This is a genomic window from Algoriphagus hitonicola (genome assembly GCF_900113375.1).
In the GTDB taxonomy this organism is placed as follows: Bacteria; Bacteroidota; Bacteroidia; order Cytophagales; family Cyclobacteriaceae; genus Algoriphagus; species Algoriphagus hitonicola.
Map to the genome: position 1 here is coordinate 64,201 of NZ_FOPC01000011.1, position 105,279 is coordinate 169,479.

Annotated in this window: 104 protein-coding genes and 2 tRNA genes (1 of these 106 only partly in view); 57 read left to right on the forward strand and 49 right to left on the reverse strand. The window is 41.7% G+C overall.

Annotated features, from left to right (window positions below):
- Together BM043_RS14640 and BM043_RS14645 are read right to left on the reverse strand one after the other, a co-directional pair.
- Positions 1-328 carry the 5' portion of an aldehyde dehydrogenase (NADP(+)) gene (locus BM043_RS14640; RefSeq protein WP_092792943.1) on the reverse strand. The gene continues 1,118 nt to the left of window position 1, outside the view, so the window shows 328 of its 1,446 coding nt (coding positions 1-328); its start codon is at positions 326-328; the stop codon falls past the left edge of the window.
- Between the two features lie 186 nt (positions 329-514).
- On the reverse strand, positions 515-1,405 hold the full coding sequence (locus tag BM043_RS14645) for a dihydrodipicolinate synthase family protein (RefSeq protein ID WP_092792945.1): 891 nt from the start codon (positions 1,403-1,405) through the stop codon (positions 515-517).
- 161 nt (positions 1,406-1,566) lie between these two features.
- Between BM043_RS14645 and BM043_RS14650 the strand changes: the two genes are divergently transcribed.
- The gene (locus tag BM043_RS14650) at positions 1,567-2,433 is read left to right on the forward strand and encodes a helix-turn-helix domain-containing protein (RefSeq protein WP_092792946.1); all 867 of its coding nucleotides are present in this window, start codon (positions 1,567-1,569) and stop codon (positions 2,431-2,433) included.
- Here the strand turns inward: BM043_RS14650 and BM043_RS19800 are convergent.
- The 3 genes from BM043_RS19800 to BM043_RS14665 form a co-directional block, all read right to left on the reverse strand.
- Positions 2,425-3,051 carry a nucleotidyl transferase AbiEii/AbiGii toxin family protein gene (locus tag BM043_RS19800; protein WP_092792948.1) on the reverse strand — a complete coding sequence of 209 codons (627 nt, stop codon included), beginning with the start codon at positions 3,049-3,051 and terminating at the stop codon, positions 2,425-2,427. The genes BM043_RS14650 and BM043_RS19800 overlap by 9 nt on opposite strands.
- Positions 3,006-3,308, reverse strand: coding sequence for a DUF6922 domain-containing protein (locus tag BM043_RS14660; protein WP_092792950.1), 303 nt, complete (start codon positions 3,306-3,308; stop codon positions 3,006-3,008). The genes BM043_RS19800 and BM043_RS14660 overlap by 46 nt, the downstream gene beginning before the upstream one ends.
- 226 nt (positions 3,309-3,534) lie before the next feature.
- Positions 3,535-4,272, reverse strand: coding sequence for a DUF5715 family protein (locus tag BM043_RS14665; RefSeq protein ID WP_092792952.1), 738 nt, complete (start codon positions 4,270-4,272; stop codon positions 3,535-3,537).
- A gap of 408 nt (positions 4,273-4,680) precedes the next feature.
- Here BM043_RS14665 and BM043_RS14670 point away from each other — a divergent pair, with 408 nt between their 5' ends.
- Positions 4,681-6,363: a DUF885 family protein gene (locus BM043_RS14670; RefSeq protein WP_092792954.1), complete on the forward strand. Its 1,683-nt coding sequence runs from the start codon at positions 4,681-4,683 to the stop codon at positions 6,361-6,363.
- A 103-nt stretch (positions 6,364-6,466) separates the two neighbouring features.
- On the opposite strand, the gene BM043_RS14675 is transcribed toward BM043_RS14670, so the two are convergent.
- From BM043_RS14675 to BM043_RS14730, 12 genes are all read right to left on the reverse strand, one after another.
- Positions 6,467-7,672, reverse strand: a complete 1,206-nt coding sequence (locus BM043_RS14675) for a 6-bladed beta-propeller (protein ID WP_092792956.1) — start codon at positions 7,670-7,672, stop codon at positions 6,467-6,469.
- Positions 7,673-8,147: 475 nt separating this feature from the next.
- Positions 8,148-8,888 (reverse strand): Spy/CpxP family protein refolding chaperone, encoded by a 741-nt coding sequence (locus BM043_RS14680; RefSeq protein ID WP_092792958.1) that lies wholly within the window; start codon positions 8,886-8,888, stop codon positions 8,148-8,150.
- Positions 8,889-8,900: 12 nt separating this feature from the next.
- Complete coding sequence (locus BM043_RS14685) at positions 8,901-9,212, reverse strand: hypothetical protein (RefSeq protein ID WP_092792960.1); 312 nt, start codon at positions 9,210-9,212, stop codon at positions 8,901-8,903.
- The gene (locus tag BM043_RS14690; RefSeq protein ID WP_245753042.1) at positions 9,205-9,702 is read right to left on the reverse strand and encodes an RNA polymerase sigma factor; all 498 of its coding nucleotides are present in this window, start codon (positions 9,700-9,702) and stop codon (positions 9,205-9,207) included. Before BM043_RS14690 ends, BM043_RS14685 begins: the two co-directional genes overlap by 8 nt.
- A gap of 66 nt (positions 9,703-9,768) precedes the next feature.
- Entirely contained in the window at positions 9,769-10,425 is a 657-nt protein-coding gene (locus tag BM043_RS14695; protein ID WP_092792964.1) for an outer membrane beta-barrel protein, read from the reverse strand.
- Between the two features lie 62 nt (positions 10,426-10,487).
- Entirely contained in the window at positions 10,488-10,697 is a 210-nt protein-coding gene (locus tag BM043_RS14700) for a hypothetical protein (protein ID WP_092792965.1), read from the reverse strand.
- Positions 10,698-10,709: 12 nt separating this feature from the next.
- Positions 10,710-12,248, reverse strand: a complete 1,539-nt coding sequence (gltX, locus tag BM043_RS14705; RefSeq protein WP_092792967.1) for a glutamate--tRNA ligase — start codon at positions 12,246-12,248, stop codon at positions 10,710-10,712.
- A gap of 127 nt (positions 12,249-12,375) precedes the next feature.
- Positions 12,376-12,666 carry a hypothetical protein gene (locus tag BM043_RS14710; protein WP_092792969.1) on the reverse strand — a complete coding sequence of 97 codons (291 nt, stop codon included), beginning with the start codon at positions 12,664-12,666 and terminating at the stop codon, positions 12,376-12,378.
- Between the two features lie 148 nt (positions 12,667-12,814).
- Entirely contained in the window at positions 12,815-13,180 is a 366-nt protein-coding gene (rplS, locus tag BM043_RS14715) for a 50S ribosomal protein L19 (protein WP_092792971.1), read from the reverse strand.
- Between the two features lie 51 nt (positions 13,181-13,231).
- On the reverse strand, positions 13,232-13,948 hold the full coding sequence (gene trmD, locus BM043_RS14720; RefSeq protein ID WP_092792973.1) for a tRNA (guanosine(37)-N1)-methyltransferase TrmD: 717 nt from the start codon (positions 13,946-13,948) through the stop codon (positions 13,232-13,234).
- Positions 13,949-13,950: 2 nt separating this feature from the next.
- A complete protein-coding gene (gene rimM / locus BM043_RS14725; RefSeq protein ID WP_092792976.1) occupies positions 13,951-14,481 on the reverse strand; it encodes a ribosome maturation factor RimM in 531 nt (176 codons plus the stop codon).
- A gap of 12 nt (positions 14,482-14,493) precedes the next feature.
- On the reverse strand, positions 14,494-15,060 hold the full coding sequence (locus BM043_RS14730; RefSeq protein ID WP_092792978.1) for a 30S ribosomal protein S16: 567 nt from the start codon (positions 15,058-15,060) through the stop codon (positions 14,494-14,496).
- A 185-nt stretch (positions 15,061-15,245) separates the two neighbouring features.
- Between BM043_RS14730 and BM043_RS14735 the strand changes: the two genes are divergently transcribed.
- Both BM043_RS14735 and BM043_RS14740 read left to right on the forward strand, forming a co-directional pair.
- Positions 15,246-15,317, forward strand: a tRNA-Arg gene (locus BM043_RS14735).
- Positions 15,318-15,334: 17 nt separating this feature from the next.
- The gene (locus tag BM043_RS14740) at positions 15,335-15,586 is read left to right on the forward strand and encodes a GIY-YIG nuclease family protein (protein WP_092792983.1); all 252 of its coding nucleotides are present in this window, start codon (positions 15,335-15,337) and stop codon (positions 15,584-15,586) included.
- Between the two features lie 269 nt (positions 15,587-15,855).
- On the opposite strand, the gene BM043_RS14745 is transcribed toward BM043_RS14740, so the two are convergent.
- On the reverse strand, positions 15,856-17,310 hold the full coding sequence (locus BM043_RS14745) for a peroxiredoxin family protein (RefSeq protein ID WP_092792985.1): 1,455 nt from the start codon (positions 17,308-17,310) through the stop codon (positions 15,856-15,858).
- A 155-nt stretch (positions 17,311-17,465) separates the two neighbouring features.
- Positions 17,466-18,593, reverse strand: a complete 1,128-nt coding sequence (locus tag BM043_RS14750; protein ID WP_092792987.1) for a fibrobacter succinogenes major paralogous domain-containing protein — start codon at positions 18,591-18,593, stop codon at positions 17,466-17,468.
- A 382-nt stretch (positions 18,594-18,975) separates the two neighbouring features.
- Here BM043_RS14750 and BM043_RS14755 point away from each other — a divergent pair, with 382 nt between their 5' ends.
- A complete protein-coding gene (locus BM043_RS14755; protein WP_092792989.1) occupies positions 18,976-19,326 on the forward strand; it encodes a hypothetical protein in 351 nt (116 codons plus the stop codon).
- A 746-nt stretch (positions 19,327-20,072) separates the two neighbouring features.
- Here BM043_RS14755 and BM043_RS14765 read toward each other — a convergent pair.
- The 6 genes from BM043_RS14765 to BM043_RS14790 all read right to left on the reverse strand — a co-directional run bounded on the left by BM043_RS14765 (position 20,073) and on the right by BM043_RS14790 (position 26,973).
- A complete protein-coding gene (locus tag BM043_RS14765; RefSeq protein WP_218144154.1) occupies positions 20,073-21,440 on the reverse strand; it encodes a hypothetical protein in 1,368 nt (455 codons plus the stop codon).
- Between the two features lie 785 nt (positions 21,441-22,225).
- Positions 22,226-23,569: a hypothetical protein gene (locus BM043_RS14770; RefSeq protein ID WP_092792994.1), complete on the reverse strand. Its 1,344-nt coding sequence runs from the start codon at positions 23,567-23,569 to the stop codon at positions 22,226-22,228.
- Between the two features lie 94 nt (positions 23,570-23,663).
- Positions 23,664-24,734 carry a dipeptidase gene (locus tag BM043_RS14775; protein ID WP_092792996.1) on the reverse strand — a complete coding sequence of 357 codons (1,071 nt, stop codon included), beginning with the start codon at positions 24,732-24,734 and terminating at the stop codon, positions 23,664-23,666.
- A 3-nt stretch (positions 24,735-24,737) separates the two neighbouring features.
- On the reverse strand, positions 24,738-25,448 hold the full coding sequence (locus tag BM043_RS14780; protein ID WP_092792998.1) for an SAM-dependent methyltransferase: 711 nt from the start codon (positions 25,446-25,448) through the stop codon (positions 24,738-24,740).
- A 17-nt stretch (positions 25,449-25,465) separates the two neighbouring features.
- Complete coding sequence (locus BM043_RS14785) at positions 25,466-26,224, reverse strand: alpha/beta fold hydrolase (protein ID WP_092793000.1); 759 nt, start codon at positions 26,222-26,224, stop codon at positions 25,466-25,468.
- Between the two features lie 26 nt (positions 26,225-26,250).
- Positions 26,251-26,973 carry a pyridoxine 5'-phosphate synthase gene (locus BM043_RS14790; protein WP_092793001.1) on the reverse strand — a complete coding sequence of 241 codons (723 nt, stop codon included), beginning with the start codon at positions 26,971-26,973 and terminating at the stop codon, positions 26,251-26,253.
- Positions 26,974-27,035: 62 nt separating this feature from the next.
- On the opposite strand from BM043_RS14790, the gene BM043_RS14795 reads away from it, so the two are divergent.
- The 4 genes from BM043_RS14795 to BM043_RS14810 all read left to right on the forward strand — a co-directional run bounded on the left by BM043_RS14795 (position 27,036) and on the right by BM043_RS14810 (position 29,963).
- A complete protein-coding gene (locus BM043_RS14795; RefSeq protein ID WP_092793003.1) occupies positions 27,036-27,488 on the forward strand; it encodes a GatB/YqeY domain-containing protein in 453 nt (150 codons plus the stop codon).
- Position 27,489: 1 nt separating this feature from the next.
- A complete protein-coding gene (locus BM043_RS14800; protein ID WP_177188488.1) occupies positions 27,490-28,047 on the forward strand; it encodes a CvpA family protein in 558 nt (185 codons plus the stop codon).
- Positions 28,028-28,630, forward strand: a complete 603-nt coding sequence (locus BM043_RS14805; RefSeq protein WP_092793007.1) for an anthranilate synthase component II — start codon at positions 28,028-28,030, stop codon at positions 28,628-28,630. The genes BM043_RS14800 and BM043_RS14805 overlap by 20 nt, the downstream gene beginning before the upstream one ends.
- A gap of 121 nt (positions 28,631-28,751) precedes the next feature.
- Positions 28,752-29,963 (forward strand): ATP-binding protein, encoded by a 1,212-nt coding sequence (locus BM043_RS14810; protein WP_092793009.1) that lies wholly within the window; start codon positions 28,752-28,754, stop codon positions 29,961-29,963.
- Here BM043_RS14810 and BM043_RS14815 read toward each other — a convergent pair whose 3' ends face one another.
- The 9 genes from BM043_RS14815 to ubiE all read right to left on the reverse strand — a co-directional run bounded on the left by BM043_RS14815 (position 29,964) and on the right by ubiE (position 38,578).
- Complete coding sequence (locus BM043_RS14815; RefSeq protein WP_092793011.1) at positions 29,964-30,617, reverse strand: outer membrane lipoprotein periplasmic chaperone LolA1; 654 nt, start codon at positions 30,615-30,617, stop codon at positions 29,964-29,966.
- A 33-nt stretch (positions 30,618-30,650) separates the two neighbouring features.
- The gene (locus tag BM043_RS14820; protein ID WP_092793013.1) at positions 30,651-33,143 is read right to left on the reverse strand and encodes an FtsK/SpoIIIE family DNA translocase; all 2,493 of its coding nucleotides are present in this window, start codon (positions 33,141-33,143) and stop codon (positions 30,651-30,653) included.
- A gap of 56 nt (positions 33,144-33,199) precedes the next feature.
- Positions 33,200-34,240: a quinone-dependent dihydroorotate dehydrogenase gene (locus BM043_RS14825; protein WP_092793173.1), complete on the reverse strand. Its 1,041-nt coding sequence runs from the start codon at positions 34,238-34,240 to the stop codon at positions 33,200-33,202.
- Positions 34,241-34,309: 69 nt separating this feature from the next.
- Entirely contained in the window at positions 34,310-34,831 is a 522-nt protein-coding gene (locus BM043_RS14830) for a hypothetical protein (RefSeq protein WP_218144155.1), read from the reverse strand.
- Positions 34,832-34,958: 127 nt separating this feature from the next.
- On the reverse strand, positions 34,959-35,519 hold the full coding sequence (locus BM043_RS14835; RefSeq protein WP_177188489.1) for a TlpA family protein disulfide reductase: 561 nt from the start codon (positions 35,517-35,519) through the stop codon (positions 34,959-34,961).
- 22 nt (positions 35,520-35,541) lie between these two features.
- Entirely contained in the window at positions 35,542-36,285 is a 744-nt protein-coding gene (locus tag BM043_RS14840; protein WP_394332996.1) for a M15 family metallopeptidase, read from the reverse strand.
- Positions 36,286-36,289: 4 nt separating this feature from the next.
- Complete coding sequence (locus BM043_RS14845; protein WP_092793018.1) at positions 36,290-37,048, reverse strand: SDR family NAD(P)-dependent oxidoreductase; 759 nt, start codon at positions 37,046-37,048, stop codon at positions 36,290-36,292.
- 46 nt (positions 37,049-37,094) lie between these two features.
- Positions 37,095-37,907: a type IX secretion/gliding motility protein PorT/SprT gene (gene porT, locus BM043_RS14850; RefSeq protein WP_092793019.1), complete on the reverse strand. Its 813-nt coding sequence runs from the start codon at positions 37,905-37,907 to the stop codon at positions 37,095-37,097.
- The gene (ubiE, locus tag BM043_RS14855; protein WP_092793021.1) at positions 37,856-38,578 is read right to left on the reverse strand and encodes a bifunctional demethylmenaquinone methyltransferase/2-methoxy-6-polyprenyl-1,4-benzoquinol methylase UbiE; all 723 of its coding nucleotides are present in this window, start codon (positions 38,576-38,578) and stop codon (positions 37,856-37,858) included. Before ubiE ends, porT begins: the two co-directional genes overlap by 52 nt.
- 123 nt (positions 38,579-38,701) lie before the next feature.
- Here ubiE and yihA point away from each other — a divergent pair, with 123 nt between their 5' ends.
- The 3 genes from yihA to BM043_RS14870 are packed head-to-tail and all read left to right on the forward strand — an operon-like array spanning position 38,702 to position 40,144.
- On the forward strand, positions 38,702-39,313 hold the full coding sequence (gene yihA / locus BM043_RS14860; RefSeq protein ID WP_092793022.1) for a ribosome biogenesis GTP-binding protein YihA/YsxC: 612 nt from the start codon (positions 38,702-38,704) through the stop codon (positions 39,311-39,313).
- A 37-nt stretch (positions 39,314-39,350) separates the two neighbouring features.
- Positions 39,351-39,797, forward strand: a complete 447-nt coding sequence (locus BM043_RS14865; RefSeq protein WP_092793024.1) for a DUF5606 family protein — start codon at positions 39,351-39,353, stop codon at positions 39,795-39,797.
- A 38-nt stretch (positions 39,798-39,835) separates the two neighbouring features.
- The gene (locus BM043_RS14870) at positions 39,836-40,144 is read left to right on the forward strand and encodes a hypothetical protein (RefSeq protein WP_092793026.1); all 309 of its coding nucleotides are present in this window, start codon (positions 39,836-39,838) and stop codon (positions 40,142-40,144) included.
- 305 nt (positions 40,145-40,449) lie between these two features.
- On the opposite strand, the gene BM043_RS14875 is transcribed toward BM043_RS14870, so the two are convergent.
- The 4 genes from BM043_RS14875 to BM043_RS14890 form a co-directional block, all read right to left on the reverse strand.
- Complete coding sequence (locus BM043_RS14875; RefSeq protein WP_092793028.1) at positions 40,450-42,381, reverse strand: CHU_0125 family OmpA-like outer membrane integrity protein; 1,932 nt, start codon at positions 42,379-42,381, stop codon at positions 40,450-40,452.
- Between the two features lie 38 nt (positions 42,382-42,419).
- On the reverse strand, positions 42,420-42,911 hold the full coding sequence (locus BM043_RS14880) for a hypothetical protein (RefSeq protein ID WP_092793029.1): 492 nt from the start codon (positions 42,909-42,911) through the stop codon (positions 42,420-42,422).
- Positions 42,912-42,987: 76 nt separating this feature from the next.
- The gene (locus BM043_RS14885) at positions 42,988-43,779 is read right to left on the reverse strand and encodes a (Fe-S)-binding protein (protein ID WP_092793031.1); all 792 of its coding nucleotides are present in this window, start codon (positions 43,777-43,779) and stop codon (positions 42,988-42,990) included.
- A 129-nt stretch (positions 43,780-43,908) separates the two neighbouring features.
- On the reverse strand, positions 43,909-45,243 hold the full coding sequence (locus tag BM043_RS14890; protein ID WP_092793034.1) for a 4Fe-4S dicluster domain-containing protein: 1,335 nt from the start codon (positions 45,241-45,243) through the stop codon (positions 43,909-43,911).
- A 103-nt stretch (positions 45,244-45,346) separates the two neighbouring features.
- Here BM043_RS14890 and BM043_RS14895 point away from each other — a divergent pair.
- The 11 genes from BM043_RS14895 (at position 45,347) to BM043_RS14950 (ending at position 54,393) form a co-directional block, all read left to right on the forward strand.
- Positions 45,347-45,422, forward strand: a tRNA-Phe gene (locus tag BM043_RS14895).
- A 274-nt stretch (positions 45,423-45,696) separates the two neighbouring features.
- Positions 45,697-46,179: an RNA polymerase sigma factor gene (locus tag BM043_RS14900; protein WP_092793036.1), complete on the forward strand. Its 483-nt coding sequence runs from the start codon at positions 45,697-45,699 to the stop codon at positions 46,177-46,179.
- On the forward strand, positions 46,179-46,607 hold the full coding sequence (locus BM043_RS14905) for a hypothetical protein (protein WP_092793040.1): 429 nt from the start codon (positions 46,179-46,181) through the stop codon (positions 46,605-46,607). Before BM043_RS14900 ends, BM043_RS14905 begins: the two co-directional genes overlap by 1 nt.
- A 3-nt stretch (positions 46,608-46,610) precedes the next feature.
- The gene (locus tag BM043_RS14910) at positions 46,611-47,156 is read left to right on the forward strand and encodes a DUF4252 domain-containing protein (RefSeq protein WP_092793044.1); all 546 of its coding nucleotides are present in this window, start codon (positions 46,611-46,613) and stop codon (positions 47,154-47,156) included.
- A 132-nt stretch (positions 47,157-47,288) separates the two neighbouring features.
- The gene (locus BM043_RS14915; RefSeq protein WP_143189548.1) at positions 47,289-47,810 is read left to right on the forward strand and encodes a hypothetical protein; all 522 of its coding nucleotides are present in this window, start codon (positions 47,289-47,291) and stop codon (positions 47,808-47,810) included.
- 120 nt (positions 47,811-47,930) lie between these two features.
- Entirely contained in the window at positions 47,931-48,410 is a 480-nt protein-coding gene (locus BM043_RS14920) for a DUF4252 domain-containing protein (protein WP_092793049.1), read from the forward strand.
- A gap of 494 nt (positions 48,411-48,904) precedes the next feature.
- A complete protein-coding gene (locus BM043_RS14925) occupies positions 48,905-49,468 on the forward strand; it encodes a hypothetical protein (protein ID WP_092793051.1) in 564 nt (187 codons plus the stop codon).
- 1,107 nt (positions 49,469-50,575) lie between these two features.
- On the forward strand, positions 50,576-50,794 hold the full coding sequence (locus tag BM043_RS14935) for a hypothetical protein (RefSeq protein ID WP_092793054.1): 219 nt from the start codon (positions 50,576-50,578) through the stop codon (positions 50,792-50,794).
- A 101-nt stretch (positions 50,795-50,895) separates the two neighbouring features.
- Positions 50,896-51,969 carry a DUF4221 family protein gene (locus BM043_RS14940; protein WP_177188490.1) on the forward strand — a complete coding sequence of 358 codons (1,074 nt, stop codon included), beginning with the start codon at positions 50,896-50,898 and terminating at the stop codon, positions 51,967-51,969.
- Positions 51,970-52,017: 48 nt separating this feature from the next.
- Complete coding sequence (locus tag BM043_RS14945; protein ID WP_092793058.1) at positions 52,018-53,181, forward strand: hypothetical protein; 1,164 nt, start codon at positions 52,018-52,020, stop codon at positions 53,179-53,181.
- Positions 53,182-53,256: 75 nt separating this feature from the next.
- A complete protein-coding gene (locus BM043_RS14950; protein ID WP_092793060.1) occupies positions 53,257-54,393 on the forward strand; it encodes a hypothetical protein in 1,137 nt (378 codons plus the stop codon).
- 170 nt (positions 54,394-54,563) lie between these two features.
- On the opposite strand, the gene BM043_RS19880 is transcribed toward BM043_RS14950, so the two are convergent.
- A complete protein-coding gene (locus tag BM043_RS19880; protein ID WP_092793062.1) occupies positions 54,564-54,839 on the reverse strand; it encodes a helix-turn-helix domain-containing protein in 276 nt (91 codons plus the stop codon).
- 812 nt (positions 54,840-55,651) lie between these two features.
- Here BM043_RS19880 and BM043_RS14965 point away from each other — a divergent pair.
- The 13 genes from BM043_RS14965 (at position 55,652) to BM043_RS15025 (ending at position 68,520) form a co-directional block, all read left to right on the forward strand.
- Positions 55,652-56,302: a DsbA family protein gene (locus BM043_RS14965; RefSeq protein ID WP_092793065.1), complete on the forward strand. Its 651-nt coding sequence runs from the start codon at positions 55,652-55,654 to the stop codon at positions 56,300-56,302.
- Positions 56,303-57,183: 881 nt separating this feature from the next.
- Positions 57,184-57,960 (forward strand): ISL3 family transposase, encoded by a 777-nt coding sequence (locus BM043_RS14975; RefSeq protein ID WP_092793069.1) that lies wholly within the window; start codon positions 57,184-57,186, stop codon positions 57,958-57,960.
- A 32-nt stretch (positions 57,961-57,992) separates the two neighbouring features.
- Positions 57,993-59,186, forward strand: a complete 1,194-nt coding sequence (locus BM043_RS14980; protein ID WP_143189549.1) for a hypothetical protein — start codon at positions 57,993-57,995, stop codon at positions 59,184-59,186.
- 64 nt (positions 59,187-59,250) lie between these two features.
- Complete coding sequence (locus BM043_RS14985; RefSeq protein ID WP_245753043.1) at positions 59,251-59,553, forward strand: cysteine peptidase family C39 domain-containing protein; 303 nt, start codon at positions 59,251-59,253, stop codon at positions 59,551-59,553.
- 418 nt (positions 59,554-59,971) lie between these two features.
- Positions 59,972-61,048: a 6-bladed beta-propeller gene (locus tag BM043_RS14990; protein ID WP_092793072.1), complete on the forward strand. Its 1,077-nt coding sequence runs from the start codon at positions 59,972-59,974 to the stop codon at positions 61,046-61,048.
- Positions 61,049-61,101: 53 nt separating this feature from the next.
- Complete coding sequence (locus tag BM043_RS19545) at positions 61,102-61,248, forward strand: hypothetical protein (RefSeq protein ID WP_177188491.1); 147 nt, start codon at positions 61,102-61,104, stop codon at positions 61,246-61,248.
- Between the two features lie 139 nt (positions 61,249-61,387).
- A complete protein-coding gene (locus tag BM043_RS14995; protein WP_092793074.1) occupies positions 61,388-62,542 on the forward strand; it encodes a hypothetical protein in 1,155 nt (384 codons plus the stop codon).
- A gap of 126 nt (positions 62,543-62,668) precedes the next feature.
- Entirely contained in the window at positions 62,669-62,782 is a 114-nt protein-coding gene (locus BM043_RS19725) for a cysteine peptidase family C39 domain-containing protein (protein WP_245753049.1), read from the forward strand.
- A gap of 266 nt (positions 62,783-63,048) precedes the next feature.
- Positions 63,049-64,002 carry a 6-bladed beta-propeller gene (locus tag BM043_RS15005; protein WP_245753044.1) on the forward strand — a complete coding sequence of 318 codons (954 nt, stop codon included), beginning with the start codon at positions 63,049-63,051 and terminating at the stop codon, positions 64,000-64,002.
- Positions 64,003-64,194: 192 nt separating this feature from the next.
- The gene (locus tag BM043_RS15010; RefSeq protein ID WP_092793078.1) at positions 64,195-64,473 is read left to right on the forward strand and encodes a hypothetical protein; all 279 of its coding nucleotides are present in this window, start codon (positions 64,195-64,197) and stop codon (positions 64,471-64,473) included.
- 111 nt (positions 64,474-64,584) lie between these two features.
- Complete coding sequence (locus tag BM043_RS15015; RefSeq protein WP_218144156.1) at positions 64,585-65,826, forward strand: carboxypeptidase-like regulatory domain-containing protein; 1,242 nt, start codon at positions 64,585-64,587, stop codon at positions 65,824-65,826.
- Positions 65,827-66,178: 352 nt separating this feature from the next.
- Positions 66,179-67,297, forward strand: a complete 1,119-nt coding sequence (locus tag BM043_RS15020) for a TlpA family protein disulfide reductase (RefSeq protein WP_177188492.1) — start codon at positions 66,179-66,181, stop codon at positions 67,295-67,297.
- 107 nt (positions 67,298-67,404) lie between these two features.
- Positions 67,405-68,520: a hypothetical protein gene (locus tag BM043_RS15025; protein WP_092793083.1), complete on the forward strand. Its 1,116-nt coding sequence runs from the start codon at positions 67,405-67,407 to the stop codon at positions 68,518-68,520.
- Between the two features lie 326 nt (positions 68,521-68,846).
- Here the strand turns inward: BM043_RS15025 and BM043_RS15030 are convergent, their stop codons facing one another.
- Positions 68,847-70,580 carry a M14 family metallopeptidase gene (locus tag BM043_RS15030; RefSeq protein WP_092793177.1) on the reverse strand — a complete coding sequence of 578 codons (1,734 nt, stop codon included), beginning with the start codon at positions 70,578-70,580 and terminating at the stop codon, positions 68,847-68,849.
- 12 nt (positions 70,581-70,592) lie between these two features.
- Positions 70,593-72,185 (reverse strand): M14 family metallopeptidase, encoded by a 1,593-nt coding sequence (locus BM043_RS15035; protein WP_092793085.1) that lies wholly within the window; start codon positions 72,183-72,185, stop codon positions 70,593-70,595.
- Positions 72,186-72,396: 211 nt separating this feature from the next.
- Here BM043_RS15035 and BM043_RS15040 point away from each other — a divergent pair, with 211 nt between their 5' ends.
- The 10 genes from BM043_RS15040 to BM043_RS15085 all read left to right on the forward strand — a co-directional run bounded on the left by BM043_RS15040 (position 72,397) and on the right by BM043_RS15085 (position 84,020).
- Positions 72,397-73,224, forward strand: a complete 828-nt coding sequence (locus tag BM043_RS15040) for a universal stress protein (protein ID WP_092793087.1) — start codon at positions 72,397-72,399, stop codon at positions 73,222-73,224.
- A gap of 5 nt (positions 73,225-73,229) precedes the next feature.
- Positions 73,230-74,468 carry a cation:proton antiporter gene (locus BM043_RS15045; RefSeq protein WP_092793088.1) on the forward strand — a complete coding sequence of 413 codons (1,239 nt, stop codon included), beginning with the start codon at positions 73,230-73,232 and terminating at the stop codon, positions 74,466-74,468.
- A 138-nt stretch (positions 74,469-74,606) separates the two neighbouring features.
- Positions 74,607-75,095 (forward strand): DUF4168 domain-containing protein, encoded by a 489-nt coding sequence (locus BM043_RS15050; protein ID WP_092793090.1) that lies wholly within the window; start codon positions 74,607-74,609, stop codon positions 75,093-75,095.
- Between the two features lie 170 nt (positions 75,096-75,265).
- Positions 75,266-76,297 (forward strand): ferrochelatase, encoded by a 1,032-nt coding sequence (gene hemH / locus BM043_RS15055; RefSeq protein WP_092793114.1) that lies wholly within the window; start codon positions 75,266-75,268, stop codon positions 76,295-76,297.
- 121 nt (positions 76,298-76,418) lie between these two features.
- A complete protein-coding gene (locus BM043_RS15060; RefSeq protein ID WP_177188493.1) occupies positions 76,419-77,585 on the forward strand; it encodes a CynX/NimT family MFS transporter in 1,167 nt (388 codons plus the stop codon).
- A gap of 75 nt (positions 77,586-77,660) precedes the next feature.
- Positions 77,661-78,263, forward strand: coding sequence for a DUF2179 domain-containing protein (locus tag BM043_RS15065; RefSeq protein WP_092793118.1), 603 nt, complete (start codon positions 77,661-77,663; stop codon positions 78,261-78,263).
- Positions 78,263-78,970, forward strand: coding sequence for a tRNA1(Val) (adenine(37)-N6)-methyltransferase (locus tag BM043_RS15070; protein ID WP_092793119.1), 708 nt, complete (start codon positions 78,263-78,265; stop codon positions 78,968-78,970). Before BM043_RS15065 ends, BM043_RS15070 begins: the two co-directional genes overlap by 1 nt.
- 115 nt (positions 78,971-79,085) lie before the next feature.
- On the forward strand, positions 79,086-80,543 hold the full coding sequence (locus tag BM043_RS15075; protein WP_092793121.1) for an IPT/TIG domain-containing protein: 1,458 nt from the start codon (positions 79,086-79,088) through the stop codon (positions 80,541-80,543).
- Positions 80,544-80,553: 10 nt separating this feature from the next.
- Entirely contained in the window at positions 80,554-82,953 is a 2,400-nt protein-coding gene (locus BM043_RS15080) for a TonB-dependent receptor (protein ID WP_092793123.1), read from the forward strand.
- Positions 82,953-84,020 carry a DUF4249 domain-containing protein gene (locus tag BM043_RS15085; RefSeq protein ID WP_092793125.1) on the forward strand — a complete coding sequence of 356 codons (1,068 nt, stop codon included), beginning with the start codon at positions 82,953-82,955 and terminating at the stop codon, positions 84,018-84,020. The genes BM043_RS15080 and BM043_RS15085 overlap by 1 nt, the downstream gene beginning before the upstream one ends.
- 2 nt (positions 84,021-84,022) lie before the next feature.
- Here the strand turns inward: BM043_RS15085 and BM043_RS15090 are convergent, their stop codons facing one another.
- The gene (locus BM043_RS15090) at positions 84,023-85,366 is read right to left on the reverse strand and encodes a saccharopine dehydrogenase C-terminal domain-containing protein (protein ID WP_092793127.1); all 1,344 of its coding nucleotides are present in this window, start codon (positions 85,364-85,366) and stop codon (positions 84,023-84,025) included.
- A gap of 120 nt (positions 85,367-85,486) precedes the next feature.
- Here BM043_RS15090 and BM043_RS15095 point away from each other — a divergent pair, with 120 nt between their 5' ends.
- The 7 genes from BM043_RS15095 (at position 85,487) to BM043_RS15125 (ending at position 91,291) form a co-directional block, all read left to right on the forward strand.
- Positions 85,487-85,966, forward strand: a complete 480-nt coding sequence (locus BM043_RS15095; RefSeq protein WP_092793129.1) for a cytidine deaminase — start codon at positions 85,487-85,489, stop codon at positions 85,964-85,966.
- Between the two features lie 3 nt (positions 85,967-85,969).
- Complete coding sequence (locus BM043_RS15100) at positions 85,970-86,611, forward strand: alpha/beta hydrolase (RefSeq protein ID WP_092793132.1); 642 nt, start codon at positions 85,970-85,972, stop codon at positions 86,609-86,611.
- Positions 86,612-86,709: 98 nt separating this feature from the next.
- Positions 86,710-87,147: a UPF0158 family protein gene (locus tag BM043_RS15105; protein WP_092793134.1), complete on the forward strand. Its 438-nt coding sequence runs from the start codon at positions 86,710-86,712 to the stop codon at positions 87,145-87,147.
- 293 nt (positions 87,148-87,440) lie between these two features.
- Positions 87,441-87,665, forward strand: a complete 225-nt coding sequence (locus BM043_RS19410) for a hypothetical protein (protein WP_143189550.1) — start codon at positions 87,441-87,443, stop codon at positions 87,663-87,665.
- Entirely contained in the window at positions 87,666-88,829 is a 1,164-nt protein-coding gene (locus BM043_RS15115; RefSeq protein WP_092793138.1) for a BF3164 family lipoprotein, read from the forward strand.
- 355 nt (positions 88,830-89,184) lie between these two features.
- Entirely contained in the window at positions 89,185-89,682 is a 498-nt protein-coding gene (locus BM043_RS15120) for a GNAT family N-acetyltransferase (RefSeq protein WP_092793139.1), read from the forward strand.
- 28 nt (positions 89,683-89,710) lie between these two features.
- A complete protein-coding gene (locus tag BM043_RS15125) occupies positions 89,711-91,291 on the forward strand; it encodes a M1 family metallopeptidase (protein WP_092793143.1) in 1,581 nt (526 codons plus the stop codon).
- A gap of 54 nt (positions 91,292-91,345) precedes the next feature.
- Here BM043_RS15125 and BM043_RS15130 read toward each other — a convergent pair whose 3' ends face one another.
- From BM043_RS15130 to BM043_RS15140, 3 genes are all read right to left on the reverse strand, one after another.
- Entirely contained in the window at positions 91,346-93,679 is a 2,334-nt protein-coding gene (locus BM043_RS15130) for a TonB-dependent receptor (protein WP_092793145.1), read from the reverse strand.
- Between the two features lie 75 nt (positions 93,680-93,754).
- Positions 93,755-95,008 carry a sensor histidine kinase gene (locus tag BM043_RS15135; protein ID WP_092793146.1) on the reverse strand — a complete coding sequence of 418 codons (1,254 nt, stop codon included), beginning with the start codon at positions 95,006-95,008 and terminating at the stop codon, positions 93,755-93,757.
- Entirely contained in the window at positions 95,005-95,688 is a 684-nt protein-coding gene (locus tag BM043_RS15140) for a response regulator transcription factor (RefSeq protein ID WP_092793148.1), read from the reverse strand. The genes BM043_RS15135 and BM043_RS15140 overlap by 4 nt, the downstream gene beginning before the upstream one ends.
- Before the next feature lie 191 nt (positions 95,689-95,879).
- On the opposite strand from BM043_RS15140, the gene carB reads away from it, so the two are divergent.
- Together carB and BM043_RS15150 are read left to right on the forward strand one after the other, a co-directional pair.
- Positions 95,880-98,699 (forward strand): carbamoyl-phosphate synthase large subunit, encoded by a 2,820-nt coding sequence (gene carB / locus BM043_RS15145; protein WP_092793150.1) that lies wholly within the window; start codon positions 95,880-95,882, stop codon positions 98,697-98,699.
- A 118-nt stretch (positions 98,700-98,817) separates the two neighbouring features.
- Positions 98,818-99,084, forward strand: coding sequence for a DUF4834 family protein (locus BM043_RS15150; protein ID WP_092793152.1), 267 nt, complete (start codon positions 98,818-98,820; stop codon positions 99,082-99,084).
- Positions 99,085-99,133: 49 nt separating this feature from the next.
- On the opposite strand, the gene BM043_RS15155 is transcribed toward BM043_RS15150, so the two are convergent.
- The 4 genes from BM043_RS15155 to BM043_RS15170 are packed head-to-tail and all read right to left on the reverse strand — an operon-like array spanning position 99,134 to position 102,123.
- On the reverse strand, positions 99,134-99,325 hold the full coding sequence (locus BM043_RS15155; protein ID WP_092793154.1) for a hypothetical protein: 192 nt from the start codon (positions 99,323-99,325) through the stop codon (positions 99,134-99,136).
- Positions 99,322-99,897, reverse strand: coding sequence for an ATPase (locus BM043_RS15160; RefSeq protein ID WP_218144157.1), 576 nt, complete (start codon positions 99,895-99,897; stop codon positions 99,322-99,324). The genes BM043_RS15155 and BM043_RS15160 overlap by 4 nt, the downstream gene beginning before the upstream one ends.
- 28 nt (positions 99,898-99,925) lie before the next feature.
- The gene (locus BM043_RS15165; RefSeq protein ID WP_092793156.1) at positions 99,926-101,131 is read right to left on the reverse strand and encodes a THUMP-like domain-containing protein; all 1,206 of its coding nucleotides are present in this window, start codon (positions 101,129-101,131) and stop codon (positions 99,926-99,928) included.
- Positions 101,131-102,123, reverse strand: coding sequence for an aspartate-semialdehyde dehydrogenase (locus BM043_RS15170; RefSeq protein ID WP_092793181.1), 993 nt, complete (start codon positions 102,121-102,123; stop codon positions 101,131-101,133). The genes BM043_RS15165 and BM043_RS15170 overlap by 1 nt, the downstream gene beginning before the upstream one ends.
- Before the next feature lie 165 nt (positions 102,124-102,288).
- On the opposite strand from BM043_RS15170, the gene BM043_RS15175 reads away from it, so the two are divergent.
- The gene (locus BM043_RS15175) at positions 102,289-104,805 is read left to right on the forward strand and encodes a lamin tail domain-containing protein (RefSeq protein ID WP_092793157.1); all 2,517 of its coding nucleotides are present in this window, start codon (positions 102,289-102,291) and stop codon (positions 104,803-104,805) included.
- Between the two features lie 69 nt (positions 104,806-104,874).
- Complete coding sequence (locus tag BM043_RS19550) at positions 104,875-105,045, forward strand: hypothetical protein (protein ID WP_177188494.1); 171 nt, start codon at positions 104,875-104,877, stop codon at positions 105,043-105,045.
- Positions 105,046-105,279 lie beyond the last annotated feature (234 nt).

The window sequence follows — 105,279 nt, forward strand, 5'->3', positions numbered from 1 at the left end:
GACCCAAAGGCGTCAAAAATCGTCTGATGTCTGCCCGAGGTAGTGGTGTGCGGTTGGGCAAGGCTGGATCAATGGTTGCTTCTACCCAAGATCCTTCTTTGATCAGGTTGGCAAAAAGGCGAACCTGGCCGATGGTACGACCCAATTCCCCATTGATTCGACCATCCGGAAGGTTGGATTCTTCTACAGCAAGAGGAACGATCTCCGCCCGGTTTTCTTCAAGGATTTCTGCCAAACCTTCCAAGAATTCACCTTTTTCTTTTCCCGGAAGGTTTTTGTAAAAAAGAAAGGCTTCTTGGGCTGCGTTGAAAATTTGGTCTAGGTTCATGGTATTGGAAATTGAAAGATTATAAAATTAGAATATGATGGAAGACTGGAGACCGGAGTTTGCTTAAATTGACCTTTAAAGCTGATTTTAAGCCGTTTATTTCCTTACTGGCAAAGAAGCGAGTAATCAGAAATTAGAATATGACGGAATTCTGGAGACCGGAGACCGAACCGTCTTCCCACATTCTTACAATTTCGGTCTTTTTGCTAAGCCTTCCACGATAATTTGCTCAATTCTTTCCCGCTCTTCTCCGATTAGGGTTAATCTTGGAGCTCTGACATGTTCAGAACCGATTCCACAGTGTTGCTCGGCCAGTTTGATGTATTGGACCAATTTGGGATGAATGTCCAATTCGAGCAAAGGCAAAAACCAACGGTAGATTTCCCGGGCTTTTTCTATTTTGCCCTCCTGCACTAAATTGTAAATGGTGACAGTTTCCTTAGGAAAAGCACAGACTAGGCCCGCTACCCAACCGACTGCACCCATGAGTAATTCCTCCAAGGCCAGGGTATCTACGCCGCAGAGAATCTGGAATCGATCCCCAAAGCGGTTGATCATGCGAGTCACGTTGGATATGTCACGCGTCGATTCTTTGATGGCCTGAATGTTTTCGCATTCGGCCAGTTCGGCAAACATATCCACGGTCACCAGGGTCTTGTAGTCCACCGGATTATTATAAATCATGATGGGGAGTGGGGTAGAATTAGCCACCGTTTTGAAGTAGGTGACCACCTCCCGTGCATCGGCAGCATAGCGCATCGGAGGCAGGATCATCAGCCCGGAGGCACCGAGTTCTTCGGCTTTCTGTGCCCAAAAAAGTGCATCCTTAGTTGCTCCTTCGGCAATATTCAAGATCACGGGTACTTTACCGTCAAGGTAGTTGACCGCCTCCCGGGTCAAGGTGATTTTTTCTTCTTGGGAAAGTACGGAGCTTTCGCCCAAAGTACCTCCGAGAATGATTCCGTGAACCCCAGATTCCAGTTGAAAGTCCAGATTTTTAAAAAACAGGTCCATATTCAAACTTCCGTCCGCGTGAAATTTCGTGGTAACTGCCGGGAATACGCCTTTCCAATTCATAGTTTTTGAGTTTATCGGCTTGAGTCAGCCGGTTGATAATCATTCAAAAGTAGGCCTATGACCGTTGGATTTCTATCACAGGATTAATTCATTTTGATACAATATTGATCAGTTTGAGTGGCCGGGAATTTATTTCGGTGAATTTTATATTAATTTAGAGCATGGCAAAGATTATTTCCTTTCAAGTTCCCAAATCCCAAAAGGAATTTGTCCGGTATCAGGAGGACAGGGGGCGATACTTTTATGACAAACTGCATCAGCATCCGCAGCTGCAATTGACCGTGATCGTGGAGGGAAGAGGGCAGTTTTTAAGTGGGGATTATGTTGGGCGTTTTTCAGCGGGAGATGTGTTTTTTCTAGGAGCCAATGTACCTCATGTATTCCGAAGTGATCCGGAATATTTTGAGGAAACTACTTCCCTCAATTCCGCGGGAAATACGGTTTTTTTCGACTTTGCTGCTTTGGAGCGGGCTATTGAAGAGCTGGATGAGTTGTTCTCCTTACAGAAGTTTCATGAATATGCAGGGCTTTGCTTTCAGGTATCAGGATTGACTCAGGAGAGAATTTTGGAACTCATGGAGGAGTTTGGGGAGTCGGAGGGCTTGCATCGTTTTCAGCTGGCGATTCAGTTTTTGAATTTTTTGGAAAAGGCCGGTGATGACCTCAAGCAGCTCAATCATGCAGGAGTGATGCAGGGACTGTCGGAAAAAGACGGGAGTAGGATGAATCAGGTGATGCAGTATTTATTGGCGCATCGATTTGAGAAGATTAGCTTGGAGGAAACTGCCGCTGGGGCCAATCTTTCGAAAGAGGCATTTTGCCGGTTTTTTAAAATGCGTACGCGCAAGACCTTCACTCAATACCTTGTGCAGCTTCGGATCAATGAAGCCCAGAAATTGCTACAGGAAACGGATTTGGGGATTTCTGAGATTGCTTACCGGGTGGGGTTTGAAAATCTTTCCTATTTCAACCGAACTTTTAAAAACCTCACGGGTTTGACGCCAAGGGATTTTAAGCAACTAGCGTAAATATTCGGAGACTTTTTCTCGAATTGTCTTTTTGATGCCATCCCAAGTTTGGTCTTTGAGACTTACCGGATCCTCATCTTCTTCAGCATCTTGGAAATAAATCATCACCTGAGGTATTGAGATCAGGAGATTTTGCGTGCTGTACTTTTCTTTATGATTCTGGATAAAATCAACTACAGAATAGTACTGAAGCAATTCGGCGATGTCCCAAAAATCTTTCTTTTTTCCCCTGCCCAAAATCGCCTGGATTTTCATCGCCATGATGTCTTGATCTGAAAAAAAGCGAATATCCTCAATGTTCTCCAGAGGCTTGATTAACGGGTGAGGATGTTTAACAAGGTCTACCTTGATTTTATCAATAAAGCAAAAAATCCCGATTGGAGGTGGGTTAGTTCTTATTAGAAGCCTATTTCCAAAATGATCAGTTAATTTTTTGATTAATAAACTATTTTCAAATTTTTTAGGGGAAAATAATTCAAGGTCAACTGAAAGTCGATGGCCTAATTTTAATGATAAAGCAGTCCCCCCAACCAATCCGAAATCTTCAAGAGCAGGAAGTGAAAAGAGTTCATTTAATAAGGAAAGAGTTCCGGGTTCGACTGTCTGAGTTTGTAACATCTGAAATCTTCAATGGGTTGATCAATTACTGCAGCAGCTAGGTAGAGTGTCATATTTGATAAATATTTAGCGTTTAGCAGTGCCTCGGCTACCAAATCATCTCCATAGTACCTTCGGCAGTTGCGGATATCAGGCACGTCTCCGCGCTCAAAAACCCGTTCGATGACAAATTTGTATTTCTTGTCATAGTCCAGATTTTCAAAATCCACATCCCAAAATATCCGCTTATCAAAGACGGGTTTTTCTTTCGCTTTCATCACGTCTAAGTTAAACAAATTCAGTCAAGCTTACTGCATGGCGTAAATGAGATGGTAAGTGAAGGCAATAGTCTCCTTGTAATTTTCCTTGCCGATTTTTTCGTCAATTCAATGAAATCGTGATAGGCTGGCAGAGTCCATTCGAAGGGATAAAAGCGATAGACTTCATCGGAAATCACGTAAAAATACAGGGCATCTCTAACTTTAATTTAAATGAAGGGAGTTTTTAGCGAACCGTGATGTGAAAGCAGTTTTGCTTTCGTTCCTTTATCACAAAAATTTTATTTTCCTTTTGGAAGTGACTCAGTACTTTTTCCAATTGCTTCTGTTTCTTGTAATCCCAAGACTTCACCCCATTAAATCGGATGTAAGAAATATCAAAGGAGCGTCCATGGGAGTGGGAAGATATTCCTTTGGTTGCATTTCGGTTTCTGCGGCTCAGTTTCTTTTGCTGATCCATGGTTCGTGTGCCGGAGGTTACGGTGAAAAAGGCTTCGTCTCCGACCAAAGCCTGGAAAGTTTGCCCAAGCTCTTCTAAGACCTTTTTTGATTCTGAAGTGAGATAGGGGTGGCTATGGGTCAATTTTTCCACCTCATAGCCTATGCCTGAGTTGACTTCTTCCAGTAATCCATCTTCCACCAATTGAAAAAGTTGATTTTCATCCAGAATAGGACCCACACTATTTTCTTCAGCAGCAGAAAGGTGATTGGCATAGTGATCTCTGCGAAGTCGGACCTTGAACTCTTTTAGGTCGGGGACGACAAAGATTTCCTCCGGTTCGGGTACAGGTTCGGGAACTTCGATGGGCTGTTCTGCTATTCTAGGCATTGGTTCACCAAGGAGAATAGCATAGGCATCGGAGAGTTGCTTTTTGAGCGTCGGTCGATAGGTGACCGTGGCTAGGGTGCCAAGAGAGAAAAGTGTTAAAAATGAAAATACAAAGAAGAGGGTGGTTTTCTTCATGTAGTTAGGAATTAGCTGTTTAAGGGTGATTTTGGAAGGTAGGCAATCGGGTAACTTTTGCCAAAGCTTACTTTTTTAACGGTTTTAATTCCTGATTTATTGCAGATCGTGTTTTTTTAGTCTTTTTGAGGTCTTATAAAGGGCCTGTTTAGATTTTCTAAATCAGGAATCATAAATTCCGATCGGAGAACACTCCCTACATTTCTTTTAATTGCGGATTGTGCAGATTTTCAACTAGATTCTTCTGTTCGGTTTTGTTTCCCACGCCATTCATCTGTGCGATATGATCAAGTACGGTCTCGGTTGAAAGTAGAAATCCATGGATAATCGCAGATTTTTTTTAAGCGGTATTCAGGTTTTAGGATATTTTTTCTAATTAAGTTTTTGAACACCAAGCTCAACCTTTCGATGAAAAAAGCCATCTTCTTCCTTCTTTTCTGTGGTTTTGCCTCCTTGGCACAAGCCACCGAACTCGCCCAAATGATCCAAACCTATCAAGCGGATCGGGGTGCACTGAGCCGATTGTACACCAATTCGCTTTCCGAAGAATATTTCGAACGGATGGAGAGGCTTAATCAAGAATATTTGCAAACACTGCAGAGCTTTAATTATGATTCCTTCTCTGAAGATGGGAAAATCGATTATGTTCTTTTTCGGAATTACCTGGAAACTCAACTCGCCGAGTTGGCTTTGGAAAGAAAAGCCTTTGATGAGGTGAAATCCGTGTTGGCTTTTTCGGAGCCTCTTCATGATTTTGTGGTGGCCCGCCGCCGAGCCAAAGAACCGGACTCCAAGTCATTGGCGGCAAGTTGGAATGATGTGGCCAAGCAAATTGACAAACAAAAGGAAGCGATATCGGCCACTCCCAAATACAATTCTTGGCAGAAGGCGGATTTGGCTGCTTCTACGGTGGAAAGCCTGCATCAAACGGTCAAGGAAGCCTATGATTTTTACCTTGACTATGATCCGGAATTTACCTGGTGGATGCCTGAGCCATGGAAAAACTTGGATGCCAGCCTGAATTCATATGCTTCAGCTTTGCGTGAGCACTACACCAATTCGGTGAAGGATGACGGTAGTGGCATCATCGGTAAACCCATCGGAAGGGAAGCACTGCTAAATCAGCTGGCCTTTGAGATGATCGCTTATTCTCCCGAGGAGTTGATCGCAGAGGCCGAGCGTCAATTTGAATGGTGTGAAAAGGAAATGCTCAAAGCTTCCGCTGAACTCGGCTACAGGGATGACTGGAAAGCCGCACTGGAAATGGTCAAGGAAACTTACCTACCCGCGGGAGCCTGGCCTGAGGAAGTGGCCCGTCTTGGAGAAGAGGCTATCGGGATCATGGAGGAAAACGACTGGATTACTGTGCCTGAACTGGCGAAAGAAACTTGGCGAACGCGGATGATTTCGGCCGCGAGACAACGAGTCAGTCCTTTCTTTCTGGGTGGAGAAGTGATTCAGATTTCTTACCCAACTTCCGAGATGACACATGAGGAAAAAATGATGTCCATGCGGGGAAATAATCCCCATTTTTCACGGGCCACGGTTCAGCATGAATTGATTCCCGGACATCATTTGCAGCAGTTTATGAATCAGCGCTACATGACACACCGTCGGCTTTTCCGTACGCCATTCTGGACCGAAGGTTGGGCCTTGTACTGGGAATTTGTGCTTTGGGATCGGGACTTTCCACGGGATGCCAAGGACAAAGTGGGCATGTTGTTTTGGCGAATGCACCGCTGCGCCCGGATCATCTTTTCGCTCAATTATCACCTGGGTAAAATGACACCACAGGAATGCATCGATCTTTTAGTGGATCGGGTGGGGCACGAATATGCCAATGCGGAAGCGGAAGTCCGGCGATCCTTTGAGGGGAGCTATGGACCGCTGTACCAGATTGCCTATATGATTGGGGCTTTGGAGTTTTATGCGCTTCGGGCGGAAATGGTGGACTCAGGGAAAATGCAGGAAAAAGCCTTTCATGACTTGATTATGCAGCAAAATACCATGCCGGTGGAAATCCTGAGAGCCAAAGTCACAGGACAGCCGTTGGACAAAAACCACAAAGCGAGTTGGCGGTTTTTGGATTGATTTTTCTTGGTAACCCTCCAAGGGTTTCGAATCCCTTGGAGGGTTGAGGAAAAAAAAGAGGCCAATTAGCCTCCTTTTTTCTGGACTTAAATCAACTTTTATTTTATATATCCAAAATGCTTAATTTAAGGATATAAGGGTTTTCATAGGTTTCGAAATCTTCAAAAATTTGATTGATATAAGGGTTTTGTTCCAAGAAATCTGGTAACGATGGATTATCTGTAAGTTTGTCTATTTCGGATTTAATTGCATAAGGATCTATAGCGAAATAAAGAGATTCATCATCACTTCCAATTGGGGCATAGGTTAAGTAGGAACTCAGTTTGGAAAATTCATCTCCAAAATCTGTAGACCAATTATCAATAATTTTCACTTTACCTGATGATCGATCAAAAATAGTGGGAAAGAATTTAGCTCCTTGGGTTAGGAACAAAAATATATGTTGATCAGTAGATTGTGTTGCAAAAATTGAAATATAATTATTAGCTGAAGCTTCGTTTCTGAACTCCATGATGTTTTCGAAATCTCGATCAAAAAATTCTTTGGGTGTTTTAAATTCTCCGAAATCAAAAATGTATTTAGCTTTTGTATCTTCTTGATTCAGCGTGTAGATCGTATCATTATCTGAAAAGGAGAACTCAATTTCACCGCCGAATTCATAAAATGTATCGTTATTAACGACGTTTAGGTAATTTCTTTCTTTCCCTAGCTTGCTGTATCCAGCTATTTTTTCACCGGATTTTCCAGATACCAATACAGCACGATCTCCATCTCCATTAAAGAATGTACCTCCGTAAATAAAATATTGATCACCCTTTGGATAAAATGAGGTAGCCAAGTTCAGGTACGGGTTTTTCCACTCGTCCTGAAATTCTCCGCTCGTGGTATACCTGATTAATTTTCCACTGCTTTTATCTAAAACTTCAATGGTTTTGGAAAAATCATTCCATCGAATATCATCCAATGATTGAAATTCCCCGGGACCATTCCCTTCCGAGGAAACCGATTGAAGCATATTGCCTCTCAGGTCCAGCAATAAAATTTGATTGGATGTCAAAATCCAGTAATTTTCTTGATTCTTTAGAATTCGTTTAATCGGTTTAATTGGAAGATTCTCTGAATTTTGGAAAGCAATTAAATCTGTAATTTTAAAGACAGATTCAAAACTTTGTGATTCAGAATTATTAATATCAACAGCTATTGCATCAGTATTGGTAGTTTCATCTTTATTAGAATCAGTACAGGATACAAAAAGGGCTGAAAGAAATAAAATGATAAATAAGAAAGATTGAGTTTTCATTATAAGCATTTAAGTAAATAAATAGAGGAGGTCAAGCCTCCCCTATCCGTTTTGATTTTTAATTAATCAATATCATCGCAATTCTCTCCTGCTGAGCAAGTACTCAATTCATTTGTGGTTTCCACACAGCAGTAAGTGGTAGGTCCGATTTGTGCTTAAGCATAATACGTCTCATCTTCACACTGTTCACTGCAGGGGTCTTCTAATACTTGCGCATTTGCGATTCCAACCCCTGACATTGCTAGAATTGCGAAAATCATGATAAGATTTTTCATGGTTATAATTGTTTAGTGAGTCAACAATAACCTTAATTATTCTTTTCAATAAAGGTAAAAATTTAGTCAGTGGTTTTTTTTTTTTTTGTAAATGGGTTTATTATATGATATTCGGTTCTTTTTTTATCAAAAACTAAATCTTTGTGATAAATACTAAAACAAGGAAAAAGCCAATCAGCCACCTTTTTACATCTAATTTAAACCATCACCTATTTTTTATATTTTACCTTGACCCCATCTTTGAGGGTAATGATGATGACCCCATTTTTGCCTTTTTCCCCATAAACTTCCGCAGCGGATTTGTCCTTGAGCACAGAAATACTTTCGATGTCATTGGGGTCGATATCCAGGTTGGTCATGGATGATTTTTCTATGGTCTCTTCCGAAGATTTGATTACGTAAAGGGGTTGATTCTCTTGGTTTTCTCCCGCCACCGCAATCGAAATTCCCGGTCTGGGATATCCGAACCGAAATTTAGATCCTGATGTAACTAGTGCTGTACCGGAAGTTTCGCTTTTTCCAATTCCTTGGACTCTCCCAGAAAGTGTTTGGCTAATTCCCAATGATTGGCGATCCAAAGCCAGTATTTGACTCTCGCTGAGTTCATTTTTGATTGCGACCAAGGTAGCAAGCTGCTTTTTTTTGAGTTGATTTTCCAATTGCAACACCTTCTCCAGCTGCTTTGTGGCTGCTAAGGGATCAACTTTGGGTTCCTTCAGCATCATTTCCAGCTTGGTATTGGCTTCATCCAAATCCCATTTGAGGGTAGAAAATTCCCCCGCATTTTCAGCGTGAAGTTTTTTGATTTTGTCTGCTTGACTCTCGCTTAGATTGATTTTTTCTCTTGCAGCCATAATTTGATCTGCAGAGTAAAGATTCTTCTTGAAGATGTCCTGAGCCAGGCTTAGATTTGAGAGCAGGAGAAATCCGATTACAACTAGGTTTTTCATGGTAATGTTGGTTTAGAAATCAGTCAAAAGGGAGGAGGTAGTCGATTCCCAGGTATCGAGGTAGGCTTTTTCTTCGATGATCAATTGTTGTTCTTGATTTTCGTTTTCTTGCAGAGAGATGATAATCAGGTCTGCCGGTGGTTCAGCGACAGGTTCTTGCTTTATCAGGAAAAATCCGCCTAAAAGCAAGGTAGCTGCAATGCCCATAGGAATCCACCAATTAAATCCACCGGCTTTTACCTCGGGGAATTCCGGAATCGGTATCCGCTGATCTTCGGCTTTCATTTTCTGGAAGAAATCCCGGATTAGTTCGTCATTAGCCATGCTGTTTCAGGGTTTCGGTTTTTAGGATCAATTCTTTCAATTTCTTTTTACCTCGGTCATAATGGGTACGTGCAGTTCCCAAGGTGATTTGTAGGGTTTCGGCAGCTTCCTCGATGGTCAGATTATGATAAAAGACCGCTAAAATCACTTCTCGCTGACGCAGGGGAAGAAGCTGTATGATTCCCTCATAACTTCGTTCCTCTAATTCTTCCTCAGGAATAATCGGATCGTAATTTTCTTCCAATGATTCGGTTTTTCCCAGCTTTCGAAGCTCATCGATTGCCGTAAAGCGAATGATGGAGAATAGCCAGGACTTGATTTTCTCCGGATGCTGAAGTTTGGCTTTTCCTTCGAGAATTTTGAGGTAGGACTGCTGCAGCACATCCTTTGCAAGTTCGTCCTCAAATCTACAGCACTGTCGCGCCCACAGGAAGGCATCACGGTGGTGACTTTTGAGTAGATTTTCGAGCTTGCTATGCTGCATATTCATTCCTTAGTCGTGAAAAAGTGGATTTGTATGACAAGGAAGAAAAAAACATCCGATTATTTTTAGTGACTAGTTTCGCTCCCGAATCCGAAAGAGATATGCCAGCGTAAATTCCAAATTCGTAGAATTCATATCAAATATTCGATCCTGTCCTTCGGGATTGGTAAAATCGTAGGCAAACCGAACTTCTCCTGCAAGCGTACTCTTCCCGAAAAGCTTAGAAATACCCGCTCCTCCGGTCAGTCCATACATAAGCTTTTTGGGACGATCATCAGCTCCGCCATAGGTTGGGATTTCCGGACTGGCCGAATTGGTGAAGTCTCGCTGTATATCTCGCGCATCCATTAGATAACCCAGGTGGGGTCCAACTTTGATCTGAAATCTTCCGGAGCGTCCTGCAAAGAAACTGGCAAGAAGGGGCATTTTCAGGTAATCCAATTCGGTAATATTTCGCTGCACGGGATCTGTGTCGGGATTGGGAAGATTCATCCCAAGTGTTATGAGCTGGAGATTGAGTTCAATGCCTGCATTTTTGGAATTGAAATGCTCGATGACAAAAGCGAAAGTAGGCTTGCCCACAGCTTCAGTGCTGATTGCCCGGAAATTGGCTGCCGGGCGATAGGAATAGGTAGAGGTGGTGTAGCCGGCTCGAATTCCGACACTGGTTTGGGCTAGCGCAGGTAGCGAAGTGAAGGCTGTCAAAAGAAGAAAAAGAAGGAAGCGCATGTGTAAAATTAGGAATTTGGTAGTTCAAAAAAAGCTCCCAAAATCAGGAGCTTTTTGATGGATCAGTCTTCTTTGGTTTTTTTGATTTCGTCCAAATCATCCCGGTCTTTGAGTTTTTTATCTTCTACATTTTTATTGAGAAAATCATTGATTTTATCAATCGGAAAGGAGGAAGAAATTTCTCCAAAGGAATCAATTTCCATTTTGAAGCCCTTTAGATCACCGTGGACCTTTGGGTCTTCTTGTTGTTTTTTCTTCTTTTTTTTGCTCATGACTTGCTAAGGTTAGCTATTGACCTGAAGCGTATTTAGTGCATATCGGATTCGATTTGCCACCTCTTTTGGCCCTAAGATAGCAAATATCTCCATCAAATCCGGTCCTGCACCAGCTCCGGTTACTGCAAGACGAACGGCCTGCATGACTTTGCCGAGCTTCACCTCTACCGCCTCAGCAGATTCACCAAGCAATGTTTTAGCCGATTCGGCATCAAAATCACCCAAGAAAGATGCTAAGGTTTCGGCATAATGAGTCAGAACTTTCACCGCTTCCTCATTCCACTTTTTGGAAGCCACCTGATCATCAAAATCAGTAGGAGCTATAATGAGGAACTTACTTTCTTGCCAAAGTTCGGCCGGGAATGTCACTCGGTCCTTGGTCAATCTGACCATTGCAGCAGCTTTTTCTTTGCTCACTTCAAACCCCTCTTTTTGGGCATCTTCCAGCACAAATTGTTGGAGTTCTTCTACTGGTTTTGAACGTAGGTAATGCTCGTTATACCATTTGGCTTTGGCCACATCAAATTTAGCGCCTGCTTTTCCGATTCGGTCTATGCTAAACGCTTCCACCAATTCCTCTTTAGTGAACAACTCCCGCTCGTCACCGGGATTCCAACCCAGAAAGGCTAAGAAATTGAGTAAAGCTTCGGGCAGATATCCCTGCTCACGGAAACCAATGGCCGTTTCACCAGTACCTTGATTGTTCCAATCAATTGGGAAAACCGGAAAACCCAAGCGGTCGCCATCACGCTTGGAAAGTTTGCCATTTCCGTCAGGCTTGAGCAAAAGTGGCAAATGGGCAAATTCAGGCATGGTCTCTTCCCAGCCAAAAAATTTGTATAGCAACACATGCAATGGTGCTGATGGAAGCCATTCTTCACCACGAATGACATGGGTGATTTTCATCAAATGATCATCAACGATATTGGCCAAATGATAGGTTGGCATGCCGTCTGATTTCATGAGGACTTTATCATCCAATGTAGAAGAGTGTACCATCACCCAACCACGGATTAGATCATTCAGTCGGACTTCTTCCTTTCTCGGGATCTTGACACGGATCACATAGGGTTCGCCAGAATCCAATCGCGCTTTCACCTCTTCTTCGGATAGGGTCAGCGAGTTATTCATCTGAGTACGTGTGATGCTGTTGTACTGAGGTTGGACTACGCGGGCAGCAGTGAGTCGCTCGCGCATGGCTTCCAATTCCTCTGCAGTATCAAAAGCATAGTAAGCGTGGCCTTTTTCCACCAAATCCAAAGCATACTGCATGTAATCGGGCTTTCGCTCAGACTGTCTGTAAGGGCCAAAAGCTCCGGGATTCCAAGGACTTTCCTCCGGTGTAATTCCCAACCAATCCAGTGATTCTTTGATGTATTCTTCTGCGCCGGGGACATAGCGGGACTGATCGGTATCTTCGATACGAAGGATGAAAGTGCCTTGATGTTTTTTGGCAAAAAGGTAATTATATAGAGCGGTTCTCACTCCACCGATATGCAGAGGTCCTGTGGGAGATGGGGCAAAACGAACGCGAACTTCTCGACTCATGGTTTAGTATTTCTATCTTGAAAACTGATGCTTGGATTAATGGTTTGACCATTAAGCCTGCAAAGATAGGAATTTGTGAGCGAAGGGGGATTTTTGACTGAGATAATTCTGAGGAATCTCTCGGCCCTTACTCTTTTCGGATTACTTTTTTCAAATAGTCCAAAACAAAAAAACTAATCAGCGCCCCAATCGCCGGAACGGCAAAAAAGGCCATGCCCCAAAATTGGGAATTTTCTTCCGGGGTAAAGTGAAAAAATACACTTTTGATGGACAATGTCCAATCGCTGAGTAAATCCAAAGAAGCCAGGTAAACCATATAAATCGAACCACAAAAGGCTAATCCGCAGAGGACTTGAAACACCGTGACCAAGACTAAGGCTAGGTCTTTTGCTGGGTCTGATTGTTGGAAAGCATTCATATCTATAAAGCTAAAGGAATATTCATGCAAAATCAATAGTGAGAATTAAAACGAAATTAGTCGAATTAACTTGTAGGGAATCGTTGAAAAGGAATAAAAAAAGGAACTCATTGCTGAGTTCCTTTTTCTATGTTTAGGATGATAATCCTTAGTGTTTCACCTGGATTTTTTCCTTGATACGGGCAGCTTTACCCTGACGTCCTCTCAAGTAGAACAATCTTGCTCTTCTCACTCTACCTTGTCTCAACAGATCGATTTGCTCGATAGATGGAGAAAGGATAGGGAAAATACGCTCCACACCGATACCGTTGGAGATTTTTCGCACGGTGAAAGTTTCGCCGTTTGAATTCGGGTTTTTACGCTGGATCACAGTTCCTTGGAACTGCTGGATACGCTCCTTGTTACCTTCTTTGATTCGTACGTGTACGTTGATGGTATCACCAGCTTTGAAAGAAGGGAATTTGGCTCTCGCCTCGTTGTATTCCGCTTCTACGATTTTCATTAGTTCGCTCATAGCTTCTATATTTTATGCTTTCGCTGTTTGGCCAACGCGTGGCTTATTCAATTACTTTTTATTCGATTTCAATTCGCCTTTTTCCAATCCTGATTTGGCCCATAAATCCGGCCTTCGTTCTTGGGTTCGGCGCACCGATGCTTCAAATCTCCATTCATTGATCTTGGCTTCATGACCCGATAGCAGTACTTCCGGTACTTCCATTCCTTGCCATTCGGCAGGTCTAGTGTACACCGGAGGAGCCAATAAATGATCCTGAAAAGAATCAGTCAAGGCTGAGGTTTCGTCATTGAGCACTCCCGGGATTAGTCGAATCACGGCATCCGCTATGACAGCGGCGGCGAGTTCTCCTCCCGAAAGGACAAAGTCCCCGATACTGATTTCCTGAGTAATGTATCTCTCCCGAATTCGCTCATCCACTCCTTTGTAATGACCACAAAGGATCAGGAGGTTTTGCTTCATCGAAAGGGAATTGGCCATGGGCTGATCAAAGGTCTTACCGTCTGGAGTGACGTAGATGATTTCATCGTAAGTTCGCTCCTGTTGTAAAGCTTCGATGCAGCGGGCAATAGGTTCGATCATCATGACCATTCCTGCTCCGCCGCCAAAGGCATAATCATCGATATGCTTTTGCTTGCCGGTGGCATAATCACGCAGGTTGTGAACACGGACCGAAGCGATTCCTTTTTCTTCGGCTCTTTTGAGAATCGAATGGGAAAAGGGACCTTCCAGCAATCCGGGCACTACGCTGATGATGTCGATATGCATACTCAGTCTTCGAGATAAATGTCAAGTAAGCCTTCGGGCAAATGACAGTAAACTTTTTTAGCTGTCTTGTCCACCTTTTGGATAATGCCATCCTGAATCGGGATGAGCACTTCTTTTTCTTGGTGTTTTACGCCGAGGAGATCTTGGGTTTCCAGATCGTAGATGGTTTCCACTGGTCCGAGGACTCCGTGGGTATCGTCTATGACTTCAAACCCTATTAATTCGTGGAAGTAATATTGATCCTCATCTAGCTCAGGAAGGGCTGTGAGCGGGAGATAAACTGCCGAACCCACGAGTTCTTCTACTTGCTCTATTCGATCAAGATCCTCAAATTTTGCCAAAACCCGATTTCCGGGCTGGAGGACGAAATGTTCCAAAAAGAAGGGAACCAATCGGCCTTTTTGTTCGAGGAAAAGATGCTTGAGGTCTTCATAATCTTCTGGATAATCGACATCGAGCATCACCACTACTTCACCACGAAGACCATGAACTTTGGCTACATAGCCTAATTGAAAGCATTGCTCCTTGTTCATGGGGAGATGATATTAAGCTTGTGCTTCGTCGCCTTCTGCGGAAGCCTCGGGAGCATCAGCAGCAGCTTCTTCGCTTGCTTCTTCAGCAGGAGCTTCTGCGGCTGCAGCAGCTGCTTTAGCCTCGTCTTCTCTTGCTTTGATCGCATCAAGACGAGCTTGGTTTTTAGCGGTCTCAGCGTCCAAAGCCTTCTTACGAGCTTCTTCTTTAGCTTTACCGATAGAGTCCATTTTGCCTGCAATCTTGGTTTCTTTGTCTTGAAGCCAAGCGTCAAATTTTGCGTCGGCCTGATCTTGAGTAATCGCACCTTTGATTACACCGATTTGAAGGTGTTTTTTCAGCATGACACCACGGTATGAAAGCATGGCTTTTACAGTGTCGGTAGGCTGAGCTCCATTCAACAACCACTGTAGAGCGCGCTCATTGTTGATGTTGATGGATGCGGGATTGGTGTTCGGATTGTAGGTTCCGATTTTTTCGATGAAGCGTCCATCTCGTGGAGCTCTTGCATCTGCGATAACCACGTCATAGATAGCCATTTTCTTTCTACCTCTTCGTGCTAATCTGATTTTTACTGCCATAATTTTTTATGTGTTTGTTAAGCGGATGGAACCCGTCCATCCTAAATTTGGAGTGCAAAGATAGGGTAATTCCCTGTAATGCCATAAGTTGGATAAGAAATATTTGACTAAAAGTGGGCTTTTCTTTTAACTTGCGGGCTCTTGAAGGGTGGAGGTCGCTAGACTTGATCAAAAACCTACTTCTTGGCCCCGTAGTTCAATGGATAGAATAGAAGTTTCCTAAACTTTAGATATGGGTTCGATTCCCGTCGGGGCTACTTTTAATTTCTTCGCAATGAAACAAGTTTACTATGCTTATGTACTGAAAAGCAAACTCCATGATTATTTTTATAAAGGGCACTGCAAGGATCTCACCAAGAGGCTGGAGCAGCATAATTCTGGAATGACTACTTCCATCCGGCCTTATCTTCCATTTGAGTTGGTTTATTTTGAGGAGTTTGAAAGCTTATCAGAAGCAATCAAACGTGAAAAATATTTTAAAACATCCAGAGGTAGGAAGTTTCTTAAGGAAAAGTTAATGAAGTAGTTCAACGCCCGCCCGGCTGACGCCAGTCGGACGGGGATAGAACAAGCGTTTCCTAAACGCTAGATCTAGGTTCGATTCCTAGCGGGGCTACTATTTTGATTTTCAATTATTTAAGGGGTGTAGTTCATCCCCTTTTTTGTGGAAAAACCCCAACATTGCAGTAAACCTTGCAGTGATTTGATTCATTTTTTGGATTATTACCTCGAAATACAACCTTTATTTCAGTGAACTGGTGTCTACCTCGAATAGCGGTTCGTTGGTTCTTTTTTTTAATTTTTCCCCTGCACTAAATACCAATCTACCCAGCCGTCCATTTGTTTAAGAGAACTAGGTCGAAGAAGTATTTCTCTTTTGTCGTTTAGTAAAAACATCGTTGGGGTACCAAAAACATAATAATCCTTTACAGCTGTGCTGTTCCATTTTTGATAATCACAAAATGAGATAAAAGGGAATGTTTTCGCAAAAATATCAAACTGCGTTTGATCTTCATCGAGGGAAACAAGTACTACTTCTACATCATTAGCCTTCCATTTTGGATATTGTTTTGCTATTTCGGGGAGCTCTTCAGTACACTGAGGGCACCAGCTGGCACCAAAAACTACAACAGTATATTTACTTTTAAGGTCAGAGAGTTTATTAGGGGAATTGTTTGGTTCATAACCCGGAGCGTAATAATCGCCTTCGAAAATGATGTCAGGAGCTGTATTTCCTTTTTTCATTGCTCGATAGCTTTCTAGTTTCTTCGCAAGGTCACTATCTATGGTAGAGCTTGTTTCGTTTAATACTTTGAGAGCTAAATACTCGGATGCTTGAAACAAGCTATGACGCTCTAATAGATCGAACAGATAATTGGTAATTTCATTGAGTTTTTGCTCGTCATTTACCAAGTTAACCATCATTGCATCAATTGAGTGTTGCATTTCGATAAATGAAGAATCTAATGAGTGACCACTATTTTCCAGTAGCCAAAAATGGCTCTCGATGGCTTCTTTGAACAATCCACTTTTGTACAAACGTTGATCCGTATAATCCAATGCTCTGAAGGCAGCAATGGTGGTAGGAATTTCTTCTGGACGGTATTGCGCTACCGTTGATACAGAACTCACCAATTTACGTGTGGGCAAAAACCAACTTACGTAAGTGCCTTTAGGAAGCTTTGCTAAAAATGCAGCATCCTCTGATTTGATACGTTGCTTTTCAGCTTGTATGTTCTTGACAGGTTGTTCTTGAACTGCAAACAAAGAATCCAAGGTGTAAATTTTCTCCAGATAAATCCAGGCACTTAAAGCCTGTTCTCTTCTGGGGTGTTCTTGTGCATACTGCTCAAACCATTGGTTTTCTTTTCCTTTGGTAATTTTGATTGTTTCTGTGTGGCTTAATACTTCTCCAACAATTTCAATATCTTCTCCATTAAGAATAACAAACAAGGGTTTTTCATCTGTTGACATTAGATAACCCACACCATAATCGGCATTGGAATAAGTTAATTTGAAATTGCCTTTATCATCGATGGTTACGTTTGAAATAGGGTAGGTTTTTAGTCCGTTGAATCCTTCGAGACGGATGGATTGGCTAGCGAGTTGGGAAAGGTTACCTGTAACTACTGCATCACCGATAAATTGCGGCCCACCTTCATCTAATTTTACCTTTACATCGTCTGCACATCCCATAAAAAACAAAGAAGCTAATACGAATACCAAGCTATATAAATATTTCTTTTTCATAAATTTATAATTGTCCTTTGATGGTCATGACTTGCCTCGAATATCGAGGTAGCCTGTTCCGATTCTCGTGAGAATCTCGTAAACAAACTATGCCACCCTAAAGGGATGGCATAGTAAAGTGTCAAATCAATCAAACTGCTTCGCTAATCAAAGTATCAATCCTTAAGGCAGCGCACGGATTGACCGTTTACGCGGAACCTTCCGGTCATCGAGGCAGATTCCGGGCCGAATATCAGTGCGCGAGCGCTGGTGGACGACACCGTGCTGGTCCAATATAAGCCTGTCAAACCGACATTTAAGAGCCCGCCGGTGCCGCTGCGGAATCCTGCTGCGGGCAACTTAAGTGGTGAGGCAAAGGCACCTTCACTTGTGTTGGCACTCCAAGTTGTTCGTTCACTATCTAGTTCTGCATCAGTAGGTAAGCGGTATCCGCTCGGGCATGGGTTGTTTATTCCATTTACTCCCTGCCATAAGTCGTTATTTTGTGGACTACGCCAATCAAATGGTAATGTGCTGGAGGTTATAAAGTCACCATGACCGGGATTGTCGCTGCTGCTCAATGTAGCAGTTGTACCTGAGGTTCTTAATTGATGCCCATCTGTGCCACGTCCCCACTGGTATAAATCGCCATAAGAAGCCAAATCCTTGCTGCTTGTTGCTACCTGAGAAGCACCGAGGTTGCGATCCATCCAAGTTTTTCCCGTTGATGGGTTGATTACATCCTCATCTAGGCAAACAGGGATTAAGGAATAGCTTTCGCTAAATGCGATTGGCGTACCTAATTCCTCTTGAACAACGCTAAAGGCAACCTGATCGCATCCGGCCCAGCCCCCAGCAAGTGGCACTGTATGGCTGACTGTGCTGCCTGAGCTCACCTCGGTATATTCCATTTCATCACCTTCAATGTCAATAATAATAATGGCATTTGCATCTGTTGGACCTGAAGTGATGGCATAGGTTACTTCTACTACAAAATCAGTTTCTGTGTTGTAAGCGGAGTAGCTTACCGATTTTGTGTTTATGCCCGAGCTTGCTGTAGCCATGTCAGAAACAGGATAGAAAGTTGAACTTCCCGGTTCAATACAATCATTCTCGCAGGATGCAGTTGATGCAATCCTCATGTTTGCGGTTTGGATATCTGTGCTTTCCAGAATTTTTTCGGTTTGAAAATCTACCTTCGATAAATCGTCTGTTAATGTATCCAAGCTACATGAACACATAACACCTGCAATTACGAATAGCACCGTGCAGGCTTTGAGTTTACTCCATTGAAAATTTTTCATTTTTAAAATTTAGATTTTCCCTACTCTGTTGAAAAAGGCTTTTCGGGTTTCGCCCAAAAAAATAATGGTTTTTTTTGCTGGGTTTTAATTTTGAACGCCAATATCTATCTACTGTAATTGTGGAGTTTAATTCTCAATTATCAGTATTTGATTTTCTAAGCATCGCTTTTCTCTAAAAAGCACCTGTTGGTTTGTATTCATTTAAAAGTCAGGTTAATAGAGTTCAATATTTCCAAACGATTCCGAAAAAATTTACCCGATTTGGGAAATCAGTTGATCAGATTAGGGATTGAAGTAAGCAAGCATGTCTTTTCTTTTTAATTTTTTTTAACTATTTTGAGAAACAATGTAACAGGACTTATTTCAATTAAAACTAATTTTTATGGCAAGTGATCTTAATGAAGTACATCTCAAGTCTTATTCTGGATGGGAAAAAATAAATATTGTCCACAGATACTTCGACAGTACAAGTGGGGGAACCATTACCCCTTTATTCATAAAAAATGGCGATTTTTATGAAACCAAATGGGATAATTCTTCCCGTTCCTATGACACTAAAGTAGAAATTGAACTAGAATGGGCAGGTGGGAAAAAGGTTTTAGAAATTGTGGATCATACAGAGGCAGTGTACATGGGTACTTGGTTTCCTGCTTTTAGCGATATTAAATATAATCTCATTGAAAGAGTTTTAATAATTACTACAACTATTGGAAAGCCTGCAGAAAATCCATAATAATTATAATTATTCTCAACTTTGAAGTTCAATTTTAAAAAGTCCAGTTTCCCAAGCAGGGTAGCTAAATTAGGGAGACTATGAAATTTAAGAAAATTAGAAATCGTATTTTTCCGATTTGTTGGATCGATCAAAACCTCTTCACGATTTTTACTAAGTAGGTGGTACCTCAGAGGATGATGAAAAAACTCAGGAATAGTAAATCACGAAAAAATCGGTTGAAACCAATCGGTTATAAACTCACTTTTTCCCTTCATGAAACCTCTTCATGATGTCAAATGACCCAGAAAATCCATGTTTTTCTCTAAGATAGATCTTAGTGGTTCTAAAATTGGAGTGACCCAGTACCTGTCTATTATCTTCTTCCGAGTTACCCATGTATTCCATATGGTTCGCCAGTGTATGTCTGGATACCTGACCCGTCCATGCAGGTATTCTTCTGATTGTTACGTCGGGTTCGCGCTCGATGAATATTATGCTCCTGTACCTGAGTGAAGTCTTTTTCCATTTTTGGCACAATGCGCCTGCACCTGTCGACAAGCGTCGAGCCGTTTGCAACAATTTAAAATTAATATAGATGACCTATCCCAAACAGAAGTATTGGTGGCTTCATAGTCCTTTACTATAATAAAAACATTGAGTTGCTAAAAGCACTGCTTTGCAAACGGATTCGAAATGAATATTTTCCAATTATAATTCGTGTAGTACTTCAATTTATTTAATTCTATGATCCTAAAAATGATATATTAATCATTCCCAACAAAATTGGCTCGCCCAAAAAATCGTTGATTAACGAAGTTATTAAGATTGGAACCAAACCGGTAATTAAACCCAAATCTGGTATCGATGGTATATGCTGAGGGTAGGGTTACTCTCCCGCTCAAAATATCCTGTTCGGAGAAATCTCCTGATGCCAGGTAAATCTGATCCTTTACGTAATTACCCTCAGCCCTTACATAAAAAGAAAAATTCCCGGTTACGCGGACTTCTGCACTGACACTCAAACCTGTGGTCCAAAAGCTAAAATCATCTAGATAATTTCTCAGACGGTATCCAACTTGTAGGTTGCCCCATTGTTGATTTAGTCCTAGACTCGCTCTCAGACTTTGGAGAGCCCTGGTTTCTTGAGCTGCACCGTAAATGGTTTCCTCGACATATCTATTGTTTCTGACTTCAATCCCATAGTTCACTCTTAGAAACCTGGAATTTTGCTCTGATTCCGGAAAAAAATTGAACTCTAAAGCTGGTCTGAAGCCGACCTGAAACTTGTAATTAAAGCGAGTGTTCTGACGACCATCAAAATCATATCCATAAGACCAGTTGGGTGAAATGGACTTTACCAACTGATGACCAAATCCAAATTCTGAAACATCAAAATTGTTCTCAATTTCATCGATGATAGGGTTGCCGTTTTCATCAAGAACCGGAGCGCCATTCTCATCAACTCTTGGTTCCTTTTGAATCGTTGTTCTTAACCTTTCATTTATTCTCCCGGATATGGAGATTTTCCATTCATCCGTGATGCGGTTAATATTGATGTCTCCACCAAAATTGATTTGCCTGCTCAATTCCTCTATTTCAAAGTTCGCATCACTACCAACATTGAAAACCCAGTAATTCCAAGAATCAACGCTTTCCTGTCCAGTATCTTCCAGATTGCTAAATTCGGTCTTCATATTGATATCAACTCCCTCTCCTGCTTTGGTCTTCGCAACAAACGGAGCTAAACCTAATTTGATATACCGAGTAAGTTTTTCACGCACCTCAAAGTCGGTATCCGTCTGTTTGTTGTTTACATAGAGGGTATCTGCTCTTCCTGCATAAATATTTTGTTGACCTATAAAAATCAGTTGATATTGTCGTCCCCCGCCACCAGATCTGTTATTGTTAATGAGCAAAAAGATATCAGCCATTTCATTATCCCTGTAGAAGTCAACCGCCGTAATTTCCGTTCTGATAAAATCCATATCGCAGCCACCATCTCTTCTTTCACAGCCGTCGATAAACACCCGGAGTTTATTGGGAGGACTGGAATTATCAATTAATGCTTGACTAATTGCAGGAGGATTAAAGGAAAAGAATGTAAGAATCAATAAAAGTGGTATTATTTTCATTCGATTAGGGGTAATTCAAGTGAATCGTATTCTTAAGATCGAGGTTGAATACAAATTATCCTCGAATAATACCATTATCTATTGATAATAAGTGGACATTTTACACGAAACAGCAAAGAAAATGATTCTCGGTCCTTCGCCTACAATAAATACAGGAAATAACGGCTTCAATTTTGGCTTGTGAAAAGAAGTGGAAATTAAATGGCCCTTATTATTCCAAGAGGATTCTTTTTAAGAATAATAAAAATGCTAAAATTACATTTGAAGTAAATAGAAGTCTTTCTATGAATGAAGAGACTGGTAAAAGTCAAAATCCTTTCAAATAATCAAAAAGTTAGCGAATGGATTTTTGAAACTTTTGGAAGGGTCGAAAATTGAATAGACAATTAAGGGATAAATGATTGAAGGCAATTAGGAAGACAAGATTATAGAATTCTCGCGTACCTACTATTCACAATGAGTCATTTTTGATTTTTCTAATCTCCTTAAGATCTGTACCAAGTAGGTGGTACCTGAGAGGATGAAGAAAATTAACAAAACAATTTTCCTTGAGTTAAAAATTGTGCTTGGAGGCCATAAGGGACTTATTTTACTGGAATTAGAAATTATAGATAATTGAATTACAATTATTTGAAAAAATTCCTGATGATACGCGTTTCCTAAACGTTAGATCCAAGTTCCTCTCCCGGCTGACACCAGTCGGACGGGGATTCCTAGCGGGGCTACCCAAACAAAAAACCTCGAAGATCCAATCCTCGAGGTTTTTTGTTTTGATAGGCATTGATTTACTGCAATCGTGCCTGAATCTCTTCGACAAGACCCTGATATTTGATCATGATTCGTGACCAATCCCGGAAGAGTTCATCATCCTTCACCGTGATGACTTCCTTAGTCCGGTTAGGATCATTGAGCTCGGCAGCCTGACTGACCAATTTGACGGAATAAGCCAATTCATCGGAATTTCCTCCGGAACTGACAATCACCCGAGTTCGGATCACGGCAGAATTGAAATTCTCCACTTGCCATGAAGTGGTCAGATATCCGGTATTGTAATCCACCGTTTCTAAAATATCAAAATAACGGGTAACAATAGAAGACAAAATTCTCCAAGCTTCTTCGCCGGAATAGGCAGTGTCCACAGGAACGGTTATCCGCACATTGGCAAGGTCGGATGAAACTGAATTGTCATAGGCCTGATCCCGCGCCATTTCGATTGTTTCAGTTACTGGAGGAGTATTTCGATCTGCCTGATTGCAGTAATCTTTGTAATACTTGACGAATCCATCTTTGGATACGACCACGGAAATACATCGTCCATTCGGAACTTTCAAATCGTATGCCCCGATTCCCACACGTTGTCCAGCGATTTCAATAGCCGCATCATTAGGAACAGTATTTAACTTGACCAATCGCTCATCCAAAACAGCGGATTCACGAATGGGGGGTTCAGGGTCAATTCCCGGCTTGTTGCAAAATACCCGGGTATATTCTACAAAACCTTCCTTATTTACCGTGACCGTGACACAATCTCCATTGGGTACAGAAACATCCTGATTCCCTTTTCCCATGAGTACGCCGTTTAAGCTGACTTCTCCATCAGCAGGCTGAACCTCCAGTCGAACTTGTCGATCTTTCAATTCGAAGAACTCACGAATCGGAGGAGTTTCTCGCTCGGGAGAATTGTAATAGGTTTTGGTGACAGGGGCAAAGCCTGATTTTTTGATTTCTAAAGTCGCCGATCGATCTTTGGGGATATTCATGAAAATGGCTTTGCTGCCGATTTTTCGTCCATCGACAAAAATCTCCGCATCAAAGGGTTCCACGCTGATATCGACCCGACGAGTGTCCAAAGCCACCCGCTGATCTTTGTCCCACTTCAGATCTTTGTTGTATTCTTTGATTACGGGATCGAATCCAGGCTTGGTGATCTTAATCCGATTTCTGGAATTTTTATCCAGCTTGTACTCGATGCTTCCCGTACCCAATTCTTGCTTTTCGGAATTGTCATAGTCATTGAGAAGAATAAATTTGGCATCGGTGTGGTTGGCAGTAATTTGGAGTTTTTGGGCTTGGGCATGGAAAATAAACAGTCCCAGCACCAAGAAGGTGAGTAAATGTCTGTAATTCATATTTTAAGGGTTGGCAATTTCTCTTGCAAGAAATTGAATCTAACCAACTTTTGCAACTCCTAATAAAAATTGATATAACTAAATCGATTCAGATTTATCTCCAAGTATTCTTCAAAAAGTTCAACCAATTCCCAGACATGACATTTTGGACATCTTCTGCCGAATACCCCCTTTGCTGAAGTAAATCCGGGATTTTCTGCAAATCGGCGATCGTCTCCAAATCCCAAGGGCATTGCTCAGAGCCAAAAGCGCCATCCAAATCCGAACCAATTCCAATGTGATTTGCATTGCCCGCAATCTGACAAATGTGATCCAAATGGTCTAAAACGGTAGAAATTGTAACGTTTCGCTCTTTTGGTGTACTTTTTCCCCTAATCCAATCCGGACTGAGCATCCAGGCATCAAAAGCTCCTCCAATCACCGCGCCTCTGTCAATCAGGGCCTTGATCATCTCGTCGGAAAACTGCCGATTGTGGTCCACCAAAGCCCGACAATTGTTATGACTGGCCCAGATAGGCCCCTGAAAAATCTCTAAAGCATCCCAAAAGGCTAAATCGCAAAGGTGCGTTGCATCTAAAATAATCCCCAACTCATCCATTTTGCGAAGGAGTTCTTTTCCTTTCGCATTCAAAGGAGCTGAGGCATCGGTTCCATGAGCATAGCGTCCCGGACCATAATGGGCAGGACCTAATGCACGCAAGCCATACTCGTATGCTTTTTCCAAGTAATCGAGGTTGACAATTGAGTCGGCTCCCTCCAGGGAGAGGATAAAACCTACAGCCTCTTTACTCTTATCTTCTGCTTTATCCCAAAGGGCTAAATGGGTCTGAAGTTCTTCCCAATTGCAGATCTGCCGCATTTCTCCCTTTTCGACCATGGCTTGGTACCAAGCTAACTGCCCTTGAGTTTGGGCCCAAGCTTGCTCGGGGGAATGCCAGCCGGGAAGAGAATTACCCGGGGCGACATAGCGGGCAATTTGAGTGGCGACAACGAGGCCGATATTTCCTTTCCGGAGTTCAGGAAGGGAAACCACTGCATTGCCTCGATCAGGTTTGTCTTTGAGCCCATTTTCCCGAGCATTGATCTCTGCGACGGGTCGGGTAAGGTCCCGATTCCATTCGAGGGCATTCATACTCAGGTCCAAGTGGGCGTCGAGGGTCAGCATGGCTTAGAAACTTTGAAGGATAAAAACGGTGGGAATTTTATGCAGATCGATTGGACTTTTCTTCCAGTCTAGAATGGTTTTCGTTTGGATGAGTTCGTCCGATGCGGTTAGATTTTTTGCTATACAAAGCTTGGTTTGGGAAGAAAGGATTTGGATCAAATCTTCCAGAAGTTGATTGTTACGAAAGGGCGTTTCCATAAAAATCTGAGCCCGTTTTTCCCGCAGGGACTCTGCTTCCAGTTTTTTCAAAGCAGTAGCCCGCTCTTTTTTATCAATGGGCAAATAGCCGTGAAAGGCAAAAGACTGACCCGAAAAACCCGAGCCCATCAAGGCCAAAAACATGGAACTGGGACCGGAAAGCGGAACTACCTGAATTCCCCGGGTGTGTGCATGGGCTACGGCCAGAGCTCCCGGATCAGCGATTCCCGGACAACCTGCTTCGGATAGGATTCCCACATCGGCACCTTTAAACAGCGGCTGAAGGAGTCTGTTGATGGATTCTGGCGGAGTGTTTTTGTCGAGGATTTCCATATGGACTTCCTCCAAGTTCACTCCCAGCTTAAGGCTGGAGATATAGCGACGGGCGGTTCTGAGATTTTCGACCAGGAAAACTTTTGTATGGGCGATCACCTCCTTGACCTGGGGTGTAATCACCTGTTCGGCGGTATTTTCTGCCAGGACATTGGGGATTAAGAAAAGCTTTCCTTGGGGCATGGGTTAATTAGGGTAAATTAATTCAAAAATCTCCTTACCTGCTGAATTACCACCTCTGGTTTTTCGGCATGCAGCCAATGTCCGGCATCGGAAATAAATTCAATCTCATAATTGGGAAAGTGATTTAAAATATCCGGCAAGTCACTTTGTTGGATATAGTTGGAATTGGCACCAGCCAAAAATAAAGTAGGCCCTTTATATTTTCCATCTTCGGGTAGGGCTTTACCCACCTCTTCGATGTTTTCCGTGATAACCGGAAGGTTGATTTTCCATACAAATCCATTCTCATCTCTTCCCAAGCTTTTGAGTAAAAACTGTCGGATTCCGGGTTCGTGGATATACTTGGAAAGTTGCTCATCGGCTTCTTTCCGGGATTTGATTTCCGCAAGGGCAATGGAATTCAGCCCTTCTAAAATCGTCTGATGATGAACCGAATAATAGCGTGGAGCAATATCGGCTACGATCAGCTTTTCTACCCGATCCGGGTAGCGAATGGCAAAATTCATGGCGGTTTTTCCTCCCATGGAATGGCCCATCAGAAACACATCACTTAATCCCTCTTGATCGAGTAATTCTTTTAAATCCTCAACCATGACTCGATAATTCCATTCTTCTGCATGCGGAGAATCCCCATGGTTTCTTTGATCCACTAGGTAAAGTGTGAAGTCTTTTTCTAGCTCACGAGCGATGGAAAACCAATTGTCTGCCGAACCAAAAAGTCCATGTAGGATAATAAGCGGTTGGCCGGAGCCGGTTTTTCTAAAATTCAGTTTCAAACCTATTAACTTTTAACGTTTAATAATTAACTATTCTCTTCTAGCCTCCTCCTGTACATCTGAATGGTATTTTCCAGACCATAATAAAGCGCATCGCAGACGAGCGCATGGCCAATGGAAACCTCATCCAAAAATGGAATTTTATGCTTCAAAAAAGCCAGATTCTGCAAATCCAAATCGTGTCCAGCATTCAATCCTAGCCCAAGTTCTTTTGCGATTTGGGCCACTTCCACATAGGGAGCTACAGCTTTTTCTCGGTCTATCAGATAGTGAGAAGCATAAGGTTCTGTATAAAGCTCTACGCGGTCCGTACCGGTGAGTTGGGCTGGTTCGAAATATTTTGCCTGCGGATTGATGAAAATAGAAACCCGACAGCCGGATTCTTTAAGTTCGGCCACGATGTCTTTCAGCATACTCTGATGAGTGATGGTGTCCCAGCCAGTATTGGAAGTGATGGCATCTGGCGGATCAGGGACCAGGGTCGCTTGTGCGGGTTTTACCTTTTTCACCAATTCCATGTAGCGCTTGTCCGGATAGCCTTCGATATTGAATTCAGTGGTTACCACCTCAGCCAAATCCAGCACATCCTGATAGCGAATATGCCGCTCATCGGGTCGGGGATGGACAGTGATTCCTTCTGCGCCAAAGCGTTCGGCATCTTGTGCCACGAGAACTACATTGGGGTTATTTGCTCCCCGGGCATTGCGCAGGGTCGCAATCTTATTGATATTTACACTCAGCTTGGTCATATCGCGTTCTAAAAAGGGTATTTTTGCAGTGAAAACAAAGTTACAACATAATCTAACTAGCAATGAGTTTAAAACAAACCATAGAATCTGAAATTAAATCGGCGATGATCGCCAAAGACAAGACTCGTTTGACAGCCTTGCGAGCGGTTAAATCCCTGATTTTGTTAGAAGAAACCAAAGGAGGAGTAAAAGGGGAAATTTCTGCTGATGACGAGATGAAGCTGCTCACCAAAGCTGCAAAACAGCGTAAAGACTCCGCGGATATCTATGAACAGCAAGGAAGATTTGATTTGCACGAAGTGGAAATGGCAGAGTTGAAAGTGATTCAGGAGTTTTTGCCCAAAGCGCTGACAGAAGAAGAACTGACGGAAGCCGTAAAAGAAATCATTGCTAAGACCGGCGCAAGCGGACCCAAAGATATGGGAAAGGTGATGGGAGTGGCCTCCAAAGAATTGGCTGGTAAGGCGGATGGCAAGGCCATTGCGGATAAGGTTAAATCTTTATTGAATAACTAAGTTGGAAACCCAGTCCTTCGTCGATATTATCATCGTTTTGCTGTTGGCCCTAGGAGCCTATGAAGGATACCGTCAAGGATTTCTTCTGGGAATCTTGGGGCTTATTGGCTTTGTGGTTGCTCTTATTTTGGGCTTTTATTTTATGGAGCCTGCCGCCACCTGGCTGGGAGACAATGTAGATAACGTCAATCTCTCTTATCCACTGATGGGGTTTTTATTGATTTTTTTCATCAGTCTGATTTTGATCCGTGTAGTCGGCTGGACTTTGAAAAAACTGATGGATCTGACGATTCTGGGCACTTTTGATTCGATTGCAGGGATAGCTCTGGGGGTGGTGAAAGCCGGATTTTTTCTGAGTTTGTTTTATTGGTTTGTAAAAGAGTTTGACTTGGATTTTCCAAAAAAATGGGAGCGTCAGTCCGAGTTGATTTCCTACATCGAACCGATGGCGCCTTTTGTGATCGATGCGGTAGCGCCGTTTTTTCCTCCGGTTGATTCGACTAAGGGAATCGTGGAGGAATGGGTCGAAAAAGTAAAGGATGCTACTATTAATCGATAATTTTGATTCTTTCAGCCATATTTTGGCGGATTTGATTCGGCAGACTGGAGAAGAATTAAAGTTGCTGAGAAATGATTGCTCTTGGGAGGAAATCCAAGCGCTCGATTTTAAAGGCTTGATCCTTTCTCCGGGACCCGAGACTCCCTCAAAAGCTGGAAATCTGATGAAAATTTTGAAGGAATTTCATCAGCAGGTACCAATACTTGGCGTTTGTCTTGGTCATCAAGCAATTGGAGAATTTTTTGGTGCACGCCTAGTCAAAAATCAAAAGCCCACCCATGGTAAAGTTTATACCGTATATCAATCGAAAAATCATCCTGTTTTAAAGGAAATCCCTGAACATTTTTCTGTGACTCGCTATCATTCCCTGCAGTTGACTGATTTGCCCGATTGTTTGGAGCCGGTTTTGAAAACTCAGTCAGGTGAAATCATGGCTTTGGTCCATCGGAATTTGCCGATTTTGGGGATTCAATACCATCCCGAAGCTTTGCTCACCGAGCATGGATTACAATTGATTCAAAACTGGCTGCATTGGTCAGCTATTTCCAGTATAAAGCCTATATCAACTAAAGAATTTTACTGAAACCGATAAATTAACCGGATAATTTCACTAGTGCAATAGAAAAAATATCCGATAATTTTACTAGTACACTAGGAAAAATATCCGATATTTGATTTCTTGTCCTAAATCTACCTAAGGAATCATGAGAAGAAAGCTATATCAATCTCTAGATAAGCACCTCACAAAGAAGGAATTTACGGTGCTAACTGGTGCAAGACAAACGGGGAAATCCACCCTACTCCATCAATTAAATCAAAAGTGTAAAGAGGAATCGATACCAAGTGTTTTTTTAAACTTAGAAAACAAAGACATTTTGAGGAGTTTGGACGCAAGTCCATTAAATCTTTTATCTTTTTTTGTACCCTCAGATCAACGAACAATTGTATTTATCGATGAAGTCCAATATTTGACTGACCCGTCAAATTTTCTAAAGTTACTATATGATGAATACAGGGATCAAATTAAAATTGTGGCTAGTGGGAGTAGTGCCTTCTATTTGGATGAGAAATTTAAAGATTCTTTAGCGGGTAGGAAAAGAGTATTCCGATTAAACACTTGTGACTTTGAAGATTACCTTTTAATCCAAGGACTTGATGACTTATGGCAGGAAGTATTAAATATTCGTAGTGTTTCAAACTATAGAACCACATTTTTGGATAGGCTTTGGGTAGAATGGGAAAGATTTATGATTTATGGAGGCTACCCAAGAGTCGTAATGGAGCCTGATTTATCCGAAAAGAAAGAGATATTAAAGGAAATCAGAGACTCATTTATCAAAAGGGACATTTTAGAATCTGGGATTAAAAATGAACTTGTTTTTTACCAACTTTTTAAAATTTTGGCCCAACAGTCTGGACAATTATTGAATATAAATGAACTTTCAAATACCCTGAGGACTCGGTCCGAAACTATTCAAAATTACCTTCAGGTATTAACTGTATGTTTTCATATTTCATTAGTTCGACCATTTTTTTCTAATCTTCGAAAAGAATTAGTGAAAATGCCAAAAGTTTATCTTTTAGACAATGGACTACGAAATAGTCTTATAAACAACTTTCAACCGCTAAAGTCTAGATCGGATCGTGGAGAGCTTTGGGAGCAAACGTTTTTTAAGATACTGGCAGATAAGAATGATTTGGATGAAATTAGATTTTGGAGAACTGCGGATGGGAAAGAAATTGATTTTGTCCTCCCTGAGTTAGCATCTCCCACAGCACATGAAGTAAAACTGGATACCAAACAAATAAAAAAGTCCAAATACAAACAGTTTGAGTTAACCTATCCGCAGTTTGAAGTAAAGTATCAAAATTTATTCCCCTGGTCAGAGGACTTTTTTCGATCAATTGTTGCTTGATCACCTCAAATCAATCACCTCAATACCCGGGTATTTTTTGGCATCGAAAGCAAAATAAGTAGCCGGAAGATTGGCATTTTGTTTTAGATTTTTAAAAGTATAGGAAAATATTCCCCCTTGGCCATCGAACATTTCCCAACCGAGTAGATCTTTGCTGCTTTTGTCAATCATTAATTTAACTTGCTCAAAAGGGGCGCTTGTACTCGTTGCATTGAGCTCCACGACTTGCACGTTTTTGCCCTGATAGACCTTATCTTTTAGAAGTTTGTAGTCAAACCCGGATTCGTACATCCTGTAGATATTGGAAGGTGTCAATTCCCCTTCCATCTGACTCACATCATTAATGGTGACTTCTTTGTATCCATCCGCTTGAATGTAAGTCCAGACTGTTTTTCCATCATTGAAGATTTCTTGGTCAGGAAGTTTGAGTCGGTATTGTTCACCTTTAACCGCGATTTCTCCGCTTTGTCGCTCAGAGCCTCCACTGGCATCCTGAAATGTAAAATCAAATTCAGCGGTAAAGCCATTGAGGCTTCTGAATTTTTGGCTCATTTCGTCCAGGACTTTTTTGGCCTCAGGCTGCTTTTGAGCTTCTACCGTATGGGCAAAGAAGAAAAAGTGAAATATGCTGATAAATAGCGCAAATTTTTTCATGAATCTGTAGCCGCTTGATATTCTACTCGGCTGCTACAAGCTATTCAATAACTGTTCCAAACTAGCATCGTCTTGAATCAATACTTCCCGTGCCTTGGAGCCCTCAAATGAACCTACAATCCCGGCTGCTTCGAGCTGATCGATAATCCGGCCTGCTCGGTTATAGCCGAGTTTGAGTTTGCGCTGTATCAATGAGGTGCTGCCCTGCTGATGGAGTACAATGAGACGGGCGGCATCGTCAAAAAGTGGGTCTCTGTCGGACAAGTCCACCTCACCGATGGAGTTGTCACTATCTTCTCCCTCAAATTCCGGTAACAGGTATGCGTCGGAATAACCCTTCTGCTCCCCGATCCAATCACAAATAGCTTCCACTTCGGGGGTGTCAAGAAATGCACATTGCAAGCGGATCATTTCAGAACCTTGGGAAAGTAGCATATCCCCCATTCCGATCAACTGATCAGCACCTCCAGCGTCCAATATAGTGCGAGAGTCGATTTTCGAAGTCACACGGAAGGATAATCTAGCGGGGAAGTTGGCTTTGATAATTCCGGTAATTACATTGACAGATGGGCGCTGCGTGGCGACGACCAGGTGGATTCCAATAGCCCGTGCGAGCTGCGCCAGTCGGGCGATAGGACCTTCGATTTCTTTTCCTGCAGTCATCATCAAGTCGGCCAACTCATCGATCACCAAAACGATGTAAGGCATGAATCGATGGCCGTTTTCTGGATTGAGTTTTCGTGCTACAAACTTGGCATTGTATTCTTTGAGATTACGCGCACCGGCATCTTTGAGTAGGTTGTACCGGTTGTCCATCTCGATACACAGGGAATTTAAGGTATAAATCACCTTTTTGGTATCGGTGATAATGGCTTCTTCGGAGCCTGGAAGTTTCGCCAAAAAATGTCTCTCAATCTTGTTGAACAAAGTCAATTCCACCTTCTTGGGATCGACTAGGACAAATTTCAGTTGGGAAGGATGCTTCTTGTAGATCAGCGAGGCTAGAATCATATTGAGCCCGACAGACTTTCCCTGTCCAGTAGCACCCGCCATCAGTAAGTGAGGCATTTTTGCCAAATCGACCACAAATACCTCATTCGAAATGGTTTTACCCAGGGCTATCGGGAGGTCTTTGTCCGAGCGCATAAATTTCTCAGTACCCAAGACGGCACGGGCAGGAACGAGCTCCCGGTTTTTATTTGGTACCTCGATACCGATGGTGCCTTTCCCGGGAATCGGCGCGATGATACGGATGCCCAAAGCGGCTAAACTCAAGGCAATATCGTCTTCGAGATTTTTGATTTTGGAGATTTTCACTCCCGGTTCAGGAACAATTTCATAGAGCGTCACGGTCGGTCCGATAGTCGCTTTGATTTCCTGAATTCCGATTTTGAAATTTTCCAGTGTCTCGACAATCTTATTTTTATTATCCTCAAGTTCTTGGCGTGTTACCGTGACTTTTTGAAGGTCATATTCATTGAGCAAATCCAAGGTGGGATATTGATATCGAGGCAAATCCAAGGTGGGATCATATGGGTCTAGGTTTTCGACCTCCTCGGCAGTTTTTTCTTCATTTACGGCTTTGGTGACAGAAAATTGCTTTTCTTCAGGTTTTTTGATTTCCGCTTTTTTATCGGATTCATCCAAAAGATTGACCTGATTGATTTCAAAAGGGTCATCTTCTTCAATGGGGTCAGGACTGACTCCAAACGGTTTTTCTTCCCCTCCTTTGATGATCCAATCCGTACCGTCATCCTCAAATTCCTCCTCCTCGTCGAGATTGAAAGGATCCTCATTTTTGGCCGAAGGCTTAATACTCAAATCTTTTTTTTCAGCATCGACTAAATCCAATTCATCTTCCAGTTCATCCTCATTTGACCTGCTGCTAAACCAGTCCAATTTGTCAATGTCAAAGAAGAAAATCACAAAAATCAAAAGTGCCCCACCGATGAGAATAAAGGTCCCCCAACCGAGAAAATCTGAGGATAACTTGGCCAATTCATAACCAAATCCTCCTGAGAGAAAGCTCCAATAGGAATAGCCTTGGACCAAGATGACTACATAACCAGTCAATAATCCCAGCCAAAAAGTAAAGAAAAGGGCAAATATCGAATATCGAGTCAAGGAGATCAGCGAAAACCGAAAGGTCCAGCGAAAACCGAGTAGGAAAAGAAATGGTGGAAAGAGAAATGCAGCTAGTCCAAACCAGCGGTAAATCATCCAATGGCCCGCTTGTGCACCCAAGTAGCCAAGCCAATTTTGGGTTTCACGGGCAGATTCTCGGATAGCTTCTGAATCTGAACTCATGACTACACTTTGATCGGCAGGTCCATTGAGAAAGTAACTGATGAAAGCAATAAATAGGAATATTCCCGCAGACATCAAGGTGATTCCCAATGCCAGAACTAGTTTAGAAGCCTTGAACGATCCAAAAGAAAACTTGAACCCTCCTGAACTGGAAGTTGGCTTTTTGGATTTTTCTCCTTTTTTACGAAAAGTGTTGGTCCTGGGTGAATTAGTGGCCATGAATATCGATCGCGTCCTGGGTTTGAAAACCGAATTTAAGGGTTAAGATGTACAAATTACTTCGAAAAATAAGCGGTTAAGCCTTTTTTGATTTCTTTGATCAATCCAGGTCCCTCATAAATCATGCCTGAGTACACCTGAACCAGGCTGGCTCCAGCCTCCAGTTTTTCGATTGCGTCTTCGGCGGAGAAGATACCACCCACCCCAATAATGGGAAAAGCCCCTCCTGATTTTTGGTGGAGGTATCGAATCACTTCAGTACTTCGGGATTTGAGTACTTTACCGCTGACTCCCCCTGCACCGATTTCCTCGACCTCCTGCATAGAAGTGTTCAATTGGGTCCGATCAATCGTCGTATTGGTGGCAATTACCCCTTCAATTTGCGTTTCTTGGACGATTTCGATGATGTCATCCAATTGCCCATCGTTCAAATCCGGGGCAATTTTCAGCAAAATGGGTTTGGGTTTTTCCTTTTCGTCATTCGCTTTTTTCACTGCCAAAAGCAAAGCTTTGAGCGGTTCCTTTTCCTGCAAATCCCGAAGATTGGGCGTGTTGGGCGAACTGACATTGACCACAAAATAATCCACATAATCGTGCAAAGCCTCCAAACAATACAAGTAATCATCTACTGCATGTTCATTGGGAGTCACCTTGTTTTTTCCAATATTCCCACCGATGATCACATCAGATTTTCTTTTTTTCAGCCGTTCCACTGCTGCCAAAACCCCTCCATTGTTAAATCCCATTCGGTTGATCAGCGCTTGATCTTTGGGCAGTCGAAAAAGCCGGGGAAGGGGATTTCCGCTTTGAGGCTTTGGGGTCAAGGTGCCGATTTCGATAAATCCGAAACCCAATTGCGCCATTTCATCGATGAGTTTGGCGTCCTTGTCAAAGCCCGCCGCAAGTCCCACTGGGTTTTTGAAGGTTAAGCCAAAAACCTCTCGCTCTAGGCTTGGATCTTCGAAGGAATAATTTCGACTTAGAATTGCCTTGGCTCCAGGAAGATTAAAGGAGAATTTGGTCAGGTCAAAAGTCAAATGATGAGCTGCTTCAGGCGGTAGTTGAAAGAATAGGGGCTTGAGTAGTTTTTTATACACGGCAAAAGGAATTTGTAACCAGAACAAATGTACAGAATCCCTTCAAAAATGTTGGTGCTTTTATCAGGTTCAGCAACTACAATCGGTGACTAGGTTTTTGATGCCTTTTCGGGTGGCTATACTGACTGCCCTGATGACAGAACCGAAATTCAAGGTGAGCGATTCTCCATCTCCAATCGGGATAGGCATTCCGTTGATCGTAGCTTCCACAGCGTAGTCAGAGACGATGTCCCCAGCGGCGGTTTCAAAAAGTGCGATTCGGAGCATGCTGCTCACTTGAGTATCTTCCTCCCAATAAGTACCCGCTTCGGGAAAGTCAGGATCGATGGCTTCCCAATTTCCCGACCAGTCGCTTTCTCCCAAACTCAGACCCAGTAGATACGGGATTCCCAGTTCCAAATTGATCTTGGCCCGCTGTACCGGATCATTGACATCTCGGATGCCAGCATTGAGGAGCTCATACTCCATCCGATCATAAAGCTCCACCTGCGTAAAACCCTCCTCTCTGAAAATTTCCAAAATCATTCGCTCCAACTCATTAATCTGTGCAGTGCTGAGCTGACGAAAGCTCGGATCCCATTGCAACGGCATCAGGAGAATTCCGTCTGATTTGCTAACGCAAGTTTGACATTTGATTCTGGGGTAAATTTTGGTCGTAGCGCAGGAAAATTGGAGAAAAATCAGGAAGAGTAAAGGGATAATCTTTTTCAAAAGGGATTTAATTTAAAAGTGAAAGGATTCTTGATTTGAACCAATTAAGGGTTTCTGGTTGAGCTAAGGGTAAAGATATTTTCTCTTCGAGAACGCCATTTTTGATAATGAAGTGTGTGGGAGATAGTGTGATATTTAGTTTTTCTTTGACCCAACTCCTTTCTACACTGGCTGTTGGATAGCCAAAGTCTCCTCTTTTGGAGAAATAGCGTTCAATTTTTTTTGGAGATGACATGGCAAAACTCAAAAAAATCACGTTCTCATTTGTGGATAATTCATCTGTAAGCATTTTAAGAAATGGTTCTTCTTGCTTGCATCCCGTGCAGCCAACGTACCAAATATTTACTACGATAAGTTTTTCTTGGAGATCCTCATAACTTAGTTTTTTACCATCAAACTCGAAAGCTGTAAAGTCAGGAAACCTCGAGCCAATTTCTGGACCTTCTGTAGATTTTTTGACGACTTCAATGTATTCTTTGAGCTCTGATGGATTGGCAAGATTGTACCCTTGGCTGTAGGAAATCGAGAAGGAAATGATCCAAAAGAAAAATAGTAAGCTTATCTTCATGAATGAGTACGAGTAAAAAGAATTATTCAACGATCTTAAATTTTTCCCCAGCTTCTTTTCTATTGTAGGCATTGAAGTGCCACCATTCCGAGCCGATTCCCGTAAAACCGGCTTGATTCATCACTGTTCGGAGTATCTCCCGATTTGCGATTTGAGTTTGGGTGATGACCCCTTCTTCTAGCATTTGATCTTCCCGGTCGGGATAGGCCGCATAGCCAAAGAAATCATAGCCCGTTCCCATATCCAACACCGAATCGGTCTTGGTGTCGAATATAGTCAGATCGACGGCAACTCCAAAATTATGGAGGCTGCCTACCTTCGGATCGGCCACATAGAGGGGTTTGACACTGTCGGGCTTATCCAGATTATCCCAAAGAATCTGCTGAACGGACCTGGGCCTGACGCCATCGTAAACATGAAGGGTAAAGTGGGGATAGTCAGTTTGAAGCAATTCTTGGGCTTTTTTAAGACGCGCTATCGCCTCAGGTTGTAAATAAGCTCGGGTCAGGTCTCCATAGACATCTTCTCCGAAGAAATTATCTGTAGTCGAATATTTTAATTCCACGCGAATACCTAGAATTTCCTTTTCAATATTCTCCAGCCCTTGATCGATCAGTTTTTGCTCAAGTTCAGGAAGTGGAGCCGGGTTTAATTCTGCTATCGGTCGGGCATTTCTGACTTGATTTTCGGAAAATTTCTCTTGCTCACTTTTAGGAGTAGAACAGGAAATGACCAGCAGAGAAAGGATGAAACCAATGTATTTCAAAAGCTTACTTGTTTTTGATGACTAAAGTAGCGGAGGCTTGGGCAGTAGGTAGCACGACAATATCAGCCAAAACCACGTGAGGAGGACGATTGACACAGAATTCTACGATCTCGGCAATATCCTGCGCCAAAAGCGGTTCGTATCCCTCGTAGATTTTTTCGGCCCGGTCTTGATCTCCCTTGAATCGGACCAAAGAGAATTCTGTTTCGACCAAACCCGGATGAATTCCGATCACTTTGATACCGAATGGATTCAGGTCTATTCGCATGCCTTTGGTGATTGCATCCACAGCATGCTTGGAACCACAATACACATTTCCGTTGGGATAAACTTCTTTTCCGGCGATCGAACCGATGTTAATGATGGTGCCTGATTTTCGCTCGCACATCCCCGGAATAACGGCTTTGGATACATAGAGCAGTCCCTTGACGTTGATGTCCATCATGGCGTCCCAATCATCCGTATTCCCGGTTTGAATTGGGTCAAGACCATGTGCATTTCCAGCATTATTGATAAGAATATCGATGTTTTTCCAAGGTTCGGGAAGATTTTCCAATAGATTAAAAACGGCTTCCTTGTCTCTGACATCAAAAGTCAAAGGCAAAACCTCAATGCCCTCGGGCACTTCCTTTTTGAGCTGCTCCAAGCGATCGGTTCTGCGACCCGTTACGATCAGATGATAGGCGTTCTTTGCCAAAATTAAGGCGCAAGCTTTTCCGATTCCGGAAGTGGCTCCGGTGACTAAAGCAATTTTTCGTTCCATGCTTAAATGTAGGATTATTCGCTAAAAATTTAAAGGATTTCCAGCGCTACTGAAAATTCAGATAGATGGTGATGTTTTTTCGCTTGATCGAAGAAATCGCATCCCGAATATCCCCCTGTGTATTTTCTGCCTGATAGAGGTTGTTTAAACCATGAGAGAATCGGATTTCCGGAGCAAACTTAAAGTATTTGAAATAGATCTCGAAGCCCATTCCCAGTTCGATGGTGTAATCTTGCCCGGTAGTCACCAACTCCTCCAAGTTGGCCTCCTCTTGGGTTTTGGTGCGGAACTGATAGCTGGCACCACCCAGGAAATACATCCGGGTATTGTTAAATCGCTGGGATCGATATTTGAAAAGTACCGGAAGCTCTACCATCGTGGCTTCCGAATTCACGGTCACGATATCACTATTGATAATCACATCTTCGCTGCTGTTAGGTGAACCGGGCGTGGGTTGGAAATCCGGGGGAAAGTAGTGAATCTCAGTTTTATATTCATAAAAGCCCACTTTTGGGGTAAAGAGCATTTGCACTTGATCGTGGAAACGGAGCATTCCGATAAATCCGAGTGAAAAACCAGGAGAGTATCGGGGAAAAATCGCCCGTACATTGGGTGCGACATTGGCATTGGGATCGACAAAAGCATCAGAATAGTTGACCCGAAAGGTGCTATTGTGTCCGGCGAGGAAAAACCCGTAGGAAATCAGTTTTTCATCAGAACCCGAAGAACTCGTCAGTCCAAACATCCCCTGTGCCTGTGCGGGTAGCTGGTAAAGAAGAATCAAAAGAATAAGGATGGAACCGGAGGTTATTTTTCTCCGATGTAAATCGAGCTTATTCCAAAAGTGAGTGGTTTGCATACGGTGCTGTGAAATCCAACTTTTTTGAGTACAGCCAGAAAATCCTGTCCATCCGGGAAAGCCTGTACCGACTCGGGAAGATAAGTATAAGCAGAATTGTCCTTGGATACAATCTTTCCTATCTGAGGAAGCACAGCATTGGAATAAAAGGCATAGGCTTGCTTCATGGGGAAAGCACGCGGTTTACTAAATTCCAGAATAACCGTTTTGCCTCCCGGTTTCAAAACCCGATACATGTCAGCAAGTCCCTTTTCCAGATTTTCGAAGTTCCTAACTCCAAATGAAACGATGACCGCATCAAACTTATTATCTTCGAAAAGCAAACCTTCCGAATCGCCGAGCTGCATTTCGATCTTGTCCTCCAGTCCGCGCTTTTTCATTTTTTTGCGACCTTCGGAAAGCATCCCTTCCGAAATATCCACCCCGATGATTTTATCCGGATTGAGCGCTAGGGCTTCGATAGCAAAATCCCCCGTGCCCGTAGCAATATCCAAGATCAACTTAGGCTGATCTTTTTTGAGCATTTTGATGGCCTTTTTTCTCCAAATGATGTCAATACCCAAACTCAGGACATGATTGAGCAGATCATATTTGGGACTGATATTGTTAAACATCTCAGCTACCTGTGCTTTTTTGGGGTCTTCTTTATCTTTGTAAGGGACTACGGACATTTCGTATCGAGCTAATGGATTGCAATATTACAGAAGAAACCCGAGGATTGGAAAAATGTTGAAATTGGGAAGTATTCTCTTCCAAAATAATAATCCCCTATTTTTACAGCGAAATTTAAAGCCATGATCAAGAAAGCTGAGTTTGTCATTTCTAATTCCGATCCCGGAAAATGTCCCAATCCTGACCGGGCCGAGATCGCCTTTATCGGCAGGTCCAATGTGGGTAAAAGTTCCCTGATCAATGCCTTGACCGGGAAAAAGGATCTAGCCAAAACCTCTCAAAAACCCGGTAAAACCCAGTTGATCAATCATTTTATGATCAATGATCGCTGGTATATGGTGGATTTGCCTGGCTATGGCTTTGCCAAAGTCAACGTGAAAGTGAAGCAAGGATGGGAGAATATGATTCAAACCTATCTGCTGAAGCGGGAAAATCTCTGCGGCGTATTTGTCTTGATCGACAGTCGGCTCGAACCTCAGAAGATTGACCTGGAATTTTTGCTTTGGTGCGGGACAGAAGGTGTGCCCGCAGCCATCGTGTTTACCAAATCAGACAAGCAGTCCAAAAGCAAAACGGCTCTTAATGTCCACAAATTCCTCAAAAAGATGGAAGAGATTTTCGAAGAAGCTCCAGACTACTTTGTCACGAGTGCCGAAACAGGCCAAGGTTCTGAGGAATTGCTCAATTTTATCGATGATTTGGTCAAAGAGTACGAAAGTGGTATTAACAATTGATGTCATTTCTATATTTGCAAGCTCAAAATGATAACTGATGAATTTTAAAGACATTGCTACCGTTGCCGGCAAGCCCGGCTTGTATAAAGTATTGAAGCCTTCCCGAACGGGGGTGATTTTGGAGAGTATGGACGAGAAGAAGGCCAAATTGGTGGCAGGTATGTCCCAGCGGGTTTCCATTCTTTCGGATATTTCCATTTATACCTTGACCGAGGAAGGCGCTGAACCGCTGCAGTCGGTGATGCAAAAAATCGAAGCGGAATTTGAAGGGGATTTGGGATTGGATACCAATCCGGATGATGCCGAACTGAGGGCGTTTATGAAGCATATCCTTCCGGATGTGGATGAATCCCGTGTCTATACTTCCGATATCAAAAAATTGATCTCTTGGTATAATATCATCCGTGTACAAGCTCCTGAGGTATTGGAGCCTGCCAAAGAGGATGAGGCTGCCAGTTCAGGCGAACAAGAATCTGAATCTTAATCTAATACAGCCCGGTATTTCCGGGCTTTTTTGATGCCATGACAGCTCCGCTCAATGAGATAGAAAAAATTGCCTTGGATTTGGTTAAGTCAGATTGGGACTTGCCCAATACAGCGGAGTCCATTTCTGAAGCTGAAGTGGTGATTTTGCTTTCCCAAGCGATTAGCCAACTCCTCGATCGGGATTTTGAGCGCTTGCTTCAGATTTGCTATCGGATTGATCTGGGGGAGGAAAAGCTGCGGAGAATACTTCATGAATCCGAACCGGACCAGATTTCCATGGATTTAGCCAATGCCCTTTGGGAGCGGCAAAAGCAAAAAGCCGAAATCAGGAAAAGGTATTCTTGATTTTTTATGCTTAGCCTCACCTCACTGCGACGACGTAGGAGGAAGCAGTCTCAAATGTATGAAATACGCTTCGGCGAAATAGGCTTCGTTTCACTTCGCGAAATACATCCCACTTCGTTCGATGAAATAAGGTCGGCTTCGCCTCCCGAAATACGCCTTCGGCGAAACATATCCTCATTCTTAGGCTGAAATAGGGGGGAGATATTTCAATATATTTCAGCTCGCTTGCGAGCTTTATTTCTATCGTATTCTACCGTATCTCACAAGAGAAACATCCATCTTCCTACTCCCTTCTTCCCACTAAATCATTCCTGAATCTCAATCACTTTAAACTCCGTCCGTCGGTTGACTTGATGCTCTTCCTCGGTTTGCGCGTTTTCGATGATGAGTTGGGTTTCTCCATAGCCTTTGGCCACCAAACGATCTTCATCAATTCCCTGAGAGACGATGTAATCTACGGCTGATTGGGCCCTACGCTGCGATAAGTCTAGGTTGTATTGATCCGAAGAGCGAGAGTCGGTATGCGAACTTAACTCAATTCGGATCGTCGGATTGTCTTTGAGAATTTGTACCAGTTTGTCCAATTCTGCCGCCGCATCCGGTCGGATTTCGGCTTTATCCAAGTCATAGTAGATGTTTTCTAAAATGATGGATTTATCCAAAATCAATTGATCCAAAACTACCGTGGTGTCTAAACTCACATTGGTCACGTCCTGCACCAAGGTACTTGGATCCGGGGTTTTGCCTCGGGTAGAGTAGGCGATGGATTTGGAGAAATAACCGTTTTTGGAGGTAATGATCGTGTAGTCAGATTCTGGTTCCATGGTAAAGCGAACCTGACCTCGGGAGTTGGAAAAGTCTCCTCCGATTTGCTTATTTTCCTCATTATAGAGTACGACTCGGGCCTGTTCCAGAATTTGATCTTCCTCACCGGCTACCCGCTCTTTGGTCGTGACATTCAGCAGGACATTGACGATTTTTGGAGTAGGGGTTTTATCCTCAAAATAGTAAATATCATCGTCTCCTACTCCACCTTCACGGTTGGAAGAAAGGAAGCCTTCTTTGGGATAATCCGTAAAGAAAATGGCGAAATCATCTGCCGAACTATTGATGTTTTCTCCAAGGTTTTTGATGACTTGTTCGCCATCTTCATTGGATTCGGCTACGAAAAGATCAAGCTTTCCAAACCCGGGATGCCCGTCAGAAGCAAAGAAAAATTTACCGTCGGGAGCCATTCTTGGGAATAGCTCATTTCCGGCGGTATTGATATTGGGGCCGAGATTCACTGCATTTCCAAAATCTCCATTAGCCAGTTTTGTGGCTTTGTATAGGTCAATTCCCCCAAAACCCCCGGGACGATTGGAAGCAAAATAAAGTTCCTCTCCATCGGGACTAAAAGAAGGGGTGGAGTTCCACCAAAATTCATCTTCATTTACCGGCATCCAAATAGGCTGAGAAAATCCGGATCCACGAAAATAAGAAGCAAAAAGGGCGGTCTCAGGAAGGTCGCGTGGGGAAGTTGAATTACCTCGGGCATAAATAATGGTATTTCCATCTGGACTGATTGCCGCTGCGGCTTGATTCAATCCTTCCTCGTTTTGGAATTCGGGAAGCGGTTGAATCCCACTGACATCCACTCGGAGGTCTTCGGCTCGCGTACGGAAGAGCTTGGTATAAGGTGTTCCCGTAGCCGGATAAATGCCAGAAGCCTGTCTAGCACTGGTAAAGTATAAAAACTGCTCGCTGACAATCGGGGCATAATCCGGACCGGAGGTATTCAATTCTCGATAGTTGACCAATTCATGGTAAGGCCAGTAGTTTTCGATTCCTTTGGCGAATTCTATCCCGGATAGCTCTTGGTTTACTCGGGCCAAAAGGCTTTCATCCTGAGTGTATTCCCGGGCTTTTTCAAAGGCTTCTTTTGCCTTTTCGTCTTCTTGCTGGGCTTTTAAACTTTGTCCAAGAAAAAAGTAATTCTCAAAGGTCGGATCTTCCTCTACCAGTTTTTCATAGTAGGGAGCCGCTCGCTCAACCCGATTGGATAAGCGGTAACTTTCAGCAACGATTTGATTGGCTTCTTGATTTTCAGGATCCTCTTCCAGAATCTGACTGAAGGTGTTGATCGCATACTGATATTCCCCGGAAAGGTACTGTTCGGTACCTTTTTCCTGAAGGCTTTTGCAGGCATTGAGTAAAATCAAGCCTAGGAAGAGTGTCCACAAAAAATGGTTTTTCATCGGAGGGTTCTTTGATGATCTGAGCTGAATATTACTAATTAATTTGGAAAGTATTTGTTTAACCAGCTATTCTCTGCCGAAATCCAAACCTTTTCGAGGTCCATTTTAGAATTTACCTGAGGATTAATGACCAAGGTCTCGGCTTGGATTTCACCGGCTTGGATTTTTGATTTGATTCCCAAGGCCTTGGTAACTTGTATTTTGCCTCCTTCAGCAGGCTTAAAGCTGACTTTTCCACTATCTGTCAAATTAACTTGGAGTTGGCTTTCCAGCTCCTTCAATGTTCTAACCGAGCTATCGATCGAGCATCCGCTTGCGCCGGGACCGCTTTCATCCACAGCCAAAACAATGAGTTGCTGGTCAAGTATCGTGTAGGAAGTGGGAAGGGGATTTCCGTGCACATTCCATCCCTCACAGAACTGACTGAGCCGCTGATGAATTTGCTGTAATTCCTTGTCTGAAAACTCCCGCTCGGCTTGATAAACCCACACTCGGGAATTTTCTGGCATCTGTGCAAATGGGATAAACATTTTTTCTTTTCGTTTAAATTGAAAAACCCTTCCTACCTAACGGTAAAAAGGGTGGAATTGATTCAATTCTACTTCGTCAAATCCCCATATCTTTCGCGATCATTTCGGCGAGGTCATAGACTTTGACCTTTTCTTCCTGCTCTTTGTTTTTAACCCCATCGCTCATCATGGTCAAGCAGAAAGGGCAACCCACGGCAATGGTACTTGCTCCAGTCGCTAAGGCTTCTTCAGTCCGCTCGATATTGATGTCTTTTTTGCCCGGTTCAGGTTCTTTAAACATTTGTCCGCCTCCTGCACCACAACAAAGCCCTTTGGTGCGGCAGCGCTTCATTTCGACCAACTCCACGTCCAAGGCTTTGATGACTTCCCGAGGAGCTTCATAGACATTGTTGGCGCGGCCAAGGAAGCAGGAGTCGTGAAAGGTGATTTTCTTTCCTTTGAATTCACCACCGCCTTTCAGAGCGACTTTACCGGCATTGATCAATTGCTGGAGAAACTGGGAATGATGAATCACTTCGTATTCGCCACCTAGTGCAGGGTATTCATTTTTGATCGTGTTAAAGCAATGCGGGCAAGCCGTGACTACCTTTTTGATGTTGTAGCCGTTGAGTACTTGTATATTGGCTACGGCCTGCATTTGGAACAAAAATTCATTGCCCGCACGTCGGGCAGGATCTCCGGTACAGGCTTCTTCAGGTCCTAAAACGGCAAACGAAACTCCTACCTTATTCAATATTTTCACAAAAGCCTGGGTTACGGCTTTGTATCGGTCATCAAATGAACCGGCACAGCCTACCCAAAAAAGGACTTCAGGCTCCTGGCCATTTGCGGCCATTTCGGCCATGGTGGGTACTTTATAGGTTGACATAATTCTGATTTACGATTTAAGATTTTGGATTTACGAGTGGCTGAGAAGTTTGTCACCAATAATTCAATGATTAGATGCAAACTATTCAGAATGGTCAGACATCGGACATCGGTCATCCCACATCGGACTTTATTTTACTTCCTCATTTTTTACAGAATCAGCCCAATTGAATCGATCCTGAGGGCTGAATTTCCAAGGGGAAAAGCTCGTCTCCATATTTTGAAACATAGCATTCCACTGTGCTGGTGTACCGGATTCTTCCATGGCGACATAGCGCCGCATTTCCAGAATGATGGCCAGTGGATCGATATTGACCGGACAGGCTTCTACGCAGGCATTGCAGGAGGTGCAGGCGTTAAGTTCTTCTTTGGTGATGTAGTCGCCCAAAAGGGATTTTCCGTCCTCCAAACCCGGACCACCTGCATCCAAACTTTTTCCAACCTCCTCCGCACGGTCACGGACATCCATCATGATTTTTCGGGGGGAAAGTTTTTTCCCAGTCAGGTTAGCAGGACATTCTGCTGAGCAGCGCCCGCATTCGGTGCAAGAATAGGCGTTGAGAATATTGATCCAGGAAAGGTCATTGACGTCTTTGGCTCCGAATCGGGCGATTTCGGCAGGAAGCTCGGAAACATTTTCGCTTGGAATTCCCAACATCATATTGACCTCATTGGTCACCTCAGGCATGTTGATCATTTCTCCCTTGGGCTTGAGATTGGTGTACCAAGTATTGGGAAAAGCCAAGAAAATATGCAGATGCTTGGAATAGGTGACATAAATCGCAAAAGCTAAAATCCCTGCGATATGAAACCACCAGGCAAAACGCTCTATGAACACCAGCGTCCCATTGGAAAATCCTTCGAATAGAGGCTGGATTAAACTACTGAAAAACAGGGGACCCAAGGCGATGTAATGCTCATCTCCCCGCTGGGCCAAAATCTGATCCGTAGCATTCATGGTCAAAATCGCAACCATCAAAACGATCTCTATGACCAAAATCAAATTGGCGTCTAGAGCCGGCCAACCTTTTAATTCGGGTTTTTGGAGTCGCTCTACTTGGGTGACATTTCTTCGAATCAGAAATACCACACAGGAAAACAGCACCGCCACGGCCAGAAACTCAAAGATATTCATGGCCACCGTGTAGGCACTGCCCAAGACGGGGGCAAAAAGCCGGTGGGTGCCTAAGATCCCGTCAAGGATAAATTCCAAAACTTCCAGATTGATGACAACAAAACCCACATAGATCAAAAGGTGGAGGAATGCGGGAATGAAACGTTTGAACATCTTTTGCTGTCCAAATGCTACCAAGAGCATGGTTTTCCAGCGTGCATCGGTTTGGTCATTTCGGGTTTCGGCTTTGCCGAGCAGGATATTTCTTTTCAGAAATTTGATCCGCTTACTCAGAATATAGCCTGCCACGCCCAAAATGATCAAAAATGCGAGTTGAGGTAAAAAGCTCATAGTGATTATTTTAGCGTTTTATTTGGGTTTGTATTAATAATTTTTTCTTCAAATGATTTGTATCGAAATACCAAATACCTACCTTTGCATCACTTTACGAAACGGTGATGTAGCTCAGTTGGTAGAGCATCGGACTGAAAATCCGTGAGTCGGTGGTTCGAGTCCACTCATCACCACCAGCCCCGAAGCAATTCGGGGCTTTTTTTATGCCTTTATGGTTTTTCGATCCAGTCATTTGTTTTTCTTTACTGCTCGCAAAATATAAAATAGTCTGCATGCATACCATTTTTTACCTAATTTAAATTAAATCTAAAATTGGAGCATTTTCAATTATGAAATTAACAGTTTGTATCGGAAACTGTTGGGAGGTATTGATTTTTCAAGTGGATAAAAAATTGAAAAAATTTCTGACAAAGCTGTAACTTTTTAGAAACCCATGCATCATCTACCTGAATGAAGTCATTTTTTGAAGCACATATTTGGCCTTTGCGAAGTCGCCTATACCGTCTCGTCTATTTATGGGTCCGGGATAGGAGCTTGGCTGAGGATCTGCTTCAAAATGTCTTCGAGCGTTCTTTTCAAAAACAGGATCAACTCGAAAAGCATCCCAATCTAAACGGTTGGCTGGTTCGTTCGCTTAAAAATGAAGCCTTGATGCACTTCCGAAAAGAATCCAAAATCACGGGCTTAGAAGAGCTCGAAGATTTGCCTAGCGAAGGAAAATCGGAGAATGCGACCGCCGAAAAGTTGGAAAAAGTTTATGTGATGCTCAAATCTCTTCCGAAAAAACAAAGGGAGGTTTTTCAGCTCCGGGAAATTGAAGGCTTGACTTATGAAGAGATCGCAGAATACTTGGAAATCAGCTTGGAACAGGTTAAAGTCAACCTTTTCCGTGCCCGCCAAGCCATTAGGAACCAACTAATCAAACCAAATTAATGAATTCGAGAATCGAAGAATTGCTTGAAAAATATTGGCAAGCCAAAACCACCCTGCAGGAGGAGGAGGAACTGAAAGATTTGCTTAAAAGTGCGGATGGGTTTGATGAGCTCAACTTGCTTTTTGAGGGATTGGATCAAGCCAAAGACGAAGAGCCTGAGAGGTTAATCTTACCTCAAAGTAAGTCTTCCAAGACGATCCGAATCCAATGGATCGGCTGGGCAGCGGTGATTTTGGTGAGTTTGGCGGGGACTTGGATTTATCAGGAAAATGCCCAAAGCCGTGCCGAGGAGGCCGCGTATCTGGAAGTCATGCAGGCCTTGGCCTTAGTTCAGGGAAACCTGGAAAAAGGGAAAGATCAATTAGAACCATTGAAAGAATTACAGCACCTGAATAAACCTCAGGAGCTATTTGATTTAGACAATTAAAAAATGAAAAAGACATTAGTATTACTGATTTTCTTCTTGGGAATACTTTCCCAGAGTTTTGCCCAAGACGATGCAATCCAACGATTTTTCTCCAAATACATGGAGGATGACCGCTTCAGCCGGGTGTACATTTCGCCCAAAATGATGCAGATGGCCGGTGGCTTTCTGAAAAATAACGCAGGAGAGGATGAAGATGCGGAGGAGATGGGCAGCCTGATTTCCAAGATAAAGGGGATTCGGATTTTGTCTTCCGAGGAAGTGGACGGGATGACACTGTATAAAGAGGCGATGGGTACCCTGACCAAAAACCAGTACGAAGAGTTGATGGATGTGCAGGACAAGGGGAGTAGTTTGAAATTTATGATTCGGGAGCGAAATGGCCTGATTCAGGAATTGATGATGGTATCGGGCAGCGGGAAGGAATTCTCCCTGATATCTCTTCTCGGGAGCTTCACCTACGAGGATCTAAATCTCCTGGCCGAAAAAACCTCCCTGCCGGGAATGGATCAATATGGAAAAGGATCAAAGGGCCCTAAAGGAATAAAGTAAGACGAAAGGTGGGAGACGGGAGACGGGAGACCGAAGGCGGGAGAACCATTAAGCTTACCCGATTTTGGGAAGTTGGGTTTTACAGGGTAAAATGAGGATATACAATTATTAGTGATTAAAATGAATAAACAAATGAGAAATACTTTCTTTTTGGCATTGGGCTTTTTGGCTTTGGCGTTTACAGCCTCTGCTCAAAATGATCCCTACACCTCCATCAATCAAAAACTGGCTAACCAAGCCCAAGAACCAAGCCTACTTTGGCCCATGGATTTGGAAGGAATACCGGTCAAGGATGAAGCCTTGAAATTGAAATATACCTTCCCTTTTCTAACTGAGGGTTCTGAGCTAGCCTTTAATTTCAGCCAATTCGAAAAGCTCGAGAGCAGCGTGTACGATTTATCAAAGTTGAACGCCAAGGACTTGGTCGAAGGATTTACGGCAGGAATTCCTTCGGGATTTAAGGAAGATTTCTCCAAAGTCGGATCAGAAGACTTTTGCTTGATGTATTCCAAGGCAGAAAAAAATCAGCCAAAGGAAGTCTATTTGCTTGTCGGAAACCGCAAACAGGCAGAATTGCTTCATTTTACCTACTCCCCAGATGCCGGCAAAAATCACCAAAATCTCAAAGTTGAATTAAATAACGTATTAAACTAAACCTACACATGAAATCGAGCACGACGCAAGCGACACACACTGGGATGATTGTAAATTGTGCGAGATTCCACCCCGATACTCGGGACAAGTTATGACCTCTAAAAAACAAATTATAAACAGATGAAAAAGCTATTATTCACCTTGGCCTTCTTAGGTCTTGTACTCCAAGTTTCTGCTCAAAGCAAATCTGTGGCCCACCTCAAAGAAAAATACCAAGGCCATGAGGATTTCTTCAATATGGAATTGGGAGGGAATTTCCTCAACTTTGCCGAAGGCTTTAAAATTGATCTGGATGAGGATGATATGGCCACCGTGGCTAAATCCCTCGAAAAAATGAATTTCTTCAAGCTACCCGAAGGATCAGATGCCGATCATGCGGAATTTAGAGCCCTTCAAAAAGGCCTCCAAAAGGAGCGATACGACTTGCTGATGGAAGCAGCCGAAGGCAAAACCGGCGTCATGGTATATTCCAAAGGAGCCCGGACGATTTCTGATTTGGTGGTCCTGGTCGGTGGTGATGAGGGAGACTTGATGGTTGTCGAACTCAAGGGAAGTTTTGCCCAGGAAATGGTGGAAAAAGCCATGGCTCAGCGGAAGTAATCCCTGTAATTTTATTCAAGCAGAGACCCGGTTAGATTTACTCTTTCCGGGTTTTTTCGCCTATATGAGGATTGATTTCTGATGAATTTTGAATTTCTTTTAAAATGTGAGAATTTTTTTTAATCCATACAAACGATTGCGAAGCAGTATATTTTTAATTCGATGTAATGACAATATTCTGTAAAAATTAAAAAAACGGCATATAATTTTGGTATCTCTTAAATTTGCCTAATTAGAGGGCTTTCGCTATCGATTGCGGGATAATTTTATGATATTTTTAATAAAAGATTAATATTATTGAGGATTATTAAAAAAATATATATTTTTATTGAAACATTTTCAATTTCACTTCCGTTTGGTATCTTTGTAGAGTCAAAAGACAATTTCGAATACCATCAGACTCGATGGACCCTGTAGCCCAAAATACCTCCGAGGACGGATCAGCCGTTCCGGGTTGCAAATTTTAAGAAGAACCTATTAAACCAATTATTAGAATGAAAAAATTATTCACGATGCTTTTTGTTGCCGGGATGGCAACAGGAGCTTTTGCCGCAGGCACTGAGAAAACAGTAGAAATCAGAAAAAGTGAGGCTTCCAAAGTAGTCGTAGCGATTAGCGAGGCTCCTGAGGGAACAGTGATCGTCAAGATCAAGGATGCTGACAACCACTTGGTGCTTAGAGATCGGATCGTTAAAGACGACGCTTTTGCTAAGCGCTACGATTTGGAAGCCCTTCCCAAAGGGACTTATTCAGTAGAAGTGATGGATCAATCCGGGGTATTGCGAACAGCAACCTTTGAAAACTTCATCGCCGAAACCCCTTCTGTATATTCCAGAGTGGCCAAAATAGATGATAACAAATATCGTTTGTTAGTCAGTAACTTGGAGGCAAGCGAAATCACCGTTTCTATCTATGATGGGGATGAGTTGATTCACACTGAACGAGTATCAGATGAGCAGGGATTGCACAAGATTTATTCCATCAAAAGACCGTCCTCCGAGATCAGTTTCCGAGTTTCGACCGCAGGTGGATTCAACAAATACTTGACAGCCCTTTAATTGGACAAACCAACTAGAATTAAACCCGGATTATGTATTAGACTACGTCATGAGAGTTTAAAATGCAAGAAAATCAAACATTTAGCGAATAAAGCATAGCACCGCTACGGTGATTGAGCTAAATGCAGCGAAGCGATTGATTTTGTCCGCCGCGGCGGATAAGCTCGGAATAGAAGCTCTAATGCATATTTCGGGTTATACCCCGCTTTAGTCTGAGGCGGGGTTGTTTTTTTGCTTTTTAATTCAGTCTCAGGATTATAATGTAGCAGAAATCCTGGTATTGGGATTGGTCAATTGCTGTCTGACCAAAGGCTCATCTCCATCCAGAAACAAAAATGCTCGACTTTTAAGAATCTCGCGAATCAAAGTTGTTTTGCCGACCTACCTAGCTCCAATCAGTAGGATGGTCTTCCTTTTAAAAAGCTTCGCAGAAATCCTACTTTGAAGTATCCTAAGGATCCTAGATTCATTCATTCACCAAAAGCAATGCTTTTTGGTGAATCAAATAAAAATAATCTTGGGAAGTAAGGGGAGTGGCCTGTTTTGTAATTGTCTGTTTTAACTCCTACATGGGGCATATTTTAGATTAGATACCGGGTAGGGCCGGAACTCTTTATGCATTTGAATTGAAATAGGCGAAAAAGATAAGGTTCCTGGCCCTGACTTTTTTCAATCCAGATCCTAATTCCGTACTAAAAACAAGTAAAAATTTACTAAAAATTAGAAATATCTTACTAGGTGTAAATCAAAAGATATCTCAAATTAGTCTCAAGAAAATAAAATCTTCAGCCGTATTTCTGAGGTTTGTCTCAATTTTCAAGAGATGCAATGGGGTTTTTGGACGAAAAGGGAAAGCTAAAAAACCAAAGGAAGAAAGGATTTGACTCTATCAACTGATCTGGGGGATAGTAGGTATAATAAAGCTTTTGCAGCATATAGACTGAATGGAGCACAGGCAAAGCAGGAATCTATATTCAAAGCCATGCAGGACTCTACAGAAAAATATTCAATCGCGATGAATGGTCATAGACTCCGGTGACACAAAAGGTCGGAGGATTAGCGTACAAACTCAAAATCAATTTATTAACCATTTAAATCGTAAAAATCATGAAGAAACTAAGTTTAGAAATGCTTAGACTTACTTCCGAGGATGTACTAGGGAGCAGTCAGATGAAATCAATCGTAGGTGGTGGAAGTTTTCGATGTGTTTGCTACAACAGTAAAGGTAGCTGGACAGGAACTTATTCTGATCAAGCTACAGCAGAAGCGGCTGGAGGGGGACATTGTGAATCAGGTATAGCTCAATGTACAGAAATCAATCAATAACTTCTTTAAAAAGATCCTATGCTAATTCTCAAATTACGATAGGGTCTTTTTTTCCTGTCCTTAGGAAAGAATTCTTAGTTGTTAAGCTGCTTTGTATTAGTTTGTTTTTCTCTTGTAGTGAGAGTTCGACAAATATTTCATCAAAAGATTCAATTAAAATTGATACACTTATTTTTGAGTCCAAAAATGAAGTCATCGAGTTGGGAGATGAAGGAGAATTCTTGACTTCTTCCGCGATGTCTGATGATGCCTCGACCTATTATATTTTTAACCTTGAAAAGAGATATTTATACACGTTGGACATAAAATCTAAGGAACTTCTGTCCGCCTTAAAAATGCCTTCTGAAGGCCCGGATGGAATTGGAGACTGGTTGATTGATTTTCAGATGATCAATGATAGTAGTTTTATTGCCCAAGGTGACAATGTTTTTTATTTTTTTAATCTGGAAGGGAAAATAAGGGATAAAATAAGAGTGGATCATCTTTTTTATTTGAATCCTGGATTGGCTAGAAAATTTTCTAATATAGGATTTCTGTATAAAGATGAGCTATTCCACTTCACGACAGGAGAAATAGGTACTATAGAATCTCAAGTGCTTAGCTATGATCCAAAAAGCGACTCTTTTTTTCTGAGAGAAATTCCTTCAATCGATTTGATAAAAAATTGGGCTGTGGTTTCCATGGTCAAATCCTTTACTTTTTATTCTTCTCCGGCCTATGTCATAAATGACTTTCCTAATGGAATCCTTGTAGTAAACAGAGGCTTGCCCAATATGACTGCATATCTCAGAAATGGAGATACCATAAATACTAAATTCAATAATTCAAAGTTTTTCGAAGAAGTAATACCTATTGAGGAAATTTTCCGTGCAAAAAATGAAACAGAAGAAAAAGAATTCAAAAGAGAGCTAGAAAAACGGATAAACTTTCTCCGACCGGTAGTTGATGACAAAAAACAAAAAGTCTATAGACTTGGCTATCAACTGGCTTCGGACGGAGTTACTTATGATAATTACTTGTTTGAATACGACCTGAAATTAAATTTGACTAGGGAGGAGTTTTTGGATGGAATAAAAATCAGACCAAAGAAAATGTTTCTTAGCGAGTCAACCTTTTACCTGGCTGCATCCTTTGAAGATGAACCGGCCTTCTTGATTTTTGAAAATCCATTTTAAAGAATACGCATTTCCGCTTTTCTGCCAGTAAAAAACAGTAATTAATTTATGATTCTATTAAAAAAATATAAATTTCATTTTATCGTTTTCTTCCTGATTTCATGCGGAGTCAAAAGGAAAGATAGCAGTGATTTGAGATTAACTAGTTCATTTGATTTAGTGAAAATTGATTCAGTTAAAGTTCCTATTTTAGGGAATCCAACAGTTCATGATATCAGCCCGAGTCAAGAAATTATTTTATTTGTAGATTATAAAGAATCATCGGAAATAATACATATCGTTGATTTTGAGGGAAATGAAATAAGTTCTTTTTCAAAAATAGGAGACATTCCTGATTCTTATGGTTCACTTCGGACCACGCTTTTAATACAAGAGGACTCTACTTTTCTTGCTTTTGGGACCAATGGATTTATCTCCTATAATTTTTCAGGACAAACTGTTTCAAAACAAGAATTAAAAAATTTTCAACCCCCAAATTCTTTTATAATCGGAATGGGAAATGGGTTGAAAAAATTCAAGGATAAATTTTTATTTGCCAATCTAGGCGAAGGAATAGAGTCAATCCCGGACATTAAGCCATTTGCTTGGCTGGATCCAACGTCAGGTGAAAAAGTATCATTTTCAAAAATTCCAACTTCAACCCTATTTCATAATGGGAAAAATTTTTTTAAAAATGCTTGGAATCCTGTATTTGACATCCATCAAGAATATATCTATGTGGTATTTGGAATAGAGCCTACTCTATTTATTCTTTCCGCTGTGAATCCTGATAAAATTTTAAATTCTTTTCCTCTTTCCCTACCAGATTACCACTATTTTAAAGGCTCAGATCGAAATCGTTCTGATCCAAGATTATTTGGTCAGGTACAAACGTCAGGGAAGATCACAAATATAGAATTCTACAAAGGGTACTTTTTGATTTCGTATTTTCCGGGTTATGATTTGGCAGACACTGAAGAGCGATTTGAAAATAAAAGCACCACAGAATCGATTGAATTTAGGAAAAGGATGGAGAATAAATATCCCAATAGGTTAGCGGTTTTTGATTCACTAGGAAATTTTGTTAAAGATTTTACTCCTGAGAAAAATGGTTTACTAGGTGGAAGTATGATAGTTCGAGATAATCAGTTATGGATGGTAGAAAAGCCCAATGATCAGATTGAACAAGATTATTTTAGATTATTTCGGGTTGATTTCCAAGTTGAGAAATGACCTAAAAATCACTAGTTTCATCCAATGCCTCCTCTTTAATTTAATTGGGATTGGTAAAAAGATAAACTTAAAAATATGATCAGAATTCTAAGTAAAGGGCTAAAAATTCTACTGCTGGCGATATTTCTTCTTTTTGGAAATGTGGTTAATGCGCAAACCACCTTTTCGAAAATTGCTGAATTCAAAATTGATCTTTTAAATCCAATTCAACTAATTGATTACTATCCTGCTAAAGAACTATTTCTGGGATATATCAGTCAAGGCAGCAAAGGGAATAAAATAACTTTGTTTTCAAAAACCGGAAAAGTCCTTGTTTCTGAATTTTTACAAGGGGAAGGACCCAATCAGATCGTAGAATCTATTAACCAAATAGGCTTTTCCGAAGAAGGAACTATTTGGATTCATTCCAGCCAAAACCTGTACGTATACGATCAAAATCTGAGGAAATTAAAAAAAATGCCTTTTAACTCTCAGTATAACGTCACATTATACAGTCCTAAAAAGCTAAATTTCTTCTATGAAGCAGGTGTTAAAGGAGATTACTCGTTTATCAGTCAACCCTCGGGGCATTCTACTTTTTTTGGATTCTCGGATTTTTTGAAAGAAAACCTTATAGAAATATTTAATCCAAAAAGCAATAGTCTATACAAAATGGCTCCTGTCTCTGAGAGGTCTAATTTTTCAAAGCTTGATCCTTCTATTGAGTCTATTTATTCGCCTGTCTATTCGTTAGACAAAAGCCGAAGAAAATTGTACTTGACCACTACATTGGATGATGAAATCTCCATTATTGATTTAAAATCTCAAGATGTACCTAGAAGTATCAAGGTTGACCATGGAGATTTTTCTGTGCTGAAATCCTCTAAAATTTCCTTGAGCAATATTCCATCAACCGGTCCAATTACCCTAGGAGCGAAAAACAAAAATATTTATGTGCTATCGGATGGAAGTATAGTTTTGGAATATATAAAAGCTATCTCTCCTGGGGTTTATGAACAAAAGCTTGCTGAGGACAAGAATTACCATCATTATGGAGACCCAAATTATCATCGGTTAATTTTCATTGAAGGAGGGAGGCAAATAGGAGGAGATATTGAAATACCCTATGGAGAGATTTCCATGCTTTTGCCTGATGATACGTTTTTGATCAAGTTGTTAAATCCAGCTGAAGAGGAGGACTTTACTCGATATGGGATTTTTGAACTAAGATAAAATTTGATGTTATCACTTCCCGGAAAATCTGTTTCATTAATTACAAACTTTTCAAAGACTCCGCTTTTAATTAATTTTTAGCCGTTGGATTCATGACTCACATGAACTTCATGCAAAGACCTCTTAACTCTTACCTTTTAAAATTTCCACGAGTAAAGTTTCTATCCGCCTTAATTCAGTTTCGTCAGTCTCAAGGTTAAGTGATTGGATTGCTTTTTGAGTATGGGGGGGGATTTAGTTAAAAGAATATTTTCTTTTTCAAGAAATTTGACCATATCCAAATTATAAATAGATGCAAATTTGGCTATTTGAAGGATGTTGGGAATTGTTTTTCCACTTTCGATATTGGAAAGGGTTTTTTGAGAAACTTCCAAAAGATGGGCAACTTCCTGCTGCGAAAGCTTTTTTTCTTCCCTGATTTTTTTTAGTCGAGATCCTAATTCCATACTAAAAACAAGTAAAAATTTACTAAAAATTAGAAATATCTTACTAGGTCTAAACCTTAAGATGCCTCAAATTAGCATTCAACAATTAAAATCAAAAAGAAATTAAGATTTTTTAGTTTTTTGCTTATGGAAAATAGTCTGATTTGCATTAAAAATTTATTTGAACTAATTAATGTACCTTTTACTACAGGGTATTTAAAGAAAAAATTGCTCACTCATCCAGAACCGGAGTCCTTGTTGGCTATCTCGGACATTTTGGCTGAGTATAATCTAGAGAGTCTTGCAATCCAACTCACCGAAGATAAACTGGATCAACTGCCCTTGCCCTGTGTGGTTAGTAAGCTTTTGAGTTGGAGGAACGGTCTCGAGTTTATTGGAAATGGGATAATTGGATTTTCTGAATCAAAAATGAATCCATTGGCAAATACAGTTCAATGAAATGGACTAATAATCTTCGGTGGACTGGGCCTTACGGGATTTTCGGTTTTGGGATGCTTTGCAAACCCGTGAAGAAAATGACTTAGTCCCGAACTTGTTTCGGGAATCCAGTCATTTTTAGGGTGGCAAAGCAGGACAAAATGCCGCTGTGCATTAGTTTTAAAGATACTGCAAGCACTATCAGCGGCAAGAAAATAACGAGGCCCAAGACTTTTGGATACTTTTGGTCTTCAAAAGTATCGAAGGCGGAAAGAATCGATGAGGTCTAAATTAGAGAGAAGAGGATCGGACTATATTTAAATCTCAGAGGTAACACCGATTAAATAGGTATTTATTCTTTTAAATTAGTTAATAGCCTTATAAGGTGATCACCAATGAAGTTTTGGAAAGTTTCAGATGAAGAAGATTACTGGGTGAGGGGTATTTACCTAACCTGGATCAGCCTAAAACCCTACTTGACTGCTCAAAAAGATTTATATGCTACCAAAAGCAAGTTGGCTAAGGTCATGTCCAACAAGGAGCTTTTCGACTATTTCCTAGCCAACTCCAGGGAGATTACTTCCAGTCCCGAAGGACTGGGGGTATTCCTAAAGGGGACAAAGGCTAAATATCACGTACTAAAAGTATGCAATCCCTACTGCGGACCCTGTGCACGTACGCATCCTCTCTTAGAGCAGCTCTATGAGACCGGGAATATTGATTTGCAGATCGTATTTATTCCCGGAGGTGGAGATGAGGTCAGAATCAAGACTATCCGGCACCTCTTGGGTATTGCTTCTCAAGGTGATTTAGAAAAAACCCGCCAAGCCTTGGATGACTGGTATAGTCAGGACAAGAAAGATTATGAAGCCTTTGCAACAAACTATCCACTAAACGGAGAACTGACAAAGCAGGAATCCAACATCAAAGCCATGCAGGACTGGGCAGAGAAGGAGCAGATTACCCATACGCCGACGATTTTCATCAATGGCTATGAGTTGCCATCCACCTATGCGGTAGATGACTTGAAATATGTATTACACTAAGAAAATAAAATCTGCTGGTGCAGAAACGATATTCAGTCGCGATGAATGGTCGCAGTCTCTGAGTGACCAAAATGTTCAGAGAATATCATACAATCATAAACAATAAAACTATGATTATTTTTGAAAAATTGGGTTTTTCTCCGGAGGATTTCCTCCAGAGAAGTCAAATGTCCACTATTTTAGGAGGTGGAGGAAGTGGATCCGGAACTTGTGGATATCTGGATACTACAGGTTATCCAGTATGCAATCTTACGAGAGAACAAGCGGAAGGATACGCTAATCAATACGGAGGACATTGGTGTTGTGATAGTTGTTCAACAGCAAGTTATTGCAACGAAGAATCAAATGCTCCAGAGTAATAATTGAAATATCGGCTGGCTATTATTTAGCCAGCCTTTATTAACCATTCACCACGAATTTAATGAAAATGCTAACTTGAGGGAAAAAATGTTCACCTAGAATTTATTCACCAAGCTGCTTAATCTAGAGGACCGTTGGATAGTTGAATAAGTTGACACCAACTTAAACAAGGGTGAGATTTACATTCATGTAGTATGCCTTTTGGATGAGATTATTGATGTTGATACTGATGAGCTTTGTAAGGTTTACGACTTTGCCCCAGAGCGCTCTTGGAGGCATCTAAACACGATGCAATACAGGACTTATATCAAGAGTCGGCTTCCCAGGATCAAGTCATCCAACGGCAAGATTAAGACGGTTCAGCCTAATTGGGCTTACGGATATAAGGGGCAACACTCTTGTTTGAGCACGCTGTCTTAGACCTTTTGAAAGCCAGTAAAAACCAGACAAAAACAGCTGCACTCATGCGCTGTGGATTTAACGTAATTAACCGGATTTAACACCTGAGTACCCAAAGAGGCATGGAGAGACGGAACTTTTCCCAGATCATTTTTGAGCACCTGAGCATTGACGAGAAGTCGTTCAAGAAAGGCCACCGCTATGTCACCATACTCAGTCACCCCACGTCTCGCTGTGTACTTGACGTGGGAGAACGCCGGGCCAAGGAGTCCTGCAAGGCTCTGTTTGATAAAGCCTTGACTCCAGACCAGCAGAGCCGGGTAAACGCAATCAGCATGGACATGTGGAAACCCTACATGTATACCGCTAAAGAGTCTCTGGGCAATGCTTTGATTGTACACGACTGGTTTCACCTGGTCAAATATCTCAATGAGGTCATCGACAAAATTCGAAGGATAGAGGTCAAACAGCACCACGAATTGAAGAATAGCAGATATGCTCTGCTCAAGAGCCCTGACAACCAAACCGAGAAACAAAGGATCCATTTTGAGGCAATCGCCGGAGCCAGCTATGAAGTCAGTAGAGCCTGGCAGGTGCGGGAAAATTTCAAGCAACTGTTTCACAAATCAAAGGTGCAAGCATGGCACCTGTTCAACCGTTGGGTCTCAGATGCACTAAAGCGGAAAATCAAGGAAGTAGATAAAGTTGTAACCATATTTCAAAACCATGTTTCCGGTGTTGTCGCTGCATTGATCAACAACCTAAACAATGGGATGGCAGAACGATTAAACTTTAAATTACAAGAACTCAAAACTGTGGGGAGAGGATATCGTACTTTTGATAATTTTAGAAGTGCTATATTATTTTTTCACGGAGGCTTAAACTTATATCCTCACTAACTTGGGGGTAAAACCCTATTAATTAAAAAGTTATGAAAATAAAACAACTAATTCTTTTATCGATTACATTAATTTCATTCTATTGTTGCAATTCTAAAGATAAATTAGATTTATTGAATGGAAGCTCCATTACCAAATCAATTTCCTTGAATATTATGGATAGTGTAAAAATACCCTATCTTGGAAATCCTATTGTTCATGATATTAATCCTAAGACCAACTCAATATTATTTATGGAATTTGATCAATTTTCTAATGATATAAATCTTGTGGATTTTGATGGAGATAAAATAAATTCATTTTCTAAATTCGGAGATATACCTGATGGTTATGGAAAATTATTAGCCTCACCAATATTATTAGATAATAATGAGGTTTTAGTGTATGGGACAAATGGTTTTATTCGGTATGATTATCAAGGTAATTTAATTTCAAAAGTCAAAATTAGTGAATTGAAATTTCCAAATTTTAAAAATAGATTGGCTATGGGATTTGGGATGGAAAAATTGGGAGACAAATATCTTAATATAGAAGGAGGCTCACGTGAAACTGTAAATTATGACAAAATTAATCTTCATCCTGAATATTTTTTGTTCAATCTTTTAGATCCAAAGACAGGGAAATCTAAACCTATTATTCAATTCCCTAATTCAAGTATTTACAGGAGTGGAAAGTATTTCTTCAGGTATGCTTGGCAACCAGTTTTTTCAGTAAATAAAAATTTGATTTTTATTGTGTTTGGTGGCGAACCAGCAATATATATATACAGTTCTAATGAACCATTTCAGTTATTATCAAAAATTAATCTGGATTTAGAAGATTATCGATATTTTGAGGGTTCAGAAAATGAAAATTTAGAACATGATTTTTTGGGGATGTTCCTATCATCTGGAAGGATTGAAAATATAAAAAAAATCGAGGATAAATTTTTGGTTGCATATTTTGAAGGATATAAGGATTCCGACAAAGAAATATTCTTTGCACAGAAAAAAGATCGAAACGAAGCAATTGAGGTCAGAGAGAGACTGAAGGAAAAGTACCCTACAAGGCTGGCAGTTTTTGATAGTTTAGGAAATCTATTGACAATTTTAAATCCAGAAGGACTTGAACCAAACAGCATGCTTTTGCGAGATGGGCAACTCTGGATGATGGAAAAGCCTGATGAGGAAGTGGAACGGGATTACTTTAGGCTGTTTAGGGTAGGGTTAAAAGTGGAAAATAATTAGCTGATCCTTATCTAAGCCTTTTTCCATCTTTCGATTAAAATTTAGATTCAATTAATAAGCTAATTTGAGAACTTCTTTTCCCCATTACAAACAGCCCGATTCCAAAGACTGTGGACCTACTTGCCTGCGAATCATTGCCAAGTACTATGGTAAACTGATCTCCCTCAAGGAAATCCGGGAAATATCGGAGACGACTCGGGAAGGAAGCAGCCTATTGAAGCTAAGTGATGCAGCGGAGGGGATGGGATTTAAGACGATTGGTGCTAAGTTAAGCTTTAAAAAACAAGTTCACGGCTATTTTGAGGAAGAAATATGGTTTTTAGCCTATAGTGGAGTGATAATTCTGAGGGAAATCGTGGATAGATAATTCAGTAAAATTTTACTGGAATTTAATAAAATTGGTATAGGATTAGGAAATCCATTAATGGAACTTGTTTTCGAAAAGAAACAGAAAAACTGTTTTAAAAATCCTAACTTAAAAGAAATGAAAGGTTTAACCTTGGAAAAAATGAAGGCCTTCTCAAAAGAAGTGCTTGACAGAAATCAAATGGCCAATATTTAAGGCGGTTCAAGTGGTGACTCTGGAAATAATGGAGTATGGCGTTGTACTTGCCCCGACGGAACAGTTGCAATGGTTTTTATCTACGATGATACTTCTCCTGGTGAACACGACGCAATGTTTGATTGTTCTGGCGTTATACTTTGTGACCCTCCCGGGACTTGGTAGCTAATCAATAGCAGAACATCCAAATTGGGTGTTCTGCTTTAATTATGAAATAATAGAAATGACGAATGGATTTTATATTTACTTTTTTTTGTGCTTTCAATGTATTGTTGTTATTTCTTCGTGCTCATCCCCACTTCAAAATAAAGATTTTCCTACGGTTATAATTCCAGATAGGGTAGATCAAAATGTATACTTAAGTGATATAGCTGATTCCATAATTCAAATTCACTTAGAGACTAATGAGCAATCATTATTAAGTGTAATAAAAGATGTGGTGTTCTATAAAAATAAAATTTATATTAATGATGGAATTAAGATCCTAGGTTTTGACAATAAGGGGAATTTTCTTTTTAAATTAGGTCAAGAAGGCGATGGGCCTGGAGAATATGGCGTCATTAATTCTTTTGAAATTGATCGGAATTCGGGTTTAATTTATGTCTCCTCTTTGAGAAAATTGATTGTTTTTTCTTCAGATCATAAATTTATTCGAGAAAGAAGACTGCCAAGCGTATTAAATTATTTATCTTTTATAGATGGGAGTTTGGTGGCTATATCAGAAGAGGTTGAGAGCAATTCAGAAAATAAATTAACGAGAAAGACAAAATTATATCAACTTAATTCAAAACTTACAATCACGGATAGCACAACTTTTAGAAATGAAAAAATAGACACTAGGGCTGAATCCTATTATAGGTATAAATTTTATATTTCTGTAAATGACTCAGAAAATTATTTATATAAACCTTCATTCTATAAGAAACATTTACAACCCGACACCTTATATCGATTGAATGGATTGGATTTCTCTCCCTTTAAAGGGTTTGATTTTGAAAGAGCTAAAGAATTTAATCCAAATGGAAGAATCAACCCAGTAATTTTGAATATATCTCATTCAGAATCTTATATTATTTGCGAATATCAATTGGATGCGGACTTAATGTTTTATATGGAGGAAAGGGGTGTATCTAAATCCTATAATTTAAAAACTGGCTTTCAAGACAATGACGGAACTTTGGTTGTTTTAAGACCAATAAAATTAAGTAATGATACTTTTTATTATATCAAAAAACCTGAATATGAAAAAGGATCAAAAATAGAACTAAACCCTATTATCGGCATAGTAAAGCTTAAATAGTTCTAAAATTATAATTGTCGAATTTAAAGTACATTCTCCTCAATAAATCTGCCATGATGAAAATAATAAGCTTAGAAATGCTCAGACCCAGCACCAATGAGATTTTGGAAAGAAGTAAGATGAAGAAGATTAAGGGGGGTATTGGGCTTCCTGCTATCTACAATGTGATAATTGGCAAAGCCATAGACCTATGCAAGTAACTAATTCCCATTTTTCTGCTGTAACTGTTTTTTGTGACTGCGGTGGAGTGGGTACAAGCAGATACTTACAAAATACAAGTTTAAAATTTTTTCTAATTCTGATTTTTATTATTTTAACAAATATTCCAAAAGTTACTTTATGGTTAATATAAATAGTTATCGGCTCATAATTTACATCCTTTTTTTTGCCTTTCTTAATTGGCCTTCATTTTCCAATGCTCAATATAAACTGGAAGAAGTCAAGAGTTTTACTGTTGAATCTTTCTATCCTGTGGAAATAGTCGATTATTTCCCAAAGGATGGGCTTTATCTTGGTTATATTAATTCTATAGAAGGAAAAAGGATTGTACTCATTAATGAAGAGGGGGATTTTATCAGCAACAAGATTTTGGAAGGCGATGGACCAAATAAATCCTCGGCCCCATTCAATGCGATGTCCTTTGCAGAGGATGGTACTATCTATCTTCAATCCTTTTCGTTTATCTATCGCTATGATCAAAATTTGAACCTCCTTGACAAATTCAGCTATCCCTCTAGCACATCTATTCGAATTTTTGGGCGAATGGAGTTTTTTTCTTATTTCAAATTACCTGGTTCAAATTCCAATATTTCATTTATTACCAATCCTTCTGACACGAATTCATTTCGTCCTGGAAATGATTCTGAGACCGAGTTAATAGAGGTTTTCCAGAAAGGAACAGAAGAATCTTTTAAATTAGCTCCAGTAACGGATCGGATTATGTATTCAAGGTTTGATAAATCTTTGTTAGCAGACCTCTTTTTCATCATTTATAAACTTGATCCAAAAAGTCGAAAGCTTTATTTAACAACCAAGACAGATAGTGAGATACTTGTTTATGATTTGATAAATAAAAGTTTGGATTCTAGAATTGAAATAAACCATGGAGAGTTTCCAATACTTCAAAAGAGTAAAATTTCAAGAAATGACTTTAAAACCAATGGGAGAATCGCCTTGGGGGCTAAAAATCATAAACTATTTTCTCTAGGAGGAGAGAAAATAGTTTTGGATTATATCCAAGAAATCCCCTACGGCATCTATGAACAGAAGATTGCTGAGGACCCAACCTACCATCATTTCCAAGACCCAAACTATCACCGGTTGATAATATTTGAAGGGACTACCCAGGTATCAGGTGACATCAAACTTCCAGTCAACGGTAAATTAATGACTGCCTTGCCAGAGAATAGACTTCTATTTCAGTTGATTGACCCAACTATTGAAGAGGATTTTATCCGCTTTGGCGTATATGAATTGATTAAATCAGGCAATTAAGGAGATATTTGTTTTTGTTTTGAAAACCGGCTTCACCCTCTACAAACAACCCGATTCCAAAGACTGTGGCCCACTTGCCTGCGTATAATTGCCAAGCACTATGGAAAGCTGATCTCCCTCAAGGAAATCCGTGAAATATCGGAGACGACTCGGGAAGGAAGCAGCTTATTAAAACTCAATGATGCCGCGGATGGGATGGGGTTTAAGACCATCGGTGCGAAGCTGAGTTTTGAAAAATAAGAGCACTCCTAATTTGAGGAAGAAACAAGGTTTTTAGCCTACAGTGAGGGGTGAGGGAAATAATGAACACCTATTTCAGTAAATTCTTACTGGAATTTAGTAAAATTGGTATAGATTATAGGTTAAAGTGAAAATTGTAAATTCTCATCTCGATCATGAAATATATTACTCGGATAGTGTTTATCATATTTATTTTCCAATTTCAGAATTGTGGAAATAAAGATTACCCAGATTCACTTAAATCTACTAAAACAATAGAAATCAAGATGGATTTATTGAGGGGTGATTCACCGGAATTTATCATTGAAATATTAGACACTATAAACCTTGAGGTTCCTGGAAACCCTCCGCTTACATCCATTCAAGATTTGGCCTTTTCCGAGGATTTTATTCTTCTTTTAGATAGAAAACAGGGGCTTTTAAAATTTGACATCAATGGGAAACTTCTCCAGAAGATAGGAAAAATAGGAGAAGGGCCCGATGAATATGCTATGCCCTATGCCATTCACTTAGATGAAAAGGAAAATGTTGTTTTAGTGGCAGATTGGCAAAAAATGACCGTAATTTCCTATGACCTCGGGGGAAAATTTTATTCAACTAGCAGTAAATTTTCCGGGTATCCGATCTCCTTTTATGAAGACAAAGATAACCTATTGGTAGTTCAAGAGACGATTAATGGTACCAAAGAAAAACCCCGTCAGGTATTAGTGAGCTCAATTGAACCCAAAACCTTTGAAGTTAAAAACTGGGAAAGGCCACTTTACGGCTATCATTCTGATTTTACCACTATCCATCAAATCCCAAGGTTACTAAGTCGGGTAAACAACGCAAGCTTGTTTTACATGCCAATCATTCGGGGAGAGATTTCTTCTCATAGCAAAAGAGATACGATTTTTAGAAAAGTGAATGATCATCTGCTGCCTGAGTATCAAATTAATTTTGAGGGGTTTGATCCCATACTTCAATTGAGGATAAGCCAAATAGTGATGTCTGATAAATATGTCTTTCTCCGGCTCATTTATGACAACCGACCCTATTTTTTAGTAATTGATTTAGAAAGAAATCGTCCCCTAATTCATTTAAAAAAATTATTTGATCAAGAGATGACAGATGAAATGATTCCAAGGCCTTTTAAAGGGGATAGGTATTATTCCATTCTTAGGAATAAGGAGAATGGCTTAGAGAAAAATCCACAAATAGTGTTTTACCGGCTGCAATAGTCACGATTGGAGGAAGAGATTCGCTTTTTAGCCTACAGTGGGGTGATAATTCTGAGGGAAATCGTGGATAGATAGTTCAGTAAAATTTTACTGGAATTTAGTAAAATTGGTATAGGATTATGAAATCCATTTGTGGAAATTGTTTTCGAAAAGAAACAGAAAAACTGTTTTAGAAACCTAACTAAAAGAAAAATGAAAAGCTTAATTTTAGAAAAACTGAAGCTCACCTCAGAGGAACTTCTTAACAGAAATGAAATGAAAGATATTTTAGGAGGATCTGGAATGTCTTATTGTGCCGAAATGTACATGATCAGATCATGCAATGAACTAGACGATGCTCAGATGGCAGGTTTTCAATATGGATGGACCAGTAACGGATGTAATTCTTCAGGAGGCGCTAATTATTGGGAGGAAGTCTCCTTGGAAGGAATCAGCATGGATGATTGTGACACCAGTTGGTATAGTTATTGACTTCTCCTTTTTAGTATTTGGGGATATCAAACCACTATCCCCAAATCTTCATGAAACAACTCATCGATGAAGTATTTATTTGCCATACTTTTTACGTTCGGAGTCCCCCTTTTGCTTTTTTCTCAGAATTTTTCAGAACAAAATAAAATATCAGGAATTGTAAGAAATGATTCCTCGCCGGTCTTAAACGCATACATTTTTTTAAAAAATTATCCGGATTTCAATACCTTATCTGATTCAGAAGGACGGTATACCCTACTATTTCCTGAGAATTTAAGAAATGATACGCTGGTCATTTCACATATCGGATATGAACAAATTGAAGTCTCACTAGCCAATCTAAATAGATCGCCAAACACCCAAATTTTGAAAGAGCGAACGATTGGTTTGGAGGAAATTTTGGTAGTACCTGAAGATAAGGCGCTAAAAGAAATGTTGCAGAAAGCGGTTTTGAAAATCCCTGAGAATTATCCCAGCAAAAGACATCAATTGAATGGGCTATTTAGGCAGGTTTCTACAAACTACGATGAATTTACCCAACTAATAGAAGCAAAGGTGAAGATTGAGGATGTGGGATATACCAAGGCTATTGGGAGCGCTAAAATCAAGATTGAAGAATTGCGAAAAAGTGATGACCTAGCAGAAAAAGATTCAACTTACATCATGTTTCTAAGGAAATTTCAAAATTCGCAACAAGCAGAAAATCAAAATTCGGTAGCTGAAAATCAACCTATTCAATTGTATGAAAGCAATCTTATTCGAAAAAATTACCTAGAAAGGAGTCCTTTAAATATCAATGGATTTATGAATGAATTCTTTGGTATTATTGAAAGACCAGTCTATCAAGAATTAATGGGGTTTGAGCTCGTAGACCAAGATACGATTTACCAGATTGCCTATGGTTCTACCGATCCTCCAATAGGAACTTCCTATATTAAGATCAATAGCCGGGATTTTGCGATAGTAGAATTTCAAGTAACTAGATATATGGATCCTGAAAGAGAATCCTATGAACAGTTTTTTATGAAATACAAAAAAGTTAATCAAAAATACTACCCTGAAAAACTCATCCACAAAGTTATTCGGTTTATTAATCGTAACATAGGTAGCCATCAAATGGATATACAGACTTTTTATTTTGACGAAGTCCAAACAGGAAAATTGAAAAAAATAAGAAATTGGGAAAAAGAATTACGAGATTCTAGGATAGATTTAAATCCTTCTGTGTATGATTCAGTGAGTTGGAAAAATTCTCAGTATTTAAAAAATCATCCATTGGATTCAGCCATAATCAAAAGTTTGGAAAGATTTAGAAGCCTAGATGAGCAATTTGGAAGTAATGGGAAAAATTAAAACATTCCTAACGATAAAATTTCTTTTTTGGGGAGTTTTTGTAATTATTTTCAATAGTTGCACAGATCGATCATCTAATGATTTATTTCTTGAAAAAGGTGTCACCTTAGTTTTCGAAAATGAATCTGTATCTGATTTTCTTGACCAAAGAAAAGTTCAATTGAGGTATTTAAGTGAAATTGGAATAGCCGAGAAAATCCAATTTCCAAATGATAGTATTCTAGATTCTCTTGTTTTTACGACTAAGAAAAAGAATTTTGAACTTATTAGTGAATATAGCGGAGGGCAAAATTATTCTTTTCTTTTTCAAAATGGTGACAGGGTAAAGATTTCAATTCGGGATAATAATCTAATGTTGGATGTGGTAAATCGAAAAGTCTTGACATACGATGACAACTTCGAATTTTTGCGGAACAAACAGCTTTTTAAAGCTACCTATGCCCCAATTGATGATTTTTATTTTCTCTGGCAGTCCTCCAAAAGTAAGGTAGGAAAAATAGACCTGAATGAAGAGCTATTCTTGAAAAAGAAGCTCGCCAAGCAAAGTTTAGAGCAGGAAGCGAAATGGTTGGATTCCCTTAAAAAAGCTGGTCAAATTTCAAAAGAAATGGCAGCTTTTTATCTGGCAAAGAATCAATTCCAAATCGAAAAATTAAAATATTTCGATAGTGATCAAGGATCATTTAATGCTCTCTCAGCTTTCGATTTTTTTAATGCTAGTCAAGCTACCATAGAAAGTCAGATTTCGGCTTTGCAGGCGGATGAGTTTGGGGATTTTTTAATTAAGGAATTGGATCCCAAAGAATATTCCAAACTTCCAATTCACCTACTTCAAAGCGAGAATGGGTTGTTTAAAGCCAGCCTATTATTCAAATTCCTGGATCAAGAGCTCCCCAAACTCTCCTATGGAGAAGCAGATTTATGGTTTGAAAAATATGGGAGCCACCTAAATTCTGAATGGCTGGAATATCTTAAGGAAAGAAATAGAAAACTGCTTGAAGTCGAGCAAGATATCCTAGTAAAATCTTTGGAAGAGGAAAGGATAAATTTTGAGAATATTTTAGCGCAAAAAAGGGGGAAGGTTGTTTATGTTGATCTTTGGGCGGCCTGGTGTGTGCCATGTATCAAATCATTCCCCTATTCACGATCCCTCCAGGAAGATTATAAAAACAAAGGGATTGAGATTTTATACCTTTCGGTGGACGAAAATCATAAATTTTGGGATAAAGTGGTGGAGAAATACCATATTGATTTTCCAGCTCGATCCTTTATTGCGATGAATCTAGCAGAATCTAAATTTCTAAAAGAATTGAAAGTTGATTTTATCCCTCGTTTTCTCCTTTTTGATTCGGAAGGAAAATTAATTCATCCAAATGCTCCAAAACCAGAATCTCAAGAGATCAGGATGTTATTTGACAGCCTAATTTCCAATTCAAATGAAATCGAGCATAACTTAAAAGTCACACACTAGTATGCCCCGATCTATCGGGGCAACGATGCGAGATTCTCCCTGAGATCGGGGCAGGCTTTCCCGAAACTCGGGACAAGTTATGACCTTTGAAAATCAATTATTGACACATGAAAAAATTTTTCTTTGGAGCACTCTCTTTTCTTTTTCTTCATTCCTCGACTTTTGCTCAAATAAGCCTTAGGAAAGTCTCTGAATTCAAAATTGACAGCTTTTTTGAGGTTGGCATACTGGATTACTACGAAAAAGATCAAGTCTATTTGGGATATACGAAAAGTAAGGATGACGGTGTGGAAATCAGCCTTTTTGATGCCAAAGGGAATAAACTTATTTCTAAAAATCTTTATGGAGAAGGTCCCAATGAGCATGTTTCCCCTTTAAGTGGTCTTGCCTTTTCTGAAGATGGTAATATTTGGGGTAAAACTCCCATTGAAATATTGCTTTATGACCGGGATTTGAATTTGATCGAAAAGACTCGTTTTAGTCCGTCCACTACCTCTACCATTTATTTCCCGAAGAAACTGACTACACTAAAAAATCCTGCAGGCGAGAATGTAGTGTTATCAACTATTTCCAATACCTATTCTTTTTCTTTTGCCAGGAATTTTGAAAGCCTCAATCTGATTGATGGAGTTAATTTGAAATCCGGTATCTCAACAGGATTTATTCCGGCTCGCAGCATCCCGATTTTTTCCAGAATGGATATCAATATGAAAAATATGCTATCTGCAATCTATACCGCAAGTCCGGATGGAAAGCAATTAGTTGTGACGACAAGTTTTGATGATCAAATCACCATTTTTGATTCCCGGACCTTAGAGAAAAAGAATCACATCGCAATTGATCATGAATCATTTGATGCATTGGAAAGCTCTAAATTGTCCTTATCCAATTTACCTCAGTTTAAAAATAGAATTTTATCAGGGAGAAACTTCGCCCTCCATGCTTGGGATAACGGTTATTTAGCCCTAGAATATCTTCGGGATATCTCTCTGGGTGTTTTCGAAAAGAAGTTGGCTGAGCAAGGATCCTATGACACTTCGAGGGATCCTGATTATCACCGATTGATTTTATTCAAAGATGGCAAGCAGGTTTCAGGGGATATTCCGATTCCCTATGGCGAGATTCAATTGGCACTTCCTGAAAATCGGCTACTTATCCGCCTGATCAATCCCGATGAAGAAGAGGACTTTATGCGATTTGGGATTTATAAAGTCGAGTTTTGAGTGAAATTCAAGTTTAATTGAATGTTGATCCTCCAAAATTTAGAATTGCTCACCCTTGAGCGGGAATGGGTTAAGATTAATTTAATCAAATGCCCTTACTTAAAGGCTTAGATTCAACGACAAACTAACTGCTTTTGACAATTGGTTTTGATATGCCATGGTTCTTTCCCTTTCAAAATACTTTTTTCAAAAACCACTTTAAGATGATGCTTTTTACAGCAAGCATGTTTTCACATTTCATCTTTTCGATTGGATTTGTCCAAGGCTCCTAAAAAAATCCCGCCAACATTCGCTAGCGGGATTTTTGAATCATAGCAAAGGAATGCTTATTTACTCCAACTCGCCTTTCCGCCTTTGGCAGAATCGACCGTGATGCTATAGTTAGATCCGGAAGAAACGATCCAGCGAATCTTTACAGCACTCATCCCGGGAATATTGGCCACAGCAATGCGCTCAGGTCTTAATTTTTGCTCCTGATAGCGTTTAAAATCCTCGTCTTCTACCACAAATCCAGCGACAACTTTTGCCCCCTCAATGCTCACATAGTCGGGCCGCTCAATATTGTATTTCAGATCTTGGGAAGAGTGGGTAGGCATCATCCGCTCATTGAAAATGGTAGCTGTGATTGCCTTCAATCCGCCGCCAAGGTCTTCTTCGTTCACATCCATCACAGACAGCTTGGGCGTATGATAGGCATGATAAATCGTGAAGGCCGAATTGCGGTGCGCATCCTGCTCCATCAAGAATCCGGGATGAGCCCGTCCAAAGGTTTTCTTAAATCCTCCGATTTCGACCTCCCCAAATTGCGGGTGATCATAACTTTCCCAATCCACAAAAGCATCTCCAAACGTCAATAATTTATCCACTTTGAGTTGCTCGTCCTGATTGCCTCTACCGGCATTTTGATGGAAATAAAGGTAGGAAACCATCAATTCATTGGAGTAGGTGAAGATCCCACGATTGCCATAAAACCAATCCAACTCTCCACCAAAGACGGAATACAAGTCCTTGTAAACGGTCAAATAGCGATAGCCTGGCATCATTTCTTCGCCTTTTTTGGCAATGGCGTCATAGATTCGGATATCCTCGCGATTGTAGGTTTCTATATCTTCCTCCGCCCCCGGTCCACGGAGGATCATCCCGCCGTAATTGTGGTAACTCTGCGCTCCGGCGATATTGGGATGCTTCATCACAAATTCCATCACGGCACGGTTTTCTGATAGGGTAAAGGGATATCTCAGCGCTCCTCGTTGCACGTAGTCCGGTTGCCAGTTCCATCCCCAGTCCCGGTTGGGATCGTAATAGCCGACATCGTCATCATTGATTCTCCCGTCACCATCGAGGTCCGTTCCTTCCTGTCCGAGCATCTCATACTCTCCCACTTGATCAGGTCCCACCGGCATCAATCGGCGGGGATCCAAGGGATCTTTGATATAGCGGCCGGTTGGGCTTTTTCGAATCATCAGCGTGATGTGACCGTCCCCATTCAGGTCATCCATCTCATCTTCCCCGGCTTCCCCGTCTCCATCATTATCCAGTACCATCATTCCTGATCTTGGGGTGTTGGCATTGTTGGGTTTTAGAAAGAAATCATTTCGGGCATCGGGATTGATCGTTGGCGTGATGTAAAAGGTTTTATCTCTAAGAAGCTCTTGGATAAACTCCGTATCGGCATGCATTTCGGTCAAATACCAGGCTGAGTAAAGGGCAAATTCCGCCCCTTGCACTTCATTGGAATGGATATTTCCATCGATCCACATGGCAGGCTTGTCGGTATCTTTTCCGGTGGAAAAATCCGTAATCGTCAAGGTCATGATATCCCTTCCTTCGTAGGATTGACCAATCGTTTCGATCTTGGCCAAGTTAGGATGGGCTTCAGCAATTTTCTGCATTACATCGACCAGGCCTTCATAGGTATAGTAGCGATTCCAAGCTACTTCTACTTTGGGCATGTGAGGTGAACCCACCGCTTGGAAAAACTTTTGCTGTGCACTACTGGGAGTACTTACAAGGCCAGCTGCACTCAAAGCCAATGCAAGGATGATATTCTTCGTCTTCATAATTTTCATGGCTTAGAGGTTGAAAGTTTTGTTGATGAATCCCACATGGGAAGCTCCTGCTTTCAGGCTAATGTCACCCTTTCCTCGGATGATCCAGCTGAGACTGGTTTTTCCAAAGGCATCAATCGAATCCACCAATTGGATTTTTTCACCCGAAATCAATCGGTCATCAGGAGCATTCAGGTCAATTCTGATTTTGCGAAGCCATCTCGAGCGTTCGCCCATTTCCGAATGAGTGGGCAAGGGTGAATTATTAAACAAATCCAAAGAAATCCGAGTCAGCCCATTTCCGATCGACTCGACTTTTAAATTTTGAATTTCCAGTTTGGGCTGCATTTCGGCCAGTTTAAGGATAAATTCGGTATGTTCTTCGGCGATTTCCCCTACTTTTTCGAAAGGTGGATTGACCATCACAAAGGGTTTGATACCACCTACTTCCACTTTTTTACCGGGAAAATCGGGATGCGTGATTTCTGTCCAGGGGACAAATACCTCATTCCATCCTAGGGAGTCTGCCCATGCTAAGTAATTTGCTTCAGGATTGTCCTTGCCTTTGAAATCCGGCGTCCAATAGCCCGGTGTCCCAAAACTCAAGCGCCCAAAATGGAAATAGGCCCACTGGAAAAAATCCCCGTCGGTACCCTGATTGGTTTGCTGATAGGCTTTTTGGGAAATGGTTTCATTGTAAATGCCAGACACCATCGCATTGATCGCTTCATCTTTTTCTAAAATGGAAGTGACCACCCGCTTTCGCGCGTTCTGTGCATTGTATTTGAGTGGACTTGATAGATTATTGGCCGGTGAAAAGGTCACAAACGCAAAAATATTCCACTGCTCAAAAAGGTAATCCAGCATCGCACGGGATTCGACTTGAGAAACTGGGATATCCCCAGCCAGCGGCTCAAAAACCGGGAATTTGAAGGTCATGGACTTGTTAAAAGCGATTCCTTCCTCGAGATCTTCTGCAAATTTACCGTCCAGATCATCGTCTTTGCTTTCTTTGAAAACCAGGTAGTTTCCGGCTTCTCCTTTGCTTCGGTCGGCTTTGACCAAGACTCTTTCATCTTCTTCGGAAACCTTGTAGTCCCCCATCGGGTCTTCTACGCGCATCCAGGTAATCATTCCGTCACCGTTTAAGTCGGTGTATCCATTGTCTCCTGGACTGCCGTCCCGATCATGATCCACTGAGGCAGCATTACCCCGACGTTCGTATTTCAACGTGGCGTGGTATTGCTTATAGGCATCCGGAGACATATTGGGGAAAATATAAAAGGTGGTACTTTCAAGTTTTTCCGCATGCTCATTGACGAGTTTCTCGGCAAACTGGGTGGCTAGTTCTACACTGAGTACATGAAATCCTTCCACGCCTCCGACTACCGCTATGGCTGGTTTTTGATCTAGATCACCGGTACCCACTTTGAGCACCCAGATGTCTTCTCCGCCGGCAGTTTTGGTCAGGGATTTAAGTTCGGCTGAGGCTTGGTTTCCAAGCGTCTGCAGTCGTTGATTGAGCTGACTGAGCGTCGGATAGTCGCCCTGTGCTTGCACCGATTGGGACCAGCCAAGGCTTCCTGCCAGCAAGCAGCTTAGTACGATTTTCTTCATAAATATTTTGAGTTTTAATTCCGAATAATGATCACAAGCTGATCAAATATTTCATGAATTTTATCAAAAATCTTTGAAAATATGGTGTGTAGTTTTTTTGAATGTCCCATATCTGCTTGAATGGGATTAGCTGTGGATAAGTGGGTGGGTCTTTATTTATTTGTAGAGTTTGTGAATTTTCGCTTATTTCAGGCAAATCCTCTCCTCGATCATGTATAAGAAAATCGGCCTAGCCATTGCCTTTTCTCCAAGAATAGAAGCCTTGATAGCAGAAGCTAAACGCTTGGTCCTGCTCTTTGATGCAGAATTATTATTGATTCACATTGGAGAAAAAACGCCTGAATTGGAAGATAAATTGAAAGAAATTTTGATCAATCAGGGCTTGAATGAATCCAACGTGAGGGTCTCTTGGAAGCAGGGTAAGCCGGTGAAAATGCTGCTTCAGACATGCCGGGACGAATCCGTTGATTTATTGGTTTTGGGGGCATTGAAAAAAGAGGGTTTCCTGACTTATTACCTGGGATCGGTGGCAAGAAAAATAATCCGGAAGGCACCCTGTTCGGTTCTTACCCTGATTAGTCCTAAAATCGACGGAGGGAGTTTTTCGAAGGTAGTCATCAATGGTACCCAACTGGAAGTGACGCCAAAAGTGATCGAATATGGATTGGATTTTTGTAAAATCGCAGGGGTCCAACAAGTACATATTTTGAATGAAATCAAGCTGTATGGATTACAAATGGCCACAGCGGGAGAGGGCTCGGAGGAGGAAGTTGCCAATACCCGACGAAAACTGGTACAGGACGAAATCGAATATGTCCAGCAAATCCTAAACGGGCTGGATAAAGGGGACCTTCGGATCAATATTAAAGTTACCGCTGGAAAATGGTCTATCGAACTTGCCAAGTACTGCGAAGTTATCCAAGCGGATCTGCTCATCATGGGTGACAACAAAGACTATTCTTTTATAGACCGGATTTTTCCTCACGAATTGGAAAATATCCTTGAAAATCTTCCAACTAACTTTCTCTACATTAAATAATTTTTATGGAAAGTTTAGCTCACAAGGAAGTCATCAACCTACTTCTTCAACTCGCCAGCATGTTGATTTTGGCTCGGGTATTTGCTGAAATCGCACAGAAATTTAAGCAACCGGCGGTAGTTGGGGAGCTTTTGGCGGGAATTATCCTCGGTCCCACCATTTTAGGGACGATTAATCCAGACTTTTTTGACTATCTCTTTCAAAGCAATCCCTCTGCTAATATCGCCTTGGATGGCATCGTCCAAATGGCGGTCATTCTGCTCCTGTTTATCGCTGGGCTTGAGGTAGAGCTGCATTTGGTTTGGTCCCAAGGCAAATCGGCTCTGAATATCAGTTTATTGGGTTTGGTTGTCCCCTTTATCCTAGGCTTTGTATTTCCCTATTTCTTTGCTTCCTTCTTTGGATTTGCCGATGGGGAGCGTCTGCTGTTTTCCTTATTTATGGGGACTGCGATGTCCATTACGGCCTTGCCGGTGGTGGTCAGGATCTTGATGGATATGAATCTCTTCAAAACTAAGATGGGAATGGTCATTGTGGCCTCCGCTATGGTCAATGATATCATTGGCTGGTTGATCTTTTCGGTGATTTTGTCTTTTATGGGAAAGAGCGGGAGCTTGTCGCTTTTCAATACCATAGGAATCACCTTGTTGTTCACGGTATTTATGTTGACACTAGGCAAAGGCATGATCAATCGGGTGCTGCCTTGGATTAATAAAAACCTCGCTTGGCCGGGAGGATTACTTTCTCTCTCTATGGCCTTTTGTTTTTTGGCGGCAGCCTTTACCGAGTGGCTGGGGATCCATTCCATTTTTGGAGCTTTTCTTTTGGGGGTAGCATTGGGAGATTCGAGTCATATGTCAGAGCGAGCCAAGGAAATTATCCATCAGTTTATCAATAATATTTTTGCCCCCTTGTTTTTTGTGTCGATTGGATTGAAGATCAACTTCTTTACCAATTTCGACTTTTGGTTGGTCCTAGCGGTATTGGTGATTTCCTTTGTGGGAAAAATCGTGGGAAGCGGGTTCGGAGCTTTACGCTCAGGATATCCTAAAAAAGAAGCTTTGGCAGTGGGATTTGGGATGAATGCGCGCGGCGCTATGGAAATCATTCTGGGGTTAATTGCTTTGGAAAACGGATTGATAGATGAAAAGCTTTTTGTGGCTTTGGTGATTATGGCAATTATCACGAGTATGTCCAGTGGACCGCTCATGAAATGGAGCCTAAAAGCAGAAAAGGTTCCTTAATTATATCTACATTCGGTTGTAATATTTTTATATTTTCTGGTTAATTACCGTTAAAGAAAACCCTTCATTTGGATATTGTTGGGGACCTTACATAGAATTTGTTAACTTTAAGTAATTGAAACCAACATCTATTACATTATGAATTTTAAAATCACGATTAAATCTCTATCCTTTCTAGTTCTTTCAGTTGTTTTTTTATCAGCTTCAGCTTTTGCACAGCAAATGACTCCCCCTCAGGCACCGGTTCAGGATGACTTCTCTGATTCTGAAATTGAATCCTTTGTAAAAATCAACGAAGAAATTATGCCTGTTCAGGAAAAAGTCCAGCAGAACATGGTCAAAACTATCCAGGATAATGGCATGGAAGTGCCCCGCTTTCAGGAATTGGCACAAGCACAGTCTGCCGGTACGTTAAGAGAGGCAACTGAAGACTTGGACGAAATCGAAAAATTTAATACGATCGGTCAGGAAGTGATGAAACTACAGCAGGATATGCAGGTAGAGGTCCAGGGAATCATCGAAAAAAGTGATATGCCCGCAGAAAAATTCGAAGCGATTTATATGGCTTATAACACGAGTCCCAAAGTAAAAGAGAAAGTGGATAAACTCTTGAAAAAAGATCAATAATCGATTTTCACTCGACATTGTGAGCCAAGATTAATGCTCAAGCTTTAAACAATTAGCCCCTTTTTTGGGGCTTTTTTATTGCTTTTATCGAAAGCTCTTCGATACTTTCTATTCGATATTTGCAACCAAAGCTTCTATTTTTGGCTTTTAAACAAAAAAATAATTGTCTCATGGCGAAAGCAAAAGGAAAGATTGGGGTATTGCTGGTGAACCTCGGAACACCCGATAGCACCAAAACCGGGGATGTCAGAAAATACCTCCGCGAATTTTTAATGGACGGTAGGGTGATTGACTTTCCTTTTATCCCGCGCTGGATGTTGGTCAATCTGATAATTGCGCCATTTAGAGCCCCAAAATCCGCTGGAGAATATCGTAAACTCTGGACGGATCGAGGCTCTCCGCTATTGTTCCACACCCAAGATTTGAAAGATAAACTGGTTGCCAAATTGGACCCCAAAGAATACCTGGTCAGTATGGCCATGCGCTATCAAACTCCGAGTATCGAGTCAGGACTCAAAGAGCTCATGGATGCCAAAGTCCGAAAAATCATCGTAGTGCCGCTTTTCCCTCAATATGCATCGGCCACCAATGGTTCGGTGATTGATCGGGTGATGGAGATCGCGCGAACTTGGCAGATTATTCCGGAGATGACTTTTGTAAGCAATTACGTGGATCATCCGTTGTTTCTGGAAGCTTGGGCCGAGTTAGGCCGGGAAGCCATGCAAAAGCAGGATTATGACAAATTTGTCTTCTCCTACCATGGATTGCCGGAGCGACAAATCAGAAAGGGTTCCGTGGATGGCTACTGTCAGCTAGGAGCATGCTGCAATAAATATGGATTGAAAAATCAATTTTGCTATCGTGCGCAGTGTTTTCAGACTACCCGGTTGGTAGCAGAAAAGCTGGGTTTACCTGATGATAAAGTACTTACTTGCTTTCAGTCCCGGCTTGGCAAAGATCCCTGGGTCAAGCCCTATACCGAAGACGTAATCAAGGAACTAGCAAAGGACGGGATCAAAAAGGTGTTAGTATTTTCACCTGCATTTGTGGCGGATTGTTTGGAGACTACCGTGGAAGTGGGAGAGGAGTACAAGGAGCAGTTTGAAGAATTGGGAGGAGAGCATTGGGATTTGGTGCCGAGCTTAAACTCAAGCGATACCTGGGTCAACTGTGTCAAAGATCTGGTCGAAAGCCGAGCTTAATTGGGCTTCCTTCATTCAAAAAATAAGATTAAATCAGCAACAGTTTTTGTCCTGTTTCTGATTTTTCTTTTTAGTTTCTCACCCTAAAAATTCCTATCTAGATTACCCAAAAACCATCACCTTGACACCAGCACAAAAAACCCAGATTCTGTTGATTTTGGGCATTGTTTTTATCTCGATTAATCTCAGGACCTCCATTGCCTCCGTGGGGCCTTTGATCCCATTTATCCGGGAAGACTTGGGGATTTCCAATGGATTGGCTGGTTTTCTGACGACTTTGTCCCTGATCACCTTTGCGATTTTCTCCCTTTTTGCTCCCCGTATCGGCAAGTATTTGGGCCATGGACGAGCGATTTTTCTTGGGATATCGATTTTGTCGATCGGCGTGGTAATTCGGGTTTTGGGTGGAGTGAATTTGCTTTTCTTTGGTACCGCCCTTACGGGAATTGGGATCGTGATCGCCAATGTGCTGATGATTCCCTTTTTTAAGGCAAAAATTCCCCACAAACTCGGGTTGATGACGGCGATATTGTCCACCGGAATGTCCCTGTTTGCTGCGATAGCATCTGGAATCAGCGTTCCCTTGGCCTTGGACCTGGGTATGGGCTGGAGAGGTTCATTGGCTTCATGGTCAGTGTTGATGGTTTTGGCCCTGGTGCTTTGGATCCCACAATTGGACCCAAGACCTACTGCCGCACAGCGCAGTATTTTTCCCGGAAAAAATGTCTGGAAATCCAGACTGGCCTGGCAAGTCACCTTATTTATGGGAGCACAGTCGGTGATGTATTTTACCATGGTAACTTGGCTACCGGATATGCTGATCGCCAAAGGCATGAGTCCAACGCACGCCGGTTTGGCTTTGTCTTACATGCAGATGATTTCCCTGATCGGAACATTTTTTGCCCCCGAAATTCTAATGCGCCTTAAGCAGCAATCTGTGGTTATCATCGGAGTGGCAATTGGATATTTTGTGGGATTTAGTTTGCTTTTTTTCAGTCAAAGTGTAATAATTTTTACTGCATTGACCATCGTTGGGATCGGTAGTGGAGCCAGCTTGAGTATCGCTTACACCCTGATTTCCTTGCGAACTGCCGAAGATCAAACGACCGCCCGGCTATCCGGTATGGTTCAGTCGGCGGGTTATGTATTAGCTGCTTTGGGTCCCTTGCTTTTTGGAATTTCCCTCGATTTCATCGGTAATTGGGATTTGCTGATTTGGTTTTTGCTGCTGATGAGCGTACAGTTTTTGTTTTTTGGTATTCCTGCCGGAAAAGACCGTAAAATCTAGCTTCCTTCAAGCGAAATCGAAAAGGCCATCCATAATTCTCGTACCTTTGCGGCTCAAATCAGAATTAAAAAAGCCATGCAAGATTTTCTATACAATTTGGGAGTGTCAGAACAGCTATTTAATTACCTGATTATGCCTGCCCTGATCTTTATTGCCCGGGTAGGTGACGTCTCGATCAATACCCTCCGGATCATGTTCATGATGAACGGGAAAAAGAATATCGCTCCCGTCCTTGGTTTTTTTGAAGCCTTGATCTGGCTCTTGGCGATTGGGCAGATTTTTCAAAATATCAATAACCCGATGTCCTATGTGGCTTATGCTGCTGGATTTGGTACGGGTACGTACGTGGGGATGTATTTTGAAGAAAAATTGGCTTTAGGCCGGGTATTGGTCCGTGTAATCACTCCCGCAACCCAGCACGAACTGATGGAGTTTATGAAGGATCGGAATTATCGATTTACCAACGTGGGTGCCGAAGGTCGATTTGGGAAAGTTAATTTGCTTTTTACCGTGATGAAACGGGAGAATCTCAAAGAATTTATCGCCAAAGTAAAATCCGTGGATGAGAAAGCGTTTTATACCATAGAAAGTGTCAAACGGGTATCGGAGGATGATTTGAATGTCATGGAGGATAAGCCGCGATTCCGAACCAGACTTTTTAGCAAAGCCCGTGCTTGATGGGAAATTCCTGGTTTGATTTCCAGCAGTTTCGGGTGGAGCAGGATCGCTGTGCGATGAAAATCTCCACAGATGCTGTGCTTTTGGGAGCACTTGTGGAGGCAATTGATGGAGATCAAATTTTGGATATTGGTACCGGCACAGGTGTCATCGCTTTGATGCTGGCTCAGCGATTTCCAGGCTCCTTATTTACCGCTGTGGAGCTGGATGCTGAAGCGGCTACACAGGCTTCTGATAATTTTCAAAAAAGTCCCTTTTCCAATCGGATACAACTTGTCCATGGAGCCGTCCAAGATTTTAGAAGGGAGGAAAAGTTTGAGGTGATCGTGTCTAACCCTCCTTTTTTTCCAGATCATCTTAAGTCTATTGATCCCCAGCGAAATCGAGCGCTGCACACGGGAGAATTGAGTTTTTTGGATTTGGGAAAAGCGGTTTCTGAATTGCTGAAACCCAATGGTCGGTTTTTTGTGATTTTGCCTCCTCGGCAGATGAATGAATTGAAAGTAGTAATGGAGAAATTGGGGCTGTTTCCCTTTATTGAGTTTTTAATCAGAGATCGATCTGATCTGCCGATTCATCGGGAGGCGGTGGGATTTGAATTCCAATCGGGGAGTTTTTCCCAATTTCCCCTTTGTCTGAAAAATGATTCTGGAGCGTATTCCGATGAATATAAAAGGCTGATTTCAGGATTTCTGTTGGGATATTGATTTTACCGGACAATTTCAAAACCGGATTTCAAATATATTTTGTTAAAAAACAAAAGGGCTGTTGCTGAAGTACTTTTAATCTCTATTTTTGAAATTAAGTTTTAGGGATCAACTCATGAGGAAAATTTTATCAGTAGCGGTTTTGGCCGTGTTTTTTTTAGGTATTGGCTGTGATCAGGAGATAGATGAAACATTGGTCGTTCAGACGGAGGACTTGCTCTTCGTCAGCGGTGAACAAGTTCGGGCATCGGGAAGAGTAATCAGCGGTCAGGCAGTGTCTTTGGCAGATCATGGATTTTACCTTTCGGAGGATAGTGATTTTTCGAATCCGACGGTGATTTCCCTAGGAGCCAAAGATGGACCGGGGAGATTTATCGGTGAAACGGCAGGTCTAAAGTCCGGAGCAAATTATTTTATCAAATCATTTATGGATCTCAAGGGAGAGGTGGTATTCGGGAATGTGGTGGAGTTTTCTACCTTAAATGCCGATTTGGACTCCTTTTCCCCTGATTTTTCGGTTCCCGGTGAGGAGTTGGTGATTTTAGGAAGGAACTTTACTTCTGATACGCAAGTGTTTTTTGGGAAGAATAAAGCCGAAGTACTCGAAATCAGATTGGAAAGTCTTATTCGCGTACGTATTCCAACTTCTCAAGAGAGATTGGTTACTATTCGGGTTGTTTCTCAGGGGAATGATTTAGTCTTTGGAGATCAATTTGAATATCAGTCTGGAAGTTTTGAACTGATGACTGAGTTTCCTGAGGCGATTCGGCTTTATGAAAATGTGTTTTTTCAAAATTCCGAAGGATTTTGGATTGGATTGGGCTTAGCCAAAGGAGGAGAGTTGATTTCCTATTTTCAGCGCTATCAACCTACAACCAATCAATGGGACCGGATAAATTTTCCCGGTATTCCTCGATCCTTTGCTTTTGCCACGGAGCATTACCTGGGTGGCGGAGTGATAGAAGTTGGCCGGGACGAGTTTGATCCAGAATACAGCTTTTATGAGATTACGGAGGATGGTTTTCAGAGATTGGAAGATTTGGATTTTATGAGTCGGGATTCCAAGGCCTTTGAGGTAAATGGCGAACTGTATCTGCTGGGTTCGCAAATCGGAGGACCACCCTATTTTAGAAAATACAACCCCTCCAGTAGAACCTGGTTAGCGTTGCCTTCGCCTCCAGAATTATTTAATGCCTCTCATGTGCATTTTATTAAGGATCAAATGGTCTATTTGATCAGCTCCAACCATGCACTCTGGACTTACCATGTCCAATCACAAACTTGGGCTGAAGTGGGTCAGTATCCGGGGACTTTGGGCCTGGGCTATGGAATGGGTCAGGTCATCGGCGAAAAGGCCTATGTTGGGCTTTATCGGAGAAGCGGTGAGCTTTGGGAACTTGATTTGGGGACCTTAGAATGGGAGCCAAAAAACTCCCTACCCACTATTCCTCAGGGGGTGGTAGTCGGTCATTTCCAAAAGGATGATTTTCTCTACATTATGCGGGTTCCCGATATCAACTTGCAGGGCGATTTCCCGATGGAAATGTATCGATATGATCCGGAGGGTATTTAATCAACGTACTATGAAGAAATTTTTACCACTCTTTTTTCTATTCATCCTCCAAGCTGCTTTTGCGCAGGAAACCATCAAGCGACTGGTTATTGGTCGGGACATCGGGCAATTGAAGGATATCCGAATATCCGGACGGATTATCGATGAGATTACTGGAGAAGCATTAGTCGGGGCAACGGTAACGGTACCTGAATTGGATCAGGTGAAAGTCACCGATCCCAATGGAGGTTTTGAATTGGTTTTGGACCGGGCGGAGTACAATCTGGAATTCCGTTTTGTAGGATATGAAACCATCCGCTATCCGATCACTGCAGTCGGAGATGGGCGACTGTCGATTCGAATGATCCAGGAAGATTTTGAACTCGACGATGTGGTGATTTACGGTCGTGATCCGGAGAAAAACATCCGATCTACGGATATGGGTGCGATTACCTTGAGCGTGAATTCCATGCGTGAACTTCCTCCTTTTTTAGGAGAAGTAGACATCATTCGGTCTATGGCTACACTTCCTGGAGTTTCCCAGGTAGGTGAAGCAGCTGCCGGTATCAATGTCCGTGGAGGCGGGGCTGATCAAAACCTGATCCAATATGCCGGAGCTCCCATTTACAATCCTACGCACCTATTTGGCTTGTTTACTTCTTTCAATCCAGATGTGGTCAACGACGTGACGCTATACAAATCGGTGATTCCTCCTCGATTTGGAGGAAGGGGTTCTTCTATTTTGGACATTCTCCCCAAAACCGGTGCGCTAGACCGCTGGGGAGGAGATTTGATGCTAAGTAATATCTCGGGGAAAGTGGGAATCAATGGACCTCTGGTCAAAGATAAAATCTCATTCCGGGGTGGATTCAGAGCCTCCTATATCAATTGGTTTTTAAAGTCACTAAGTAATCCTGATCTGCGGAATTCGCAAGCCAATTTTTATGATGGGAATGTAGTTATTTCTGCACCAATCAGCGACTCCAATGAATTTACCTACAGTTTTTATACTTCTTATGATGATTTTGCTTTTGCCTCGGATACGACCATTTCCTGGCAAAATAATTCCCATTCCCTGCAGTGGAAAAGCAAAATAAACGAAAGGTTAAGTTTGGAGGCATTGGGCTATTATACCCAGTACGACTACAGTATTTTTAACCGATCGGGAATCAGTGACTTTGATCTGAATTCGGGAATTATTGATTTTGGGGGAAAGGTATTTTTCCAATATCAACTCAATCCTACCCATAAATTCACTTTCGGAGGAGATATTAAAAACCTTCAGATCCAGCCTGGGGAATTGGTGCCATCGGATTCTCAGGAATCTGGAATTTTACCCAAAAAAGTCCAAAATGAATACGGATTGGAATCAGGGGCCCATGTTCAACATGAATTTGAAATTGGGGAAAAGATCGGAATGACCTATGGATTGCGCTACGATATGTACAGTTACCTAGGTCCTCGGACAGTCCGGCAATACGCCGAAAATCAAGCCAAATCCGACGGATCGGCAATCGGTGAGCAGGGCTACGGAGAGGGAGAAAAAATCATCGACTACTCCGGACTGGGACCTCGTGGATCGATTCGGTATTCCCTTTCCAAAGCGAGTTCGATCAAGGCAGGGTACAACAAAATGTATCAGTTTATCCATTTGATTTCCAATACGGCGACCATAGCTCCCACGGACTTTTGGAAGCTGAGTGATGAATTTCTAGCCCCTCAGATCGTCGATCAATATTCGCTTGGATTCTATAATAATTTCAAAGGGAATATTTTTGAAACGTCCATAGAAGTGTATTATAAGGACATCCAAAATGTGGTAGAATACAAGGATGGCGCAAATCTGATCATGCAGAATTTCCTGGAAACCGAGCTGGTTCCTGCCCAAGGACGAGCTTACGGAATTGAGCTTTATGCCAAGAAAAACCTGGGGAGATTGACCGGGTGGATTTCTTATACCTATTCGCGAAGTCTCCGTCGGGTGATTACTGCTTTCGAAGAGGAGATCATCAACGATGGGGAATGGTTTGCTTCCAATTTTGACAAACCCCATGACATCACTTTGATCGGAAATTACAAGGTAAGTACAAATACGTCCATATCCGCCACATTCGGATATAGCACAGGAAGGCCGGTTACATTTCCTGAGGCCAAATTTGACTATTCCGGCAATTCCTTGGCCTATTTTGATCGGAGAAATGAACAACGACTTCCGGATTTTCACCGATTGGATTTCTCCGTCAATTTCAAATTCAGAGGAGAAAGCAAATTTGCCGATGGAGACTGGACCTTTTCGGTCTTGAATGTGTACGGGCGAAGAAATCCATTCTCCCTCTTTTTTGTGGATGAAACCGGCGCACCTCCCCAAGCTAACCGATTGGCCATATTGGGAGTGCCGCTTCCAAGTTTAAGTTATTCGATTGCATTCTGATGAAAAAGCTAACCAAGTTTTTATTTGCCTTTCTTTTGATCTCCTCCGCATGTGTGGATCCTTTTGAGGTGGAAATCCCAGGCGAGGAGCAACTGCTGACCGTGGAGGCAGTCCTCACATCCGAACCGGGAAGACAACGGGTGAGATTGACGAGAAGCGATCGGTATGGGTCTGTCTTTGAAGGGTTGGTCAGACCGGTGACCGGTGCCACGGTGATCGTGAGGGATGATTTGGGAAAGGTGAGTTTTCTCGAGGAGGATTCCGATGAGCGGGGTTCTTACTTTACCGATCCCAGTTTCGCAACAGAAGTGGGTCGATCTTATTCCTTGCAGATTCAAACTTCCCAAGGTGCGGTTTACAGTTCTTTTCCAGAGCAAGTCAATGCCGTGCCGGAGATCAATTCTGTGGAGCTGGAAACTATTCGGATTCCCGCGGAAGGGGAGGAAAATGACCGTTCGGGAGTACAGATTTTAGCGGAAATCTCGGATCCGGAGGAGGAGAATAATTTTTATTTCTGGAGAAATGGCCCCTCCGTTTATGTATTGGAAACCCGTCCGGATCTTTTCACTCCCCGTCCATCTGATAGTAATCCCAGCCGGGATCCCCAGCCCAAGGAATGCTGCATTACCTGCTATCGCTCCGAAATGGTCGGAAATCAGGGGATATTTATTGCTAATGATGACAATTTCAATGGCTTGACTACTCGGATACCCGTTGGCTTTATTGAAGATGATGGGCTTCGATTTGTAAATACCTATCGGGTGGATTTACGGCAGATTAGTATTTCTCAGGAGGCTTATCGGTTTTTACGCTTGGTCAAGCAGCAGACCGAGATCAGCGGCTCTGTATTTGATCCTCCCCCGGCAAACATCCGCAGTAATATGATCAACTTGGAAGATCCTGATGAAGTCGTGTTGGGCTATTTTATCGCCGGAGCGGAATCGGTCAGGAGGATTTATATCGATGCAGCCCAGCTTGACTTTGTCCAGCCCAAAACCATTATTCCGGATGATTGTAGAGAGGTAGAAGGCGCCCAACTAAATCCTCCGGCGGATTGGAACCCCTGATTTTAAAGCCTTAAAGGAGGCTCTTCGGTTTTTTCGGTAAAGACAATGCCTTCTTTTTCCAATCGCAGCAATATCGGATCATAAATTTCCGCTAAGATAGGGAGGCGAAGGCCTTTTGCAGTGATTTTTCCATCCAAAAATAAATCTACGGCCATGGCAAGAGGAAGGCCGACTGTTTTTGCCATTGCAGTATAGGTGGAATTTTCTCCTTTGCAGACCAGACTGGAAGTCAATTTCCGAATTCCCGATTGACTTTTGATTTCAAAAAGATGCTGCATCACAATCATATCCCGATCATCTTCATCCAGGGCCCAGTCGATTTCGAGAATATCCTGAAGGATTTCAGCTGGTGTTCCCGTGGTTCTGGGGAGTTTTCGATCGGAGAAAAAGCCCAGCCATTGGATTTTCTCAAAAGTTTCGTAATCCATTTCGGGAATTAGTGAGGTCAGTTTTTCTTCGACGCTTCGATTTGGGTCAAAGGGAAGAAAACTGTTTAAAAATTCACGTAAACTACTTTCTGCAGGTCTAGTAAGGCTGAGACTTTCGTCGGTCATTCCTAATTGTACAAAAACATCCCAAGCCTTGCAAAAGCCTTCCCTTCTCAGCGTTCCACGCAATAATGTCGGGATGTCAAGAAGCCCATAGATTTCCCGATATTCCAAACTGTCCCGATTGGGATAGCCATCGAAATTCCCAATTCCATCCACCTGAATTTTTTCAATCCTTCGGAATAGTTGATGATATGGGACATATTTAAGCTGGGATTGCTCTACATACCGGGAAAGACCCTTTCCGGCCAAAACTACATTTCTGGGATTCCAGGTAAACTTATATTTCCAGGGATTGTCTTCACTTTCGGGCGCCAAAAGTCCTCCCGTGAAAGACTTGAAGGAAATGATTTCTTCTCCATTGGCTTTGACTTCATTGATGATTTTCATCGCGGACATGTGGTCAATTCCCGGGTCTAGCCCGCATTCATTGAGAAATAGCAGGCCTTTTTGTTCGATTTCTGATCGCATGGCGCGGAGCTCCTTGGATTCGTAAGAAGCAGAGAAAAAGTGCCTGCCCAAGTCCAAACAATCCTTGGCAATCATGGGATGCATCATGGCCGGAAGCATGGAAATCACCACATCGGACTCTTGAATAAGCATTCTTCGGTTTTCCGCATCCTCGATGTCCAGTTTTTTGGCAAAGGTATTTTTACGGGTTTTAAGCCTTTTTTTGGCTAAATCGGGATCAAGGTCAGCCAAAGTTAGCGTTCGGTCTTTGGAACTACAGCTATCGGCAAGAAAATCAATTAAATAAGTGGACGATTTGCCTGCTCCAATAATCAAAATTCGGTGCATAGAAGAAGAATTAGTAAGCTAAATTGGAAAATAAAACCGGCCCAAAAAAGGCAAATGATCTTCTTTTGGCAAACAATTCCTTACTTTATCCGTTCGATTTCACCCATCTTCTACTTAAAAATGGAAAAATTGACACAATCAAATGAAATTGAAGTGCTGACCCTGGCGGAGTTGACCGAGGAGGAACTGCAACTTTTGGAAAAGGCAAAAGCCATCAGTGTGCAGGCTTATGCGCCTTATTCTAATTTTCAAGTGGGAGCTGCGGTGCTTTTGGAAAACGGTAAAATCCTACAGAGTAGCAATCAGGAAAATGTGAGTTTTCCGGCAGGAGTATGTGCGGAGCAACTGGTACTGGGCTATGCCGGGGCAAATTTCCCGGACCAGGCGGTCAAAATTCTGGCCATTGCCGCACGGAGAACAGGGGATGAAGTTTGGGCCAAAGTTTCCCCATGCGGTATTTGTAGGCAAAATATCAATGAGGTAGAGCAACGGTTTAAATCACCGATTCGGATGGTTTTTTTGAGACCGGATGGGCTGGTGTACCGAATGGAGGGAATCAAGCACCTATTGCCACTGAAATTTGACGATTTGACCAGCTGAGCATTGAAGAAATCCATTAAATTTCCTTTCGAGGCGCAGTATTCCCTTTCGCATGAACCTGCCGGAAACGAAACTGACTTGTGGGTACTTTTTCATGGATATGGGCAACTTTCCGAATTTTTTATCCGAAAATTCTTGCTCTTTGATAATGATCAGCGCTTGTTTCTGGCTCCGGAAGGAACCAATTACCAGTACTTGTCCGGATTTGAGGGTCGGGTGGGGGCCAATTGGATGACGAAATACGAGCGGGAAACTGCCATTGCCAACAATCAGCGCTATTTGGATCAGTTGATGGAGGAGATTTTGGGAAGCTTTGAGAAATTACCAAAAATTCATGTCTTGGGATTTTCTCAGGGAGCAGCTACGGCAAGCCGATGGGCCAGTCAGTGGTCGGGCAAAATTTCAACCTTGGTCCTCTGGGCGGGGGGATTTGCCCATGATATGAAGATCGAAGGCGCCAAAGAAAAATTTTTTGACACAAAAATTACGATGATTTATGGAAATCAGGATGAATTCTTGACTCCGGAAAGTATTCAAAAACAGGAGGAATGGCTTAGCATTTTGGAGAAAAAGCCCGAGAAAATCACTTTTGAAGGAGGACATGAGCTAAATGAAGCGGTTTTGGAAAAATTTTTCAAAAAATGATTGATTCGGTTAATTTTTGGCTTTACTGTTGCTTTTGCTAAAACAATTTGTAACCCAACTGACTTTGATTATTTTTCCTAAAATTTTCTAAACCACCAATGCTTTCGCTGACAGAAAAAGAGGTAGATCACATCGCTGCCCAATTACTCAAAGGAATGGTCTGTTTCTATCAGATCGATAAGAAAAAGATCCATCAAATGCCTGATGATGAGGATTATTTCAATTATGATCTGACCGAAGAGGAGGAAGATATCCTCGACGAAATCGATGCCGAACCGGACAATTTTGCCGAATTCACCAAAATGGAGCAGGCCCAAGAGCACCAGATTATGCAGGATTTTATCGACCGGAAGGTAAAAGAACGAAATCTAGCCGAAGAGCTCGTCAATTCCCTGACCAAACCCAAGTCCATGACAGCTTTTAAATTTCTGATCGATGAGTCTAAGTATAAATCCGAATGGAATGAATACCGAAAAGAAAAGTATAGGGATTGGGTCAAGGAGCAGGTGGACAGCTTCAACTACGCCGAGGATTAAGAATGGGCCGCCAGAAATGGCGGCTTTTTTGTAGATATGATGGGCTTAATCGGTGAGTTTCTGCTTTGAGGTAAACTTTTGGTTTTCCTGCTTCTCCAGAAGCTGGAATTATTGTGTCATCAATGTCAATCTATAAACAAAATCATCCTTTAGTCCTGACTGAACAAGTATTTTTTCAGCATTCACAGGCTAGCTACCGCTTGCAAAAAAAAACACCGCCCCTGTATTTTTATTCGCACCGGATTAGGGTATTTTTTAGTTTAAATTTTCATCACAACCAAAACAAATTTATTATGAAAAACAAAATTAAAGTATTCGGTCTTGGTTTAGGGGTCTTTGCAATGTCCTTTGGCTTTTTTTCAATCAACCCTTCATTTGCTCAGGAGGATCAGGATGATCCCGGAATGGGCGAGCCACACCATATTTGTTGCCAATCTAATTCATCAGGATGTACTGATTTGGGAGGTGGTTATTGGCCAACTGATGAATCAAGATATGCGGTAACTTGTACCAGGTAAATGCAACGTTATTTTAAAACAAAATCCTGGCTTTCTAAGTCAGGATTTTTACATTTTAGTATGAAAAAAGTAGCTAATTGGGGAGTGTTAATTTTTACATTATTATATGTCTCTTGTTGTTCTGACCGTGAAGAAAACAAATTTTTAGAAATAGAAAAAAGTGATAAGGTATTTAATCTTAAGGGTGAGAAATTCTATTTTCCTGAGATCATTAATCCCTTATTTATTAATGCAGTAGGTGATTATTTGATCATTTCAGAAAATAGGCGAAATGATCCAAAGTACCCACTTATACGAATCCTAAAAAAATCACCCTTAGGCTATCATTCATCGAAAGGGAAATCAGGATTTGGACCCTTTGAGATTCCGGATGCGACCTTGGTTGAGCCGGGAAAAAATGATTCTACTTTTACCGTGTACAGCGGGATGGCTAAAACCTTCACTGACTTTTCACTGACAGACACATCATTGTTAGGAATTGATCAATATAAGCAGCCAGAAGGGATGTATGAAGTGTTTAATATGTTTCATGCTACAGATAGTACCATTTTAGGGATAAAGTCCATAGACGAAAATCGATTGGTGGAAATTTCCTTGAAGGATGGGGAGAAGTTAGCAGGGTACGGTAACTGGGAAAAAATCCCTGATACTGATCATTTAATAGATTATACAGATCCTATCGTAAACTATCATTTAGGGGAAATCAATAAGGGCTGGTTTAGGGGAAATAGAGAAGTTGGACTATTTGTAAAGGCAAGCATCTATCGGGACAGGCTAGAAATATTTGACTACAACGATAAAGAGTTTACGATAGTGGAAGGGCCGAGACTGGAACTGCCAAAATTTGAAATAGTGCCTTCTGGAGCAAATTCAGTGGTTATTTTTGACATACAAAACAAATACGGTCATCGGGATGTCTATATCGATGATAAATACATTTATGATTTATATGGTGGTTTTAACGAAGAAGAAATACAAAAGACAAATGAAGTTGCCAAAACCATTTATATTTTGACACATTCAGGCGATGTGGTGGGAAAATTAAATCTGGACATTTCCATAAGAGGAGTGGTCGTTGACTTAAATCTTCAGAAAATATACGGCATAACCACGGATGAAGATCCGGGTATAGCAGTTTTTGAATTGCCTTCTGAGTTTTTGTAATTAGGTGGTTTTTCAAGTAACTTTTAATGAAGACTATTAACTAGAAAAATATGGATTAGGCCTTTAGGTCAAAGGTTGATTTTTTGATTGCTGGCTTATTCACGGGTCTATCTTGACTTTTTAAGAAAAATTCTTGTTCCAAGGCTTTGATGAGAAAGCAGGAAAAATAAAAGCTGTGAGTGGGGACACCCATAGCGGCGATGACTCAGACAACGTGGGTTGAAGTTTGTGAATTTTTCCCTATCCAAAGATAACCTTGGTCACCACCGATCAGTTTTGTAAAACCAATTCAAATTTGTGTTTCGATAATCCACCAATTTTTCTTAGTTTCAGAAAGGGTTTTTAGACCAAAAAGATGAACCAGTTGGAAAATATTACGATCCGTCATGAATTGAGACCGGGGGATTTGGGCCAGGTAGTCGAACTTCATGGACGGATTTACGCGGATGAACATGGCTTTGGATTAGGTTTTGAAGCCTATGTGATGGACAGCCTATTGGAGTTTTATGGACAGTATGATCCTCAGCGAGATAAGGTTTGGATTGTGGAAGATCAGGGGAAAATGGTGGGTTTTCTGCTTTTGATGCACCGACAAGATCAGCAGGCTCAGCTCCGCTATTTTATCCTGGAGAAGCCCTATCGTGGTCAGGGACTGGGCAAAAAACTGATGCAAGATTGGATGGATTTTTATCAAGAAAAGGGCTACAAAGGGGCCTACTTATATACTACCTTGGGTTTGGAACCCGCAGCAAAAATTTATGAGCAATTTGGTTTCAAAAAAATCTCCCAAATGAAATCCAAGACCTTTGGCGTCAATATTTTGGAAATTCTTTTTAGACTAGAAAACAAATAGTTTTAGCCTTCAGCTATTCCAAACTCCAATGAAAAAACACCTGAATCTTATCACCCTACTGCTCTTTAGTTTTTCTGCTTTGCAAGCCCAATCCTGGGACTGGGGCGGTCCCATCGATCCCCTGCAAACCAAATTTAAGGTAGTTCAATATCGGCTCGACTTGGAGATCCTGCCCAACGAGCAATCCATTCGTGGTTCGAATACCATTGTGTTTGAAGCTAAGGAAAAACTCGATACGCTCCGATTGCAATTAATCGACGAGTATGAGGTGGAGAAAGTGCTGATGGATGGAAAAGAAGTCGAATTTTTTCATCAAAATGATGTACTTGATATCCTGCCGATTGACTGTACTTGTAATGAAGTAGAGGTGTTTTACGGAGGGAAAACCCCCATCGCACAAAATCCACCTTGGAAAGGTGGCTTCACTTGGGAAAAAGATCAATTGGACAATCACTGGATGGGGCTTTCCTCTCAGGGGGAGGGAGCAAAAATCTTCATGCCCGCATTGGACCATCCATCGAGCGAACCAAGCGAGGGGGTTGAGTTGAGATTCACCGTTCCCAAGCCCTATTTCGTTGCGGCAAATGGGCGATTGATAAGCGAAAAATCTGAAGGCGACCAATCAATTTATCATTGGGTGACGGATTATCCCATCAATAATTACAATGTGAATTTCACGGTGGGAATTTTTCACGGGGAGGAGAAATGGTTTGAATCATCTTCCGGACAGCAGATTCCCATGATGGTGTATGTGTTGCAGGAAAATAAAGCCAAAGCGCCAGTCCTGCTTTCGGTTTTGGAAGAGAGTGCAAGTACCCATGAAAAGTACTTTGGACCTTACCCTTTTCCAGAGGATAAAATAGCCGTCGTGGAGACACCCTATCTGGGTATGGAGCATCAGACTATTAATGCTTACGGAAACAACTTCCAATTTGTACCGCTCGGGGATACCCAGTACGATTGGCTGCTGCATCATGAACTCGGGCATGAGTGGTTTGGCAACAAAATCTCGGTGGGGGATTGGGCGGATATGTGGATTCATGAGGGCTTGACCGCCTACGGAGATTGGTTGTTTTATTGGGAGCATGGAGGAGAAGACGCTTATTTCGAAAAAGTAACTGCGGAGTCCAGACATATTCCCCATGATAGGCCGGTGGTCAGTCGTCCCAATAGCACTGAAAAAGAGGCTTACCATCCGGAGATTTACAGCAAAGGGGCCATGGTTATTCATTCCCTGCGGGGGATTTTAGGGGATGAAGTATTCTTTCCCATGCTCAAAGGTTTTGTCGCAGATGAGCGTTTTGGGTATCAAAACCGGGTCGATACGCGTGATTTCACCGAATTTGTCAAAAACTATGCTGAGCGGGATTTGGATGCTTTTTTTGATTTTTACCTCTATAGCACCCAGCTCCCTGAGCTGGTAATAAAGAAGAAAGGAAAGAAGGGCTGGGCGATTAGCCTGAAGGGAATTGATTTTACTCTACCGGTAGAGGTAAAAACGGAGGCGGGGGTTCAAAAAATCGAGTTGGGGGAAAAATCAGTAATGGTTAAAGCCATCGAAGAGCCCGAAGTAGATCCCAAAGCTTGGCTGATGCTGAACAGAAAATAAAAAAAGTCCCACTCGGCTGAGGGGACTTTCAATGGTTGGTTTGGCTTTAATTTTTTAGAAGCTATAGCGAGCACTGATGAGCGCAATTCTTGTTTCTCTTTTGGAGTAAAAATCTTGGCTAAAGGTATTGGTTAGTGCAAAACCAGCCCATCTTCGCGTATCGAATACGTCGCGAACACTCAAGGTTACCGAACCGCGATTTTCCATAAATCCTTTTTGCAAACTGGCATCGACATAGTATTGTGATAAGTCACGACCCTGAGCTTCGATTTCCGGTGATTCATAATTACCCACCAATTGGAAATTGAATCCATAGGGAAGTTTAAAATCCTGAGTCAATTTGGTATTCCATGAGAAACCCGAGTTGGTAAATTCTTCACCGATATTGGATCCATCCACCGATATTCTAAATAAAGTCACACCACCGTTAATCGTGTACCAGTTGTTCACTTCGCTCACTCCGACAAACTCCACCCCATATGAACTGGAAGAAAGCAAGTTGTCAGGCTGAGAATAAGAAACCCCATCCTCAATGATGGTAATGTAATCCAACTGACCTTCGGTTTGACGATAGAAGACATTTGTCGCAAAACTTGAATTGTCAAAGTTGGCCAAATGTCCAAACTCAAAGGAATCGATCATTTCAGGCTGAAGGTTTGGATTACCTCTTCGGACGTTTAAGGAGTCCGTGATATCTGGAAATGGGTTCAATCTCCAAGCAGTAGGACGATCAATTCTTCGGCTATAGGTAAATTTCAATGAATGGTTGTCATTGAGATTGTACATGGTCTGTACACTCGGGAAAAAATTGAAATATTCCTGTGATCCTCGCTCATCTGTATTGGCAAGGTAGGTATCGACAAAAGTCATCTCACCTCTTAAACCCAAGGTATATTCAAATTTTCCACCGGCATTGGAGTATATAAAATAACCGGCGTGAATCTGATCTTCGTAAAGGAAGACATTACTTACAGCGGGGTCTTCGACAAACTCCTGACTCTGCTCATCCAGTCGGGCATAGCTGTAATCATTATCGAATTTCCTTAGATTGGATTTTAAACCTGCCTCAATTTTTCTGTCTTCATCCAAAGGCTTGATATAATCTGCCTGGAAAATAAAGGTATTTCTCACTTCGTCTGTGAAAGCTCGTTCCTGCCCGTTTAGATTGCTGGGATCAGGATTGAGTGTATTTCTGAAAATGTCAATGTTTTGGGTCTTAAATTGATTGGTGTAAGACTGACTGACCAAGGCACGTAGGGTATGTCCTTTATCTTTAAATGAGTGCTCAAAAATCAAGGCATTATCAAATCCCTCGTCGGATTCATCTTCAGTATTTCTTCTTACATAATCAAAAGAATCCGTCTCGCCGTCGATAATTCGGTCCAATTCCGCAAAAAGTGTGTTGGTTTGATAGTTTATTCCATATTGATAAACTCCTTCATAACTGATGACATTATTCCCGAAGTAATAATCTGCGCCATAGTTTACATTATGTCCTGTTCTTCGGCTTGAGCTTCGTGTACTCTGATCGAGTATTTCGTTTCGGTCAAAAATTTCACGAACTGAAGTTCGCTCTCCGACATTTTTCCAATCTCGATAGTTGTACCCACCATACACATTCCACTTCTTACCTCGGTGATTTACACTTCCACCAATATTGGATCGGTTTCGAGTACCGTAGGTTCCTTCCACACTACCGTGAGTACCGAAGTCTTGTCCTTTTTTCAAAATAATATCGATGACTCCACCCTCTGCCTCTGCATCAAATCGGGCATTTGGGTTATTGATAATTTTGATTTCCTCAATGGCGGAGGCTGGCAATTGATCCAAATTTCGTGTCAGCGAAGAATTACGGCCATTGATCAAAATATTGGTTCCGGTACTTCCTCTCAAGGAAATAGAACCATCCTCAGATACTGAAATTGATGGAGTATTGCGAAGAATATCCAATAGTGTACCACCCGCATTAGCCAGGTTGTTTTCTGGAGTCACAGTAATACCCTCCATAGTAGATCTGACAGGCATTTTGGTAGTCTGCACCACCACTTCTTCCAAAGCCGCACTTTCACTCACCATTTCTAATTCACCTAGTTCCTGCGATTGACTCAAATCAATGTCCGGAACTACCAAATCCTCAAAACCCAGAAAAAAGGCTTTGAGGAAATAAGTACCCTCAGGGGCGGAAAGATTGAAGTTTCCGGATTCGTCGGTATCGGAGAATGAGACCGGATCTGAATCATCCAGGGACTTAAATAGAGCTACCTGCACATAGGCTAGGGGCTCCTGATTTTCCTGATCAATCAGTTTTCCTTTGACTGATTTTTCCTGAGCCATCAGTCCAGCTGAGAAGCACAATCCGAAAAAGGCACTGAGAAAAATAGACTTCATTAAAAGATGCATAGTTGGTTTGTATTAATTTTCAATACAAGATTACAAATAGATTCTGTAGAGATTTTGAAGCAATTACTTAAACAAAATCGTCAAAACGTGCAGATTGTTTTCGATTCGGTAGATCGGACGAAGATTATATCGTCTGCAAATCTGTTTGACGATAGATAATCCAAGGCCGATGGAGTCTGAATTGGTATTTCCTTTGGAGAATCGGTCAAAAAATTCTTCGGGATCTTTTTCTGGAAGGGCTCCACTATTTTCGATTCGAAGGCTGTAATCGTTGAGTTCCACATAAAGTTTTCCGCCTTCGACATTATGCTTTATCGCATTATTGATCAGATTTTGAATGAGGACTTCAGCGATAAATGGGTGGATTTTTACGCTGGAATTTTCCTGAATCTGGGTTTTTACTTCCAGATTTTTCAACTCGATCAGTTCGGTCATCCCTTCGATGATTTTTTGTACGATAGGGCTGAGGTCAATTTTTTCGGGAGCTTCAAACTCTTCATTTTCCAACTTGGCCAACATAGATAGAGAGCGTACGATTTTGTTGATTTTTTCATTGCTTTGATAGGCCGATTGGATCATCAGCGCTTGTTTTTCGCTGATTTGTTCATTCATCAAATGCTCCAGTTTGCCACGAATGATCGCGGAAGGGGTTTGAATTTCGTGAGATAGATTTTCAGAAAACTCCTTGATCTGACGGTAATCATTGAGTAGTTTTTGAGACATTTTTTCCAAAAAGCTGTTGAGCTTTTCAAACTCGGCAATAGAATTTTCAGGAAGGTGGAGTGGCTCGTTTTTTTGAAAGTTGAAGCTTCGGATTTGATCCAAAGTCTTATGGAAGGGTCTAAGGATTTTATTGGAACCAATCCGGGTAAAAAAGCCAAGGAATAGCAGCTGAATCAAAAAAACCGAGAACATGGTGATCACGACAGTTTCGGTGATATCCTCTGTTTCAACTACGATATTGTAATATGAAATCCGGTAGTGTTTTCCATCGATTTTATAAGATTTGCTGGCTTTAAGCTGATTTTCTGCCCGGTTCATCGGATCGTGATAGGCGACCGTATCCCGGAGGTAAAGCTCCTCGAGAGGCAATTCGTATGGGATTTCGCGAATCTCAAGTTTATCATAAATCAGTCGGTCAGCCGGAGCTCCGGATTCGATCCGCTCTGCATAGGCATCTATCTGCCGGTCAAGTTCTCTTCCCAGCTCAAAATCGATTTCAGATTCAAACTTTTTGAAGATCAATAGCCCCCCTAAAAAAAGCGCGATCATGGTAATCAGAGTATACCAGATGGTGAGTAGGTTGATAAGCTTCATGAAACGTTAGGGTCAAATTTGTAACCGATGCCATACACGGTTTTGATGTAATCATTTCCACCTGCCTGAGAGATTTTTTTTCGAAGATTTTTGACATGCTGATAGACAAAGTCAAAATTGGCCAGATCGTCGGTGTAATCTCCCCATAGGTGTTGGGCAATCGCTTCTTTTCCAATCACCCGGTTTTTGTTGGTGATGAAAAAAAGGAGCAGGTCAAATTCTTTTTTGGTCAGGTCGAGTATATTTTCAGCTACTTTCACCTGGATCAACGCCGTATCCAGGCTAATCTCATTAAATACAAGCTGGTCAGAGCCTCCCAGTCGGGACCGGCGATAGATGGCACGGAGTCGGGCAAGAAGCTCCGAGAGGTGAAAGGGTTTGGGCAGATAATCATCCGCTCCTTCGTCAAGCCCTTTGAGTCGGTCATCCAGCGAATCTTTGGCCGAGATGATCAGGACGTTAGTACTGAGTTTTTTGTTTTTGATAAAATCCAGAATCTCCAATCCATTCCCATCGGGGAGCATGAGGTCCAAAACGATACAGTCGTATTGAAAGCTTAATAACTTGTCCTGGGCGTCAAAAAGATTGGCGACAGTTTCGCAAAGGATATTTTCCCCTTGGAGATAGCTGACCATATTTTGAGTCAGCTCGGGGTTATCTTCAATGATGAGAATTTTCATAGGGGTGTGGCTGGTGGACCTAGGGAAGATACACGATTACAAAAGTAAATGGAAGATTTGAAGCAATTCTGAAGTGTGGCAATGACATTCTTTTCAATTTATCGGGATCTCTCCGTGTCCCTTTGGAATAATTTTCTAATTTTGCCCCAATTTGGACATCAGTAAAATTTTCGATTCAACCCTCCTCTCAAATGCCAAAAGACAGTAGCATCAAGCACATTCTCATCATCGGTTCAGGTCCCATTGTCATCGGTCAAGCTTGCGAATTTGACTATTCAGGCTCCCAAGCTGCTAGATCCCTGCGTGAAGAAGGGGTCACGGTAACCCTGATCAATTCCAATCCGGCGACGATCATGACCGACCCAGTGACAGCAGACCATGTGTATCTGCTTCCCCTGGAAAAAAAATCAATCCGAAAAATATTGACTGACCACCCGGATATCGACGCTGTACTGCCGACCATGGGTGGTCAAACTGCATTAAACCTAGCCATCGATTGTGATAAAGCCGGGATTTGGGAGCATTTTGGGGTGAAGATGATTGGCGTGGACATCGATGCGATCGACACGGCCGAAAACCGGGAGAAATTCAAGGCTCTTATGGAAAAAATTGGTGTGGGTGTCTGCAAAGGCGCGACAGCCACTTCCTTTTTGCAAGGAAAAGAGATTGCCCAAGAAATCGGTTTTCCATTGATTATTCGTGCTTCCTATACCTTGGGAGGAGCAGGAGGAGCCTTTGTGGAAAAGGCAGAAGATTTCGAACGTTTGCTCTCAGCTGGCTTGCAGGCCTCACCGGTACATGAGGTGCTTATCGAGCAAAGTATCATGGGCTGGAAAGAGTACGAGCTGGAGGTCATGCGGGATAATATTGGGAATATGATCGTGATCTGTTCCATCGAAAATTTTGACCCGATGGGAGTACATACCGGTGATTCAATCACAGTTGCTCCGATTCAGACCTTGCCCGATACAGTGTATCAAAAGATGCGGAATTATGCCATTACGATGATGAACTCGATTGGCAATTTTGCCGGAGGCTGTAATGTGCAGTTTGCGGTGAGTCCAGACAATCAGGAGATCATCGGTATCGAGATCAATCCGCGGGTCTCCCGTTCTTCCGCTTTGGCATCCAAAGCCACCGGGTATCCGATTGCTAAAGTCGCAGCAAAATTGGCCATTGGGTATAATTTGGACGAATTGCCTAATTCCATCACCGGCACGACTTCGGCCTATTTTGAGCCATCGATTGATTATGTGATTGTCAAAATCCCTCGATGGAATTTTGATAAATTTAAAGGCTCCGACCGACGGCTAGGACTATCCATGAAAGCCGTAGGTGAAGTGATGGGAATAGGAAGAAACTTCCAGGAAGCCTTGCAAAAAGCCTGTCAGTCACTTGAAATCAAACGAAATGGCCTTGGCGCTGACGGAAAAGAGCTTCGGGATCAAGACAAAATTTTATACTCGCTCGCCAACCCGAGCTGGAATAGACTTTTTCACGTGTACGATGCATTCAAGTTGGGAATTTCATTTCGGACGATCCATGATTTGACCAAAATTGACAAATGGTTTCTGAAGCAAATTGAAGAACTGATTCATCTTGAGGCAGAGATTGATAAGTACACCCTGGATACCATCCCTTTTGAATTGATGGATTTGGCCAAGAAAAAAGGCTATGCTGATCGCCAAATTGCACACCTTCTAGGCTGCTTGGAAAGTGAAGTTTTCAACAAGCGCTACGAAGAAATGGGAATCAAGCGCGTGTACAAGCTAGTAGATACCTGTGCGGCAGAATTTGAAGCGCAGACTCCTTATTATTATTCTTCATTTGGAGAGGAAAATGAATCCATCCGCACACCAAAAAAGAAAGTGGTGGTTTTGGGTTCCGGTCCAAATCGGGTCGGACAAGGGATCGAGTTTGACTATTCCTGCGTGCATGGGGTTTTGGCCGCCAAAGAATGCGGTTACGAAACCATCATGATCAATTGTAATCCGGAGACGGTTTCCACAGATTTCGATGTGGCAGATAAGCTTTACTTTGAGCCGGTATTCTGGGAGCATATTTATGAAATCATCCTCCACGAAAAGCCGGAAGGAGTCATTGTGCAGTTAGGTGGTCAGACGGCCTTGAAGCTTGCCGAAAAACTGGATAAGTACGGGATCAAAATCATCGGGACAAGCTTTGAAGCCTTGGATTTGGCCGAGGATCGGGGTTTATTTTCCACACTTTTGAAAGAAAATAATGTGCCGTATCCTGAATTTGGCACGATCCATAATACCGATGAGGCTTTGGAGCTTTGCAAAAGATTGGGCTTTCCACTACTTGTACGTCCGAGCTACGTCCTCGGAGGTCAGGGAATGAAAATCGTGATCAACGAAAAGGAACTTGAAGAGCATGTGGTCAATGTGCTAAAAGATATTCCAAATAATGAAATTCTTTTGGACCATTTTCTGGAAGGAGCGATCGAGGCCGAGGCGGATGCAATCTGTGATGGAGAAAATGTGTACATCATCGGAATCATGCAGCATATCGAGCCCGCTGGAATCCACTCCGGAGATTCCTATGCAGTACTTCCCCCCTACAATTTGGGCGATTTGGTGATTAGACAGATCGAAACTTACACCGAGCGGATTGCTCTGGCTTTGCGTACGCAGGGTTTGATCAATATTCAATTTGCGATCAAAAACGACAAGGTTTATGTCATCGAAGCCAACCCAAGAGCCTCTCGAACCGTTCCATTTATCTGCAAAGCGTATCGTGAGCCTTATGTAAACTATGCCACAAAGGTGATGTTAGGTGAGAAAAAGGTGACAGATTTTGAATTCAAACCCTACAAAAAAGGTTATGCGATCAAAGAGCCGGTATTCTCTTTCCACAAATTCCCAAATGTCAATAAGGAACTCGGTCCTGAAATGAAGTCAACCGGCGAGTCAATTTATTTTATCGATGATTTGATGGACGATTATTTCTTAAAGATTTACTCCGAGCGGAATTTGTATCTCAGCCGATAAGGCATAATGCAGCAGAATTAAGAGCTGTATTCTGAAAATGATATCGTAGGTAGTCGGTTTTATCCTCAAATTACCGAGGTTTGAAAGGGAACTGCTGACTAAGAAAAAATAGGTGTAAATGGGTGGTTTATTAAAATTTGTAGTAATTCTTTTGGGTGTAGGTTGGTTGCTGGGACAGCTGATCCGTTATTTTCTACGGACAAAGCTTGCTAAATTTGCCCAGCAAGTTTCGGAGATGGAGCGACAACAGCGAAGAGAGCAGCAAGAGGCGTCTAGGCCAAAAGAAGGCGTCAATGTGGATTACATCCCCAAAACGCACCAAGAAAAACGGAAGAAAGATATAGAGGGCGGAGAATACGTCGACTATGAAGAAGTGAAGGAATAATCAAAAAGCCTGTGTTCGCACGGGCTTTTTGGTTAAGTGGTCATCCCATTTAATTTTTGAGAGATTTTTTCTCCTTCATTTTCCGTAAAAAATATTCCGGAGTTCGGGTCACGATCTTCCCATCGATTTGGGCCACGATTTTTTGTCCCAATCGCTTTTTCATAGTAAGGAAGTCTTCGGCGGAATTCAGAATTGCGGATTTCAATTCTACTTTAAGCTTTTCTTTTTCTTCGGAACTCATATCAAATGGGATTTGATCATTTCAAATTTATAAATATTTACTATTTGAAGAGTAATATCTTTTTCGGCAACCAAATCGGGAATAGGACCTGAATTGTCAACTATTACCAGATAATCCACTATATCAAAAAAAAGTTTGAAAAGGTTATAAATGCCGCGTTGATATCTTCTTCGAATTACTTCTTCAGGAATATGATGTCCGCCCTCAGAAACTCGTTTTTTAACTCGTTGTATGGCCAAGTTTTCAGACTCTAACCAGAAAAACACTAACGACACAAAATATCCATGCTTTTGAGCTTTTCTGATAACCCCAAGGTACGATCGCGTTGATAAGGTAGTCTCGAAGGCAAAAACCTCCTCTTTTTCAATCAAATCATGAATTCTTTCCAACATAATGCGTCCTGCCTCGAATGCTACTGTTTCGGGTTGGAAAGGTGATAGTCCACGAGCAATTTCATCCGCATTCACAAACTCCTTGCAGCCTAGAAGCTCTGGCAATATGCGAAAGGAAGCTGTGGTTTTTCCGGCACCGTTGCAACCTGCGATTATATAGAGCCTCTTTTTCTCCACCATTAAATTTGTAAAAAAATAAGCAAAACCGCTAGCTTATTCTCCTACACCAAAAAAGCTTAAATCCAGATTGGCTTTTCGTTCCGATGAGAAACTCTTCTCCTCCATCCTTCAATCCGAGTTTCTTTTTAAGTTCATTGGCACTTTGGTTATAATTTCGGCAAATCACATTGACTTTTCCAGCGGGGAAAAGTGCCTTCATTACTTTTTTGTTCGGGGGAATCTCATCAATGATCTCAAAAATCCGAGCTGGGATGGATTCCTTGGGTAAGTCGGAACAGGTGTAAAAATGGCTGTTTTTCTCCAGCTTTTTCAAGCCAAATCGGGCGGCAAAAAGATTAAATGCTCCGGCTTTTAGGATTCCACTCAGCGGTTCGATTAAGTAGTTTTCGGCTTCCGCTAATTGTGAAACGGCGTTTTGCTCTTCTTTTGGGTCAAAGGAAAACTGTGGAAAACCACTCCCCAAATCCACCACTTCGATCTGTTTTGAAGCTAGGTTCTTTTCTTTCTTCCAAGAAAGCAAAAGCTCCTTTACTTCATTTTTGATCGAGAGAATGGTGATTTTTTGAATTTCGGGTAGCTCGACCCAAGCCTGCGAAATATCCAACATCGGAGAGGATTTGATCAAAATCTGATCCCCCTTGCTTTTCAAAAGAGTCCATAAACCAACCACATCGGGTTCGCAATCCTGGAGTTTATAGAGTTTTTGATTTCCCGAGCCACGCCTTGCCGGATCGATATAAATCAGGTCAAAATGATGATTGGTTTTTTCCAAAAACTCCATTCCATCTCCTTCGAAAAACTCAAACTTGCTTGCAAGACCCTCCAAGAGTTCCAGTTGCTGCAAATTATGGGTTGTGATCTCAAAAAGTTCTTTTTGCCTTTCGCAGTAAATCCCTTTTGCAAATTTCTGACTCAGGTAAAAAAAATCCACCCCAAATCCTCCCGTCATGTCAATCATAATTTTTCCATCAAACCCTTGAGCTTTGAATTTAGCAGTTTCCTCACTGGAGCTTTGCTCTAACGAAAGGGATGCGGGGAATATGAGTTCGGGATTTGAAGCCCATTCTGGAAGTTTTTTTTCTGTCCTTCGCCTAGCATAAATCTGTTGAACTGCCGCTTTAAGGTCAAAAGAAACTTTCCCCTGGTATTTAAAAAGCAAAAGTGCAGGATCTTCATTGAGATGATCCTGCACAAATTGTCTGAATTCAGCGCTATGAAACTCGCTGGGATTCATCAAACGAGTTTATTTTCCACCAAATAGGAAGCGATTTGAACCGCGTTGGTGGCGGCGCCTTTTCTCAAATTATCTGCAACTATCCACATGTTGAGCGTGTTTGCTTGGGATTCGTCTCTGCGCAGTCGACCGACAAAAACCTCGTCTTTTTTGTGTGCGGTGATGGGCATCGGATAGACAAAATTGGCCGGATCGTCCTGCACCACCACTCCAGGAGCAGAGGCGAGTAATTTTTTTACTTCTTCCAGATCAAAGTCTTCCTTAAACTCCACATTGACCGCTTCCGAATGTCCTCCCATGGTGGGGATGCGAACTGTCGTGGCGGTCACTGCAATGCTATCATCAGAGAAGATTTTCTTGGTTTCGTTGATCATTTTCATCTCTTCCTTGGTATAGCCATTGGGCTGGAATACATCGATATGAGGAAGGACATTCATGTCAATTTTGTGCGGATATACCATCGGAGGATTTTCTTCTCCCGCTCGTTCTGCCATCATTTGATCCACAGCGGCTTTCCCGGTTCCGGTCACGGATTGATAGGTGGATACCACGATTCGCTTGATTCCATAGCGCTGTCGCAAAGGCTCCAATGCCAGTACCATTTGAATGGTGGAACAGTTGGGGTTAGCGATGATTTTGTCGGTTTTGCTCAACTCTTTTGCATTGATTTCCGGCACCACCAATTTTTTGCTGGGGTCCATTCTCCAAGCGGATGAATTGTCCACGACGGTGGTACCCGCTTCTGCAAACTTCGGAGCCCATTCCAAGGAAGTACTTCCTCCGGCGGAGAAAATCGCGATTTCAGGTTTTGCAGCTACCGCATCTTCCAATCCAATTACGGTATAGGGTTTTCCTTTATATTCAATCTGTTTACCCTTAGATCGCTCGGAAGCAACTAGTAAAAGTTCGTCGAATTGGAAATTGTGCTCATAGAGCACTTCGAGGATTTCTGAGCCAACCAGTCCGGTCGCTCCTACCACTGCAATTTTCATTTTTCGGGTTGAATAGGTTAATGAATCGAAATGCAAAAGTAAGGCAGAAGGTTTCATTTTCAGACATTTCTTATAAAAATTCCCTTTTTTGAAAATGGGAATCCAATCGATTTTGATTTTTTAAATACTTTTATAAATTTAGTCCTATGCTTTTCCTGTTTTTTGATGCAAAAGCTCACTTTTATATTGACCTGGCTTATTGGAGCATTTACCTTTTCTGTAAATGGACTAGTCGCCAATGCGCAAAATTATCAGGAAGATTTTGAGGCCGAATTTGAAACTCAAAATTACCCCGAGGAGTTTTTGGCTCATTGGTATGGAAATGAAGTTCAGTCCGGTTCTTCCCGTATTTTTCAGGCTGAGGCAGCCGGAGTCGGAAGTTCGCAGGCTTTGGCAGTACAGCCTATCTCTACCTTTGATGGCGAACTGATTGTCCGCCTTTTCCCCTCAGATTATGTCGATCCCAATATTCAGTTTTGGGCCCGATCCCTTCAGAATGGATCCGGTGATCGAGCGGCTGTAGTTTCTTATTCTTTTTCAGAATCTCTGGAGGGGAATTATGGTGAAGAAAGCGGCTTGGGTTCGGAAGAAGAATTTGCCAATGAAGATCAGGATTATCGGAAATTTGAAATCAACTTAAGTGAAAATCAGCAGCGTAAGGATACCTTGTTTTTGAAAATATCGGTTCGCTATGGGGCGGGATCGGGAACCTGCGCTCGCTGGCTAATGGATGATTTTGTGTTTGGCGATATTGAGGAAGATAAAGAGCCGCCTCGGGTGGAGCGGGTTAGGGGATTTGATGCCAATCAGCTCGAACTTCAATTTTCCGAAAGATTAGACCCGATATTTTCTCAGATTCAGTTGAATTTTGGATTAGATGGGGACGAACCCATCGATGCGGAACTGAAGTTGGACAGTTTGGTGATTTTGACTTTTGGAAAAGACTTGGAGGAATCTGAAGATTATTCACTTTCTATTCGTCAGATTTCAGACTTGGAAGGAAATGTCATAAAAGATACAACCGTAAACTTCCAATTTTTTGATCCGACAGAAATTGCCTTTAAAGATTTGGTCATCAACGAGATAATGCCTGCTCCGCGAGAGGAAAATGCATTACCCAATGTGGAGTATGTGGAGCTTCTTCACAGAGGCGAAAAGGAAATCCGGACCGGACAGTTGCTGTGGTCCAATTCCCGAATTTCCGTGGAGTTGGAGGATTTTTGGATTCAGCCGGGGGAATTTGTCCTTTTGGTGCCCGAGGATGATGCGGAATTAATGGAGGAATTTGGTCTGCTGATTCCAATTTCTTCTTGGCCTACATTACTGAATGGAGGTGATGAATTGAAATTGGAATCGGATAATGAAGATCTAATTGATCAAATAAGCTATTCGACGGCATCTTGGGGAAGCAGTGAGTTCAGTGGAGGCGGTTATAGTTTGGAAGTAGTCAATCCTGATTTGCTATGTGATCAAAGTTTGAATTTGCGTCCTTCTGAAAATCCAAATCGAGGAAGTCCCGGATCCGAAAATTCAGTTTTTGATTCCAGTCTTGACACTACTGCGCCAAGATTTGAAGAATACTTTTTTACTAAAGCAAATGAATTGAGGATTCGCTTTTCTGAATTGATTCAGCCATTTTTTACTCAGAATCAGGTCAGTTTTGAGTCGCAACTAGAAGTGGATTCGATTTGGATTGAACAAGATTTGCTGAGGGTGAATGTCTCGGAAACTTTTCCTGAAAATGAATTGATCCGAGTAAGCATCGAAGGTTTTTTAGATTGCAGTGGCAATGAAATGAATCTCCTTGAGTTGGATATTATTCGACCTTCGATTGCTCAGGCTGGAGAAATTTTCCTCAATGAATTGCTTTACAATCCAAAAACGGGCAGTCCGAAATTTGTGGAATTAATCAATCCCACCGATAAATTTTTGGAAATCGGCTCCTGGAGCCTAGCCAATTTAGATGATCAAGAAAATATTGATCAGCTTCGAATGCTTTCCGAGGAATCCTTGGTCATGGAGCCCAATTCTTTTTTGGCAATTTCCACGGACACCAATGGAGTAAAGTTGGATTACCCGCTTTCCGAAGGAGGTAAATTTTATGAAATCAGTTCGCTTCCCAGTTATCCGATAGCAGGTGGCACGGTGTTGTTGTTGGATTCTGAGGAAAATGTGGTCGAGCAGTTTTCTTACGTTGATGACCTGCACCATCCTTTGCTCCAGGATTCCAAAGGCGTTTCTTTGGAGCGAGTTTCCATTGAAACTTCCGCGGATATCTTGGATAATTGGCATTCGGCTTCTTCCGCTGTAGGATATGCAAGTCCGGGGATGAAAAACTCCCAATTTATTCCTGAGGAGTTTGACAGTGAAATCATCCAAATTGACCCGGCGGCCTTTGATCCGGAGGGAAGCAATGGGAATACCTTTGTAAGCATTCGCTACGAGCTGGAGCAGCCGGGTTGGGTGGGGAGTTTTCGGATTTATGATCTGGCAGGTCGGAGGTTAGCCTCACTTGCCGAGAATGAAATTTTGGCAACGAAAGGACTTTATACCTGGACGGGTACAGATAATCTAGGTCGTCGGATGCGAAGCGGGTATTATGTATTGTTGGTCGAGTTGTTTGATTTGGATGGGCGTCAGAAGACCATTCGGAAAACCATAATAATTGCTGAACGGCTCTAAAAATTTGTAGTTGGCTGAAACAAGGAATTTTAAAATTCTGTATATTAGGAAGACTAACACCCCTAACCCATGGAAAAAGGCCTAATAAACCGTGCACTCGAAAGACTGAATGTCAGCGAATTCAAAGATCTTGCTGAAGTAAAGCAATATTTGAAAATGAAATATCGAATTGATGTCGAAGATTCTGTCTTGAAAAAAAGACTCGAAAAAATCCTGAATGATGAGAAAGCGGTGGCGTAATGAGTATCAAGTATTTAGAATCAAGATTTAAGAACCAAGAGAATAGAGATAAGTCGAAGGCTAAGGAGTAGGCAGCGGCAGTAGACAGTTTATCGGATAATGTCTTTCGATTTTGCCCTCCAACGGCTTTGAGTCCCTTGGAGGGTTTTTAATTTAGAATCTGTTTGTTTGGTTCGCCGCTGTGAGTGTCCTCATTCACAGCCTTAATATATCCTAAAAAGAGACCTTCAGAGA

Excerpts from the sequence above, each read along its gene's own strand:
- BM043_RS14645 (WP_092792945.1), bottom strand. The coding sequence starts at position 1,405 with ATGAATTGGAAAGGCGTATTCCCGGCAGTTACCACGAAATTTCACGCG.
- BM043_RS14650 (WP_092792946.1), top strand. The coding sequence starts at position 1,567 with ATGGCAAAGATTATTTCCTTTCAAGTTCCCAAATCCCAAAAGGAATTT.
- BM043_RS19800 (WP_092792948.1), bottom strand. The coding sequence starts at position 3,051 with ATGTTACAAACTCAGACAGTCGAACCCGGAACTCTTTCCTTATTAAAT.
- BM043_RS14660 (WP_092792950.1), bottom strand. The coding sequence starts at position 3,308 with ATGAAAGCGAAAGAAAAACCCGTCTTTGATAAGCGGATATTTTGGGAT.
- BM043_RS14665 (WP_092792952.1), bottom strand. The coding sequence starts at position 4,272 with ATGAAGAAAACCACCCTCTTCTTTGTATTTTCATTTTTAACACTTTTC.
- BM043_RS14670 (WP_092792954.1), top strand. The coding sequence starts at position 4,681 with ATGAAAAAAGCCATCTTCTTCCTTCTTTTCTGTGGTTTTGCCTCCTTG.
- BM043_RS14675 (WP_092792956.1), bottom strand. The coding sequence starts at position 7,672 with ATGCTTATAATGAAAACTCAATCTTTCTTATTTATCATTTTATTTCTT.
- BM043_RS14680 (WP_092792958.1), bottom strand. The coding sequence starts at position 8,888 with ATGAAAAACCTAGTTGTAATCGGATTTCTCCTGCTCTCAAATCTAAGC.
- BM043_RS14685 (WP_092792960.1), bottom strand. The coding sequence starts at position 9,212 with ATGGCTAATGACGAACTAATCCGGGATTTCTTCCAGAAAATGAAAGCC.
- BM043_RS14690 (WP_245753042.1), bottom strand. The coding sequence starts at position 9,702 with ATGAATATGCAGCATAGCAAGCTCGAAAATCTACTCAAAAGTCACCAC.
- BM043_RS14695 (WP_092792964.1), bottom strand. The coding sequence starts at position 10,425 with ATGCGCTTCCTTCTTTTTCTTCTTTTGACAGCCTTCACTTCGCTACCT.
- BM043_RS14700 (WP_092792965.1), bottom strand. The coding sequence starts at position 10,697 with ATGAGCAAAAAAAAGAAGAAAAAACAACAAGAAGACCCAAAGGTCCAC.
- gltX (WP_092792967.1), bottom strand. The coding sequence starts at position 12,248 with ATGAGTCGAGAAGTTCGCGTTCGTTTTGCCCCATCTCCCACAGGACCT.
- BM043_RS14710 (WP_092792969.1), bottom strand. The coding sequence starts at position 12,666 with ATGAATGCTTTCCAACAATCAGACCCAGCAAAAGACCTAGCCTTAGTC.
- rplS (WP_092792971.1), bottom strand. The coding sequence starts at position 13,180 with ATGAGCGAACTAATGAAAATCGTAGAAGCGGAATACAACGAGGCGAGA.
- trmD (WP_092792973.1), bottom strand. The coding sequence starts at position 13,948 with ATGCATATCGACATCATCAGCGTAGTGCCCGGATTGCTGGAAGGTCCC.
- rimM (WP_092792976.1), bottom strand. The coding sequence starts at position 14,481 with ATGAACAAGGAGCAATGCTTTCAATTAGGCTATGTAGCCAAAGTTCAT.
- BM043_RS14730 (WP_092792978.1), bottom strand. The coding sequence starts at position 15,060 with ATGGCAGTAAAAATCAGATTAGCACGAAGAGGTAGAAAGAAAATGGCT.
- BM043_RS14740 (WP_092792983.1), top strand. The coding sequence starts at position 15,335 with ATGAAACAAGTTTACTATGCTTATGTACTGAAAAGCAAACTCCATGAT.
- BM043_RS14745 (WP_092792985.1), bottom strand. The coding sequence starts at position 17,310 with ATGAAAAAGAAATATTTATATAGCTTGGTATTCGTATTAGCTTCTTTG.
- BM043_RS14750 (WP_092792987.1), bottom strand. The coding sequence starts at position 18,593 with ATGAAAAATTTTCAATGGAGTAAACTCAAAGCCTGCACGGTGCTATTC.
- BM043_RS14755 (WP_092792989.1), top strand. The coding sequence starts at position 18,976 with ATGGCAAGTGATCTTAATGAAGTACATCTCAAGTCTTATTCTGGATGG.
- BM043_RS14765 (WP_218144154.1), bottom strand. The coding sequence starts at position 21,440 with ATGAAAATAATACCACTTTTATTGATTCTTACATTCTTTTCCTTTAAT.
- BM043_RS14770 (WP_092792994.1), bottom strand. The coding sequence starts at position 23,569 with ATGAATTACAGACATTTACTCACCTTCTTGGTGCTGGGACTGTTTATT.
- BM043_RS14775 (WP_092792996.1), bottom strand. The coding sequence starts at position 24,734 with ATGCTGACCCTCGACGCCCACTTGGACCTGAGTATGAATGCCCTCGAA.
- BM043_RS14780 (WP_092792998.1), bottom strand. The coding sequence starts at position 25,448 with ATGCCCCAAGGAAAGCTTTTCTTAATCCCCAATGTCCTGGCAGAAAAT.
- BM043_RS14790 (WP_092793001.1), bottom strand. The coding sequence starts at position 26,973 with ATGACCAAGCTGAGTGTAAATATCAATAAGATTGCGACCCTGCGCAAT.
- BM043_RS14795 (WP_092793003.1), top strand. The coding sequence starts at position 27,036 with ATGAGTTTAAAACAAACCATAGAATCTGAAATTAAATCGGCGATGATC.
- BM043_RS14805 (WP_092793007.1), top strand. The coding sequence starts at position 28,028 with ATGCTACTATTAATCGATAATTTTGATTCTTTCAGCCATATTTTGGCG.
- BM043_RS14810 (WP_092793009.1), top strand. The coding sequence starts at position 28,752 with ATGAGAAGAAAGCTATATCAATCTCTAGATAAGCACCTCACAAAGAAG.
- BM043_RS14815 (WP_092793011.1), bottom strand. The coding sequence starts at position 30,617 with ATGAAAAAATTTGCGCTATTTATCAGCATATTTCACTTTTTCTTCTTT.
- BM043_RS14820 (WP_092793013.1), bottom strand. The coding sequence starts at position 33,143 with ATGGCCACTAATTCACCCAGGACCAACACTTTTCGTAAAAAAGGAGAA.
- BM043_RS14830 (WP_218144155.1), bottom strand. The coding sequence starts at position 34,831 with ATGCCGTTGCAATGGGATCCGAGCTTTCGTCAGCTCAGCACTGCACAG.
- BM043_RS14835 (WP_177188489.1), bottom strand. The coding sequence starts at position 35,519 with ATGAAGATAAGCTTACTATTTTTCTTTTGGATCATTTCCTTCTCGATT.
- BM043_RS14845 (WP_092793018.1), bottom strand. The coding sequence starts at position 37,048 with ATGGAACGAAAAATTGCTTTAGTCACCGGAGCCACTTCCGGAATCGGA.
- porT (WP_092793019.1), bottom strand. The coding sequence starts at position 37,907 with ATGCAAACCACTCACTTTTGGAATAAGCTCGATTTACATCGGAGAAAA.
- ubiE (WP_092793021.1), bottom strand. The coding sequence starts at position 38,578 with ATGTCCGTAGTCCCTTACAAAGATAAAGAAGACCCCAAAAAAGCACAG.
- yihA (WP_092793022.1), top strand. The coding sequence starts at position 38,702 with ATGATCAAGAAAGCTGAGTTTGTCATTTCTAATTCCGATCCCGGAAAA.
- BM043_RS14865 (WP_092793024.1), top strand. The coding sequence starts at position 39,351 with ATGAATTTTAAAGACATTGCTACCGTTGCCGGCAAGCCCGGCTTGTAT.
- BM043_RS14870 (WP_092793026.1), top strand. The coding sequence starts at position 39,836 with ATGACAGCTCCGCTCAATGAGATAGAAAAAATTGCCTTGGATTTGGTT.
- BM043_RS14875 (WP_092793028.1), bottom strand. The coding sequence starts at position 42,381 with ATGAAAAACCATTTTTTGTGGACACTCTTCCTAGGCTTGATTTTACTC.
- BM043_RS14880 (WP_092793029.1), bottom strand. The coding sequence starts at position 42,911 with ATGTTTATCCCATTTGCACAGATGCCAGAAAATTCCCGAGTGTGGGTT.
- BM043_RS14885 (WP_092793031.1), bottom strand. The coding sequence starts at position 43,779 with ATGTCAACCTATAAAGTACCCACCATGGCCGAAATGGCCGCAAATGGC.
- BM043_RS14890 (WP_092793034.1), bottom strand. The coding sequence starts at position 45,243 with ATGAGCTTTTTACCTCAACTCGCATTTTTGATCATTTTGGGCGTGGCA.
- BM043_RS14900 (WP_092793036.1), top strand. The coding sequence starts at position 45,697 with ATGAAGTCATTTTTTGAAGCACATATTTGGCCTTTGCGAAGTCGCCTA.
- BM043_RS14905 (WP_092793040.1), top strand. The coding sequence starts at position 46,179 with ATGAATTCGAGAATCGAAGAATTGCTTGAAAAATATTGGCAAGCCAAA.
- BM043_RS14910 (WP_092793044.1), top strand. The coding sequence starts at position 46,611 with ATGAAAAAGACATTAGTATTACTGATTTTCTTCTTGGGAATACTTTCC.
- BM043_RS14915 (WP_143189548.1), top strand. The coding sequence starts at position 47,289 with ATGAGAAATACTTTCTTTTTGGCATTGGGCTTTTTGGCTTTGGCGTTT.
- BM043_RS14920 (WP_092793049.1), top strand. The coding sequence starts at position 47,931 with ATGAAAAAGCTATTATTCACCTTGGCCTTCTTAGGTCTTGTACTCCAA.
- BM043_RS14925 (WP_092793051.1), top strand. The coding sequence starts at position 48,905 with ATGAAAAAATTATTCACGATGCTTTTTGTTGCCGGGATGGCAACAGGA.
- BM043_RS14935 (WP_092793054.1), top strand. The coding sequence starts at position 50,576 with ATGAAGAAACTAAGTTTAGAAATGCTTAGACTTACTTCCGAGGATGTA.
- BM043_RS14945 (WP_092793058.1), top strand. The coding sequence starts at position 52,018 with ATGATTCTATTAAAAAAATATAAATTTCATTTTATCGTTTTCTTCCTG.
- BM043_RS14950 (WP_092793060.1), top strand. The coding sequence starts at position 53,257 with ATGATCAGAATTCTAAGTAAAGGGCTAAAAATTCTACTGCTGGCGATA.
- BM043_RS19880 (WP_092793062.1), bottom strand. The coding sequence starts at position 54,839 with ATGGAATTAGGATCTCGACTAAAAAAAATCAGGGAAGAAAAAAAGCTT.
- BM043_RS14965 (WP_092793065.1), top strand. The coding sequence starts at position 55,652 with ATGAAGTTTTGGAAAGTTTCAGATGAAGAAGATTACTGGGTGAGGGGT.
- BM043_RS14975 (WP_092793069.1), top strand. The coding sequence starts at position 57,184 with ATGGAGAGACGGAACTTTTCCCAGATCATTTTTGAGCACCTGAGCATT.
- BM043_RS14980 (WP_143189549.1), top strand. The coding sequence starts at position 57,993 with ATGAAAATAAAACAACTAATTCTTTTATCGATTACATTAATTTCATTC.
- BM043_RS14990 (WP_092793072.1), top strand. The coding sequence starts at position 59,972 with ATGACGAATGGATTTTATATTTACTTTTTTTTGTGCTTTCAATGTATT.
- BM043_RS19545 (WP_177188491.1), top strand. The coding sequence starts at position 61,102 with ATGATGAAAATAATAAGCTTAGAAATGCTCAGACCCAGCACCAATGAG.
- BM043_RS14995 (WP_092793074.1), top strand. The coding sequence starts at position 61,388 with ATGGTTAATATAAATAGTTATCGGCTCATAATTTACATCCTTTTTTTT.
- BM043_RS15005 (WP_245753044.1), top strand. The coding sequence starts at position 63,049 with ATGGATTTATTGAGGGGTGATTCACCGGAATTTATCATTGAAATATTA.
- BM043_RS15010 (WP_092793078.1), top strand. The coding sequence starts at position 64,195 with ATGAAAAGCTTAATTTTAGAAAAACTGAAGCTCACCTCAGAGGAACTT.
- BM043_RS15020 (WP_177188492.1), top strand. The coding sequence starts at position 66,179 with ATGTTGGATGTGGTAAATCGAAAAGTCTTGACATACGATGACAACTTC.
- BM043_RS15025 (WP_092793083.1), top strand. The coding sequence starts at position 67,405 with ATGAAAAAATTTTTCTTTGGAGCACTCTCTTTTCTTTTTCTTCATTCC.
- BM043_RS15030 (WP_092793177.1), bottom strand. The coding sequence starts at position 70,580 with ATGAAGACGAAGAATATCATCCTTGCATTGGCTTTGAGTGCAGCTGGC.
- BM043_RS15035 (WP_092793085.1), bottom strand. The coding sequence starts at position 72,185 with ATGAAGAAAATCGTACTAAGCTGCTTGCTGGCAGGAAGCCTTGGCTGG.
- BM043_RS15040 (WP_092793087.1), top strand. The coding sequence starts at position 72,397 with ATGTATAAGAAAATCGGCCTAGCCATTGCCTTTTCTCCAAGAATAGAA.
- BM043_RS15045 (WP_092793088.1), top strand. The coding sequence starts at position 73,230 with ATGGAAAGTTTAGCTCACAAGGAAGTCATCAACCTACTTCTTCAACTC.
- BM043_RS15050 (WP_092793090.1), top strand. The coding sequence starts at position 74,607 with ATGAATTTTAAAATCACGATTAAATCTCTATCCTTTCTAGTTCTTTCA.
- hemH (WP_092793114.1), top strand. The coding sequence starts at position 75,266 with ATGGCGAAAGCAAAAGGAAAGATTGGGGTATTGCTGGTGAACCTCGGA.
- BM043_RS15065 (WP_092793118.1), top strand. The coding sequence starts at position 77,661 with ATGCAAGATTTTCTATACAATTTGGGAGTGTCAGAACAGCTATTTAAT.
- BM043_RS15070 (WP_092793119.1), top strand. The coding sequence starts at position 78,263 with ATGGGAAATTCCTGGTTTGATTTCCAGCAGTTTCGGGTGGAGCAGGAT.
- BM043_RS15075 (WP_092793121.1), top strand. The coding sequence starts at position 79,086 with ATGAGGAAAATTTTATCAGTAGCGGTTTTGGCCGTGTTTTTTTTAGGT.
- BM043_RS15080 (WP_092793123.1), top strand. The coding sequence starts at position 80,554 with ATGAAGAAATTTTTACCACTCTTTTTTCTATTCATCCTCCAAGCTGCT.
- BM043_RS15085 (WP_092793125.1), top strand. The coding sequence starts at position 82,953 with ATGAAAAAGCTAACCAAGTTTTTATTTGCCTTTCTTTTGATCTCCTCC.
- BM043_RS15090 (WP_092793127.1), bottom strand. The coding sequence starts at position 85,366 with ATGCACCGAATTTTGATTATTGGAGCAGGCAAATCGTCCACTTATTTA.
- BM043_RS15095 (WP_092793129.1), top strand. The coding sequence starts at position 85,487 with ATGGAAAAATTGACACAATCAAATGAAATTGAAGTGCTGACCCTGGCG.
- BM043_RS15105 (WP_092793134.1), top strand. The coding sequence starts at position 86,710 with ATGCTTTCGCTGACAGAAAAAGAGGTAGATCACATCGCTGCCCAATTA.
- BM043_RS19410 (WP_143189550.1), top strand. The coding sequence starts at position 87,441 with ATGAAAAACAAAATTAAAGTATTCGGTCTTGGTTTAGGGGTCTTTGCA.
- BM043_RS15115 (WP_092793138.1), top strand. The coding sequence starts at position 87,666 with ATGCAACGTTATTTTAAAACAAAATCCTGGCTTTCTAAGTCAGGATTT.
- BM043_RS15120 (WP_092793139.1), top strand. The coding sequence starts at position 89,185 with ATGAACCAGTTGGAAAATATTACGATCCGTCATGAATTGAGACCGGGG.
- BM043_RS15125 (WP_092793143.1), top strand. The coding sequence starts at position 89,711 with ATGAAAAAACACCTGAATCTTATCACCCTACTGCTCTTTAGTTTTTCT.
- BM043_RS15130 (WP_092793145.1), bottom strand. The coding sequence starts at position 93,679 with ATGAAGTCTATTTTTCTCAGTGCCTTTTTCGGATTGTGCTTCTCAGCT.
- BM043_RS15135 (WP_092793146.1), bottom strand. The coding sequence starts at position 95,008 with ATGAAGCTTATCAACCTACTCACCATCTGGTATACTCTGATTACCATG.
- BM043_RS15140 (WP_092793148.1), bottom strand. The coding sequence starts at position 95,688 with ATGAAAATTCTCATCATTGAAGATAACCCCGAGCTGACTCAAAATATG.
- carB (WP_092793150.1), top strand. The coding sequence starts at position 95,880 with ATGCCAAAAGACAGTAGCATCAAGCACATTCTCATCATCGGTTCAGGT.
- BM043_RS15150 (WP_092793152.1), top strand. The coding sequence starts at position 98,818 with ATGGGTGGTTTATTAAAATTTGTAGTAATTCTTTTGGGTGTAGGTTGG.
- BM043_RS15155 (WP_092793154.1), bottom strand. The coding sequence starts at position 99,325 with ATGAGTTCCGAAGAAAAAGAAAAGCTTAAAGTAGAATTGAAATCCGCA.
- BM043_RS15160 (WP_218144157.1), bottom strand. The coding sequence starts at position 99,897 with ATGGTGGAGAAAAAGAGGCTCTATATAATCGCAGGTTGCAACGGTGCC.
- BM043_RS15165 (WP_092793156.1), bottom strand. The coding sequence starts at position 101,131 with ATGAATCCCAGCGAGTTTCATAGCGCTGAATTCAGACAATTTGTGCAG.
- BM043_RS15170 (WP_092793181.1), bottom strand. The coding sequence starts at position 102,123 with ATGAAAATTGCAGTGGTAGGAGCGACCGGACTGGTTGGCTCAGAAATC.
- BM043_RS15175 (WP_092793157.1), top strand. The coding sequence starts at position 102,289 with ATGCAAAAGCTCACTTTTATATTGACCTGGCTTATTGGAGCATTTACC.
- BM043_RS19550 (WP_177188494.1), top strand. The coding sequence starts at position 104,875 with ATGGAAAAAGGCCTAATAAACCGTGCACTCGAAAGACTGAATGTCAGC.